At 65.1% G+C, this 113652-nt stretch carries 105 protein-coding genes (2 of these 105 running past the window's edge); 69 read left to right on the top strand and 36 right to left on the bottom strand.

Going from position 1 to position 113652, the window contains the following annotated elements; genetic code table 11:
• The 8 genes in view from phnG to L0V05_RS18620 are tightly spaced (at most 8 nt apart) and all read left to right on the top strand, a layout consistent with a single transcriptional unit that may run on beyond the window.
• Positions 1 to 80 carry the 3' portion of a phosphonate C-P lyase system protein PhnG gene (gene phnG / locus L0V05_RS18585; RefSeq protein ID WP_234872996.1) on the top strand. Its footprint begins 379 nt before the window's first position, so the window shows 80 of its 459 coding nt (coding positions 380–459); its start codon lies off the left edge, out of view; the stop codon is at positions 78 to 80.
• Complete coding sequence (gene phnH, locus L0V05_RS18590) at positions 77 to 646, top strand: phosphonate C-P lyase system protein PhnH (RefSeq protein WP_234872997.1); 570 nt, start codon at positions 77 to 79, stop codon at positions 644 to 646. The genes phnG and phnH overlap by 4 nt, the downstream gene beginning before the upstream one ends.
• Positions 646 to 1743: a carbon-phosphorus lyase complex subunit gene (locus L0V05_RS18595; RefSeq protein ID WP_234872998.1), complete on the top strand. Its 1098-nt coding sequence runs from the start codon at positions 646 to 648 to the stop codon at positions 1741 to 1743. The genes phnH and L0V05_RS18595 overlap by 1 nt, the downstream gene beginning before the upstream one ends.
• The gene (locus L0V05_RS18600) at positions 1740 to 2600 is read left to right on the top strand and encodes an alpha-D-ribose 1-methylphosphonate 5-phosphate C-P-lyase PhnJ (RefSeq protein WP_234872999.1); all 861 of its coding nucleotides are present in this window, start codon (positions 1740 to 1742) and stop codon (positions 2598 to 2600) included. Before L0V05_RS18595 ends, L0V05_RS18600 begins: the two co-directional genes overlap by 4 nt.
• A gap of 8 nt (positions 2601 to 2608) precedes the next feature.
• On the top strand, positions 2609 to 3421 hold the full coding sequence (phnK, locus tag L0V05_RS18605; RefSeq protein WP_234873184.1) for a phosphonate C-P lyase system protein PhnK: 813 nt from the start codon (positions 2609 to 2611) through the stop codon (positions 3419 to 3421).
• 2 nt (positions 3422 to 3423) lie between these two features.
• On the top strand, positions 3424 to 4104 hold the full coding sequence (phnL, locus tag L0V05_RS18610; RefSeq protein WP_234873000.1) for a phosphonate C-P lyase system protein PhnL: 681 nt from the start codon (positions 3424 to 3426) through the stop codon (positions 4102 to 4104).
• Complete coding sequence (phnN, locus tag L0V05_RS18615; protein WP_234873001.1) at positions 4101 to 4649, top strand: phosphonate metabolism protein/1,5-bisphosphokinase (PRPP-forming) PhnN; 549 nt, start codon at positions 4101 to 4103, stop codon at positions 4647 to 4649. The genes phnL and phnN overlap by 4 nt, the downstream gene beginning before the upstream one ends.
• Positions 4646 to 5785 carry an alpha-D-ribose 1-methylphosphonate 5-triphosphate diphosphatase gene (locus tag L0V05_RS18620; RefSeq protein ID WP_234873002.1) on the top strand — a complete coding sequence of 380 codons (1140 nt, stop codon included), beginning with the start codon at positions 4646 to 4648 and terminating at the stop codon, positions 5783 to 5785. The genes phnN and L0V05_RS18620 overlap by 4 nt, the downstream gene beginning before the upstream one ends.
• A 161-nt stretch (positions 5786 to 5946) precedes the next feature.
• Here L0V05_RS18620 and L0V05_RS18625 read toward each other — a convergent pair whose 3' ends face one another.
• Both L0V05_RS18625 and glyA read right to left on the bottom strand, forming a co-directional pair.
• Positions 5947 to 9141, bottom strand: coding sequence for a VWA domain-containing protein (locus L0V05_RS18625; RefSeq protein WP_234873003.1), 3195 nt, complete (start codon positions 9139 to 9141; stop codon positions 5947 to 5949).
• A gap of 186 nt (positions 9142 to 9327) precedes the next feature.
• Positions 9328 to 10650 carry a serine hydroxymethyltransferase gene (gene glyA, locus L0V05_RS18630; protein ID WP_234873004.1) on the bottom strand — a complete coding sequence of 441 codons (1323 nt, stop codon included), beginning with the start codon at positions 10648 to 10650 and terminating at the stop codon, positions 9328 to 9330.
• A 99-nt stretch (positions 10651 to 10749) separates the two neighbouring features.
• On the opposite strand from glyA, the gene L0V05_RS18635 reads away from it, so the two are divergent.
• On the top strand, positions 10750 to 11616 hold the full coding sequence (locus tag L0V05_RS18635; protein WP_234873005.1) for a LysR family transcriptional regulator: 867 nt from the start codon (positions 10750 to 10752) through the stop codon (positions 11614 to 11616).
• Here the strand turns inward: L0V05_RS18635 and L0V05_RS18640 are convergent, their stop codons facing one another.
• Entirely contained in the window at positions 11617 to 12723 is a 1107-nt protein-coding gene (locus L0V05_RS18640; protein ID WP_234873006.1) for a mandelate racemase/muconate lactonizing enzyme family protein, read from the bottom strand. It lies immediately after the preceding gene.
• A gap of 343 nt (positions 12724 to 13066) precedes the next feature.
• On the opposite strand from L0V05_RS18640, the gene L0V05_RS18645 reads away from it, so the two are divergent.
• From L0V05_RS18645 to L0V05_RS18680, 8 genes are all read left to right on the top strand, one after another.
• A complete protein-coding gene (locus L0V05_RS18645) occupies positions 13067 to 14182 on the top strand; it encodes an extracellular solute-binding protein (RefSeq protein WP_234873007.1) in 1116 nt (371 codons plus the stop codon).
• Between the two features lie 113 nt (positions 14183 to 14295).
• On the top strand, positions 14296 to 15393 hold the full coding sequence (locus L0V05_RS18650) for an ABC transporter ATP-binding protein (protein ID WP_234873008.1): 1098 nt from the start codon (positions 14296 to 14298) through the stop codon (positions 15391 to 15393).
• The gene (locus L0V05_RS18655; RefSeq protein ID WP_234873009.1) at positions 15390 to 16274 is read left to right on the top strand and encodes an ABC transporter permease; all 885 of its coding nucleotides are present in this window, start codon (positions 15390 to 15392) and stop codon (positions 16272 to 16274) included. The genes L0V05_RS18650 and L0V05_RS18655 overlap by 4 nt, the downstream gene beginning before the upstream one ends.
• 12 nt (positions 16275 to 16286) lie before the next feature.
• Positions 16287 to 17072, top strand: a complete 786-nt coding sequence (locus L0V05_RS18660) for an ABC transporter permease (RefSeq protein WP_234873010.1) — start codon at positions 16287 to 16289, stop codon at positions 17070 to 17072.
• A gap of 97 nt (positions 17073 to 17169) precedes the next feature.
• Positions 17170 to 18504, top strand: coding sequence for a vanadium-dependent haloperoxidase (locus L0V05_RS18665; protein WP_234873011.1), 1335 nt, complete (start codon positions 17170 to 17172; stop codon positions 18502 to 18504).
• Positions 18501 to 20090: a CRTAC1 family protein gene (locus L0V05_RS18670; RefSeq protein WP_234873012.1), complete on the top strand. Its 1590-nt coding sequence runs from the start codon at positions 18501 to 18503 to the stop codon at positions 20088 to 20090. Before L0V05_RS18665 ends, L0V05_RS18670 begins: the two co-directional genes overlap by 4 nt.
• The gene (locus L0V05_RS18675; protein ID WP_234873013.1) at positions 20087 to 21235 is read left to right on the top strand and encodes an iron-containing alcohol dehydrogenase; all 1149 of its coding nucleotides are present in this window, start codon (positions 20087 to 20089) and stop codon (positions 21233 to 21235) included. Before L0V05_RS18670 ends, L0V05_RS18675 begins: the two co-directional genes overlap by 4 nt.
• An 85-nt stretch (positions 21236 to 21320) precedes the next feature.
• Positions 21321 to 21923 carry a DUF502 domain-containing protein gene (locus L0V05_RS18680; protein ID WP_234873014.1) on the top strand — a complete coding sequence of 201 codons (603 nt, stop codon included), beginning with the start codon at positions 21321 to 21323 and terminating at the stop codon, positions 21921 to 21923.
• 2 nt (positions 21924 to 21925) lie between these two features.
• On the opposite strand, the gene L0V05_RS18685 is transcribed toward L0V05_RS18680, so the two are convergent.
• Positions 21926 to 22984, bottom strand: a complete 1059-nt coding sequence (locus L0V05_RS18685) for a Gfo/Idh/MocA family protein (protein ID WP_234873015.1) — start codon at positions 22982 to 22984, stop codon at positions 21926 to 21928.
• 4 nt (positions 22985 to 22988) lie between these two features.
• Positions 22989 to 23774, bottom strand: a complete 786-nt coding sequence (locus tag L0V05_RS18690; RefSeq protein ID WP_234873016.1) for a ThuA domain-containing protein — start codon at positions 23772 to 23774, stop codon at positions 22989 to 22991.
• A gap of 201 nt (positions 23775 to 23975) precedes the next feature.
• Between L0V05_RS18690 and L0V05_RS18695 the strand changes: the two genes are divergently transcribed.
• A complete protein-coding gene (locus tag L0V05_RS18695) occupies positions 23976 to 24446 on the top strand; it encodes a hypothetical protein (RefSeq protein ID WP_234873017.1) in 471 nt (156 codons plus the stop codon).
• Positions 24447 to 24449: 3 nt separating this feature from the next.
• On the opposite strand, the gene L0V05_RS18700 is transcribed toward L0V05_RS18695, so the two are convergent.
• A complete protein-coding gene (locus tag L0V05_RS18700) occupies positions 24450 to 25559 on the bottom strand; it encodes an alpha/beta hydrolase (RefSeq protein WP_234873018.1) in 1110 nt (369 codons plus the stop codon).
• A 262-nt stretch (positions 25560 to 25821) separates the two neighbouring features.
• Here L0V05_RS18700 and L0V05_RS18705 point away from each other — a divergent pair, with 262 nt between their 5' ends.
• Positions 25822 to 26307 carry a Crp/Fnr family transcriptional regulator gene (locus tag L0V05_RS18705; protein WP_234873019.1) on the top strand — a complete coding sequence of 162 codons (486 nt, stop codon included), beginning with the start codon at positions 25822 to 25824 and terminating at the stop codon, positions 26305 to 26307.
• On the opposite strand, the gene L0V05_RS18710 is transcribed toward L0V05_RS18705, so the two are convergent.
• Entirely contained in the window at positions 26304 to 27077 is a 774-nt protein-coding gene (locus L0V05_RS18710) for a metallophosphoesterase family protein (RefSeq protein ID WP_234873020.1), read from the bottom strand. The genes L0V05_RS18705 and L0V05_RS18710 overlap by 4 nt on opposite strands.
• A 342-nt stretch (positions 27078 to 27419) precedes the next feature.
• Between L0V05_RS18710 and L0V05_RS18715 the strand changes: the two genes are divergently transcribed.
• Together L0V05_RS18715 and L0V05_RS18720 are read left to right on the top strand one after the other, a co-directional pair.
• Entirely contained in the window at positions 27420 to 28073 is a 654-nt protein-coding gene (locus tag L0V05_RS18715; protein ID WP_234873021.1) for a VPLPA-CTERM sorting domain-containing protein, read from the top strand.
• Between the two features lie 124 nt (positions 28074 to 28197).
• A complete protein-coding gene (locus L0V05_RS18720) occupies positions 28198 to 28584 on the top strand; it encodes a DUF3307 domain-containing protein (protein WP_234873022.1) in 387 nt (128 codons plus the stop codon).
• Here L0V05_RS18720 and L0V05_RS18725 read toward each other — a convergent pair whose 3' ends face one another.
• Together L0V05_RS18725 and L0V05_RS18730 are read right to left on the bottom strand one after the other, a co-directional pair.
• Entirely contained in the window at positions 28585 to 30714 is a 2130-nt protein-coding gene (locus tag L0V05_RS18725; protein ID WP_234873023.1) for a CHASE2 domain-containing protein, read from the bottom strand.
• A gap of 66 nt (positions 30715 to 30780) precedes the next feature.
• On the bottom strand, positions 30781 to 31614 hold the full coding sequence (locus tag L0V05_RS18730) for a FecR family protein (RefSeq protein ID WP_234873024.1): 834 nt from the start codon (positions 31612 to 31614) through the stop codon (positions 30781 to 30783).
• Between the two features lie 664 nt (positions 31615 to 32278).
• Here L0V05_RS18730 and L0V05_RS18735 point away from each other — a divergent pair.
• The 5 genes from L0V05_RS18735 (at position 32279) to L0V05_RS18755 (ending at position 36210) form a co-directional block, all read left to right on the top strand.
• Complete coding sequence (locus L0V05_RS18735; protein ID WP_406565996.1) at positions 32279 to 33256, top strand: sulfate ABC transporter substrate-binding protein; 978 nt, start codon at positions 32279 to 32281, stop codon at positions 33254 to 33256.
• 69 nt (positions 33257 to 33325) lie between these two features.
• A complete protein-coding gene (gene cysT, locus L0V05_RS18740) occupies positions 33326 to 34132 on the top strand; it encodes a sulfate ABC transporter permease subunit CysT (protein WP_234873186.1) in 807 nt (268 codons plus the stop codon).
• Positions 34125 to 35000 carry a sulfate ABC transporter permease subunit CysW gene (cysW, locus tag L0V05_RS18745; protein ID WP_234873025.1) on the top strand — a complete coding sequence of 292 codons (876 nt, stop codon included), beginning with the start codon at positions 34125 to 34127 and terminating at the stop codon, positions 34998 to 35000. The genes cysT and cysW overlap by 8 nt, the downstream gene beginning before the upstream one ends.
• A gap of 11 nt (positions 35001 to 35011) precedes the next feature.
• Entirely contained in the window at positions 35012 to 35731 is a 720-nt protein-coding gene (locus L0V05_RS18750) for a sulfate/molybdate ABC transporter ATP-binding protein (protein ID WP_234873187.1), read from the top strand.
• 14 nt (positions 35732 to 35745) lie between these two features.
• On the top strand, positions 35746 to 36210 hold the full coding sequence (locus tag L0V05_RS18755) for an Lrp/AsnC family transcriptional regulator (RefSeq protein ID WP_234873026.1): 465 nt from the start codon (positions 35746 to 35748) through the stop codon (positions 36208 to 36210).
• A gap of 32 nt (positions 36211 to 36242) precedes the next feature.
• On the opposite strand, the gene L0V05_RS18760 is transcribed toward L0V05_RS18755, so the two are convergent.
• The 4 genes from L0V05_RS18760 to L0V05_RS18775 form a co-directional block, all read right to left on the bottom strand.
• Positions 36243 to 37085 carry a hypothetical protein gene (locus tag L0V05_RS18760; RefSeq protein WP_234873027.1) on the bottom strand — a complete coding sequence of 281 codons (843 nt, stop codon included), beginning with the start codon at positions 37083 to 37085 and terminating at the stop codon, positions 36243 to 36245.
• Positions 37086 to 37126: 41 nt separating this feature from the next.
• Complete coding sequence (locus tag L0V05_RS18765; RefSeq protein WP_234873028.1) at positions 37127 to 38809, bottom strand: hypothetical protein; 1683 nt, start codon at positions 38807 to 38809, stop codon at positions 37127 to 37129.
• A 191-nt stretch (positions 38810 to 39000) separates the two neighbouring features.
• Positions 39001 to 39777: an endonuclease/exonuclease/phosphatase family protein gene (locus L0V05_RS18770; RefSeq protein ID WP_234873029.1), complete on the bottom strand. Its 777-nt coding sequence runs from the start codon at positions 39775 to 39777 to the stop codon at positions 39001 to 39003.
• 20 nt (positions 39778 to 39797) lie between these two features.
• The gene (locus L0V05_RS18775; RefSeq protein ID WP_234873030.1) at positions 39798 to 40469 is read right to left on the bottom strand and encodes a DUF1345 domain-containing protein; all 672 of its coding nucleotides are present in this window, start codon (positions 40467 to 40469) and stop codon (positions 39798 to 39800) included.
• Between the two features lie 149 nt (positions 40470 to 40618).
• Here L0V05_RS18775 and mprF point away from each other — a divergent pair, with 149 nt between their 5' ends.
• The 5 genes from mprF (at position 40619) to L0V05_RS18800 (ending at position 47016) form a co-directional block, all read left to right on the top strand.
• Positions 40619 to 43246, top strand: a complete 2628-nt coding sequence (mprF, locus tag L0V05_RS18780; RefSeq protein ID WP_234873031.1) for a bifunctional lysylphosphatidylglycerol flippase/synthetase MprF — start codon at positions 40619 to 40621, stop codon at positions 43244 to 43246.
• Between the two features lie 215 nt (positions 43247 to 43461).
• The gene (locus L0V05_RS18785) at positions 43462 to 44676 is read left to right on the top strand and encodes an ExeA family protein (RefSeq protein WP_234873032.1); all 1215 of its coding nucleotides are present in this window, start codon (positions 43462 to 43464) and stop codon (positions 44674 to 44676) included.
• Between the two features lie 113 nt (positions 44677 to 44789).
• A complete protein-coding gene (locus tag L0V05_RS18790; protein WP_234873033.1) occupies positions 44790 to 45434 on the top strand; it encodes a lysophospholipid acyltransferase family protein in 645 nt (214 codons plus the stop codon).
• On the top strand, positions 45431 to 46381 hold the full coding sequence (locus L0V05_RS18795; protein ID WP_234873034.1) for a phosphatidate cytidylyltransferase: 951 nt from the start codon (positions 45431 to 45433) through the stop codon (positions 46379 to 46381). Before L0V05_RS18790 ends, L0V05_RS18795 begins: the two co-directional genes overlap by 4 nt.
• Entirely contained in the window at positions 46378 to 47016 is a 639-nt protein-coding gene (locus L0V05_RS18800) for a CDP-alcohol phosphatidyltransferase family protein (protein WP_234873035.1), read from the top strand. Before L0V05_RS18795 ends, L0V05_RS18800 begins: the two co-directional genes overlap by 4 nt.
• On the opposite strand, the gene L0V05_RS18805 is transcribed toward L0V05_RS18800, so the two are convergent.
• A complete protein-coding gene (locus L0V05_RS18805; protein ID WP_234873036.1) occupies positions 47013 to 47465 on the bottom strand; it encodes a MaoC family dehydratase in 453 nt (150 codons plus the stop codon). The genes L0V05_RS18800 and L0V05_RS18805 overlap by 4 nt on opposite strands.
• A 138-nt stretch (positions 47466 to 47603) precedes the next feature.
• Here L0V05_RS18805 and L0V05_RS18810 point away from each other — a divergent pair, with 138 nt between their 5' ends.
• The 8 genes from L0V05_RS18810 to L0V05_RS18845 all read left to right on the top strand — a co-directional run bounded on the left by L0V05_RS18810 (position 47604) and on the right by L0V05_RS18845 (position 56080).
• Entirely contained in the window at positions 47604 to 48629 is a 1026-nt protein-coding gene (locus L0V05_RS18810) for a LacI family DNA-binding transcriptional regulator (RefSeq protein ID WP_234873037.1), read from the top strand.
• 154 nt (positions 48630 to 48783) lie between these two features.
• The gene (locus L0V05_RS18815) at positions 48784 to 50115 is read left to right on the top strand and encodes an ABC transporter substrate-binding protein (RefSeq protein ID WP_406565994.1); all 1332 of its coding nucleotides are present in this window, start codon (positions 48784 to 48786) and stop codon (positions 50113 to 50115) included.
• 96 nt (positions 50116 to 50211) lie between these two features.
• Positions 50212 to 51165, top strand: coding sequence for a carbohydrate ABC transporter permease (locus L0V05_RS18820; RefSeq protein WP_234873038.1), 954 nt, complete (start codon positions 50212 to 50214; stop codon positions 51163 to 51165).
• Positions 51162 to 52103, top strand: coding sequence for a carbohydrate ABC transporter permease (locus L0V05_RS18825; protein ID WP_234873039.1), 942 nt, complete (start codon positions 51162 to 51164; stop codon positions 52101 to 52103). Before L0V05_RS18820 ends, L0V05_RS18825 begins: the two co-directional genes overlap by 4 nt.
• A gap of 73 nt (positions 52104 to 52176) precedes the next feature.
• Positions 52177 to 52365 carry a hypothetical protein gene (locus L0V05_RS18830; RefSeq protein ID WP_234873040.1) on the top strand — a complete coding sequence of 63 codons (189 nt, stop codon included), beginning with the start codon at positions 52177 to 52179 and terminating at the stop codon, positions 52363 to 52365.
• Positions 52366 to 52368: 3 nt separating this feature from the next.
• Positions 52369 to 53466: an ABC transporter ATP-binding protein gene (locus L0V05_RS18835; protein WP_234873041.1), complete on the top strand. Its 1098-nt coding sequence runs from the start codon at positions 52369 to 52371 to the stop codon at positions 53464 to 53466.
• A complete protein-coding gene (locus L0V05_RS18840; RefSeq protein ID WP_234873042.1) occupies positions 53459 to 54463 on the top strand; it encodes an ABC transporter ATP-binding protein in 1005 nt (334 codons plus the stop codon). Before L0V05_RS18835 ends, L0V05_RS18840 begins: the two co-directional genes overlap by 8 nt.
• A gap of 3 nt (positions 54464 to 54466) precedes the next feature.
• Positions 54467 to 56080 (top strand): dihydroxyacetone kinase subunit DhaK, encoded by a 1614-nt coding sequence (locus tag L0V05_RS18845; protein WP_234873043.1) that lies wholly within the window; start codon positions 54467 to 54469, stop codon positions 56078 to 56080.
• Between the two features lie 3 nt (positions 56081 to 56083).
• Here L0V05_RS18845 and L0V05_RS18850 read toward each other — a convergent pair whose 3' ends face one another.
• The 9 genes from L0V05_RS18850 to L0V05_RS18890 form a co-directional block, all read right to left on the bottom strand.
• Entirely contained in the window at positions 56084 to 57109 is a 1026-nt protein-coding gene (locus L0V05_RS18850; RefSeq protein WP_234873044.1) for a DMT family transporter, read from the bottom strand.
• 90 nt (positions 57110 to 57199) lie between these two features.
• Positions 57200 to 57760: a DUF2585 family protein gene (locus L0V05_RS18855; protein ID WP_234873045.1), complete on the bottom strand. Its 561-nt coding sequence runs from the start codon at positions 57758 to 57760 to the stop codon at positions 57200 to 57202.
• Between the two features lie 12 nt (positions 57761 to 57772).
• A complete protein-coding gene (locus L0V05_RS18860; protein ID WP_234873046.1) occupies positions 57773 to 58660 on the bottom strand; it encodes a transglutaminase family protein in 888 nt (295 codons plus the stop codon).
• 9 nt (positions 58661 to 58669) lie between these two features.
• The gene (locus L0V05_RS18865; RefSeq protein ID WP_234873047.1) at positions 58670 to 61078 is read right to left on the bottom strand and encodes a circularly permuted type 2 ATP-grasp protein; all 2409 of its coding nucleotides are present in this window, start codon (positions 61076 to 61078) and stop codon (positions 58670 to 58672) included.
• Between the two features lies 1 nt (position 61079).
• On the bottom strand, positions 61080 to 64391 hold the full coding sequence (locus tag L0V05_RS18870) for a transglutaminase family protein (RefSeq protein WP_234873048.1): 3312 nt from the start codon (positions 64389 to 64391) through the stop codon (positions 61080 to 61082).
• Between the two features lie 151 nt (positions 64392 to 64542).
• A complete protein-coding gene (locus tag L0V05_RS18875; protein WP_255683859.1) occupies positions 64543 to 65151 on the bottom strand; it encodes an NAD(P)H-dependent oxidoreductase in 609 nt (202 codons plus the stop codon).
• 150 nt (positions 65152 to 65301) lie between these two features.
• Positions 65302 to 66351, bottom strand: coding sequence for a lipocalin-like domain-containing protein (locus L0V05_RS18880; protein ID WP_234873049.1), 1050 nt, complete (start codon positions 66349 to 66351; stop codon positions 65302 to 65304).
• Entirely contained in the window at positions 66341 to 68737 is a 2397-nt protein-coding gene (locus L0V05_RS18885) for an ABC transporter permease (RefSeq protein WP_234873050.1), read from the bottom strand. The genes L0V05_RS18880 and L0V05_RS18885 overlap by 11 nt, the downstream gene beginning before the upstream one ends.
• Positions 68734 to 69390: an ABC transporter ATP-binding protein gene (locus L0V05_RS18890; RefSeq protein WP_234873051.1), complete on the bottom strand. Its 657-nt coding sequence runs from the start codon at positions 69388 to 69390 to the stop codon at positions 68734 to 68736. The genes L0V05_RS18885 and L0V05_RS18890 overlap by 4 nt, the downstream gene beginning before the upstream one ends.
• A 251-nt stretch (positions 69391 to 69641) precedes the next feature.
• On the opposite strand from L0V05_RS18890, the gene tpa reads away from it, so the two are divergent.
• Positions 69642 to 71018 carry a hypotaurine--pyruvate aminotransferase Tpa gene (tpa, locus tag L0V05_RS18895; protein WP_234873052.1) on the top strand — a complete coding sequence of 459 codons (1377 nt, stop codon included), beginning with the start codon at positions 69642 to 69644 and terminating at the stop codon, positions 71016 to 71018.
• 27 nt (positions 71019 to 71045) lie between these two features.
• Here tpa and L0V05_RS18900 read toward each other — a convergent pair whose 3' ends face one another.
• Positions 71046 to 71909 carry a VOC family protein gene (locus tag L0V05_RS18900; RefSeq protein ID WP_234873053.1) on the bottom strand — a complete coding sequence of 288 codons (864 nt, stop codon included), beginning with the start codon at positions 71907 to 71909 and terminating at the stop codon, positions 71046 to 71048.
• Between the two features lie 144 nt (positions 71910 to 72053).
• On the opposite strand from L0V05_RS18900, the gene pdxR reads away from it, so the two are divergent.
• From pdxR to L0V05_RS18940, 8 genes are all read left to right on the top strand, one after another.
• The gene (pdxR, locus tag L0V05_RS18905; RefSeq protein ID WP_234873054.1) at positions 72054 to 73514 is read left to right on the top strand and encodes a MocR-like pyridoxine biosynthesis transcription factor PdxR; all 1461 of its coding nucleotides are present in this window, start codon (positions 72054 to 72056) and stop codon (positions 73512 to 73514) included.
• Between the two features lie 177 nt (positions 73515 to 73691).
• On the top strand, positions 73692 to 75467 hold the full coding sequence (xsc, locus tag L0V05_RS18910; RefSeq protein ID WP_234873055.1) for a sulfoacetaldehyde acetyltransferase: 1776 nt from the start codon (positions 73692 to 73694) through the stop codon (positions 75465 to 75467).
• Complete coding sequence (locus L0V05_RS18915) at positions 75467 to 76210, top strand: sulfite exporter TauE/SafE family protein (protein WP_234873056.1); 744 nt, start codon at positions 75467 to 75469, stop codon at positions 76208 to 76210. The genes xsc and L0V05_RS18915 overlap by 1 nt, the downstream gene beginning before the upstream one ends.
• Before the next feature lie 120 nt (positions 76211 to 76330).
• Positions 76331 to 79102 (top strand): molybdopterin oxidoreductase family protein, encoded by a 2772-nt coding sequence (locus L0V05_RS18920; RefSeq protein ID WP_234873057.1) that lies wholly within the window; start codon positions 76331 to 76333, stop codon positions 79100 to 79102.
• Entirely contained in the window at positions 79099 to 79836 is a 738-nt protein-coding gene (locus L0V05_RS18925) for a 4Fe-4S dicluster domain-containing protein (protein WP_234873058.1), read from the top strand. Before L0V05_RS18920 ends, L0V05_RS18925 begins: the two co-directional genes overlap by 4 nt.
• Complete coding sequence (locus L0V05_RS18930; RefSeq protein ID WP_234873059.1) at positions 79837 to 80706, top strand: dimethyl sulfoxide reductase anchor subunit family protein; 870 nt, start codon at positions 79837 to 79839, stop codon at positions 80704 to 80706.
• 76 nt (positions 80707 to 80782) lie between these two features.
• Positions 80783 to 82513 (top strand): PI-PLC domain-containing protein, encoded by a 1731-nt coding sequence (locus tag L0V05_RS18935; RefSeq protein ID WP_234873060.1) that lies wholly within the window; start codon positions 80783 to 80785, stop codon positions 82511 to 82513.
• Positions 82514 to 82578: 65 nt separating this feature from the next.
• The gene (locus tag L0V05_RS18940) at positions 82579 to 83367 is read left to right on the top strand and encodes a bestrophin-like domain (RefSeq protein ID WP_234873061.1); all 789 of its coding nucleotides are present in this window, start codon (positions 82579 to 82581) and stop codon (positions 83365 to 83367) included.
• A gap of 6 nt (positions 83368 to 83373) precedes the next feature.
• Here L0V05_RS18940 and L0V05_RS18945 read toward each other — a convergent pair whose 3' ends face one another.
• Positions 83374 to 84261, bottom strand: coding sequence for a cation diffusion facilitator family transporter (locus L0V05_RS18945; RefSeq protein ID WP_234873062.1), 888 nt, complete (start codon positions 84259 to 84261; stop codon positions 83374 to 83376).
• Between the two features lie 283 nt (positions 84262 to 84544).
• On the opposite strand from L0V05_RS18945, the gene L0V05_RS18950 reads away from it, so the two are divergent.
• The 12 genes from L0V05_RS18950 to L0V05_RS19005 all read left to right on the top strand — a co-directional run bounded on the left by L0V05_RS18950 (position 84545) and on the right by L0V05_RS19005 (position 94869).
• Entirely contained in the window at positions 84545 to 84976 is a 432-nt protein-coding gene (locus L0V05_RS18950; protein ID WP_234873063.1) for a hypothetical protein, read from the top strand.
• Between the two features lie 3 nt (positions 84977 to 84979).
• Complete coding sequence (locus L0V05_RS18955) at positions 84980 to 86218, top strand: HlyD family secretion protein (protein ID WP_234873064.1); 1239 nt, start codon at positions 84980 to 84982, stop codon at positions 86216 to 86218.
• A gap of 9 nt (positions 86219 to 86227) precedes the next feature.
• Positions 86228 to 87940 (top strand): SulP family inorganic anion transporter, encoded by a 1713-nt coding sequence (locus L0V05_RS18960; protein WP_234873065.1) that lies wholly within the window; start codon positions 86228 to 86230, stop codon positions 87938 to 87940.
• Positions 87941 to 87978: 38 nt separating this feature from the next.
• Positions 87979 to 88806, top strand: coding sequence for a polyphosphate kinase 2 (ppk2, locus tag L0V05_RS18965; RefSeq protein WP_234873066.1), 828 nt, complete (start codon positions 87979 to 87981; stop codon positions 88804 to 88806).
• 127 nt (positions 88807 to 88933) lie between these two features.
• Positions 88934 to 89446 (top strand): Na+/H+ antiporter subunit E, encoded by a 513-nt coding sequence (locus L0V05_RS18970; protein WP_234873067.1) that lies wholly within the window; start codon positions 88934 to 88936, stop codon positions 89444 to 89446.
• Positions 89439 to 89714 carry an MrpF/PhaF family protein gene (locus tag L0V05_RS18975; protein ID WP_234873068.1) on the top strand — a complete coding sequence of 92 codons (276 nt, stop codon included), beginning with the start codon at positions 89439 to 89441 and terminating at the stop codon, positions 89712 to 89714. Before L0V05_RS18970 ends, L0V05_RS18975 begins: the two co-directional genes overlap by 8 nt.
• A complete protein-coding gene (locus tag L0V05_RS18980; protein ID WP_234873069.1) occupies positions 89711 to 90004 on the top strand; it encodes a monovalent cation/H(+) antiporter subunit G in 294 nt (97 codons plus the stop codon). The genes L0V05_RS18975 and L0V05_RS18980 overlap by 4 nt, the downstream gene beginning before the upstream one ends.
• Entirely contained in the window at positions 90001 to 90936 is a 936-nt protein-coding gene (locus L0V05_RS18985; RefSeq protein ID WP_234873070.1) for an MnhB domain-containing protein, read from the top strand. Before L0V05_RS18980 ends, L0V05_RS18985 begins: the two co-directional genes overlap by 4 nt.
• Entirely contained in the window at positions 90933 to 91262 is a 330-nt protein-coding gene (locus L0V05_RS18990; protein WP_234873071.1) for an NADH-quinone oxidoreductase subunit K, read from the top strand. Before L0V05_RS18985 ends, L0V05_RS18990 begins: the two co-directional genes overlap by 4 nt.
• A complete protein-coding gene (locus L0V05_RS18995; RefSeq protein WP_234873072.1) occupies positions 91262 to 92758 on the top strand; it encodes a complex I subunit 5 family protein in 1497 nt (498 codons plus the stop codon). The genes L0V05_RS18990 and L0V05_RS18995 overlap by 1 nt, the downstream gene beginning before the upstream one ends.
• Positions 92755 to 94377, top strand: a complete 1623-nt coding sequence (locus L0V05_RS19000; RefSeq protein ID WP_234873073.1) for a complex I subunit 5 family protein — start codon at positions 92755 to 92757, stop codon at positions 94375 to 94377. The genes L0V05_RS18995 and L0V05_RS19000 overlap by 4 nt, the downstream gene beginning before the upstream one ends.
• A 63-nt stretch (positions 94378 to 94440) precedes the next feature.
• Entirely contained in the window at positions 94441 to 94869 is a 429-nt protein-coding gene (locus L0V05_RS19005; RefSeq protein ID WP_234873074.1) for a PaaI family thioesterase, read from the top strand.
• On the opposite strand, the gene L0V05_RS20695 is transcribed toward L0V05_RS19005, so the two are convergent.
• The 4 genes from L0V05_RS20695 to parE all read right to left on the bottom strand — a co-directional run bounded on the left by L0V05_RS20695 (position 94866) and on the right by parE (position 100160).
• Entirely contained in the window at positions 94866 to 95489 is a 624-nt protein-coding gene (locus L0V05_RS20695) for a DUF2177 family protein (protein WP_319937965.1), read from the bottom strand. The genes L0V05_RS19005 and L0V05_RS20695 overlap by 4 nt on opposite strands.
• A 153-nt stretch (positions 95490 to 95642) precedes the next feature.
• Positions 95643 to 96938, bottom strand: coding sequence for an alpha/beta hydrolase (locus L0V05_RS19015; protein WP_234873075.1), 1296 nt, complete (start codon positions 96936 to 96938; stop codon positions 95643 to 95645).
• A gap of 283 nt (positions 96939 to 97221) precedes the next feature.
• The gene (locus L0V05_RS19020; protein WP_234873076.1) at positions 97222 to 97938 is read right to left on the bottom strand and encodes a hypothetical protein; all 717 of its coding nucleotides are present in this window, start codon (positions 97936 to 97938) and stop codon (positions 97222 to 97224) included.
• Between the two features lie 254 nt (positions 97939 to 98192).
• Entirely contained in the window at positions 98193 to 100160 is a 1968-nt protein-coding gene (gene parE, locus L0V05_RS19025) for a DNA topoisomerase IV subunit B (protein WP_234873077.1), read from the bottom strand.
• A gap of 142 nt (positions 100161 to 100302) precedes the next feature.
• On the opposite strand from parE, the gene L0V05_RS19030 reads away from it, so the two are divergent.
• On the top strand, positions 100303 to 101199 hold the full coding sequence (locus tag L0V05_RS19030; RefSeq protein WP_234873078.1) for an NAD-dependent epimerase/dehydratase family protein: 897 nt from the start codon (positions 100303 to 100305) through the stop codon (positions 101197 to 101199).
• Here L0V05_RS19030 and L0V05_RS19035 read toward each other — a convergent pair.
• Complete coding sequence (locus tag L0V05_RS19035; protein WP_234873079.1) at positions 101196 to 101855, bottom strand: glutathione S-transferase family protein; 660 nt, start codon at positions 101853 to 101855, stop codon at positions 101196 to 101198. The two genes, L0V05_RS19030 and L0V05_RS19035, sit on opposite strands and share 4 nt — an antisense overlap.
• Before the next feature lie 163 nt (positions 101856 to 102018).
• On the opposite strand from L0V05_RS19035, the gene ppk2 (L0V05_RS19040) reads away from it, so the two are divergent.
• The 4 genes from ppk2 (L0V05_RS19040) to L0V05_RS19055 all read left to right on the top strand — a co-directional run bounded on the left by ppk2 (L0V05_RS19040) (position 102019) and on the right by L0V05_RS19055 (position 106101).
• Positions 102019 to 102987: a polyphosphate kinase 2 gene (gene ppk2, locus L0V05_RS19040; RefSeq protein WP_234873080.1), complete on the top strand. Its 969-nt coding sequence runs from the start codon at positions 102019 to 102021 to the stop codon at positions 102985 to 102987.
• A gap of 100 nt (positions 102988 to 103087) precedes the next feature.
• Positions 103088 to 103750: a DUF1007 family protein gene (locus L0V05_RS19045; protein ID WP_234873081.1), complete on the top strand. Its 663-nt coding sequence runs from the start codon at positions 103088 to 103090 to the stop codon at positions 103748 to 103750.
• On the top strand, positions 103732 to 104691 hold the full coding sequence (locus tag L0V05_RS19050; RefSeq protein ID WP_234873082.1) for a nickel/cobalt transporter: 960 nt from the start codon (positions 103732 to 103734) through the stop codon (positions 104689 to 104691). Before L0V05_RS19045 ends, L0V05_RS19050 begins: the two co-directional genes overlap by 19 nt.
• A gap of 42 nt (positions 104692 to 104733) precedes the next feature.
• Complete coding sequence (locus L0V05_RS19055; protein ID WP_234873083.1) at positions 104734 to 106101, top strand: MATE family efflux transporter; 1368 nt, start codon at positions 104734 to 104736, stop codon at positions 106099 to 106101.
• Positions 106102 to 106193: 92 nt separating this feature from the next.
• Here L0V05_RS19055 and L0V05_RS19060 read toward each other — a convergent pair whose 3' ends face one another.
• Positions 106194 to 106607, bottom strand: coding sequence for a hypothetical protein (locus L0V05_RS19060; RefSeq protein WP_234873084.1), 414 nt, complete (start codon positions 106605 to 106607; stop codon positions 106194 to 106196).
• A 9-nt stretch (positions 106608 to 106616) separates the two neighbouring features.
• Entirely contained in the window at positions 106617 to 107819 is a 1203-nt protein-coding gene (locus L0V05_RS19065; RefSeq protein WP_234873085.1) for a pyridoxal phosphate-dependent aminotransferase, read from the bottom strand.
• A gap of 84 nt (positions 107820 to 107903) precedes the next feature.
• On the opposite strand from L0V05_RS19065, the gene L0V05_RS19070 reads away from it, so the two are divergent.
• Positions 107904 to 108176 (top strand): FAD assembly factor SdhE, encoded by a 273-nt coding sequence (locus L0V05_RS19070; protein ID WP_234873086.1) that lies wholly within the window; start codon positions 107904 to 107906, stop codon positions 108174 to 108176.
• 88 nt (positions 108177 to 108264) lie between these two features.
• The gene (locus L0V05_RS19075) at positions 108265 to 108756 is read left to right on the top strand and encodes a MarR family winged helix-turn-helix transcriptional regulator (RefSeq protein ID WP_234873087.1); all 492 of its coding nucleotides are present in this window, start codon (positions 108265 to 108267) and stop codon (positions 108754 to 108756) included.
• Positions 108757 to 108760: 4 nt separating this feature from the next.
• Here L0V05_RS19075 and L0V05_RS19080 read toward each other — a convergent pair whose 3' ends face one another.
• Positions 108761 to 109015, bottom strand: a complete 255-nt coding sequence (locus tag L0V05_RS19080; RefSeq protein WP_234873088.1) for a GlsB/YeaQ/YmgE family stress response membrane protein — start codon at positions 109013 to 109015, stop codon at positions 108761 to 108763.
• 10 nt (positions 109016 to 109025) lie between these two features.
• Positions 109026 to 109454: a VOC family protein gene (locus L0V05_RS19085; RefSeq protein ID WP_234873089.1), complete on the bottom strand. Its 429-nt coding sequence runs from the start codon at positions 109452 to 109454 to the stop codon at positions 109026 to 109028.
• Between the two features lie 173 nt (positions 109455 to 109627).
• Between L0V05_RS19085 and thyX the strand changes: the two genes are divergently transcribed.
• Positions 109628 to 110548: an FAD-dependent thymidylate synthase gene (thyX, locus tag L0V05_RS19090; protein WP_234873090.1), complete on the top strand. Its 921-nt coding sequence runs from the start codon at positions 109628 to 109630 to the stop codon at positions 110546 to 110548.
• Positions 110545 to 111213 carry a hypothetical protein gene (locus L0V05_RS19095; protein WP_234873091.1) on the top strand — a complete coding sequence of 223 codons (669 nt, stop codon included), beginning with the start codon at positions 110545 to 110547 and terminating at the stop codon, positions 111211 to 111213. Before thyX ends, L0V05_RS19095 begins: the two co-directional genes overlap by 4 nt.
• A gap of 295 nt (positions 111214 to 111508) precedes the next feature.
• Here L0V05_RS19095 and L0V05_RS19100 read toward each other — a convergent pair whose 3' ends face one another.
• Both L0V05_RS19100 and L0V05_RS19105 read right to left on the bottom strand, forming a co-directional pair.
• Positions 111509 to 113101: a hypothetical protein gene (locus L0V05_RS19100; protein WP_234873092.1), complete on the bottom strand. Its 1593-nt coding sequence runs from the start codon at positions 113099 to 113101 to the stop codon at positions 111509 to 111511.
• A gap of 465 nt (positions 113102 to 113566) precedes the next feature.
• Positions 113567 to 113652, bottom strand: partial view of a DUF2721 domain-containing protein gene (locus L0V05_RS19105; protein WP_234873093.1) — the end only. Its footprint extends 358 nt past the window's final position; the window shows 86 of its 444 coding nt (coding positions 359–444); the start codon falls outside the window, past its right edge — the gene reads right to left on this strand; the stop codon is at positions 113567 to 113569.

The following is a 113652-nucleotide window of genomic DNA, read 5'->3' on the forward strand; positions in this document are numbered from 1 at the left end:
CCAGACGCGCGTCCCGCGCCGCGAGGGCGGCGACGACGCGGGTCGAGTTCTTCACGCTGGTCCGGGGGGAAGACCAATGATGTCGCAGGCGCTTGGCGGCGGCTTCGCCGATGCTCCGGTCCAGTCCGCGCGTGCGTTTCGCACCGCGCTTGATGCAATGGCGCGACCTGGCCGCATCCTCCGCGTCGGCGGGGCAAAGCCGCCCGCGCCGCTGTCGGTCGCCGCGGGGGTGCTGTTGCTGACGCTCTGCGACCGGACCACACCGCTGCATCTCGCGCCGGGCCATGATGCGCCCGAGATCCGCGACTGGGTCACCTTTCATACCGGCGCGCCGTTGGTCACGCCCGGTGCTGCCGCCTTTGCGCTTGGCCGGTGGGAAGCGCTTCAGCCGGTCACCCGTTTCCGCATCGGCCAGCCCGATTATCCCGATCGCTCTGCTACTCTGATCGTCGAGTTGGACGAACTGACCAATGAGGGGGCTGTGCTGACCGGGCCGGGGATCGAGACAGTGGCCCGGCTTTCGCTGCCGGAGCTTTCTGCTTTCCATCTGAATCGTGACATTTTCCCATTGGGTTATGACACGTTTTTGACGTCCCGTGACAAGATCGCCGGCCTGCCGCGCTCGACCCGCGTGGAGGCCGGCTGATGTATGTTGCGGTCAAGGGCGGCGAGCGGGCGATCGACAATGCCCATGCCTGGCTTGCCGAGGTCCGGCGTGGCGACCGGGACGTGCCGGAGCTGACCGTCGCGCAGATCCGCGAACAGATGACCCTGGCGGTGAACCGGGTCATGGCCGAGGGGTCGCTCTACGATCCGGATCTGGCTGCGCTGGCGATCAAGCAGGCGCGGGGCGACCTGATCGAGGCGATCTTTCTCGTCCGGGCCTACCGGACCACCTTGCCGCGTCTCGGCTCGTCGGCGCCGGTCGAGACCGGCGCGATGGCGGTGACACGCCGGATTTCCGCAACCTTCAAGGATCTGCCGGGCGGTCAGATCCTGGGGCCGACCTTCGACTACACCCACCGGCTGATCGACTTCGCCTTGGCGGCAGAAGGCGCTGATGCGGCCGAACCGGCGATGCCCGCCGTGGACAAGGTCGAAGAGGTTCCGCATGTCATGGAATTTCTCAACAAAGACGGACTGATACAGTCTGAACTTCAAGAGGGCGCGCAAGTGCCGGACCTCACCCGCGAGCCGATGGAGCTTCCCGCGTCCCGGCCGCTGCGGCTGCAGGCGCTGGCGCGGTCGGATGAAGGGTTCCTGCTGTCGCTCGCCTATTCGACGCAGCGCGGTTACGGGCGGACCCATGCCTTTGTGGGCGAGCTTCGCATCGGGACGGTCGCGGTCGAGATGGAGGTTCCGGAGCTCGGCTTTCCGGTCGAGATCGGCGAGATCGAACTGACCGAATGCGAGACGGTCAACCAGTTTACCGGCTCGAAAACCGAGCCGGCGCAGTTCACCCGTGGCTATGGGCTGGTCCTGGGGCAGAGCGAGCGCAAGGCGATCTCGATGAGCCTTGTCGACCGGGCGCTGCGCTGGCGCGAGCTGGGCGAGGATTTCTCAGGAGCGCCTGCACAGGATGAGGAATTCGTGCTGATGCACGCCGACAATATCCAGGCGACCGGGTTCCTCGAACATATCAAGCTGCCGCATTACGTGGATTTCCAGGCCGAGCTGGAACTGATCCGCAAGCTGCGGCGCGAGACGGAGCCGAGTGATCTGGCGGCGGAGGAGCAGCCATGAGCGACTACAACTTCGCCTATCTCGACGAACAGACCAAGCGGATGATCCGCCGCGCGATCCTGAAGGGTGTGGCGATCCCCGGTTACCAGGTTCCCTTCGCCAGCCGTGAGATGCCGATGCCCTATGGTTGGGGGACAGGGGGCGTGCAGGTCACGGCGGCCTGCCTGACGCCTGACGATGTGCTCAAGGTCATCGACCAGGGCGCGGACGACACGACCAACGCCGTGTCGATCCGCCGTTTCTTCCAGAAGACCGCCGGGGTCGAGGTGACCGAAGCGACGGCAGAGGCCACGATCATCCAGACGCGCCACCGCATCCCGGAGACGCCCCTGACCGAGGGCCAGATCCTGGTCTACCAGGTTCCGATCCCGGAACCCTTGCGCTTTCTCGAGCCCCGCGAGACCGAGACGCGGCGGATGCATGAACTCGAGGAGTACGGGCTGATGCATGTGAAGCTCTACGAGGACATCGCCCGCCACGGAACGATTGCAACCTCTTACGACTATCCGGTCAGGGTCGAAGGGCGCTATGTGATGGATCCCTCGCCGATCCCCAAGTTCGACAATCCGAAGCTGTCGGGCAACCCGGCGCTGCAATTGTTCGGCGCGGGCCGCGAGCAGCGGATCTATGCGCTGCCGCCCTATACGCAGGTTGTGAGCCTCGACTTCGAGGATCACCCCTTCGTCGCGTCGAAGGCAGAGCATGACTGCGACCTGTGCGGAGCGAGCGACAGCTATCTGGACGAGGTCATTACCGACGATCAGGGCAACCGGATGTTCGTCTGTTCGGACACGGACTATTGTCGGACGCGCCGGGCGGCGGGGCTGGTGGGCCGGCTCGGGGGAGAGGCGGCGTGAACGCACGAATTTTCTACGAAAATTCTGAAACTTCGCAGGAATTTCGGTGTGCGGAGCGGCCACTTCTGGCGGTTCGTGGGCTGACGAAACGCTATGGCGAGCGGATCGGCTGCGCCGAGGTCAGCTTCAATCTCTGGCCGGGCGAGGTACTGGGCATCGTCGGCGAAAGCGGGTCGGGGAAATCGACGCTGCTCTCCTGCCTTGCCGGGCATCTGGCGCCGGACGAGGGCGAAGTGGTCTTTGCCACCGCCGAGGGGCCGCGCGACACAGTGACGATGTCGGAGGCCGAGCGCCGCCGGCTGGCGAGGACAGACTGGGCCTTCGTGCATCAGAACCCCCGCGACGGGCTGCGCATGGGCGTCAGTGCCGGCGGCAATGTCGGTGAGCGCCTGATGGCGGTGGGCGCACGGAACTACGGCGCGATCCGGGGGCGGGCGCTCGACTGGCTGGAGCGGGTCGAGATCGCAGCGGACCGGATCGACGACCGGCCGCGCGCCTTTTCGGGCGGCATGCAGCAGCGCCTGCAGATTGCGCGGAACCTTGTCACAGGACCGCGGCTCGTGTTCATGGACGAGCCGACCGGGGGGCTTGACGTCTCGGTGCAGGCGCGGCTTCTGGACCTTCTGCGCGGGCTGGTGCGCGAGATGGGCCTGTCGGTCATCATCGTGACCCACGACCTTGCCGTGGTGCGCCTGCTGGCAGACCGGCTGATGGTGATGAAGGGGGGCCGCGTGGTCGAACAGGGGCTGACCGATCAGGTGCTGGACGATCCCCGGCACGCCTACACGCAGCTTCTGGTCTCCTCGGTCCTGCAGGTGTGACGATGATCCATGTGTCTGATCTGTCGAAGAGTTTCACCCTGCACAACCAGGGCGGCGCGGTGATCCCGGTGATGGCGGGGGCAGCGCTTTCGGTTGAGCCGGGGGAATGCGTCGGGCTGACCGGTGCGTCCGGGGCGGGGAAATCGACGCTTATGCGGATGGTCTATGGCAACTACCTCGCCGCAGCCGGGTCGATCCGTGTCGGCGATCTGGACGTGGCGCAGGCCGAGCCACGCGAGATCATTGTGCTTCGGCGCCGGACGCTTGGCTATGTCAGTCAGTTCCTGCGGGTCGTGCCACGGGTGCCGACGATCGAGGTGGTGGCCGAGCCGCTTCTGGTGCTTGGCGTCGCCCGGGATGAGGCGCGGGACCGGGCTGCGGCGCTTCTGGCGCGGCTCAATATCCCCGAGCGGCTTTGGGGCCTGTCACCCACCACCTTCTCTGGCGGCGAGCAGCAGCGGGTCAACATCGCGCGCGGCTTCGTCCATACCTATCCGGCGCTGCTGCTCGACGAGCCGACGGCAAGCCTCGATGCGGCCAACCGCGAGGTGGTGCTGCAGTTGATCGGAGAGGCCAAGGCGCGGGGCGCGGCGATCCTGGGCATCTTCCACGACGAAGGGGCGCGAGTCCGGGTCTGCGACCGGCTGGTGGATGTCACACACTTCACCCCGGGCGCGGCATGAGCGGGCGCATCTTCGCCATCGTCGGACCGTCTGGCGTCGGCAAGGACACGTTGCTGGCCGGGGCAGTCGCCGCCGATCCCCGCCTGCACTGGGCGAAGCGGGTCATCACCCGTCCGGCCTCGGCTGGCGGAGAGCCCTTCGAAGGCGTCACGGTCGAAGAGTTCGAGCGGCGTCGCGCGGCCGGAGAGTTTGCATTGCACTGGACGGCGCATGGCCTGTCCTACGGCATCCCGACGAGCGAAATCGCGGGGCTTGCCGAGGGGCGCGACATCCTGTTCAACGGCTCGCGCGCGGCGTTGCCCGCGGCGCGCGCGGCTTTTCCGGAGGTGCGGGTGATCCGGATCTCGGCACCCTCCTCGGTTCTGGCGGAACGGCTTCTGGCGCGGGGGCGCGAAAGCCGGGCCGAGATCGAGGCGCGGCTGGCCCGCGCCAGCTATGATCTGCCACCCGATTGCGCGGTGATCGACATCCGGAACGACTCCACCCCGCAGGTCGGGATTGCGCGCCTTTGTGCGGCGTTGCGCGAAACGAGGCATGTCCTGTGACCGAGACAATCCTTGCAAACGCCTCACTGGTTCTGCCTGGCGAAGTGATCCGCGGCAGTCTGCGGATGGCGGAGGGGAAGATCGCTGCCATCGATTCAGGCGGTGCCGTCGCGAAGGGCGCGATCGACTGCGGCGGCGACCTCGTCGCGCCGGGCCTGATCGAGTTGCATACTGACAACCTCGAACGCCACATCCAGCCGCGGCCCAAGGTCGACTGGCCGCATGCCGCCGCGATCATTGCCCATGACGCGGAACTGGCCAGCGTCGGCATCACCACGGTCTTCGATGCGCTGCGGGTGGGTTCGATCGTGACCAGCAACACCAATTACGGCGAATATGCTCGGGCGCTCGCGACCGAGATCCTTGCCCTGCGGGCCGAAAATGCCCTGCGGATCAGCCATTTCCTGCATCTGCGGGCCGAGATCGTGTCGCTGACGCTCATCGACGAACTGAACAGCTTCGGTCCGGATGACCGTGTCGGCATTGTCAGCCTGATGGACCATACCCCGGGCCAGCGCCAGTTCCGCGACATCCGCAAGCTGGCTGACTACATGATCGGCAAGCACGGGATGAGCGAGGCGGCCTTTGCCGCCCATGTCGCCGAGCAGCAGGACGTCTCGGCCCGGATCGGGGCGGTGCACGAGGCGGCTGCGGTTGCGGCGGCACGGCGCTTTGGCGCGGTGCTGGCGAGCCATGACGACACGACAGCGCAACAGGTGGCGGTCTCGGCCGGACATGGCGTGCATTTCGCCGAGTTTCCGACAACCGTAGAGGCCGCGGCGGCCTGCCATGCCCATGGCATCAAGGTGATGATGGGCGCGCCGAACCTGATCCGGGGCGGCTCGCATTCCGGCAATGTCTCGGCGCGGGCGCTGGCCGAGGCGGGGCTTCTCGACATCGTCTCGTCGGATTACGTGCCCTCGGCGCTTCTGTCGGCGGCGTTGATGCTGGGCGATCTCTGGGGCGACATGGCGCGGGCCATCGCAACGGTGACACGCGCGCCGGCCGAAGCGACGGGACTGACCGATCGCGGTCGGCTTGAGGTCGGTGCGCGGGCAGATGTGATCCGGCTGCACCGGATCGGCCAGGCGGCGGCGCTGCGGGGAACCTGGGTCCAGGGGCGGCGGGTGGGCTGAGCGACGCGGGAGTGCCGCGATCACACCTCTAGCAGTTGTCGATTTTCGAACTTGCGCGCGTTTCTGCACTGCAGTATTCGATCCCAGATTTGCACAAATCATACTTCTGACGAAAACCCGCCGGCATCGCTGCCGGCGGGTCTTTTCATTGGATGATGCGGTCAGCCGCGTTGCTTGGCGATGGCGGCCAGCAGCATCTCCTGCCGCCGCAAGGCCCGGATGAGCGCCTTGCAGCAGTCGTCTCCGCCCGGCCGGCCGCCGCCGCCTTCCTCCTTGCCGTCGCCTTCGCCGCCACCGGGTGGGCGGCGCGGGTCGAGAACGGCCTTGGTGCGGTGCGCCTCGCGGTGGAAGGGATGGCTGCCCTGCATGCCGTCGGCGATGAAGGTCAGCTGGTAGTTCCCGGCGACCCAGGTCTGGGTGAAGGTCCCGCCATAGTCGCCATCCTCGGCCTGGCCATCCTGATGGGTGCCATCGTCGATCAGCGTCAGCAGGCTGACCTGCCCGTTCGGCGCCTCGACGCGCACCTTCACCGTGGCGCCCCTGACCGGCAGGTCGGCCTCGCTCAGCACCGCATTCAGCCGGATCGGATCGCCGATGTATTTGTTCGCCGGATCGACATAGGGCTGCAGCCGCAGGTTCGAACCCGCGCCGATGGCGATGCCGTAGTCAACGGGATCCTTCAGCTTGAAGCAGCGCTTGGGCAGGAAGCCGTTTCCGGTACTGCCTCCCTCGCGCCCATCCACTTCGCCCGAACAGACATAGCCGTCGTGATGCACCCAGACGGTCCAGAGGCCGACATAGCGGTCGGGTTCCTTGTTGGGGAAGAAGAACTCGACGAAGCGCGCCGTAGGAGTCGACCGGTAGCGCACAGCAAAGCCGGGCGGCAGAGAGTTGCCCGACAGGATCTCGCCCTTCGGGCTTTCAATATGGAAGGGCAGGCGATGGCCGGGCATGTCATAGACGACAACCATCGCATTCACGTCGCCCGGCAGGACGTTGAACTGGTGCGGATGCTTGTCGCCGGGCGAGATCGTGTAGAACGGATCGGAAATCTGCGACAGACCTGCCGTCTCCATGAAGATCTGGGTGAAGTATTTCTCCAGCAGGAACCAGTTCTTGCCGGTCAGATCCTGCGCGCCCTGATAGCTGGCCCCCGTCGCCGTCGCGATGGCGGTCAACACGCCCGAGCTGATCTGTCCGGGCTGGCCGATACCGATGGCATAGGTCTTGTCGGTGATAGCCAGCGGATCACTGTCCTGCGGGGTGTTGTCGGGCCGGCGCATGCCGTCGGCCGCATCCGCCCCAGAGAGTGACAGCCACGGGCCGCTTCCGCCTTTCTGGAAGCAGCGGTTTTCCATCCCGTCGGTCAGGACCACCATCGCCTTCTTCAATTGTGGCGGGTTGGCGGGATGGGCCGTCGCGAGCTGTTCCATGCCAAGGATCGCGCCCCCGGCAATATTGGTCATGCCGGTTGGGGCAAAGGGTGGGTTGGCCAGCGCCCCCATCAGCGCGGCACGGTTGGGTCCGGCCTCGACCATGGACTGGTGCGTTTGCGGGAGTTCGTTGAACCCGACGACTGCGCAGCGGTCCGGGGCGGTGTCGCGCAGCATCTGCACGAGCAGCTTCGCGCCAGACAGCGCCGCCTCCATCTTGTTGCGCGACCAGGCCGGATCATCCATCGAGCCAGACCGGTCGAGCACCAGTGAGATGTCGATCGGGACCGGATCGATGATTTCGGCAGAGAGGGGGAAATCCCAGGTCTTGGTGCCTGGTTCGTTGGTCCCGTTGTGGCCCTCGATGCGCAGGACCGCGCTGAAGGGACCGTTGGCCCCGTCAGCGAAGAAGCTGACCGCGACCGGCTGCACCGGATTGCCTACTGCTCCGGGGCCACACCGGACGGAGGGCAAGACCGAATAGGGGCGCGAGTCCGGGGCATCGGTAATGTCGTTCTCGGGCAGGACCAGGCCGAAATTCGCCGCCTGAGCAGGGGTTGCCCCCGCGATGATGCGGGCGGTGAAGGTCAGGTCAGCGTCGCCGGTGTTGGTGACATCGATGAAGCGGACGGTACGGAAGCCGCGTTCAACCTTGCCGAAGGTCAGGGGCGTAATCACCTGAACCGAGATCGCCGCGTTCGGGATGCAGCCCGCGCCCGTGCAATGGATGGTGCGGGGCGTGCCGGCAGATGGGGTAACGGTGATGTCCCGCGGGGTCGAGGTGCCGTCGGTCGTAGTGGTGAAGGCCACGTTCTGCGGCGCGGTGGTTGCCCCGACCGGCAGGGGCAACCCGGCAACCGGTGCCCAGGTGAAATCCGACCCGCCTGGCGGAGGGGCGATGGCGATGGTGAGGTTCAGATCGCCGTTGTTGGTGACGGTGAAGTTCTTGTTGGCGGTGCCGGGCGGGATCGGCACGGTGCCGAAGGCCAGCGCGCTGACCGATGTCGCGATCGAGGCGACCGCCGCCCGCGCCTTGCCCTTGCAGGAGATGACGCTGTCGCCATTCGCCGGAGTGCGGGTGATGGTCAGGTCGCGCTGGATGCTGTTCGACGGCGCGGCGGGCGCAAAGACGATGTCGATGGTCATCGTCTCGGTCGGGGCGAGGACCTTGGGGAACTTGGCCACCGAGGCGGCCGTCAGCGAGTAGGGGGCAATGTTGGCGACGCCGTTGATCGTGATGCAGTCGCTGCCTTCGTTCTTCAGAGTGACCGTGCGGGTGGTGGCGGCGAGCGCCGGGTTGCTTGCGCCCAGCACCGCTTCGCCGAAATCCACGTTCCCGCCGACGACCTTGGCGCTGCCCAGGGGGCGCGGCCCGGCCGTCTGGTTGCTGAAGCCCGAATTCGGATAGTGCATGATCAACTGGCTGGCCGTGATTTCGGCCCAGGGCGTGTTGCTGATGTTCGACACCACATTCGGGCCGGACAGGACAACCGCGCCATTGTCGCTGCGGCAGATGGCAAAGTTCTTCATCTCGTTCACCGTCGTCGTCGGGGCCCAGATGAAGACGAGGCTGCCATTGCCGGGGCTGGCCGAAAGACTGGGCAGGCCGGTGCCGCTTGAGACGCTGCTTTGCGTCAGAAGGGGGGTCAGGCCGGGCGTGCTGCCCGAAACGGTAAAGTCCACGATCGACAGAAAGCGGTCGAAAATCCCCGGTCCCCCGTCGATCCGCAGCAGCGCGACGAAGCCCGACCCGAAGACCGCACTGCGGAAATCGCCATTCAGGACAAGAGCATTCGGGTAGGAGGAGTGACCTACCGAAATGCTGGACGCGGTTCGGGTGATGGTGATCGCCCCGGAGTTGAAGTTTGTGGTCGAAAAGGTGACGTTCGAAAAAGTGCCGTTGGACAGGTTGAGACAAGGCATGGCGACATCCTCCGGTCGGAATGACTGGTGCGGGAAAACGTTGTTTGACAGGGCTTTAACGAAATGACTTCACGAAAAGCCTACGCCTTCCGCGGCGCAGGTCAACGCGGAAGACGCAAGGCATTTCAGGGGTTTGACGCGACTCTCACGTTGCCTTGCGGCGCCGTGTCACGCAACCGGTGGTGGTCAGGCGCGGATGTAGTGCAGCCCGGTGAAGCGCTCGCGCAGCGCCGCTGTGCGCGGCGCCACATCTTCAGGCCGGTTGCCGCGCAGTCCCTCGGCGATCAGAGCGGCCAGTGCCGGGGCGTCGGCGGGGGTCACGCCACGGCGGACGAGTTCGGGGGTGCCGATCCGTAGGCCGTTCATGTCGCCTGCCACCTCGGCGATCGGCAGGCCGATGCCGCAGGCGAGGAAACCGGCGCGGCGCAGCGTCCTGGAGGCGGCCTGACCGCCGCCGAAGGCCGCGGCCTCGATGGCGAACTGGTGCGATTGTGTGGCGCCGCGGTCAGCGGCGAAGACTGGCAGGCCGAGGGCGGCGAGTTCCTTCGCCAGTGCCTGGGCGAGGTCGATCATTGCCCCAGCATAGGCCGCCCCATAGGCGCGCCAGTCGAGCAGAGTTATCGCCAGCGCTGCCGATTTTGCCGCGTCGAAATTGGCGGTCAGGCCGGGGAAGGCGATGGCATCCAGCCGTTCGGCGATCGCGGCGTCATTGGTCACGATCAGCCCGCCCGCCGGGCCGCCGAGGCTCTTGTAGGTGCTCATCGTCATGAGATGCGCGCCCTCGTCGAGCGGGTTTGGCCAGGCCTTACCCGCGATTATCCCGCATTGATGGGCGGCGTCGAACAGGACCTTCGCGCCGACTTCATCCGCAATCGCCCGGATCTCGCGCACGGGATGGGGGAAGAGGTTGAGGCTGCCGCCGATGGTGATGATCCGGGGCTTCACCTTGCGGGCGAGGTCGCGGAGCGCGGCGAGGTCCACCGTATAGCCATCGGCATTGACCGGGGCAGGGTGGGTTGTCAGCCCGTAAAGCCCCGCACAGCCCGCCTGATGGTGGGTCACATGGCCGCCGACCGCCGCCGGGGGCGCGATGATCGCGTCGCCCGGTTTTGCCAGCGCCATGAAGCCGTAGAGGTTGGCGAGCGCGCCGGAGCCGACGCGGATTTCGGCATGGGTGGCGCCGAAGACCTCGGCGGCGAGTTCGGCGGCGATCACCTCGATCTCTTCGATGGCCTCCATCCCCATCTCGTACTTGTCGCCGGTATAGCCGAGCGAGGGGCGGCTGCCGATGCCGCGGGCCAGTGCCGCCTCGGCCTTCGGGTTCATCACGTTGGTCGCGGGGTTGAGGTTGAAACACTCGGTGTCGTGGATTTCGAGGTTGCGGCGGATCAGCGCCTCGATCCGGGCATCAACGGCGGCATCGGTCGCCTTGGCCGTTTCCCCGGCGATCGACTGGACACGGGTTTCGCACAGGTCGGGAACCCAGGGGCGGGGGACGAGAGTGGTCATGGCGGCGCTCCTTCTTGGCTTGGGATCAGGAAAACCGAGGTTGAGCTTGCGGGCAAATCAGATTTGCGAAAATCTAGGGTCAGAAAAATTGAGTCTATTATGGCCGTTGCGCCGCCCAAACCGAAAGACCTTTCGCTGTCCGCGCTTCGCGCCTTCGAGGCGGCGGCGCGGCTTGGCGGCTTCGCGGCGGCGGCCGAGGAACTGGGCGTCTCTCCCGGCGCGGTGACGGCGCATGTCAAGGCGCTGGAGGATCGGCTGGGGGCGGTGCTATTCCAGCGAGACGCGAAGGGGGTGCGGCTTACGGCGCTTGGCCAGAGGGTGTTGCCCGGTCTGTCAGAGGCCTTCGACCATCTTGCGGCGGCAAGCCACCACATGCAGGCCGAGGCCGCACCGCAACTGGTCCATATCGCCACGCTCCCCGCCATCGCGCAGTTCTGGCTGTCGCCCCGCCTGCCCGAACTGCGCCGGATCGCCCCGGAAATCTCGGTTTCGATCACTGCGATGGAGGCGCCGCCGAACCTGAAGCGCGCGCCTTACGATCTTTGCCTGTTCTTCGGCGGCTCGCAGGGAACCGCACTGACCGAGGACGTGATCTTCCCGGTCTGCGCGCCCTCGGTCGCGGCGCGGCTCCGTTCGGTGGCCGATCTGGCGGATGTCCCCTGCCTGTCAGACACGGCATGGTCCGAGGATTGGGCGCTGTGGCTGGCCGCGGCGCAGCCGGAAGGCGGGATCGCCCCGCGCGGGCCGGCCTATTCGCTTTACGCTCTGGCGGTGGAAGAGGCGGTCAACGGCGCGGGCGTGCTGATCGGGCACGAGGCGCTGGTGGCGCGGCATCTGGCCGCAGGGCGGCTGGTCGCGCCCTTTGCCGAACGTGCCACGACGGGGCGCAGCCTGAGGTTGTGGTCCGCGCCGCCGGCAGGTCCGGCCGCGCGGCAGGTCATGCGCTGGTTGACGGAGAGCGCCTGATCAGCCCTGCCATTCGCTGGCCTTGTATTGCGAACAGTAGAGCCATTCCGGGTTGATCTCGACCCCCCAGCCCGGCGCGTCGGTGACGATCGCGTGGCCGTCCTCGATGCGGTAGGGGTCGCCAAGGAACAGCCCGTCCTGCCACGGGTAGTAGTCCAGCCCCTCGATCGAGAATTCCAGATACTTGCCCGCATTCGGGATCGCGCGCAGCAGGTGCATCGTGCACATGGTGACGAGGCCGAGGTTCGCGGCATGAGGGGTAACGGGTAGGCCGGCCGCCTCGGCCATCCTGCAGACGGCGAGCGTGCGGTTGATCCCGCCCAGATACATCACGTCGGGCTGGACGATATCGACGACATGGCTGTCGATCATCGTCTTCCAAGCGGTGAACTCGCAATCCTGCTCGCCGCCCGCCACGTCGATCTTGAGCGCCTCGCGCACCTCGCGGGTCTGGTCGAATTCCCAATAGGGGCAGGGTTCCTCGAAATGGCCGATGCCCTCGTCCTCGAGCAGGCGGCCGACTTCGATGGCGCGCTTGGGGGAGTAGCAGGAATTGCCGTCCACGAGCTTGTCGATGCCGTCACCGAGGGCGCGGGCAACGAGGGGCACGATCGCCTCGGTCCGGCCCGGCCATTCGTCCTGATCGCGCCCCGTCTCGGCCCCCACGCGCCACTTGAAGGCGGTGAAGCCCTTTTCATCGCGCAGCTTCAGGAAGCGGTCGCGTTCGGCCTCGGGGGTGATGTCGCGCTTCATCGAGCTGGCATAGGCGCGGATCTTGCCCGGCGTTCCGCCCAGAAGCTCGACCACCGGCTTGCCCGCGAGCTTGCCGCGCATGTCCCAGAGCGCGGTATCGAGACCGGTCGTGGCGCGGCGCAGGTAGGAGCCGGGGAACTTGTGCTCCTTTTCGTTGATCTTCAGCAGCGTGTCGGAGTGGTCGAGCGCGTCGGAGCCGAGCGCATAGGGAGCCACCTGCCGGTGCAGGATCTCGCAGGTGATGTCGGCGTTGTATGTCGAGACCTGACCCCAGCCCTGCTCGCCGCTGTCGGTTGTCACGCGAACGAATCCCACGAAGGGGGTACAGAAGGTTTCAAGCTTGCGGATTTTCATGGGTGGATTCGCCTGTTGGGTACCGATTCTGCAACCGGCAGCGGAGTTTGGCCGGTTCACGACGGCGCGAGGTTAGGGCTGGCACCCCAACAATCCAAGGGGCTGAATGTCGGAAAACGCGCCCGATGTGACGCCGCGTGAAGACCGCGATTGACAGACGTGAAACAGAAGGAAGAATGCGTTCTGCAGGTGCCTTGCATCAGGCACCGGATCGTCGGGGGAAAACCGCAACAGTCATTGAATTGTCACGCGCGCCCTGCATGTCACAGATCGCCATGAAAGGCGACGATGCACGCAAATTCGCAACAAGGGAGTTACCTTCGTGAAGAAGACCGAAACTACGATGAATCGCCGTACAGTCCTGAAGGGCACGGCGCTTGGCCTCGGCGCCCTGGCGGCTCCGGCCATTATCCCGCGCAGCGCGCTCGCCTCGTCGGGCGAGGTGAATTTCATGGGTTGGGCCGGCTATCCGGTTCTGGCCGAGAAGGTCTTCCCGGCTTTCACGGAAGCGACCGGGATCAAGGTGAATTTCGTCGAGCAGCCCGACCAGGACGCGTTCTTTGCCCAGGGCAAGCTGGCGCTTCAGACCGGCGGCACCGACATCATCGAGCCGACACTCGACCGTGTGGCTGGCTGGAACCAGAACGGGCTTCTCCAGCCCTGGGACACCGCCAAGCTGGCGATGGACAACTACGTGTCCGGCCTGGCCGACGGCGCCGCTGGCGAGCGCGCCACGATCGACGGCGGTCGCATGATCGTTCCGTCGGTTTGGGGCACCGAGGCGCTGGTTCACAGCACCGCCGATTTCCCGACCGAGTATGGCAAGGCGAGCCTCGGCGACCTGTTCGCACCCGAGCAGGCTGGCAAGGTCTGCGTCCGCGCCCACTCGGCGTTGGCGGCTATGGGGCGTTACCTTGATGCCGAAGGCAAGCTGCCGAAGCCCTGGCTCGACGGCTACAAGGACGAAGCCACGATGGTCGAGCTGTGGGACATCGCTCTGGCCGAGGCGATCAAGGCCAAGGGCAACATCGTCCAGTGGTGGTCGGGCGAGAACGAAGCTCAGGCTGGCTTCCTGACCAACGGTGCGACGCTTGGCCTGTGCTGGGATTCGACCGGCTACAACCTGCGTGAGCAGGGCTACAGCTACGTTCCGCCGAAAGAGGGCGCCTTCGCCTGGAACCAGGGCTTCGTTCTGATGAAGAACGCGACCAACATCGACCAGGCGCATGAATTCGCCAAGTGGGTGTCGACCGCCGATGGTTCGTCGATGTGGGCCAGCGCCTTCTCGGCAAACCCGGTCGGCAAGGGCGGTATCGACAAGATGGATCCGGCAGTGGCCGCCTTCTACAACGGCGCCTTCAATGCAGATGCGCTGTCGAAGCTGTGGTGGTGGCCGGACCAGGAAGCGTGGTTCATCGCCAAGCGCGGCGAATACGCGGACAAGTTCAAGGCTGCCTGAGAAAGCGGCACATACAGACCCGCCGGCGCTTTGCGCGCCGGCGGGTTTTGCAATGAAACCAAGACCAGCCCAAGGCTGGCAACGCCAACAGGGAAAAGGGGCTGCGACACGCGATGAGCGCCGGGGTCGAACTTGATAATGTCACGATGGAATTCGGCAGCTTCCGCGCCGTCGACAACGTGTCGGTGAATATCCAGCCGGGGGAATTCTTTTCCTTCCTTGGTCCGTCGGGCTGCGGCAAGACGACCATCCTGAGGATGATTTCTGGCTTCATCCAGCCGACGAAAGGGTTGGTGAAGATCGGCGGAAAGGACATGCAAGGCGCGCGACCGAACCAGCGCCCGACGGCGCTGATCTTCCAGAACCTCGCGCTGTTCCCTCTGATGCCTGTCTGGGAAAACATCGCCTTCGGGCTTGAAGTGCGCGGCGTCGACAAGGCCAAGCGCCGGGCGCGGGCCGAGGAGCTTCTGCGTCTCGTCGATCTGCCGGATGCAGCGGACAAGCGGGTGAGCCAGCTTTCGGGCGGACAGAAGCAGAGGGTGGCGATCGCCCGTGCGCTTGCGGTGGAGCCGTCGGTGATGCTGCTGGACGAACCGTTGTCCGCTCTGGACTTGAAACTCCGCCAGCACATGCGGGCAGAACTGCGGGCCATCCAGAAACGCACCCAGGTGACCTTCATCTATATCACCCACGACCAGGGCGAGGCGCTGGCCATGTCCGACCGCGTGGGCGTCATGAGCCACGGCAAGCTGCAGCAGGTCGCCGTGCCGCAGGACATCTACAATAATCCCGCCAATGGTTTCGTCGCCTCTTTCGTGGGCGAAAACAACATCCTGAGCGGCGATATCACCGGCGAAGAAGGGGGTCTTGTTTCCTTTGCCACGCCGAGCGGCACGTTCTCGGCGCGGCTTGGACCTGGTGTCAGCAAGGGCGCGAAGGCCCGGCTTTTCCTGCGTCCCGAACATGCGCGGCTGTCGACCGAGGCCGGCAAGGAGAACTCGGTGCCGGTCGAGGTGACCGATGTAGCCTTCGAAGGCAATTTCATCAGCGTCCATTCGGTTGATGCCAAGGGGCAGACCTACATCTCGGAGGCACGAAACGATGGCTCAGCCGTCATTCCGGGGCGCGGCGACAAGCGTCACATCGTGTTCGAAGGACAGCACGCCGTACTTCTGACCGGTGACATCTCGGCCAAGGACGTCGACGAATGAGCGACCTCCTCAATCGCTATGGCGGGCTTCTGACCGCAATCTTCATCCTTCTGACGGCCTTCTGGCTGCTGATGCTGGTGATCCTTCCGAACATTTACCTGTTCGAGAACTCGTTCCGGCCCTACCTGCCGGTCAACGAAATGGGCGGGCCGAAGGATGTCTACAGCCTGAACAACTACCTGACATTCTTCAAAAGTCCGATCCACATGAACGTCTTCGTGTGGACGATCATCTATTCCAGCCTAGTGACGCTGATCTGTTTCATCATCGCCTATCCGCTGGCCTACTACATGTCCAAGATCGCGCCCGACAGGATCATACCGACGCTTTTCCTGCTCCTGTTCGTCCCGCTCTGGGTCTCCGAGGTGCTTCGCAGCTTCGCCTGGTTCATCATCCTGGCGCTGAAGGGGCCGCTGAACTCGACTCTTCTGGGGCTGGGGATCATCGAGGCGCCGGTGCGCTGGATCATGGGGTTCCGTGGCGTCGTGATCGGGCTTGTGTACACGTATGTCCTGTTCATGCTGTTTCCGATCTACAACGCGATCCAGTCACTCGACACCAACCAGATCGAGGCGGCCGAGGATCTGGGTTCGCCCTGGTGGCGCACGCACCTGCGGGTGATCCTGCCGCATTCGAAACCTGGCATCGCCTCTGGCGCGGTCATGGTGTTCATGTTGTCAGCCGGGTCCATCCTCGTGCCGACGCTTCTGGCATCGACCACGTCGCGCTGGTTCACCGAGATCATCCAGCAGTGGATGTTCGAGAGCCAGGATTGGAACACGGGGTCGGCCTATGCGTTCCTGCTGCTGATCCTGTGTACGGTGTTCGTCTCGGTCGTGATGCGGGTGTTCCGCGTCAAGCTGTCCGACATCGCGAAGTAAGGGGAGGGGCAGATGCGCAAATCGAACTTCCTCTTCCACCTCTACATGGTGCTGTTCCTCATCTATATGATCCTGCCGCTGGTGGTCATGGGCGGGGCGGCGTTCAACGACTCGCGTTTTCCGTCGATCTACCCCTGGGTGGGCTGGACGGACCGCTGGTTCATCGAGTTGTGGAAGGACACCCGCATGTGGGTCGCCTTCCGCAACACGATCCTGGTGGCGCTGGCGGTCGTGGCGATCTCGATCCCGATCGGTACAGCGGCGGCGATCCTCATCAACTCGATTGCCGGCTCGACCCGGACGGTGCTCTATTCGCTGATGGTGGCGCCGATCCTGACCCCCGGCGCGGTCATCGGGATCTCGACACTGCTGTTCTGGAACACGCTAAATGTTCCGGCCGGCCTGCATCTGTCGGTGCTGGGTCAGGTGTCGTTCATCGCGGCCTTCGTGATGCTCCTGGTGCTGGCGCGGCTGCAAAGCTTCGACCGGGGGCTGGAAGAGGCGGCGCTCGACCTTGGCGCCAGCCATGCGCAGGTGCTGCGTCGGATCCTGTTGCCGCACCTGTACCCGGCGATCGGGGCGGGAGCGGCGATCGGTTTCTTCCAGTCGATCGAGAACTTCAACGTCACGCTCTTCACCCGCGGCACCTATGACACGCTTACGGTCTATGTGTTCTCCAAGGTACGGACGGGCATTACCCCGACGATCAACGCGCTGGCACTGATCCTGATCGCCGTCACGCTGTTCTGCGCGATCGCCTACGAGGTGCGCCGCCGCGCCGTCGCGCGGCGGGGCTGACGACACCTGCCCGCTACCCTTGCGGGTGGCGGGCGTGGCATGCTTATCTTCCCGCGAAACCGCGTGCGACATGATGCGCGGACACGGGAGGACAATCATGGACCCATCGCGCCGCGACGTGTTGCTGGCGGGGCTTGCCTTGCAGGTCGCTGCTTTCTTGCCGCGCTCAGCAAGGGCCGAAGCGGAGCGCCCATCGCCGGAAGAAGTGATGGCGACGTGGTATCGTCTGGTCCTGGAGCTTGTCCGCCACACGCCGACCTATTCGCCGCCGGTGGCGAGCCGCGCCTTCGCCTATCTTGGTATCTCGGTCTACGAGGCGCTGGCGCAGGGCAAGGCGCCGATGGTCAGCCTTGCAGGGCAATTGCACAGCTTGAAGCCGGTTCCCGCTGCGGTCGATCCTCTGGCCGAATGTGACGAGGCCGTGCTGCTGCATTCGGTCTTTGCCGACGCGGTGCGCATCTTCTTCAGCAATACCGGTCCGACCGGACAGCGGGCGATGAAGGCGATGACCGACAGGCTCGGGGCCAAAGTCGCAGCCGGGTTGTCGCCGGAGGTCGTCGAACGCAGCGCGGCGCAGGGCAGGGCGGTTGTCGACCACATCGTTGCCTGGTCACAGGACGATGGCGGTGCGGTCATCGAGAACATGGGTTTTCCCCTTGACTATGAACCTAGCCGCGACCCCGGACACTGGCGTCCGACCAGCACGATCGCGCAGCAGCAGGCGCCGCTTCTGCCGAACTGGGGCACGAACCGGCCCTTTGCCATGCCGTCGCCCACGGCCTGCACGCTGCCGCCACCACCGGCCTACAGTGAGGAAAAGGGGACAGAGTTCTACGCCGAGGCCTTGGAGGTCTATGAGACGGTCCGCAATCTGACCCCGGAACAGACGGCGATTGCGCGCTTCTGGTCCGACGACCCGATGCTGTCGACCACACCGCCCGGCCATTGGAACCAGATCGCGCTTGAGCAGCTCGAGATCGAGAATGCCCCTGCCAGGCGGCGGGCCGAGGTGATGGCCCGGCTGGGGATCACGGTTGCCGATGCCTTCATTGCCTGCTGGCAATCCAAGTATGAGTACGACCTTGTCCGGCCAGTCACCTACATCAAGAAGGTCATCGACAAGACCTGGGAGCCTCTGCTCATCACGCCGCCTTTCCCGGAATATCCATCGGGCCACAGCACGCAATCAGGCGCGGCAGCCAGGGTGTTGACCGCAATCTGGGGGAACAACTTCGCCTTCACCGATACCAGCCACGAAGATGATGGCTTGCCGTCGCGATCCTATCCGAGCTTCTGGGCGGCGGCTGACGAGGCGGGGATCTCGCGCCTTTACGGCGGCATCCACTTCCGTTCGGCAATCGACCGTGGGCTGGAGCAGGGGCGCTGCGTCGGGGCATTTGCCGTCGCCCTGAAAATGGGCGCACAGGCATGAGAGTTATCGCCGTCGCGCTGCCTTCGATGCTGCTTGCCGGGCCACTGGCCGCCGCCGACCTGCCACTGATCCCGTCCTTCACCGAGGAAACGACGACTGCCGGGGTCGACAGCATCTATTCGGGCGACTGGGAATACATGGTAGGCGGTGGCGCGGCAGTGTTCGACTGTTCGGGCGACGGGTTTCCCGACCTGTTCCTTGCCGGCGGCGAGGGCAAGGCGGGGTTCTGGCGCAATGCCAGCGCCCGGGGCGGGCAACTGCGCTTCGAGAAGACAGAGAGCGGACTGGAACTGGACCATGTGACGGGTGCCTATCCCCTCGATATCGACAGCGACGGGATCATGGACCTCGTCCTGCTGCGGGTCGGCGAGAACCTGGTCATGAGGGGCGAAGGGCAGTGCCGCTTCACCCCCGCCAACAGCGCCTGGGGCTTCGACGGCGGCGACGCCTGGTCAACCGCGCTGGCCGCAACCTGGGAGAAGGGCAACTCCTGGCCCACGATTGCCATCGGCAACTATATCGATCGGACGCAGGATGCCTTTCCCTGGGGAAGCTGCACCGCCAATTGGCTCCACCGTCCGAATGTCGGGGGGACGGGCTTCGCCCCGCCGGTTGCGCTGGAGCCAAGCTACTGCGCGCTGTCGATGCTGTTCACCGACTGGAACCTGTCGGGTACGCCGTCGCTGCGTGTGTCAAACGACCGGGAGTACTACAAGGGCGGACAGGAGCAGATGTGGAAGGTGCTGCCGGGTCAGCCGCCTGTCCTCTACACCAAGGACGAGGGCTGGAAGTACCTGCGCATCTGGGGAATGGGCATCGCCTCTGCCGATGTGACGGGCGACGGATACCCCGACTACTTCCTGGCCAGCATGGCCGACAACAAGCTGCAGACGCTGGCGACGCCGCTCAAGGAAGGCGAGCCCGTGCCCGGCTTTGCCGATGTGGCCTTCGCCCGCGGAGCCACGGCACACCGGCCCTATACCGGGGGCGACGTCAGGCCCTCGACCGCGTGGCACGCGCAGTTCGAGGATGTGAACAACGACGGCTGGCCTGATCTGTTCGTGGCCAAGGGCAATGTCTCGGACATGCCGGATTTCGCTCGGAACGACCCCAACAACCTGATGCTCATGGATGACCAGGGCAAGTTTCACGAGGTCGGCGACAAGGCCGGCGTCGCCAGCATGGCGGTGTCGCGTGGCGGGGCGCTGGCGGATCTGAATCTTGATGGGCTGATCGACCTGGTCGTCGTCAACCGCCATTCTCCGGCGCAGATCTGGCGCAACACCACCATCGGCGCTGGGCATTGGCTGGGGTTGAAGCCGGTGCAGGCGGGTGCAAATCCTGATGCAGTAGGTGGATGGGTCGAGGTCCGGACAGGCGACCGGGTGCAGCGGCGGGAACTGACCGCTGGCGGCGGTCATGCAAGCGGCGTGACTGGCTGGTGGCATGCCGGACTCGGGCCGGTCGATCAGGCCGAGGTGCGGGTGATCTGGCCCGATGGCGTGGCCGGCGACTGGGAGCAGGTTGCGGCGGACACCCTCTATGTTATCGACCGGGACAAGGGTGCGCAGGAATGGACCCCATGAAGACTTTTGCGGTCCTGACCCCGCCCCGCATCCTGTTCGGGCGCGGCGAGGCGGCGAAGGCGCCTGACCTCATCCGGACCTTCGGCAGCCGCGGCCTGGTGGTGCATGGGGCTTCGGCTTCGCGGGCGGCCTGGCTGGTCGAGGGGCTGCGCGGGACCGGTGCCGAAGTGATGACGCTCGCCTGCCGAGCCGAGCCCGTCCTGGCAGGGGTGCTGGAGGCGACGGAGGCCGCGCGGGGCTTCCGCCCTGACTGGGTCGCGGCGATCGGCGGCGGGGCTGTGCTTGACTTCGGGAAGGCGCTGGCGGCGCTCGTGCCCTCGGTCACGCCGGCGCTCGACCACCTGGAGGTGGTGGGCAAGGGCCTGCCACTTGGCACGCCGCCCTTACCCTTTATCGCGCTTCCCACGACGTCGGGCACCGGGTCCGAGGTGACGCGCAATGCGGTGATCGGGTTGCCGGAGCATGGGCGGAAGGTCTCGCTTCGCGACGACCGGATGGTGGCGCGGCTGGCCATCGTCGATCCTGCGCTGACCGACGGCGCGCCGCATCGTGTGACGCTGGCCTCGGGCCTTGATGCGGTTGTGCAGGTGATCGAACCCTATGTCTCGCTGAAGGCAACGCCCTATACCGACGCACTTTCGCTGCCGGCGATCAAACAGGGGATCGCGGCGCTGGCCCGGCTGATGGAGGGTGAAGATCAGGCGGCCCGTGATGCGCTTTCTTGGGTTAGCCTGTGCGGCGGACTGGCGCTCAGCAACGGTGGTCTTGGCGCAGTTCACGGCTTTGCCGGAGTCTTGGGTGGGATCATCCCGGCGCCGCATGGGCTGATCTGCGGGCGACTGATCGGACCGGTGCTGCGGGCGAACAGGGACAGGGTCGGCGGGCCAATGGCCGAGCGCCTGGACCTGGTCTTTGCCGTGCTTGCCTCCGTGCTGGGGGGGCGGGCCAAGGATGCGCCTGAGAGCCTGTGCGACTGGGTTGCCGCTCAACGGCTGGCCCCACTGCGCGCCTTTGGCCTGGCGCCTGACCGGTTCGAAGCCGTGGCAGAGGCTGCGCAGTCGTCCTCGTCCATGAAGGGCAATCCGGCGGCGCTGGGCGTCGCCGATCTGGTTGCGATCCTGCAGCACGAAGCGCGGATCGGTTGAAGCCAGACTGATCCGCCTTGCGCCGGGAATGCCGCGCTGCCTAGAGCTTGCATGCAGCCCTTGTATCGGGGCCGGGGGTTGAAGAATGCGCAAGCTCGTGCGGTTTCTGCTGGCAACGCTGATCGGGGGCGTCCTGCTCTTGTTGCCGATCGGCATTGTCGTCGTGGTCGGCATGCGCCTCTTTGCCTATGCCCGGACCTTCGGGCAGATGGCGCATGACCTGCTTTTCCCGAACCAGACCGGCAACCTGCTTCCTGCCCTGTTCGCGGCACTCTTCCTGCTGGTGGTTGCCTTTCTAGCCGGTGCCTTCGTTCAGACCGAGGTGGGACGGCGCGTCTTTCGCTGGATGGAAGAGGCGATCCTTGCCCGTGTCCCGCTTTACACGATCTTCGCGCAGATGGCGGCCGACTGGACCGGCGGACCCATGCGGCTTGTCGGCAGCGCCAGCGCCGATCTGGAGGTCGCGCTGGTCCGATTTGATGATTACGAGGCCATCGCCTTTGTCATCGAGCGCGGGCGGAAGGGCAAGGCCGTGATTTATCTGCCCGGAGCACCCTCGGCGCTGAGCGGAAGCGTTGCCCTTGTCGATGAGGACCGGCTCATCCACACCGACCTGACGCCTGGCGATGTGATGATGGGCCTGCGGCGGCTCGGGGGCGGGCTGATCGCCCTGAACCGCCGCAGCTGACCCTAGACGGGCAGGCTACACCCACCCTTGGCTGCCGATTGCTCGGCCCGGTCGAGCAGGCGCTGAAGCTCGGCGCCTCTGGCGAAGTCTGGCTCGGCCTTGCCTTCGCCGCGGATCGCCGCAATGAAGCGCTCGTAGATGGAGGGCAGGACCGGCGTCTCGACCTCGGTCCAGGTAGCGGTTGCGATGTCCTCCCCGAGGCAGGCGCGCAGGCGGCTGGCCCAGTTCTCGAACCCGACCTCAAGCCCACCCTTGTCGCCGTAGATCCGAAGCCGCAGGTCGTTCATGTGGCCGGTGGCGAAACGGGTCGCCGCCACGGTGCCTAGCGCCCCGTTGGAAAGCCGCACCTGCATCGTGGCGCTGTCATTCGCATCAAGCACATAGTCCCCGATCTGACCCCCCGGCGCCTTGTCGAAGGTCTGGAGCAGGCAGGACACCTCGGCCACCGGCTGCCCTGCGACAAAGGTCGCGAAGTCGAGGATATGGATGCCCACGTCACCCAGAACGCCCTTGGATCCGTGCCTGGTCGACAGCCGCCAGAGCCACTGGCTTTCCGTTCGCCAGTCGCCCCAGGCGGGCTGGGTCAGCCAGCTTTGCAGATAGCTCGCCTCGAAATGCCGGACCGTGCCGATCGCACCCTCGGCTACCATCCTTGCCGCCTGCTGAAGCGCCGCGACGTTGCGATAGCTGAGGTTGACCATGTTCACGACGCCCGCCGCCTGCGCAGCGGCCGTCATCGCCTCTGCATCGGCGGAACTGGTCGCGAGCGGCTTCTCACAGAGCACATGCTTCTTCGCGGCGAGGAACGGCATGGTCGTCGGGTAATGCGCCGCGTCGGGGGTGACATTGGTCACCGCATCGAACTCGCCCCAGTCCAGCGCCTGATCCACCGACGAAAACCGGTTGGGGATGTGATGCATGTCGCAGAAGTCGGCGAGCGGTTCGGGACGCGTGTCGATCCCTGCGACGAGACTGACGTCGGGCATTGCGGCAAAGGCTTCGGCATGGTTGCGGGCCATGCCGCCGGTGCCGAGGATCAGAAGGCGGACGGGTTGGGCCATGCGCTTACCGGAACCCCTGTTCGCCGTCGTGGTGCAGGCGGGGGCCACGTTCCTCGATCCTTTCGGGGGCCGTCTCGACCGGCACGTTCGGTGCATCGTTCGGGTCGGCAATGCGCGCCGCCGGATTGTAGGCCCATTTGACCGCGTTGCGGATCACCCGCTGCACATTGGCGTCATGGAAGGTCGGGTAGGTCTCATGGCCGGGACGGAAATAGAAGACATTGCCCGCCCCGCGCTTGTAGGTGAGCCCCGAGCGGAAGACTTCGCCACCCTGGAACCAGCTGACGAAGACCGTCTCCATCGGCTCGGGCACACCGAAGGGTTCGCCGTACATCTCTTCATTCTCGAGTTCGAAATGGTCGGGCAGGCCGGCGGCGATGGGGTGGTTGCGGCTGGTTAGCCACAGGCGTTCGCGTTCCCCGGCCTCGCGCCAGGTCAGGTTGCAGGGTGTGCCCATCAACCGTTTGAACGGCTTGGAGAAATGGGCGGAATGCAGGAAGATCATGCCCATGCCCGACCATACGGCGTCGCAGACCCGGTCGACCACGTGATCCTGCACGTCGCCATGGGCGGCGTGGCCCCACCAAATCAGGACATCGGTCTGGGCGAGTTTCTCGGCTGTCAGGCCATGTTCCGGTTCCTGAAGGGTGACGGTGACCGCGCGGCAGTCCGGATCGGCATTGATCGCCTGGGCGATGGTGCTGTGCATCCCCTCGGGATAGATGCCGGCGACAATCCGGTTCTTCTGCTCGTGGACATTTTCGCCGAAGACGGTGACACGGATGACCATCCTGTATTCCTCTTGATTCTGTGGGCATGGGCGCCGGGGCCCGTGATCAGGGTTGATGTTATCGCAAACGCTGGCGAGCGACAGGGGTGGTTCGGCCCGAGATATTCAGCGGTGTCGGATGACCCACCCCATTGTGACACATCGACCGATTGCGCCTGCTGCGCAGGCTTCTATTCTCGGCAAACGCACAGAGGTTCAGGCATGGCCATCCCCCGAATTCCGCTGTTCATCCTGTCTGCCTTGGCGGCGGTTTCCGCGGCCACAGCAAGCTTTTCCCAAACGGGGAGTGGCTGCGCCCTGCAATACAGCCGCGTCTGCCCGGGCGTTTCGGCGGGTGGGCCAGGGTTGCAGGCCTGCCTTGATCGTCAGGGGGCAGTCCTGTCGCCGGCCTGCCGTCAGGCGGCGGGGGCACCGACAGTACCGCTCGACACCCATCCGAAGTTGACCGTCAACCCTCCCGGCGCGACGGCCACTGTCCCCGTAGACCCTGCCGCCGCGCCCCGTGCAACGGTCGCGCCCTCGCAACTGGGCTTTCTTTGTGCCGACGATCTCATCAAGCTTTGCCCGAACGTGGTCAAAGGCACCGAAACCGGCGCCCTGGCCTGCCTGCGGCGCAACTTGGACCGGGTCTCGGAGCCCTGCGCCTTGGGCCTTGGCGGCGGAACGCCCTGACCTCTATGGCGCGCCGGTCAGTGGTGACAGGATCAGCCGCGCCCCGGCCTGCGCAAGTTCGACGCCTCCTTGCAAGCTGTTCGATGCAAGTTGATCGAGACCCGCAATGCCGGCTGCGTCCATGCGGTGCAGGTAGTCCAGAAGCGCAGGCGACTCCGCTTCGCTGAAATGGTCGAGCGCACCGCCGCCCTTCAGATCGGTCGCGTTGATGACATAGACGCGATTGAGGTTGCCCAATTCCGCCGTGCTGCGGATCGAGCCCAGACGGTCACGCTGGCCGCGCAGCTTGGCAGAGATGGCGAGCGCCTTGTCGCGATCCGAGATCAAGAGGAAGATCGGAACGCCCCGTCCGGTGATGAGGGGGGCAATCTCCTTGAAGATGCCGACATCGATATCCGCCGATATCAGAACGACCCCCGCGATCTTGGAGAAGACCGAATCCGGTTCGGTCATGGCCATGGTGCGGAGCGTGTCGACGAGAAGGAATGTTCCCATCGAATGCGCGACAAGATAGAGACTGTCTGCGTCGCTCCGTGCCATGGTCTCGATCGTGCGTTGCAGAAACGGCCGTGAATACAGGACGTTGTCGAGATCGCCAAGATAGCCGTCTGCCTTGGCCAGAGATGGCCAGGAATAGTGGACCGGCACGGTGATGCTGCCCACGTCGTGGATCAGCTGTGCTTCCCGATAAAGGCCCTCGGCGAAGTCGGTGTTGAACCCATGGATGAACATCGAAGCCGCCTTGACCTTTTTCCGCTGAAGATCGTCGTTGATCGCGGCGACGAATTCGGCCTCCGATCCCAGCCGTTCCGACGAACTGACCATGAACTGTGTCTGCGGGTTGGGGTATTGCGGATTGGGGTACTTGATGGTCCCAACCTTTCGTTTCGGCGGAACGGACACCTCGAACAGGGCGTAGTTCGTCGAAGTCGCCCGCTGCGAGCCAAAGAACTGCGTCGGACCGATCCAGGCGCGATCTGTGGCCACGATGATCCGCTCCTGCTTGGCCACCGTCGCGGCGGCGGGATCTGTCACGATCTGGCCGCGCTGGCCGCAGCCTGTCAGGACAAGGGCGGCTCCGAGCAAGAGGGGAAGAAGGCGGCCAAGCAGCATGAGGTGACTCGAGAAGCGGCAATTGGCAGAAGGCTAGCGTGGAATTCCGCCTACTGCACGCGCAGAGAGGCGCGCGTGGTGAAGTCCCGGCGCGACCAATCGAGCCACCCGGGCGGGAGTTTGTGGCCGGACTGGGTGATCTTGCCGAAAAACATGGCGATGGCGGCGTTCCGGCCGGGGATTTGCCGCCATACGGCTATGCAGACTTGTCACAGTCCTTCGCCGATGCGAGGCTTTGTCCGAAAACTGTCGGAAAACCGTAATGAAATCCGTTCTCGAAGTCTGCGCCTACCTGCCGGAAGCGACTTATCCGCCGGGCGAGATCCTGATTCGTGAAGGCAGCAGCGAAGGCCGCATCTTCGTCCTGCTCGAGGGAACCGTTGTGGTGATGAAGGGCAATGTCCGCGTTACCCGCGTTCGCACCCCCGGCGCGCTGTTCGGCGAAATGTCGATCCTTCTCGAGATGCCCGCGACGGCGACGGTTGTCGCCGAAACCGAGGTGAAGGTGCGGCAGGTGGAGGATGGAGGCGCCTTCCTTGCCTCGACACCCGAAGTTGCGCTGCATACGGCGCGCCTGCTTGCGCAGCGGTTGCATGACACGACGACCTATCTCGCCGATGTGAAGGCTCAGTTCGAGAACAAGACGGATCATTTCGGCATGGTCGATCGCATCATCGGCTCGCTTCTGAACCAGCAGGCCGCCAAAACCACCGCGAAGACGCCCGAGAAATCCGACCCGCGCCTTTAGCGCATCCAGTCGGGAACCGAGGTGATTGCAGGGAATGGCCGACTGATCGGGGCATCGAGCGGGATCGTTTCTGCCCCGTAGATCGAGAACCACCACGCGGTTTCGGCATCCAGATCGAGGATGATGTGCGCTGGCACCTCGCCGATCTGCTTGCCGGAGTTGAAGACCCAGGTCTTGCCTATCCGGTCGGCCCAGGATCCGCCGCTGATGAAAGGCGAGTTGTGGACATGGCCTGAGAAGACGAAGTCAGGCTGATATTTCTCTATCCAGCGGCGCAGTTCGGTATCGCCATAGTGGCGCTTCCCGTCCCAACTCACCGGACTTTCGGCGGGAGGGGCGTGGTAGACCCAGATCCAGCGGTCGCGCGGTTCAGGGGCGGTCGCGGCCAGTTGCGCCGCGATCGCATCCTGCGTCGAAGGACCGTCCCACCATGGACACACGGTCACCAGAGTGTCACCGAGCCGCAGGGTCGTACTGTCGCCGATCACGCCAAGCAGGTCGAGGTCGCGCATCCAGTCCGCAATCTGCTCGCCGTTGTCATCCACAACGTCGAGGTCGTGGTTGCCCGAGCAGACGATCGTCCTGGTGGTTTCGGCCAGGTGCTCCAGATAAGTCTTGACCACCACCATCTGGGCACGCCGTTCGACGCTGGACGAGATTTCCAGAAGGTCCCCAGCCAGGATGACAAGGTCGAAGCGCGGCGCCATCGCCAGCACCCAGTCGTACTGCTTCAGCGAATAATGGATGTCGGCGACGATCAGGATCTTCATTGCCGCAGCCTAGTTGCGGACGATCTGCGCTGTCGAGATTCGCACATTCGAATTCCAGCCTTGCCGCTAGCTGATGCATCGATTGCCGGTATTTTGGCCGTTGCGCCCAAATCTTGGGCTTTGGAGTGGAGGCCGATCCCTTGAGAGGCCTTGGGCGGCCCAATCCGTTTCTCCTTTGAAAACAATCGAATTTTTTCCTAGGGAATCATTGTGGCAGGAGGTATTCGCATCGATATTGTGGCAAGAGTTGGGCGAAATGACGGCCTGCCTCTGTCCGTTTTGTGAACCTTGGTTGTGGAGCCTGTATCGGTGTCGGTCGCATCAATTACCAGATTGCTCAGCATGGCGGCCCTCGCCGTCACCGTTGCTGTCAGCGCCGGTTCGGCCAGCACGATTTCTGGCCTTGATCGGACTCAGTTCGCGGCAGAGGTCTCCGACGGCGTGATGCAACGGGAGACGTTCGACTCCCTCGAAGTCGGGCCGATCTCCGGAACGCCGACGCTCAAGTTTTCTTCCACAGCCGGAAAGGTGGTTGTCACGCACAAGTTCCGTGCCTCGACCGGCGTTGGTTCACTCGGCGGCGGTGCGCTGGAGTATTTTCTTCCGCACCAGACCCTTACCATTACCTTTGCCACCGCCATCACGGCCTTCGGGATCGACATCAACAGCTGGTCGACGCTTGCCAATTCCTTCGTGGGCACGACGAACACAGGCGAATCCTACGGCAGCGTCTTCTCGCCATTCCCCGGCAAGGCGACGGGGCAGTTTCTGGGCTTCACCTCGTCAACGCCCTTCACTTCGATCACGATCGCCGCGAAGGGCAAATACACCTTTACCGTCGATACGATCAACCACGGCAAAAAGGATCCCGATCCGGTCGTGAAGCCGGATCCCGAACCCGCTCCCGTGCCGCTGCCGGCATCTGCCGCGCTTCTGGTCGGAGCCCTGGGCGCGATAGCCGTATTGCGCCGCCGCTTCGGCGGCAGTTCGGCATAAGACTGCACAAATTGCAGGCAAGCGGGCGTTTTCGCTTCGCCTCCAGTCCCACTCGGCGCTAGAACTCCTCTCGCGGGTCATTCGTGCTGCCCGCACATGCCATAGGTTGAGACGGACAGGACAGGTGCATCCGACTGTAGTAGCGGTATTGGCGATCGTCCTTGCGCTTCAGATCAAGCATCTGATTGCTGATTTCTACCTTCAGAACGGCTACATCATTCAGAACCGGCGCCTCTATGGGCATCCCGCCGGACTGCTGCACGTTGCAATCCATCTGGCCGGATCCCTTGTCGTGCTAGTGCTGTTCCACACGCCGCTCTGGCTGCTCGGCGCAATGCTTCTGTGCGAAGGACTGTTTCACTACCACCTCGACTGGGCCAAGGACAATTACGTTGCCAACAGGGGACTGACACCGCGGGATGCAGCCTTCTGGCATGCGTTCGGGATCGATCAGGCGTTGCATCACGCTTCCTACCTGGCCATGGCCTGGGCTTGGGCCGTCTGGGCCTGACTAGCGGAAATCCTCGCTCCGCTGCGCAATGGCATCGTAGAAACCTGCCAGACCCGGTTCGATCGCCTCTCCCGCGGCACGGCAGCGGGTCAACAGCTCCTCCGCAGGGGGGGAGTCCGCCATGGTCGCCACAAGATCGGCATGTAGGCGCATCAGGTTCTTGAACCCGTCCGTCGCGGCAAGCGTTGCGTCACCGATCAGGATCGAGGCTGGAATGCGTTCGCTGACCCCCTTGAGCGTCAGTGTTCCGGCCGGCAGGATCGCCAGGCCAGTCGCCGCTTCGGCGGTCGCCCGCGCCAGAAGGATATCGTAGCCTACCCGCCGGCATCCGCTTTCAATGCGGGCCGCAAGGTTCACCGTCTCGCCGACTACCGTGTAGTTGAAGCGGTCGCGCGAGCCGATGTTGCCGACGCAAACCGTTCCCGAGGCGAGGCCGAGTGCGAGCCGCACCGGCTTCGGCGCGGCACCCGACGCATTGAACCGGGAGAGCGCGTGGCGCATCCTCAGCGCAGCGACGGCGGCGCGAACCTCGTGGTCGGGCAGGTCGAGGGGCGCGTTCCAAAACGCCATGATTGCGTCGCCGATAAACTTGTCGATCGTGCCCTGCTCGACGAGGATCTCATCGCCGAGTTCGGTGAACAGCCGGTTGAGCAGTTCGACCAACTCGTGGGCGGTCATCGTCTCGCTCAGGGGGGTGAAGTCGCGGATGTCGCTGAACATCACCGTCACCGGCTTTATCACGCCGCCAAGTTCCAGACGGTGCCCACCGCGCTCGATCTGGGTCAGGACCGAGGGCGCAACGTAATGGGCAAAGGACCGGCGGATCATCCGCTTGTCGCGGTCGGCAATGACGAACTGATAGGCGGTCAGCCCCGCGAAGGCGAGGAACCCGCCGATAAGGGGAAAGGTGGCGTCGAACAGGATTCCCGCCCGCGTGAAGGCGATCCAGCTTGCCCCTGTGACGAGCACGGCCGAGAGGAGACCCGCAGCGATCGAGGCAACAGGACCGGCAATGGACATGACCAGTGTCACGATCAGGCCGAGAAGCAGGAAAGAGATCACTTCGCTGGCCTCGACAAGGCCGTCTCGGCGCAGGAAGCCACCGGACAGGATCTGCTCTATCATCTGGGCATGGATCGAGACGCCGGGCACGTTCTCGCCCAGAGCCGTTGTGCGGATGTCGAGCAGGCCAGCCGCCGAGGTGCCGATCAGGACGATCTGGCCCTCGAGCCGCGCCCGCAGGCCCGGATCCTCGCCCTCTGCCAGCACCGACCGCGCCGGAACATAGAGATCCGGCGTGTCATGGCGGTAATGCAGCCAAAGCGAGCCGTCAGGCGTTGTCGGGATCTGGAATTGGCCGAGGCGGATCTGCTCGACAAAACCCGACAGGTCGGGAGCGCCCGAGATGATGTAGGTCGTTTCACCCAGGGCCAGACGCAGGGCCTCGATCGACAGCGCGGGCAGGATACCATCGGGTGTCTTCCACAGTATCGGAATGCGGCGGATCACCGTCGCCGTATCGAAGGGACTGATATTGACCACACCTATGCTCGCTGCCGCCTCCTGCAGGACGGGCAGGATCGGGACGGCATGGGGGATAGACGGCAGGCCGAGTGCCGGCGCTTCGCCGATCTCGACAACGCCGGCCTTGCCCGTGATGGGCTGAGCAGCGCTGTCGGTCGATTGCGAAGTGCCAAGCACCACGAGCGACCGGGAGATTGCCTCGGCGAAATGGCGGTCGCTGTCGATCGGAGCAAGATCGGATGGCGTCAGCCCGGGTGCGAGGAGTCCCTTGGCTGACAGCGTGGCGGCAAGCCGGGCCGGCGACATCCGGTCCGGTTCCGGGAACAGCACGTCGACAGCCACGACAGCCGCGCCATAGCCACGCAGCCGGTCCACCAGTTGTGCCAGCAGGTCGCGCGGCCAGGGCCATTGGCCGAGCTCCTGCAGCGATGCCTCGTCGATATCCACGACCCGCACTGGCAGATCGGCGGCTTCGCGCGGACGGAGCCGCTGGAGCAGGTCGAAATAGGCCTCTCTAACTGACTGGATCGGCTGGGGATCCTGGGCGCGCAGCAGCGTCAGAATGCCCAGCAGGATGCAGCCAAGAACGACGACTGTCTTGCGCATGTCAGAAGGCCCGGCCCGGCCTGCCAGCCCACTTGAGCGGAATGACGGCCGGGCGTTTCACATTGATCAGTCCGAAGGCGGCGGATCAGGCGGATCAGGCGGATCAGGCGGATCAGGCGGATCTGGGGGATCCGGTTGTTCCGGCGCCGATGGGGCTTCGCGCTCGGTCGATGGCCGGTCCGTTTGAGACCTGTTGCTTTCCTGCCGAGGCGAAAGAGTGTTCGTGACAGGCGCCGGCACTGCAACCTTTCGGACGGTGGCAGCCTTGGCGCTCAGGTCCCCGCAGCCCCCGACAGGCGCCCGAAATTTCGGTGTGATCGCTTCCTGATCGATGACAAAGGGGAAATCGTCGATCAGCACGGTGTCGCGTTCGTCGACGGTCTTGGGGGCGGCGATTTTGCCCCTGCGGTTCGAGACCGCGACCGCGCACTCGCCCTGCATGTTCGCGCAGGCTCCGGACGTGCAGAGCCGAACCTTGCCGCGGAACAGGGCGACGTTGGTGCCTTTCTTTCGGCTCACGTTGAAATCGAAGATCGTACCGCGAATGGCCATCGTCGCCGTGGGGGTCGTGATGTCATAGGCGGGCTTCGGGCTGTTGCCGGTGATGAAGCGGAAGCTGCCGCTGACGGCCGATATGGCAAACCGCTCTGCCTTGGCTGGCGACTGCATCAGGACCTCGTCGATCACCAGCTTCGACGCGGGGCCGACCACGACCTTGGTCTCGTCATCGAACAACAGCTCGGCCCGACCGCTCGCATCGGTCGTGACCACGTCGCCCGAGGAAAGCCGCGCGCCGCGCTTCAGGACGACTGTTCCCGATGCGCCCTTGAGCGTTGCTCCGGGCGATACAGCGGCGACCTGCCCGATCCCCTGAGCCTGAGCGAGGGAGGGGGCAAGCATAAGGATTGTGAACAAACCGACGATAAAAGCAGACCACAGCCGCATTCGTGACACCCCGATACAGACGAGTCCCAGCACTGAGCCCCGCTGGAAATGCCTAAGCGGGCGGGGGGCCAATCCGAAGCTATTCAACTGGAATTCCAATGCGTGCGTCCACTGGAAATGCATTGGCGGCGTCGTTCACGCGATTCTGCATAGAAATTAAGCATTTCCGGGGATTCGCAAGGAGATGGGCCGCCGCCCACAGCTAGCCGATCCTGTCCAACGCCGCTGTCAGGACGGAGAATATCATTCTCTTGATCTGCTCCAAAATGCCCGGTCTCTTCTCTTGCAATACACGATAGAGTAAGTCGTAATTTGCTGCATGGATCTGCTGACCTGATGCGAGGAGGGCTCGACGATGACATTTCACACCGCGAAATCCGCAGTCTTGGGCGATGGCGACGGCTCGTCTGTCGGGACTTCGGCCCAGGCGCTGGCTCCGGCAACGATCCTGGGGCTAATGCCGTCCCTTCCGTTTTTCGCCGCGCGGCCAAAGGGGCCGAAGGCCGACAACTCGACATTGGAGACTACGATGACCGATACGACCCGCATCCCTGCGGACCATGGCCTGTTCGACGGCTTCCTCGATGGGCTTGGGGCCCTGCATCGCGGTTGGCGCGCTATCCTGGCCGCGACGGCGATCGCGGCCCTTGGCGCTGGTGCGCCTGGCGCCGTACATGCCCAGTCGCTGCTGAACGTTTCCTACGACCCGACGCGTGAGCTTTACCGCGACATCAATGCCGCCTTCATCGCCGACTGGGTCGCCAAGGGGAATCCCGAGCCCAAGATCGAAACCAGCCATGGCGGTTCGGGCGCTCAGGCGCGGGCCGTGATCGACGGGCTGGAAGCCCAGGTGGTGACTCTGGCGCTTGCGGGCGACATCGACAAGATTGCCAAGACTGGCAAGTTGCCGGCCGACTGGCAGTCGAAATTCCCTCACAACTCCTCGCCCTATACCTCGACGATCGTCTTCCTTGTCCGCGAGGGCAATCCGAAGGGGATCAAGGATTGGGGCGACCTCCTGAATGACGGGGTCGGGGTGATCACGCCGAACCCGAAGACCTCGGGCGGTGCGCGCTGGAATTACCTTGCCGCCTGGGCCTGGGCCGAGAAGAACGGCAAGGACCCGAAAGAGTTCGTCAAGCAGCTCTACACCCATGTCCCGGTGCTCGACTCCGGTGCGCGCGGGTCGACGACGACTTTTGCGCAACGCGGCATCGGTGACGTGCTTCTGGCCTGGGAAAACGAGGCCTACCTCGCGCTGAACGAGCTTGGCGACGATAAGTTCGACATCGTTGTGCCGTCGGTGTCGGTGCTGGCGGAACCGCCAGTCGCGATCGTCGATGGCAACATCAAGGATGACGCGCAGCGCAAGCTGGCCGAGGCCTATATCAACTTCCTCTACACGCCCGAAGCGCAAGCCATCATCTTCAAGGACTACTACCGGGGCTGGGATACGTCCAAGGCCGACCCGGCGGATGTGGCGCGGTTCCCCAAGCTTGATCTCGTGACGATCGACGATCTGGGCGGCTGGTCCAAGGTTCAGCCGGAGCACTTCGGCGACGGCGGCATCTTCGACCAGATCTATGTGGCGAAGTGACGGAGCGATCGTGACAGCGATCCACAAAGCAAAGGGCAGGGCGTGACGACATTTGTTCACCGTTCTCCGATGCCGGGCTTCGGGCTCAGCCTTGGAATCACTCTCAGTGTGTTGTCACTGGTCGTCCTCCTGCCCATCGGCGCCCTTCTTCTGAAGGGCGCCGCCTTCGGCCCGGCGGGGATCTGGTCGGTCGTCTCGACCGAACGCAGCCTGGCCGCGCTGTTCCTGTCGTTCCGGCTCGCGCTGTTCGCAGCGTTGTTCAACCTCGTCTTTGGCGTGCTGCTGGCCTGGGTGCTGGTGCGCTATGACTTTCCAGGGCGCCGCCTGATCGATGCGGCGGTGGACCTGCCCTTTGCCCTGCCGACGGCGGTGGCAGGCATCGCGCTGACGACGCTCTACGCGCCGACCGGCATCTTCGGATCGCTGGCCAAAGAGGTCGGCTGGAAGATCGCCTACACGCAGTGGGGCATCCTGATCGCGCTGATCTTCGTAGGCCTTCCCTTCGTCACCCGCACCGTCCAGCCGGTCATCGAGGAGATCGAGCGCGAGGTCGAAGAGGCGTCTGCCACGCTCGGGGCCAACCGGGCCTATACACTGCGTCGGGTCGTTCTTCCGACGCTGACGCCGGCGGCCCTGACCGGCTTCGCGTTGTCCCTGGCCCGGGCCGTTGGTGAGTACGGATCGGTCATCTTCATCGCGGGCAACATCCCCCTGAAGACCGAGATCGCGCCCCTGCTTATCGTGATCCGCCTCGAGGAGTTCGACTATGACGGCGCGGCGGCGATCGGCATCGCCATGCTCGTCATCTCGTTCGCCATGCTGCTGGCCATCAACATCATCCAGGTCTGGAGCCGGCGGAGGATTTCCCATGTCTAGTGCCTATCCAACGCTGACCGCCCGGCGGTTTCGACCGGTCACGCAAGAGGCGCCGCTGGTTCGGGTGGCCCTGATCGCCTTCGTGATCCTGGTTCTGGTCGTCCTGCTCTTTGCCCCTCTGATCGCCGTTTTCGTCGAGGCGCTGGCCAAAGGTTGGCTCGCCGCCATAGAATCTCTCGCCCATCCCGATGCGCGCTCTGCAATCTGGCTGACGCTGACGGTGGCTGCCATCTCGGTGCCCTTGAACGCCGTTTTCGGCATCGCCGCTGCCTGGGCCATCGCCAAGTTCGATTTTCGCGGCAAGGCGCTTCTCATCACCCTCATCGACCTGCCGTTTTCGGTCTCGCCGGTGGTGGCGGGTCTCTGCATGGTACTGCTGTTCGGCGCCAACAGCCTGATGGGCGGCTGGCTCGTTGCCCAAGGCTTCCCGATCGTCTTTGCGCTGCCGGGCATCGTGCTGGCGACGATGTTCGTGACCTTTCCCTTCGTCGCCCGTGAGTTGATCCCGGTGATGATCGAGCAGGGCCGGGCTGAGGAAGAGGCGGCGCTGACCCTTGGCGCGAGCGGCTGGCGCACCTTCCTGACCGTGACGCTGCCGAACATCCGTTGGGCGCTTCTTTACGGCGTTCTCTTGTGCAATGCCCGCGCCATGGGCGAATTCGGAGCGGTCGCGGTCGTGTCGGGCAAGATCCGCGGCCAGACCGCCACAATGCCGATCACCATCGAGATGCTCTACAACGAGTATCTTTCGGTTGCGGCCTTCAGCCTGGCTGCCGTGCTGGCGGGCCTCGCCCTTGTCACCCTGACCCTAAAGACGCTGCTGGAATGGCGCCATGCTGACCAGCTTGCCGCGACGCACCGCCATTGAAAGGACGCATGATTCATATCGAAATCGACGAGATCTCGAAGACCTTCGGCGCGACGTCAGCCCTGCATCCCGTGTCGCTGGCCATCCCATCCGGTGCGCTGGTGGCGCTTCTCGGGCCCTCAGGGTCGGGCAAGACGACGCTTTTGCGTATCCTCGGCGGGCTGGAGTACCCGACCTCCGGTCGGGTACTGTTCGACGGGCAGGATGCGACGGGCCTCACAGTGCAGGAGCGGCGGGCAGGGTTCGTCTTCCAGTCCTACGCGCTTTTCCGGCACATGACCGTCTTCGAGAACATTGCCTATGGGCTGCGCGCGCGTCCGCGCAGAAGCCGCCCCTCGAACCCGGAGATTGCGCGGCGCGTGGCCAGGCTTCTGGACCTGATCCAGCTGCCCTACATCGGTGCACGCTATCCCAACCAGCTGTCCGGGGGGCAACGCCAGCGGGTCGCGCTGGCGCGGGCATTGGCGATCGAGCCGAGGATGCTCCTTCTGGACGAGCCCTTCGGCGCGCTGGATGCGCAGGTGCGCAAGGAATTGCGGCAGGGCTTGCGCGAGATCCACGACACGACCGGACTGACCTCGATTTTCGTGACCCATGACCAGGCGGAAGCCATGGAGCTGGCCGATGTCGTGGTTGTCATGTCGATGGGACGGATCGAGCAGATCGGAAAGCCTTCGGAAATCCGCGCGCGTCCCAAGACCGATTTCGTGCGCGAATTCATATCTGTTTGACTGGTACCCAAGACATGGACCGCATCGACCGAAAGATCATCTTCGAACTGCAACGCGACGCCACGGTATCAATCGCGCAGCTGGCCGACCGGGTCGGCCTGTCGCAGACCCCGTGCTGGAAACGTATCCAGAAGCTGGAACAGGCAGGTGTCATCCGCGGTCGGGTGGCACTTGTCGATCCGGACCGCATCGGCCTCGGCCTGACCGTGTTTGTCGAGGTTGAAGCCTCGGATCACAGCCCCAGCTGGCGCGAGGCCTTTACCAAGGCCGTTGCCGCCATGCCGGAGGTGATGGAGGTCTATCGCATGGCGGGCGATGTCGACTACCTGCTCAAGGTAGCGGCGGCCGACATGCCCGCCTTCGATACCTTCTACAAGCGGCTGACGGAGGCGCTGGAGTTGAAGAACGTGACGTCCCAATTCGCCATGGAGCGGATCAAGTTCTCGACCGCCTATCCGGTGAACACGGTCGATCCCTGACGTCGGGCGGCAGGAACCGTCTGGGGCTATCGTCAGGGGATGGTTCCACCGCCGGTATCCGTAGCGCCACCGGTCCCCGCACTGCCTCCGGTATCCGTCCCGCCACCTGTGCCCGCACCTGCGCCGGTATCCGTGCCACCGCCAGTATCCGTACCGCCACCTGTGCCAGCGCCGCCACCGGTATCGGTACCGCCGCCAGTATCCGTACCGCCACCTGTGCCGGCGCCACCGCCGGTATCCGTGCCACCGCCGGTATCCGTGCCGCCGCCGGTATCCGTGCCACCGCCGGTATCCGTGCCGCCGCCGGTATCCGTGCCACCGCCGGTATCCGTGCCACCGCCGGTATCCGTGCCGCCACCGGTATCCGTGCCGCCACCGGTATCCGTGCCACCGCCGGTATCCGTGCCGCCACCGGTATCCGTGCCACCGCCGGTATCCGTGCCACCGCCGGTATCCGTGCCGCCACCGGTATCCGTGCCGCCAGTTCCGCTACCTTTTCCGGAACCGCTTGTGGTGGTCCCTGTCGTCGGCTTGGGTTTCGAGGTCCCGGAGGTCGAAAGCGAAGGTTGGCTCACTGCTGCGGCCGCACTGACGCTGCGCACCATGTCGCTGGTCGATCCGCCACGCTCGACGCGCAGGCAGTTCAACTGGCCTTGCTGGCCTTCTTTCAGGAACTGCGCCAGTTCGATCGCAAGCGCGTCGTTCCCGCGTGTCAGCTCCTTGTTCCTCGTAAGAAAAGAGAACAAACCCTTGCAATTATTGGCAGAGACCAGTTTGTCGAGCCGTTCCAACTTGCGCATGGTGATTTCGGCAGGGGCCGGCGTGGCCAGCACAAGGGTCAGGCTGGCCAGAAGGGTTGCGGAGAGGTGCTTCATCGGGTGTACTCCGGAATGGGATTGGCCTAAAAGCCGTTGTTCTAGTTGAATTTTTCCAAGCTGAATTTCTCGGCGATCGCGGATTTCTTGGCCTGAATCGGATCGCTTGCGGCGGGTTTCGGGGCGGCAGGTTTTGCCGCAGCAGTCTGTTGTTTCTTCGGTTTCGCGGCCTTGGCCGGTTTTGCCGCTGCCGGTTTCTTCGCGACAACCGGGGCCTCCGGCGTGCCGGCAAGCCACAACTCGACCATGCCGAGCGCGGGGGCGTCGTTGGTGCCGATAAAGGATCGCGCTTTCCCGCCGCTCGCTTCGGCCAACCGTTCGGCCAACAGCCTGTCCTGTTCGTGATAGTAACGGACATGGGTCGTCTTGATGGTCACGTCGACCGGGTGCGCCTTTGCCACCACGAATCCTGCGGAGGCGATCCGACCGGTCGTTTCCTGTGTCGTCGCCTCACGCATCCCGGCGGGAATGAATACCTGCACTTCGACAGGTGCCGGAGCGGGTGGTCCCTCGGGCGCTGACAAAGCCTGGTCCTGCGAAGGCACGCCGCCCGTGAGAGGTGCGACAAGACGCGCGGAAATGAGTCCGGGACCGGGCAGCCGGGCGGAAATCTCTGGTGGGGCGAGCGAAGCAAGTGATGTCAGGTCCGTCGCCGCCATGATCGCATCTGGCCCGGTCGAGGACAGCGGAGCTGCATCCGGCTGATGTGCAACCCCAAGGACAGTTGGTCCGAGGAGAGGCGACAGGGCAACGGGGACAGCCAGCTGCACCGCCGGCTCATCCGCGGACGGAGCGGCTGGGGGAAGCACTGTCCCTGGATCCGGTACGCTTGCCAGGGTTGTGGGCGGTGCAATCAAGGGGGGCGCTTCGCTTGCGGCGGCGACAGATTTTCCGGGTTCGGAGGGCGACGCCGGGCGGACAGTCGCCGCCGGTAGTTGCGGTTCACTGTCTGGGATGCTGCCGGTCAGAATGCCGGGGGTCGCCGGGACAGTTCCTGCATGGGGTTGGGGCAGTGCAGCGCTGTCCGCGCCGGGCTGTTGCCCGGCGCTCGCGGCCGGCGCCACGCTGGCTGGCGCGGAAGCGGACGACGATGACGCGGGAACTGCAACATCGGGCGCAGGGCTGGTCGTCAGCCAGCCTGCGATCAACGACGACAGGGAAAAGCCGAGTCCAATCGCTATGCCGAGCGCGAAGCCTCCGGCGATCTTTCCCGCAGTCAGCCAGGATTTTTGGGCACCCGGCTCGGCTGGGGGCGCGCTGGCGGCGACAACCGGCGCCACCTGGACAACGGGTGAGGCAGCTTTCGCCGCCGGAACGGGCCGGGTCGCGGGCTGGAGTTCCGCCCGAAGCGGCGGAACGGCACGCAAGCCGGGCAGAGGGCGCGGCGGCGGGGCCGACACGTCGTCGAACTCTTCGAACTCTTCCTCTTCCGTAGGAAAGAGGTCTGTCCGGGGCACAGGGCCGGCCCGCAGGCCCGAGAGCGGCTCGATCCGGGGGAGCGGGTCCGCCACCAGAGGCGCGGCGCCCACGACCTCGAGCCGTGGCATTTGCGGCCGGGGGGGTAGTTCGGGCGCAGGCCCGCGTTCGGCAAGAATGCGTTCGCGCTGCTGGCGGGCAGCCTCAAGTCGCTTCTGCCATTCATCTGACTGAAGCAGAGGCAGAAGTTCCGAAACCGCATCTGTCCCGACGGACGGGCCAGTGTCCCGTTCGGTCAAATCATCCATGCGAGGGCCCCCCGACCCAGTCAGGACGTCCTTTCCGCAGTGACAGCAAGCGAGTCGGAAAAGGGGCGTTCCTGAAACAGCGTCTCAGTTTACCGCCTTTTGCAGCCGGTCGGTAGTCCCAGAAGCCGACGGACCCGTTCGGTCGGCGGATATCGGCATGTCCGGTTCGGCGCGGCCCCTGGAGCCTTCCTTCAGATATGCAGGCGCGCTGTGATCGGCAGATGATCCGACGCGACGCGTGACAGCGGCGTGTCATGAACCGAGAAATCGACGAGTTTCGTCCGTTCGGAAGCGAGGATGCGGTCAAGCGGCAGCATCGGGTATCGGGCAGGGAAGCTCCGCCCTCCGTGACTGGCAGGAAAATGGCTTTCGAAGGGCCGCAGCGACGATCGCGTGCCGGTCCGCCATTCGTTCAGATCGCCCATCAGTACGGTCGGACGGTGGTCGAGGCCGTGGATCCGCTCGAGGATAGCGCGCGCCTGAATCAGCCGCGACTGGGCCAGAAGACCCAGATGAGTGGCCACGACCCTCAGGCTGTGCCCGGCGACGGCGATGTCGGCGATGAGCGCGCCGCGCGGTTCCAGCCCCGGCAAGTGGAGATGGTGAACGATCTCGGCCTCGGTATTGCGGGCGAGGATGAGATTGCCGTGAAACCCATGCGATGAGCGGTGCCGTTCGATCGGCAGCGGCACGAGACCCGTCAACTCCTCGAGTGCCGGCAGGTTCAGAAGCCCGGTGCGGTCGCCAAAGCGCATATCGGCTTCCTGCAGCGCGATCACGTCTGCGTCGATCTCGCTGATGACGCGCACGATTCGCGCCGGGTCGCGTTTGCGGTCGGTGCCGACCGCCTTGTGGATGTTGTAGGATGCGATCCTGATGCTGCGGGACAAGGGCATACCTGCAATCGGCTGACTCTCTGGTCCATCGACATGGCCGTAGCCGGGGGGTCTGGCAAGACCATATGTCATGCCGACATCCGGCTTGCGCGTCACAGCACGCCGGACAGAACGTTTACCGTCAAGGCGAGGACACAGAGGTTGAAGACGAATGCGATGATGCCGTGGACGGTTGCAACCCGGCGCATATGGCGGCGGGTGATCACCACGTCTGATACCTGGCAGGTCATGCCTATGACGAACGAGAAATAGCAAAAGTCCGAAAAGACGGGCGGTTCTTCGCCGGGGAACTGCAGACCGGAGGTCGCCGGCGATTTCTTGGGGCCGTAGAAGAGATGTGCGTAGTGAAAGGCATAGATGAGGTTGATGAAGGTCCAGCCAAGCAGCAGCGAGACGGCCGCAAGCAGGAAGTCCTGCACGGACATGTTGTTCTTGTGGATCACCATCCAGCCAACCGCGCTCACGATCACGGAGACGATGATGGTCGTCGTCAGCAGCAACAGCAACCGACCACCATCGTCATTCTCGACCCGCCCTGGAACCGCATCGGAGTGGAACAGCGGGAGGCATAGCAGGATGAACAGCGCCACCGACAGATCGAACGCGGTCAGCATGGCCGATGGCATCGCCAGCACTTCTGCCAGAACCGGCGTGAGCACGATCAGCGACGCAAGGAACGAGAAGAACCTGTAGTGCGGGATCCTGGACAGTCGCATGGCAAACTCATCTTCCTCGCTGACGCCCGGTCGGGCCGTCGGCGTCATTCAAGCCTGCTGCGCGGGACATTGCCAGCCCTTGCGATCGCGAGGTGCGAACTTGCCACTGAATGCGCCTCGGCGAGCCGTCCGTGCATTGCCCCTGCCGCGGCTTTCGGCAAGAGTGCCCGCCAAGGTTGATGACGGATGGTCCTTGAATGAAACCCGATCCTGCAAGGGTTGAAACGGTCTGGAGCCGGATTCGGGCGATTTTGCCCTATGCGGCCACGATCGGCCTGTTTGCACTTGGGCTTTACGCAATCTCGCGGCTTCTCGAAGAGGTCGACCTGAACGACGTCCTTCGGCAGGTGCACGATACCCCCACCTACATCCTGGTCCTGTCCTGGCTCGCGACAGTGGGTGGATACCTTTGCCTGGTCGGTTATGACTGGTCGGCGCTGCGCTACATCGGCAAGCCGCTGCCGCTTCCGATCACGATCACCGGCGGACTGATGGCCTATGCCTTTGGCAACACGGTAGGTCTGGCCGCGGTCTCGGGTGGTGCGGTGCGCTACCGGCTCTATTCGAGCCTCGGACTTGACGGTTATGACATTGCCGCCGTGTCGACCTTTACCGCCGTCTCCTACGGCACCGCGGCCGCGCTTGTGGGCTTCGTCGCGCTGGTGGTCGATCCGGGGCTTCTGGGCTCGCTTTCGCCTTTGCCGCCGCATCTTCTGCGATGGGCAGCCCTTGGCGCGATACTGATCGTCGTCGTGCCGCTTGTCTGGGCCGGCATGACGCGCAAGAGCCTGACGATCCGGCGCTTTACCCTTCGCGCGCCATCGCTTCCGATCCTGATCGGTCAGGCGCTGTTCAGCATCGGTGACATCGCGCTTGCCTCGATGGCGCTCTATGTGCTGCTACCGTCGGGACATATCGACATCGTCGCTTTCCTGGGCATCTACGCCGCCGCGACGATGGCCGGGATCCTCAGCCATGTGCCGGGCGGGGTCGGCGTGTTCGAAACCGTCGTGCTGGCCTCCCTGCCTGAATCGATCCCGGTCGACAGGGCGGCGGCGGCGCTGCTTCTGTTCCGCATCATCTATTTCATTGTTCCCTTTGTCCTGGCGCTCGTCGTCCTCGCGCTGTTCGAGGCGCTCGTCGTGGTGCGCGGAGCGGCTGGCAAGGCGCCCGGCGGCAAGCTGGGACGGGCCTTGGCTGCGCTCGCGCCGACCCTGTCTGCCCTGAGCCCGATGGCGCCTATCCTGCTGGCAACGATGATCTTCGGATCGGGGCTGTGGATGTCGTTCTCCTCCCTGATTCCGCCCGATGCCCATGCGCCCGAGGCGCTGGAGACGCTGTTCCCGCTGGTCTTCCTCGAGGCAGGGGCGCTTCTGTCCAGCATCCTGGGCGCGGTTCTCATCATCGTGGCGCTCGGCGTGGCACGGCGCAGCCTTGGCGCATACTGGCTCGCTATCGCGGCGATGGCGGGCGGAGCGCTGCTGTCGCTTTTGCAGATGCAGATGTGGGATGTGAAACGGGCCGTTACGCTGGCACTGGCTGTCCTGATCCTTCTGCCGTTCCGGCGCGAGTTCAACCGCCGCGCCAGCCTGGTTCACGGGGCGTTTTCGCCGATCTGGTTTGCACTGGTGATCGGCTTGGTCCTGTCCGCGGCCTTCGTCATCAATTTCGGCCATAAGCATGCGCCCTATGCCGGCGAGATCTGGTGGCAATTCGCTGCCAATGCCGGCGCGCCGCGAGCGGCGCGCGCAGGGTTGGTCCTGGCGGTGACGGTGCTTCTGGCCTCTCTGGCGCTGCTGCTGCGCGTGCCTCACCTGTCTCCGGCGGCGCCAACCTCCGACGATCTGCGCAAGGCCCGTCGCATCATCGAGGCGCAGGATGATCCCGATGCCAGCCTCGCGCTGACCGGGGACAAGTCCCTGATGTTCTCTGACGACGGTCGCGGGTTCATCATGTATGGCGTGCACGGCCGCTCCTGGATCGCTCTTGGCGGGCCGGTCGGGCCGCGCGACTGCGCTGCAGAACTGGGCTGGGCCTTCGTCGATGCCGCCCGACGGGCTGGCGCGCGCCCGGTCTTCTACGAGGTGGGCGGACAGGACTTGCCGCTGATGTTGGACCTTGGCCTTGCCCTGCACAAGCTTGGCGAACGGGCGATGGTCGATCTGACGCAATTCACGCTGGACGGCTCTGCGAACAAACGCCTGCGCGATGCCTATCACCACGGACAGAAGGAAGGGCTGGACTTGCAGATCGTGCAGCCGCCCCACGCGCCCGAGCTGATCCGCCGGCTGAGGCAGATTTCCGACGACTGGCTGACCTCGAAGAACACGCGCGAGAAACAGTTCTCGGTCGGCCGCTTTGATCCTGATTGGCTGCAGAACGGGCCACTGGTGCTGGTGACAGAGGGAAGCGGGCGGATCGTGGCCTTCGCCAATCTGCTTCTGACGCCGTCACGCGAGGTGGCCACCATCGATCTCATGCGACATCCGCATGACGCTCCGACTGGTGTCATGGATTTCCTGTTCATTGCGCTCATGCTGGCGCTCAAGGCCGAGGGATTTGCTCGGTTCTCGATGGGGATGGCCCCGCTCTCTGGCATGGAGGCCCGGCGCGGAACACGCCTTTGGAACCGGTTCGGCGCGGCGCTTTTCCATCATGGCGGCCACTTCTACAACTTCTCGGGCCTGCGCGATTTCAAGGCCAAGTTCCGACCCACTTGGGAATCGCGCTATCTGGCTGTTCCGCAGCGGTCAGCCCCTCTCGCGCCCATTGCAGATGCGACGATGCTGATCGGCGGGGGATCACGCGGAGTCGTCGCTCACTGAGACCCCGATCCCGCCGGCGCGGGCCCTTCTGCCACATCATTGCCATGAATCCGTCCCCCCTAGGCCACAGCTGCGCCGCGGCGCCGTCCGATTGGCCTGTCTGAATAGGCACGTTCGGTTTCCGGAGCGCTGCCAATTCCAGGTGACCGAGTCGCTACACGATGTCTCACCGGCGTCCAGAGACGAAGCCGGATCGCGCCAGAAGGGGATGTTAGATGACGGAGCATACCGATTACAGCACGCTCGATGCGGTTCCCGCAGGCCTGCAGGTGGCCTTGTGGCCAGAGGCCCGCGCGAAAGCCGCGGCAGAGCGCGCAGCGCCACTGGTGCTTGGACGGGATAGCTCCTGGTCGTTCCGTACCGTCCGCAGCCTCGCCCGTGATGGTGTGGTCGAGCCGGACGCGATCCTGCAGATGGTTCGCGCGCCCGACACGCCCGCCCGCCTCCATCCGGCGCCCGAGGGCAAGGCCGTCGGATTTGCCGCACAGGGGCTCGATCAGTTCGCCGTCCGCCTCAAGGGGCCGGAGCCGGAAAAGCCCGGCGCCCCGCGCGGTCGGGTCAGCGTGGTCGACATCTACAGCCGCCATTTCGGCCTGACGAACCGCCCCTTCGCCCTGACCCCGGACACCGAATTCCTGTTCTGGTCGGAAGCGCATCAGCATGCCTATACCACGATGGAGTATGGTATCCTGACCAAGTCGCCGATCACGCTGGTGACGGGCGACATCGGCGCTGGCAAAACCACGCTGGTACAGCACCTGATCGAGCGGATCACGGCGAACGGCGACCTTCGCATCGGCCTGATTTCCAACGCGCAGACCTCGCGCTGCGAGATGCTGCGTTGGGTGATGATGTCGCTTGGCCAGTTCACCGATCCGGAAGCGACCGATCCCGAACTGGTCGATGCGTTCAACGCCTACCTGATCGACGAATATGCGCAGGGCCGCCGGACTGTCCTGATCTTCGACGAGGCACAGAACCTTGGCGCCGATGCGCTGGAAGAACTGCGCCTGCTGACCAACATCAACACCAACAAGGACGTGCTGCTGCAACTGGTCCTCGTCGGCCAGCCCGAACTGCGCAACCTTGTCGATCGCGACGAAAGCCTGCCCTTCGCGCAGCGCATCGCCACCAGTTTCCATCTTGGCGGCATGGATCTTGCGACGACCCGCGAGTACATTGACCACCGCCTGAAGATTGCCGGCGCCGGCAAGCCCCTGTTCAGCGACGCGGCGATACAACTGGTCTTCGAGGCGACGGGTGGGATCCCGCGCCGGATCAACCAGCTGTGCGATCTGGCGATGGTCTATGCCTTCACCAGCAATCTGCGCAGCGTCGTGCGCTTCACGGTGCAGCAGGTTCTGAACGATGGCACGTTCTTCGGTGCTGCGCCGGCGATGTCGGACCACCTTTCGGGCGCGATGCACTGACACCTGACAAATGATCGAAAAGGGCCTCCCTCGCCGGGGAGGCCCTTCCTCGTTGCCAGCCTGCTTTCCCTTAAGCTAACCTGCCGAAAAGACAGGAAGGGTGCGGGGGCATTGTGACGGGGCTGCTTGCCGGTCTGGTGGCGAACCTGATCGTCATCTTCGCGCGGTTCGTCACCGCTGTCCGGGGCATATGGATGTCCGGTCCGCCGGACACGCGCCCAAAGGTTTATTTCGCCAATCACACGAGCAATGGTGATTTCGTCCTGGTCTGGGCGGCCCTGCCGCACCGTGTCCGGTCGCGCACGCGCCCGGTGGCCGCCAGTGACTACTGGCTGACCAACCCGCTCCGCGCCTTTGTCGGGCGCGAGGTGTTCAAGGCGGTGCTCATCAACCGCAATCCCGAAGAGCGGACCGAAGACCCGGTTCAGTTGATGCTGAATGCGCTCGATGACGGCTCGTCGCTGATCCTGTTCCCCGAGGGCAAGCGCAACATGGGCCCGGACCGGCTGCTGCCCTTCAAGACCGGCCTCTATCATCTGGCCCGGCAGCGCATCGACACCGACCTTGTCCCGGTCTGGATCGAGAACCTGAACCGCGCCCTGCCGAAGGGAGAGATCCTGCCGATCCCGATCATCTGCACGGTGACCTTCGGCCCGCCGATCCAGATCGCTCTGAACGAGACGAAGGAGGATTTCCTGGCCCGGGCACAGGCAGCCCTGGCGAAGGTGGCGGAAACCGTTGAAAGGCCACGCTCATGACGATGCCGCTGCCTGACCTGACCTCGCTTCTGGCTGGCCTTGGTCTGTTCATGCTCGTGGCTTCTGTCGCGGGCTACGTGCTGCAACTGTGGTTCTCGCCCGAGGGCGACAACCCGGTCATCGAGAACCTGAACGCCCGCATCCGCTCGTGGTGGGCGATGATCATCCTGATGGCGCTGGCGCTTCTGGCGGGGCGGGTAGGGACAACGCTGTTGTTCGCCTTCGCTTCGTTCGCGGCGCTGCGCGAATTCGTGACGCTGCTCGACACGCGGCGGGGCGATCACTGGGCCGTCGCGGTCGCGTTCTTCATCGTGTTGCCGCTGCAATATTGGTTCATCGCCACCAACTGGTACGGGCTCTATTCGATCCTGATCCCGGTCTATGCCTTCCTCATCATCCCGATGATCGCGGTGCTGCGCGGCGATACCGAGCGTTTCCTGGGCCGGGTTGCCGGAATCCAGTGGGCGCTGATGATCTGCGTCTATTGCATCGCCCATGTCCCGGCGCTGCTGAACCTCGAGATCCCCGGCTATGCCGGGCGGAACGTCATGCTGATCGCCTTCCTCATCATCGTGGTGCAGGGATCGGACGTGGCGCAGTACATCTGGGGCAAGCTCCTGGGCAAACGGAAGATCGCACCCTCGGTCTCGCCTTCGAAAACGGTCGAGGGCTTTGTGGGCGGCGCGCTTTCGGCGGTCGTGATCGGTGCGGCCCTGTCCTGGATCACGCCCTTCGGGCCGGTGCGGGCCGGGCTGATGGCCTTTGTCATCGTGATTGCCGGGTTCCTTGGCGGGTTGGTCATGTCGGCCATCAAGCGCGACCGGGGGGTGAAGGATTGGGGGCATACCATCCCCGGCCATGGCGGGTTCCTGGACCGGCTGGATTCGGTGATCTTTTCGGCCCCGATCTTCTTCCACCTGACGCGGTACTGGTGGTCGCTGACATGAGCGATGGAGACCGCCGGCCGCTTGCAAGCCGTGACACCGGCTGGGCGCGGGCCCTGGCCCGGCGCGTGGCGGCCACCTCAATCACGCCTAACCAGATTTCCATCGCGGCCATGGGCTTTGCGGCCTTGGCCGGGATCGGGTTCTGGGCCGCAGGCGGGGCGACTGGGCTTGGTCGCGCCGCTTTGTTGCTGCTTGCCGCCGCGGGGTGTCAGCTGCGTTTGATCTGCAACCTGATCGACGGAATGGTGGCGGTCGAGGGCGGAAAGGGTGGCCCGGATGGCGCCTTCTGGAACGAAGCGCCCGACCGGGTTTCGGACATTCTCGTGCTTGTAGGGATGGGCCTTGGGGTTGGGATCCCGGCACTCGGCTGGTCGGCGGCCTGTCTTGCAGTGCTGACGGCCTATCTGCGCGAGGAGGGCCGGTCGCTTGGCCTCGCCGCCGACTATTCGGGACCGATGGCGAAACCGCAGCGGATGGCGGTTGCGACCGGCGTGGCGGTGCTGTCGCTGGCCGAGCCGCTTTGGGGCGGGCAGGGCGAGGTACAGCTGTTCGGTCTGTGGATCATCCTGATCGGAGCGGGTTGGACCTGCCTTCGCCGCGCGCGGCGGATCCTCGCCGGGCTGAACGCGCGTTAGGGACGGGCAATCAGCCGGGTCGTCCCGCGCTGGACCACCTCTTCGTGCTGGTTCAGCGCTTCCATCGCCAGTTCGATCAGGGTCTGACCGCCGGGCGCGGGGCGTAGCCGCGTGACGGTAAACTGCGCACGGATCCTGTCACCAAGCAGGACCGGACGGCGGAAGGTCACGCTCCATCCTCCCGATGCATAGGCGTCGATCCGGGCCGGAGCGCGGCTTTTCAGACCCTCGATCAGCGACAGCACGAGCAGGCCGTGGGCAACGCGCCGTGGGAAGCCGGCGCGTGCCGCCTCCGTGGCATCAAGGTGGATCAGATGGCGGTCGCCGGCCAGGTCCGCAAAGCGTTCGATCAGGGCTGCCGTCACCTCTACGGCGTCGGTCTCGATCCGGTCGCCGACGGAAAGCTCGGACGAGGAATGCAGGCCCGGGGGTAGAAGGCGGTTCTCCATCAGGAGAGCTTCGCGTCACAGCCGATTGGCGGCAAGAGGTTTTCCGTTCTGGAGCAGAGGGTGAGGGCGCTGATAAATCCGCTCTTGATTTACGTACCTCATGCGATCACCTAACAGGAGGGGGGAAAGGGAATCACCGTGGGACGCCCGACGATCAACGATCTGGCCGCCGAGGCCGGGGTCAGCCTGGCGACGGTGGACCGCGTTTTGAACGGCCGCGCCGGGGTTCGCGAGGCGACCGTCGCGCGCGTGAACGAGGCGATCGAGCGCATCGGCTATGTCCGCGACCCCTTTGCCGCCAGCCTTGCCCGCCGCCGCGACTTCCGCGTTCTGGCCTTCGTGCCGGATGGCGATGGGCAGTTCCTGGGCGAAGTTCGCGCTGCGGTCCAGAAGACTGCGATCAGCCTTCTGTCGGATCGTGTGGTGCTGGACCTTGAGCTTTTCCGCCCCGATCCGCATGTCTTCGCGGCGAGGCTGGGCGCGATCGATCCCGAAGATGTGGATGGCGTGATCCTGATGGCACCCGAGACACCACATCTGCGCGATGCCGTGCGTCATCTGCGAGAGCGTGGGGTGGCCACGGCCGCGATCATTTCGGATCTTCCGAACTCTCGAGTGGATTACTTTATCGGAATCAACAACTTGAATGCGGGTCGTACCGCGGCGAGCCTGCTGGGCAGGTTCCTGGGGCCAGGTCCGGCGCGCATTGCGGTGATCGCCGATACGCTGACGGCGCGAGACAGCCTTGACCGTCGGCTTGGGTTTGACCGGGTCATGGCCGAGGATTTCCCGGAGATTGAAGTCTTGCCGACGGTCGAGGGGCGGGGCGATCCGCAGGGGCTCGAGGCGGCTTTGCGGAACCTCCTGCGCAGTTTTCCCGATCTGCGCGGGGTCTACTCCATGGGGGGCGGCAACCGTCTGTTGCTGGAGTTTCTCGCTCGCTCCGGGCTGACGCCGCGGCCGCGGGTTGTGGTCCATGAGCTGACCCCGACCACCCGGCAGGGTCTGCAGACTGGCCAGATCGACGCGGTCATTACCCAGGATCTGGGCCACATCCTTCGAAGCGCCATCCGCCGCCTGAGGGCCGGGCGCGACAATCGCCCGATCCTGCAAGAGCAGGAACGGATTCGCATCGAGATCCTCGTCCGTGACAATCTCTACTGACTTTTAGTGCGGACATTTCGGCGCCTCGAACTGAATTCCTAATGAGTTTGAGGTGCGCACCTCAGAAATTCATGGACATGAGGTGCGCACCTCATGTATGCCGGGGGCAGCCTGGGGGAATCGCTTCCCTTCCAGGATAATGGGGAGGAGACCGATGAACGTAGGAACGCGCGCCATTGCGGCGGCTGCGGTTGCTGTCGCCGGCATGGCCGGAACCGCTGCGCAGGCTCAGGATAAGACACTCACCCTCTGCTGGGCGGCCTGGGATCCCGCCAACGCTCTCGTCGAGCTGTCGAAGGACTTCGAGGCGAAGTCAGGCATCAAGATGAAGTTCGAGTTCGTTCCGTGGCCGAACTTCGCGGACCGCATGTTGAACGAGCTGAACTCGGGCGGGAAACTCTGTGACCTGATGATCGGCGACAGCCAGTGGATCGGGGCAGGGGCCGAAAGCGGCCACTACATCAAGTTGAACGACTTCTTTGCCGCCAACGGCATCGACATGGCGAACTTCGTGCCGGCGACCGTGACCGGCTATGCCGAATGGCCGAAGGGAACGCCGAACTACTGGGCGCTGCCGGCATTCGGTGACGTGGTCGGCTGGACCTACCGCAAGGACTGGTTCGAACGGCCCGAAATCCAGGCTGCGTTCAAGGAACAGTATGGCCGCGACCTGACGCCGCCGCAGACCTTCGCCGAGCTCATGGACATCGCCAAGTTCTTCCAGGGCCGCGAAATCGACGGCAAGAAGGTCTATGGCGCCTCCATCTATACCGAGCGTGGTTCGGAAGGGATCACGATGGGCGTGATGGATGTGCTCTACAGCTTCGGCTTCGAGTACCAGAACCCCGAAAAGCCCTACGACATGCAGGGCTTCGTGAACTCACCCGGCGCAGTGGCCGGCCTGGAATACTACAAGGCGCTCTATGATTGCTGCACGGCACCGGGCGCATCGAACACCTACATGGGCGAAGGCATCGACGCCTACAAGTCGGGCCAGGTCGCGCTCCAGATGAACTTCGCGTTCACCTGGCCAGGTTTCGAAGTCGATCCGAATGTGGGCGGCGGCAAGACCGGTTATCTCGTGAACCCGGCCGGCCCGGATGGCAAACGTTTCGCCCAGCTGGGCGGGCAGGGCATCTCGGTCGTGTCCTACTCGGAAAAGCAGGCGGATGCGCTTGAGTATATCAAGTGGTTCGCCCAGCCTGACGTGCAGGAGAAGTGGTGGTCGATGGGCGGCTTCTCGACCCTTCGGTCGGTTGTCGAAAACCCGTCCTTCGCGAAGAGTCAGCCCTATGCCCAGACCTATCTAGACTCGATGGCGATCGTGAAGGACTTCTGGGCTGACCCGAGCTACGCGACCCTGCTGCAGGATGCCCAGAAACGCTTCCACGACTACGTGGTCGCCGGCAACGGCACCGCGCAGGAAGCGCTGGATGGTCTGGTCCAGGACTGGACCACGGTTTTCGAGGACGACGGCAAGCTCTGACCTCGAAATTCGGGCGCGCCGGGGCCAAACGCGGCGCGCCCACTTCGACCCGACTTGAGATATGCTGGCGCGACCGCCACCCGCAGGATTCCCGACATGGCCGAGACTCCCATAGACCGACTGGCGCGGAATACGCCTGCATCCGTTGCGCACCGTGTGCGGGGATTGAGCGACAGGGCCATCGCCTGGGCCTTTGTGACGCCGACGATCCTGCTTCTGCTCGCGATCAACATCTTCCCGCTGATCTGGACGATCCGTCTCAGCTTTACCAACTTCCGCGCCAACCGCCCGAACGAGCCCGTCGAATTCGTGGGCCTGCGCAACTATCAGCGCATCCTGACCGATCCCGACATCTGGCATACGATGCAGGCGACCGCGCATTTCCTGTTCTGGACGCTGTTCTTCCAGGTGGTGATCGGCTTCGGCCTGGCCTGGCTCATCAACCGCAAGTTCAAAGGCAATGACCTGCTGACCACGCTGATCGTGCTGCCGATGATGCTGTCGCCGGCGGTGGTCGGGAACTTCTGGACCTTCCTCTACCAGCCTCAGATCGGACTTTTCAATTACGCGGTCGAGTTCCTGACCGGCGGCAGCGTTGCTGCCTCGTCCTTCACCATGCTCGGTTCGGTCGAGCTCGCGCCCTGGGCGATCGTGATCGTCGACACGTGGATGTGGACGCCCTTCGTGATGCTGATCTGTCTGGCCGGGCTGCGGTCGATCCCCGATTACATCTACGAGGCGGCCGAGGTCGACCGCGCCTCCAAGTGGCGGCAGTTCTGGACGATGACCGTGCCGCTGGTGCTGCCCTTCCTGATGCTGGCCGTCCTGTTCCGGGGCATCGAGAACTTCAAGATGTTCGACCTTGTGGTGCAGCTGACCGGAGGTGGCCCCGGTGACACGACGCTTCTGACCTCGATCGAGCTGAAGCGCGAAGCCTTCGAGAAGTGGCGCACCGGCTTCAGCTCCGCCTACGCGATCATCCTGTTCGTGACCGTCTTCGGCCTCGCCTCGATCTACGTGAAGGCCCTCAACAAGGTGAAGGAAAGATGAGCGCCTACTCCGTCACCGCGCCGTCGCGCCGTTCAAAGTTCTTTGCGGGCGCGCTTGTGCTTCTCTACACGGTCATCACGCTGTTGCCGTTGTTGTGGATCATCTCGACCGGCTTCAAGACCGGGCCGGATTCCATTGCCTATCCGCCGAAAGTGGTCTTTTCGCCCTCGCTCGAAGGCTATGTGAACCTCTTCACCAGCCGGACGCGCGCCACCAACGAACAATTGGCCGAGATGCCGCCGCCCGCAAACTGGGTGGAAGAGATCGTGCGGCGCCGCAACGAGGTCATCACCGGACCGTCGCGCTTCGGCGAGCGGTTCATGAACTCGGTCATCATCGGCTTCGGCTCGACCTTCCTGTCGATTTTCCTGGGCACGCTCGCGGCCTACGCCTTCTCGCGCTTCCGCGTGCCGCTGAAGGATGACCTGATGTTCTTCATCCTCTCGACGCGGATGATGCCGCCGATCGCGGTGGCGATCCCGATTTTCCTGATGTTCCGCGGTCTGGGTCTGTCGGACACGCATCTGGGGATGATCCTGCTTTACACCGGCGTGAACATCAGCCTCGCGGTCTGGCTTCTGAAGGGGTTCATCGATGAGATCCCGCGCGAATACGAGGAAGCGGCGCTGATCGACGGCTACACCCGGTTTCAGGCGTTCCGGAAGGTCGTGCTGCCGCAAGCGGCGACGGGTATCGCCTCGACCGCGATCTTCTGCCTGATCTTCGCATGGAACGAATATGCCTTTGCGGTGCTGCTGACCTCGGGCAACGCCCAGACCGCGCCGCCCTTCATCCCCACCATCATCGGCGTTGGCGGGCAGGACTGGCCGGCGGTGGCGGCGGGCGCCACGCTGTTCCTCTTGCCGGTCATGGTGTTCACCATCCTTCTGCGCAAGCACCTGCTGCGCGGGATCACCTTCGGAGCGGTGCGCAAATGACCCGATTTTTCTACGAAAAATCCCGTCGCGCCGCGTCCGAATTTTCGCAGAAAATTCGTGCTGGAGGCCGATCATGACCCGCTTCCTGTCCGGCCTCGCCCGGTTCCGTCGCGGGCCCTGGGAGATGCTCGCGACCATCCTGATCGCGCTCGGCGTGGTCATGCTGATGCAGCCCTTCGTCCTCTGGGCCTTCACCTGGAGCTTCATCGTCACTCTTGTCGGCACGGTCATGTTCATCATCACCAGCCACTTCCCGGACTGAGACATGGCCCAGATCGTCATCAAGAACCTGCGCAAGGAATTCGGCGCCTTCACCGCGGTGAAGTCGTCGAGCTTTACCGTGGAGGACGGCGAATTCTTCATGCTGCTCGGCCCGTCCGGCTGCGGCAAGACCACGACGTTGCGCATGATCGCGGGGCTTGAACTGCCGACGAGCGGAGAAATCTGGATCGATGGCGAAGAGGTGGCGCAAAAGCCGGCAAGCCAGCGCGACATCGCTTTCGTCTTCCAGATGTTCGCGCTCTATCCGCATCTGAACGTGCGCAGGAACATCAGCTACCCGCTGGTCAGCCAGGGTATGTCCAAGGCCGCAGTCGCGGCGAAGGTCGCGGAGGTCGCCCGCATACTCGGCATCGAGCATATCCTCGACAAGGGCGTGTCGGGCCTGTCGGGTGGCGACCGCCAGCGCGTGGCGCTTGGCCGCGCCATCGTGCGCAACCCCAAGGCCTTCATGATGGACGAGCCGCTCGGCGCGCTCGATGCCGAGTTCCGCGAGCATATGGCCGAGGAACTGCGCGCTCTACACGACCGGATGAAGGCTACGACCGTCTACGTCACCCACGACCAGCTCGAGGCGATGCAGATGGGCGACAAGATCGTAGTGATGAACCATGGCGTGATCGAGCAGTTCGGCCGCCCGCAAGAGATCTACGACAAACCCGCCACCCTTTTCGTGGCAGAGTTCATCGGCTCGCCGCCCATGAACTTCCTGCGCTTCGAAGGCCGGGTGCGGCCGGGGCAGGACCATGTCCGGCTGGGCGAAGCCGAGCTGCGCGTGCCCCGGCAGCATGAAGAGGCAGGGGGCGAGCTCGTCTTCGGGGTCAGGCCCGAGCATGTCACGCTTGACGACCATGCAGCCTACCGCGGGCGGGTTGTCGCCTCGGAATACCTTGGCACGACGCAGATCCTCACCATCGACACGGCCCATGGGGCCATCAAGGCGCGGGTGCCGTCGTCGCAGGTGGTGAAGTCGGGCGAGCTGACCGGGCTGCGCTTCACCCCCGAGACGGTGACGCTGTTCGAGGCCCAGCAAGGCCGGGCGCTGCGCTCGGCGTTGCATGACGAGGGAGGCGCGCGTGGCTGAGGTTGTCCTGTCGCATGTGAACAAGGCCTTCGGCGTGACCCAGGCCAGCCGGGACGTGTCGCTGACCGTGCCGGACGGTGCCTTCGTCGTGCTGCTCGGTCCGTCGGGCGCGGGCAAGACGACGCTGCTGCGGCTGATCTCGGGGCTCGACAAGCCGGATTCCGGCCAGATCACCATCGGCGGGCAGGATGTGGCCCGCCTGACCCCGGCGGAACGGAACGTGGCGATGGTGTTCCAGCAATACTCGCTCTATCCGCATCTGACGGTGCGACAGAACCTGGAGTTTCCGCTGAAATCGCCGGTCCTGCGTACGCCGCAGCCCGAGATCGAGGCAAAGGTCGCCAAGGTGGCCGAGGTTCTGAGGATTGGCCACAAGCTCGACAACAAGGCCACGAACCTGTCGGGCGGCGAGATGCAGCGGGTGTCGATCGGGCGCGCCCTGGTGCGCAATCCGTCGATCTACCTGATGGACGAGCCGCTGTCCTCTCTCGACGCGAAGCTGCGGGCCGACCTGCGGATTGAACTGAAGCACATCCAGGCCGATCTGGGCGCGACGATCCTTTATGTCACCCATGACCAGATCGAGGCGATGACACTCGCCACCCATGTGGGTGTGCTTGATCATGGCGAACTGGTGCAGTTCGGAACCCCGCGCGAGATCTACGAGGCGCCGCGCACGCTGGCGGTGGCACAGCGGTTGGGGCAGCCCCGCATCAACGCGCTGCCGGCCGGGCTTTTCCCCGACGCACCATCCGGCGCGGCGACCATCGCGCTTCGGCCAGAACACATCCTTCTGGGCGAGGGCCGCGAAGCGCGTGTCACCCGCGTCGAACGGCTTGGCGACCAGACCCGCCTGCATCTGCGCTACGAGGGCCACGATCTGGTCACCGTCGCCGATCCCCACTCGCGTCTCGAGTCAGGCGACACCATCGCCATGCGACCCCACAATCCGCTGTATTTCGACCAGAACGGAGCGCGCATCGCGCAGAAAGGCTGATCCATGACCCAGTTCATCAATGATCGCGATGCGCTTGTCACCGAGGCCATCTCCGGGCTTCTGCGCGCGTCAAACGGCAAGCTCGCGCGGCTCGACGGTTTCCCGCACATCAAGGTCGTGGTCCGAAACGACTGGGACCGCTCCAAGGTCGCGCTTGTCTCGGGCGGCGGGTCGGGACACGAGCCGGCCCATGCCGGCTTCGTCGGGGCCGGGATGCTGACCGCCGCGGTCTGCGGCGATGTGTTCGCCTCTCCCTCGGTCGATGCGGTGTTGGCGGGCATCCTCGCCGTCACTGGCAAGGCGGGCTGCCTGCTGATCGTCAAGAACTACACGGGCGACCGCCTGAACTTCGGGCTGGCGGCGGAACGGGCGCGGGCCTTCGGTCTCAAGGTGTCGATGGTCATCGTCGATGACGACGTGGCGCTGCCGGAGCTGCCGCAGCCGCGCGGCGTGGCGGGGACCCTGTTTGTACACAAGATCGCCGGCGCCTTGGCCGAGGCGGGCGCGGATCTCGACACGGTCACCGCGGCGGCGCGGCGGGTGATCGACGGTGCAATCTCGATCGGCATGTCGCTTGACACCTGCACCGTCCCGGGCTCGCCCAAGGAACAGAGGATCGCTTATGGCAAGGCCGAACTGGGTCTTGGCATCCATGGCGAGGCCGGGGTGGAGCAGGTGGATTTCGAGGGGGCGCGCCACGCAATGAGCATGGTCGTCGAGCGGCTGAAGCCCGCGATGGCCGAAGGTCCGCATGTCGCGCTAATCAACAACCTCGGCGGCGCGACCCTTCTCGAAATGCAGGTCCTGACCGAGGAACTGGCCCGCTCGCCCATCGGGGCTCGGATCACCCATGTTGTCGGACCAGCCTCGATGATGACCTCGCTCGACATGCAGGGTTTCTCGGTCTCGCTTTTGCCGCTGACCGAAGCCGACCGGCAGGCGCTGGCGGCACCGGTCGCCATAGCCGCATGGCCGGGGTTGTCCGACTTCCGCGAGGGAGCGGTGCTGCCGTTGCCGGACGGCCTCATGCCGATCCAGCCGACGCCTTCGGCGAACCCGCAGCGACGGGAACTGCTGAAGCGCTGCTGCGAGATCCTGATCGCCGAGGAGGCGGCGCTGAACGCGCTCGATGCCAAGTCGGGCGACGGCGACACCGGCAGCACGCTCGCCACGGCCTCGCGGGCGCTGATTGCGGCGCTCGACCGGATGCCGCTTGCCGATCTGACGCAGCTATATCGCGCCGTCGGGATTGAGTTGAGCCAGACGATGGGGGGCTCCTCGGGTGTGCTGCTTGCGATCTTCTTCGCTGCGGCCGGGGATGCCTCGGCCAGCGGAAAGGGCTGGATCGAGTCGCTGGACGAGGGGCTGAAGCGGGTCCAGCAGGTCGGCGGCGCCCAGCCGGGCGACCGGACCATGATTGACGCGCTGGCACCGGCGCTGGCGGCGCTGCCGCAGGGGATCAAGGCCGCCGCAACCGCCGCCCGCAAGGGCGCCGATCATACGGCGACCATGCAGCGCGCCCGTGCGGGACGGTCGAGCTATGTCAACGCCGAGAAGCTTTTGGGTCACAACGACCCAGGCGCCGAAGCCATCGCCCGGCTGTTCGAAAAGCTCTGACCGTCATCTGCGGTCGCCGGAAAAGGCGGCAAGGCTGATCGCCAGCAGGATCAGCGCCGCTCCGGCCAGCCCTTTGCCATCCAGCCTCTCTCCCAGAAAAAGAAAGGCGACCGCCGCGCCGAACAGGCTTTCGGCCGAGACGAGCAGTGCGGCCGTCGGTGCGGTCACGCGGGACTGGGCGTGGCATTGCAGCAGAAAGGCGATCCCGGTCGAAAAGATGCCGAGCAGCAGCAGTTCCGGCAGTGCCGCGCGGAGGTCAGTCCAACTCGGCAGATCGACTGTCAGTACGATGGGAAGCAGAACCGCGACCGTCACCGCGAATTGCAGACATGTCGTTCGGATCGGGCGGCCATACTGCCTTGCATGCTGGCCAAGCGCGACCATCCAGGCCGCGTAGAACACCGCCGAGGCGAGACAGGCGAGATCGCCGAGATTCATCCGGGTGGGCGAGAAATGTCCCCCGCTCATCAGATAGATCCCGACAATCATTATCCCGGCCGACAGGAAATGCACGCGCGCGGGCGGTGCCCGCAGGGCAAGCCAGACGATCAGGGGCGTCAACGGACCCGCGATGTTTACCAGAAAGCTCGCATTGGTCACGGTAGTCAGGCCGAAGGCGAATTGTTGCAGCACAAGCGCCACGGCAAACAGCAACGACACGAAGAACAGGCTTGTGTTCGGTCTTGCCGTGCGGGGCGGAGGGATCGGATCGCGCGAGACAAAGGGCAAAAGCACCAGAACGGCGAAGAGGCAGCGCATCATCACCGCGGTCACGGGGTCTACATGCTCGAGCACCGTCTTGTTCGCCACATTGCCAGCCCCCCAGAAAAAGGCTGCAAGGAGCAGGAGCAACACGGCGTTGCGGCGGTCTCGGCGCAGGCTCAGTTCGGCATGCGCGAGCGTCAGTCGGGAGGTCGCAAGCGGTGGGGTCAGTCGGCCGGAGCGGCCGGGATCGTTCAACACGGTCATGAGGGCCTCGGCGTACCAGGGAAGATGGCGCGACGGGCCCAGGGAGAAAAACCAGGTCATTGAAAAGGAATTCGACCCGCCGCACAGGGACCATCGCAGCCGGTCCGTTGACCCCACGTCACCCTGCCGTCAACGCAGCGTGAAAATCGCTCAGAGGGCGTTCTGCCAGTCGAGGACCGACTGGATCGGCCAGACAAGCATGACGATGTTCAGGATCAGCCCGTCGCGGATGAGGATCATCGTCGCGGTCTCAAGGCCGATGACGACAATGACGCTCGCCCATACCGGAATGGTCCGCGCCAGCGTAAAGCCAATCATCATGGCGACGATGTCGGAGAGCGAATTGATCACGCTGTCGCCGAAATAGTCGAGCGAGATCGTTACCGTCCGGTAGCGGTCCATGATGATCGGGGTGTTCTCGAGGATTTCCCAGAACGCCTCTATCGCCGTCGCCAGGGCGAAACGCCAGCCGATCGGCATCCTGCGCGCGACCAGCCACAGGCCCCAGTAGAACAGGAAGCCGTGGATGATATGCGAAGCCGTCCACCAATCCGTCAGGTGCTGGGAGTTCTGGTTTGTGCCGAGAACGCCATTCCAAGCCAGCACATAGCCGCATTTGCAGATCAGCGTATGGCCCATGCCCGACAGCAGGAAGGCCGTGGCCACGAATATCGCAGCGGTGATCCAGTAGGGAAGTGAACGTCGGCTCATAAGCTGAGGAAATCACGCGCGCATCGCGTCGTCCAGCGGGATCACGTCCACGGCCTGTTCGCTCGACTGGCCGCCGTAGATGCGCAACACGCCCTTGACCGGGGCGACGTCGAAGTAGTCGCGCCCATGGGCGACTGCGATGTGGTCATGGCCCGCGAAAGTGGCGTTGGTCGGGTCATATTCGACCCAACCTGCCTCTGGGCCGCACCAGGCGCGCACCCAGGCATGCATCGCATCCGCACCTTCCAGTCGCGGCTTGCCCGGAGGCGGGATCGTCCGCAGGAACCCCGATACATACCCGGCCGGAATGCCGATGCCGCGCAGACCCGCGATCATGATGTGGCTGAAATCCTGACAGACGCCGTGGCGGGCCGCGAAGGCCTCAGCCATGGGCGTGTCGACGTCGGTCGCCTCGGGATCGTAGCGCATCTCGGCATGGATCGCTTGGCCCAGGGCCTCGACGGCGGTCAGGCTGTCGGCGGCAGCCGAGCGGCGGGCAAAGGCGATGACCTCTGCGTCGGGCGGCACTCTGGGCGAGGGCGAGGTGAAATGTGAAGGCGCCAGCGGATCAAGGCTGCGGGTCGCCGCGACCAACCCCGGCAACTCGGCCAGGGGGGCGGAACCAACGGGGCGCGCGCTTGTCGCCAGCCGTTGAACGCGGGCCTGCAGGCGCAGGGTGATCTGGTCATGGGCAGACCTGAACGCAAAGTCGGAGCAGAGATTGCCGAAGAAATCAGCCCTGTCGGTTCGCTCTGCCGGCTCGGGGGCGATGTCGAGATGCCCTGCAATCAGCCGCTGCACGCCTGGAATGTCCGCCGGCATCAGCCGCACGAGATGCCGTCCGCCGGTGGCGAGGCTGGCATAGCGGTAAGTGATGTTGAGGCGGATGTCGTAGAGCATGACGCAAGGCTACATGAGGTAAGTTGCCCCTAGCACCCCCGAAAGCGCCAGAATGTCGCCGCGCAATGTCGCCAAAGCCGCAGGCGTCAGGCTTTCGGGAGAATGCAGGGCAAGACGTGTCTGCACCTCCAGCACCCGCCTCCCGAATTCGGTGACCGGCGCTGCGGCTTGAGGTTGCCCGCCAAGCGCATCGGCCTGTTCGCGCAACTCGTTGAGGTGGAACAGGATCGACCTCGGGTTCTGCGCATCGAGCGCCAGAAGGTCCACCACGCTTTCTCGCCGCGTCGTGACCGGGTAGCGCTGCCGATGGGTCATGGCGCTGTCGCCGATCTCGATCGCAAGGTCGAGCGATCCGGTCGGGGCATCCTCGGCCGTGAACGCGCGCAGGACGTCCGCCATGGTCGACGCCCGTTCGAGCGACCGTCCGATGGTCAGGAACCGCCAGCCTGCAGTGCGATACATGTTCTCGTGTACCAGCCCCGAGAAGCCGGCGATCTTGCGCAGAAGCACGCCCATCGCTAGCGCCGCATCCGATCCGGCGGTCACGGTCGAACCCATGCGCCGCATGGTCTTGTCGAGGTCTGTCAGCGCCGCCCAGCCATCGACCGAGAAGCGGTCGCGAATCTGGCTCGCGCTGTTCACCGCGCCGCCTAATGTCTGGATCAGACCGGGTGGCATCGCCACTTCGGCTCCAATGCCATAGCCGCCAAGGAACTCTGCGATCTCGGGCAAGAGCGCCGCGCCGCCGTCATCGGCGAGGCGCGCGTTATAGGCGCGGGTGAGGCGCAGCACGCCCTCGGTCCGCTCGACATAGCGACCAAGCCAGAACAGGTTGTCGGCGGCACGCGCGGGCAGGGCGGTCCCTTCGGCGCGCGCAAAGGGATGGGCCGTGCGCGACAGCATCGTCTCTTCCGGCACGGCGCGGTCGGACACCACCCAGACATCGGCGACCGAACTGCCTTGCGCCATCGCGATTGCGGCGGTCCCTGATCCATGGCCCATCGCGATCCGGGCAAAGCCGCCGGGCATCGTCACCCAGCCCTGCGGCGTCCGGGCGAGAAAGACGCGAATTGTCATGGGCCGGGGCTCGAGCCGGCCGCCGACCAGGACGGGCGTCGTCGACAAGGTAACAAGCTCCTGCCCAACCAGCCCCGAGGCATTGCGGGTGAGCCAGTCGTCGAACGGGCCGTCGGCGCCGCGCAGGACCCCGCCAAGCGCGTGGGTTCCGTCCGTCTCGAAGGGCAGGCGGGTGGCGAGCGCCGGGCCGATCAGCATGCGTCCGGCCTCGGCCCGGACATGATCCAGTTCGACAGATCCTCCGCACCACCAGGTCGCGATGTTCGGCATCTTCAGCGGCTGTCCGGTCAGCGCCTCGGAAATTCGCGGCAGGAAGGCGAGCATCGCCTGTGCCTCAAGCACGCCCACGCCGAGCGCGTTGACTAGCGTCACCTCGCCTGCACGGATCGCAGAGAGCAGGCCCGGCGTGCCGATATAGGAGTTGTCCCGCAATTCGAGCGGATCGGCCCAGCCGGAGTCGAGCCGCCGCCACAACACGTCGATCGGCACAGGTCCTGACACGGTGCGCACCTTTACCGCATCTCCCTCGACCGTGAGGTCCGCCCCTTCGAGAAGCGGCATCCCAAGGTAGCGGGCGATATAGGCGTGCTCGTAATAGGTGTCGGTCATCGGGCCTGGCGTGAGGATCCCCACCTTCGATCCCGACAGGACCGAGGCATTGGCCTGCAACCCGTTCAGCGCGTCGCGGAAGGCGCGGAAGAAACCGGCAAGGCGGTGGACATGGGCGCCCGGATAATGCTCGGCAAAGACGCGGGAAGAGGCGACGCGGTTTTCCAGCGCGAAGCCCGCGCCCGAGGGGGCTTCGGTCCGGTCGCCCAGCACCCACCAGCGGCCATCGGGGCCGCGACCGATCTCGAAGGCGAGGAAATGCAGGAAATGGCCGCCACGGGGGGCGATGCCGACCAGCGGGCGCAGCCATTCGGGGTTCTCGCCGACCAGCGTGGCCGGCAGATGCCCCTCGGACACCAGCCGGTTCGGCCCGTAAAGGTCGGCCGCCACCGCTTCCAGCAGGTCGGCGCGCTGTGCCAGCCCCTCGGCGATCTGCGCCCATTCTCCTTCCGAAAGCACGATCGGCAGCGGCGTGAAGGGCCAGTCCCGCTCGCCGAGCGTTGTCGCACCATAGCGACGGAAATAGACTCCTGCCTCCCGCAGGTACTGCTCGCCCCTCGCCACATGAGACACGAGTTCGGAGGCCGACAGGCTTTCGAGATGCGCAATCAGCGGCGCCCAGGCCGGGCGCATCGCGCCGGATGGGTCAAGCAGCTCGTCGGGCACGCCTGGAAGTGGGCGGTAGCCCTCGATCAGGCTTGTCTTGCGCGTCTTTGCACCGGGTTTTGGCATGTCAGAGTCCCGGTGCCCGCCGCAGGTCGAGCGTCATCGGGAATTCCGGATGGCGAACCTCCTGCGGCGGCAGATAGGGTCCGGCCCGGTGGCCATTGGCGGTAAAACGCGCCAGACGCCGCGCCTCGGCCTCGTTGCCGTTCACCGGGAAGGTGTCGTAGTTCCGCCCGCCCGGATGGGCGACGTGATAGACGCAGCCGCCAAGCGCCCGACCCGACCAGCGGTCGTAAATGTCGAAGGTCAGGGGCGCGTTCACCGGCAGCACCGGGTGCAGCGCCAGCGCGGGCTGCCAGGCCTTGAACCGCACTGCGGCGACCGCGACGCCGTTCGTTCCGGTCGTGGTCAATGGCACAGTGCGGCCATTGCAGGCGACGGTGTAGCGATCCGGGTCGGTCGTTGTCAGCTTCACCTGCAGGCGCTCGACCGAGCTGTCGGTGTAACGCACCGTCCCGCCGATCGCGCCAGTTTCGCCCAGCACATGCCAGGGCTCCAGCGCCTGGCGGATTTCCAGCGTGGTGCCCTCGTAAGTCACCTCGCCGCAGAAGGGGAAACGGAATTCGGCCTGCGCCTCGAACCATTCGGGTTGCATGGCAAAGCCGTGCTCCTTCAGGTCGCGCAAGACGTCGAGGAAATCCTCCCAGATGAAATGCGGCAGCATGAAACGGTCGTGGAGGGTTGTGCCCCACCGCGGCAGCGGACCGCTGAGCGGTCTGTCCCACATCCGCGCGATGATCGCGCGCAAGAGAAGCTGCTGCGCAAGGCTCATGCGTGGATTGGGTGGCATCTCGAAGCCGCGGAACTCGACCAGACCCAGCCTGCCGGTCGGGCCATCGGGCGAATAGAGCTTGTCAATGCAGATCTCGGCCCTGTGCGTGTTGCCGGTCACGTCGACCAGCAGGTTGCGCAACAGCCGGTCCACTAGCCAGGGCAGCGGCTGCGGCCCCTGACCGGGTGCCGGGATCTGCGCCAGTGCCATTTCCAGTTCGTACAGCGCGTCGTGCCGCGCCTCGTCGATCCGGGGTGCCTGGCTGGTCGGGCCGATGAAGAGGCCCGAGAAGAGGTAGCTCAGCGACGGGTGCCGCGCCCAGTGCAGGATGAGGCTTTTGAGCAGGTCGGGCCGGCGCAGGAACGGGCTGTCGGCGGGCGTCGCGCCACCGACGACGACATGGTTGCCGCCGCCAGTGCCGGTATGCTTGCCGTCGATCATGAACTTGTCGGCACCGAGCCGAACCTGCCGGGCCTCGTCATAGACCGCCTCGGTCGTCGCGACGCAGTCTTCCCAGCTATGGGCAGGGTGGATGTTTACCTCGATCACGCCCGGATCGGGGGCGACGCGGATGACGTTGATCCGTGGGTCATGGGGCGGGGCGTAGCCCTCGATATGCACCGGAAGGCCGAGCTTTTTCGCCGCCGTCTCGGCTGCTGCGACCAGTTCCAGGTAATCCTCGATCCGTTCGACCGGCGGCATGAACACACAGAGCCGACCGTCTCGGGGTTCGACCGACAATGCGGTCCGCACCGATCCGCCGACCTCGGAGATCGACTGCGCGATCTGGCCTTCGCCCTGCGGCACCACCGTCCGGGTCGAGACGGGCAGGGGCCGCCCCGCCACGTTGGCGGGCTCAGGCAGGGGCGGACGATCGTCGAACGGGTCGGCCGGATTGATATAGGGGAAGGCCGCCGGCGGCACATAGGGCAGCGATCCAAGCGGAAGGCGATAGCCGACCGGGCTGTCGCCGGGGACAAGGAACAGATGCCCGCGCCGCAGCGGCCATTTCTCGGTCACCCAGCCCTTGGCCGATTTCGCCTGCCAGCGCTGAACGGGCAGCACGAAACCCGAAGGCTCGGTCAGCCCCCGTCCGAAGACCCGGGCGATCCGCGCCCGCTCCTCGGCGTCCTTGAGTTTGGAATTCTCGGGCGTCACGTTCTCGGGCAGATTGCCTTCCTTCAGGATCCATTCCGCCGGGTCCTCGAAGGCCGGTACCACATGGTCGGCGGGAAGCCCCAGTTCCCCGGCGATCCCGGCCAGCAGCGCCTCGGCCTGCGCGGGGGTGGCACCGGTGGCGTCCTCCTTGGCGACCAGCGCCTCATCCTGCCAGATCGGCTTGCCGTCGCGCCGCCAGTACAGGCTGAATGTCCAGCGCGGCAGTGTCTCGCCCGGATACCATTTGCCCTGCCCGTAATGCAGGAAGCCGCCGGGGGCGAAGCGGTCGCGCAGGCGGCGGATCAGCTGGTCGGCGAAGAGGCGTTTCGTCGGGCCGACGGCGTCGGTATTCCATTCCGGCGCCTCGAAATCGAGGGTCGAGACAAAGGTCGGCTCGCCACCCATGGTCAACCGTACGTCGCCCTTCTGAAGGGCCGCATCGACCTTTCGGCCGAGCGCGTCGAGGGCGGCCCAGGAGTCGTCCGAGAAGGGCTTGGTGATGCGCGGATGCTCGGCCACCCGGCGGACCTTCATGTCGAAACCGAAATCGACCTCGGCATAGCTCGCCATGCCCGAGATCGGCGCGGCGTTGCGGTAATGCGGCGTCGCAGCCAGCGGAATGTGGCTTTCCCCGGTCAGAAGACCAGAGGTCGGGTCCAGCCCGATCCAGCCCGCGCCAGGCAGGTAGACCTCGCACCAAGCGTGCAGGTCGGTGAAATCGACCTCGGTCCCCGAGGGGCCGTCGAGCGCCTTGAGGTCCGGCTTCAGCTGGATCAGGTAGCCCGACACAAAGCGCGCGGCAAAGCCCAGATGCCGCAGCGCCTGCACCAGAAGCCAGCTCGAGTCGCGGCAGGAGCCTGTGCCGCGCCCGAAGGTTTCCTCGGGCGTCTGCACACCCGGCTCCATGCGGATGACATAGCCGACCTCTTGCGCCACGCGCGCATTCAGGCCGACGACGAAATCGACGGTCCGCTGCCGCTCGCGCGGGATCGAGGCGAGAAACGCGGCGAGATGCGGCCCGGCAGGTTCCGGCGTGCGATAGATCACCAGATCAGGCGCGATGTCCTCCGGATAGTCGAAGGGCCAGTGCTCGGCCGTGTCCTCGACGAAGAAGTCGAAGGGGTTGTAGACGGTCATGTCGGCGATCAGATCGACCTCGATCTTCAACTCGCGCACCGGCTCGGGGAAGACATAGCGCGCCAGCCAGTTGCCGTAGGGGTCCTGCTGGTGGTTCACGAAATGCGGCTGGGGACCGACCTTGAGCGAATGCGACACCACGCGGGTGCGGCTGTGCGGGGCCGGGCGCAGGCGGATGACCTGCGGGCCGAGCGTGACGGGACGGTCGTATCTGTAATGCGTCAGGTGGTAGATCGAGGCGAGAATGGACATCGGCTGACTGGTCTGCGGCTGGGGTGTCTGCCCGAATTCGTTTCACATCTGTCCCGACCACGCCACGGATTATTGCGGCTTTTCCGGGCCAGCGCAGGGGCGGTCGGTTTCTTTGCCGAGATGCCCAATAATTGAGCAAACGGTGATGGGATCAGCGGGCGATCAGCCTGTCCACTTGTCGGCCCACGCGGTCCAGATGCCGCGCGCGACTTTCGGCGGTCGAGCTGTCCATCAGGTAGTGGGCGGCGAACACCTTGCGTGTCCTTCCGCAGAGAAGGCCAATTCCGCGCATGAGGGTGCGCTTGCCGGGTGCGCCGACCAGAAGTGTCAGCCACCGGCTCGCCCCGCAGGTGGTGAAGACTCCCAACCGCTCGATATGGGTCAGGCCCGGACGGATGTCCTGGCCATCGGCTTGCGGCAGGTGGAACGCGACCTCGGGCAGCAGCACCCGGTCAAGCCACCCTTTCAGCATCGCCGGCAAGCCATACCACCAGGTCGGATAGACAAAGATCAGGGTGTTGCACCACAGTAGGTCGGCCACCTCTTTCGCAACGGGAGCCCGGTTGGCCGGGGCGTCGCCATTGGTCCGCCATTCTGCAAGGCTCAGCGTGGGGCGGAAATCAACAGCATAGAGATCGGTCAGGCGGACCTCGGCCCCCGCCGCCGACAATCGGTCGATCACACGGTCCCGCACGGCAGCGGTGTAGCTCGTGCCGCTTGGATGGCAGAAGACGACCAGTGCACGGATTACCGTTGCCATGTGTCACTCCCGACTCGTTCAGTTCCCGGATTGCATCCGGCGAGGCCACGCCCGGATGCTCTGCCGACAAGACATCGTCATGGGCGAAGGCCCAATGGGCAAGGGCCGGAATGCGACGGGCAGGACCAAAGGCCCCCGTGGCCGCCGCGGTCAATAGCCTGTCATCTCCAGATAGCCGCGCCCGGTCCGGCTGCCCTCGATGCGGATCGGCCCCTCCCAGTAGGGCGGGTTGACGGCCATCCAGGATTGCGGGTTCAAGGCCTTGGTCGTGACGTCGATCCCATACTGGTCAAGCTCCAGCCGCCATTCGACCGGCACGGTCCGCCCCGCCACTTGCGCGGTCGTGAGCGGGGTCAGCTTCAGCGCACCGGGCGGTAATGCGGAGGGGGTGCCGTCGGCGTCGATCCAGGTGCCGGAGCTGTAGCCGCCCGCGCCATCGCGCAAGCGGAACCCCATCAGTCGCGCCCCGTCATCGAAGAGCAGCGAGAACCAGTCCCAGCCGGTCTGATCCGAGCCGAGCGGCTGGCTCGACCATTCCCGGTCGAGCCAGGCCTGCCCGGTGACCTGAACCGGACCAGAGGGCAGGTCGAGGCGCCCCTCGACACGGTAGAAGGGTTGCGAATAGTACATGCTCGCCTGACCCTGCGCGGATTTCACCGAATAGCCGTGATCGCCCTGCGGCACGATCGGTCCGTCGGTTGAGAGGTGCAGCTCATAGCCGAAATCGGCGCCCCGCGCCGCCACGTCCAGCCGCGCCAGTTGGTCCTGCCCTGCCGCGGCCTGCCCCTGCATCTGCCAGTCGTCGATCCATGCCTCGAACGGCTCTGCCTGCACACCCGCTTGTCCGATCCCGCCGCGCGCCAGCCTCTCGGCCACGAATTGCCGGTCCGGGGTCGTGACCCCTGCATGGCCGAGCCAGACCTGCGGACTGTCCCAGCCTCCGGCCTCACCGGGCGCCAGCGCGGTGCGGAACAGCGTCCATTGCGCGCCATACTCGGTGCCGTCCGGCCCGGTCAGCGTCGCGGTCAGGTACCACCATTCCACCCGGAACTCGGGATGGGCGCCGTGATCGGCGGGAAAGACCAACTCGCGGCGCTCGGGCAGGGCAAAACCCTCCGACGTCGTGCCAAGACCGGCAAAGCCCTGAGCGAGCACGGGCAGGGGCACCAGCAACGCAAGCAGCAGCGCCTTAGCGTTCATTGGCAAAGACCCCCAGAAGCCGCGCAGGAGCCATCCGGGCCAGACGCAGCGCAGGAACCAGCGCGGCGAGGCCCGCCGCGACCAGCGCCAGCCCGAGCAGCCGCAGCCAGTCGCCGGGAAAGACCTCCATGGGGAGCCGCCAACCGAAGGCTTCGACATTCACCACCGCCAGCAGCACCCAGGCCAGCGCCAGCCCGAGCGGCAAGGCGGCCGCAAAGGTGAAGAGCGCAAGTGCCAGCGACCGGACCAGTTCCAGCCGCGCCAACCGCGCCCGGGTCAGTCCCATCGCCCAGACCGGGGCGAGCTGCGGCAGACGCAGGCCGGCGAGCGTCAGAAGGCTTGCGAACAAGGCAAGCCCGGCAACGGCCAGCGTCAGCACGTTCAGTGCTGTCGTGACCGTGAAGGTCCGCTCGAAGATGCGCAGCGACTCCGCCTTGATTGCCGCCTGATCGACCAGCGCTTCGGGCGGCAGGGGGAAGCTGCGTGTCAGGCCTTCCACCAGTGCCTCCGTCTGCTCCGGGGGCAGGCGCAGCCCGAAGCGCAGATGCGGGACGTCCGGAAAACGCTTGTCGAAGGTCGAGAGCCCCATCAGCACCTGTGCGCGCGGATTGCCGTAGTCCGAATAGACGCCGACCACGGGCAAGGCCCCGTCCGGCAGGTCGATCCGGTCACCAAGGCTCATCCGGCCTTGCCGGAACATTTGTTCGTTCGCCAGAACCCCGCGACCGGTCGCGACCAGATCCCAGACGCCGGGCTGCGCTTCGAGCACCGGCCAATGGTCGCGGTAGGTGGCATGGTCGGCAACGCCGTAGATGTCACCCGGTCGGCCTGCAAGCACCGCCTCGACCCGGACAATGGGCAGGATCGCCTCTACCTTCGGTGCGAGCCAGTCGGTCAGACGCTTGGCCTCGGCCTCGTCCGCAGCGGTGAGGTAAAGCTCCGAGGCCAGCCTTTGGTCTAGCCAGCCGGTGAAGGTCGCGCGGAAGCTCGACACCATGGTTCCGACGCCGATATTGGCCGCCAGCGCGAGGAGCAAGGCCATCAGCGACAGGCTCAACCCCGGCACCTGCTGGCGCGTGTCGGCCCAGAACCACTCCGCCACGACACCTCGGGACAGGCGGCCCCCGGCGCGGGTGGCTGCGGCGAGGAACAGCGGCAGAAGGAGCGCGGCCCCGATCAGCAACGCTGCCAGCGCCCCGAATCCGGCCCAGAGGCCCGCACCCGGCCTGCCCAGGACAAGGAGGGCACAAAGGACCAACAGCACCGATCCCGCGGCGGCCTGACCCATCAGCGCCCGACCTCTGGCCCGTGCCCAGGCCCGCGGCTGGGCAGCGGTCAGAAGCGGCAGGCGCCAGAGATGCCAAAGCCCTTGTGCCGAAGCGATCAGCGTGCCGGCAAGGGCGATCCCCATCCCCGCCACCCACCATCCTGGCCGAAGGCTCAGCGTTCCCGGCACCTCGGCGCCGTAAAGCCCACGCAAGGTCGCCGCCACATCCGGCAGAAGCGCACCGGCCACGAGATAGCCCAGCAGCACGCCTGCCGTCCCGGCCAGAGCCCCAAGGATCAGCAGTTCCGCCAGCATGAGGCCCATCAGCAGGCGCGCCGGAACCCCTAGCGCCCGAAGCGTGCGGACCATCGTGCGCCGCTGCTCGAAGGCCAGTCCGATCGCCGAATGGACGATGAACAGCCCGACGGCGAACGCCAGAAACCCGAAGGCCGTCAGGTTGAGATGAAAGCTGTCGGTCAGCCGCGCGATGTCGCCCTGCTGCTCGGCCGAGCGGCGCACCAATCCGGTCACGACCGTGCCCGGATCGCCGGACCAGTCTGGCGCCAGCACCAACCGGTCCATCGCTTCGCCTCGACCCAGCAGACCCTGCGCGATGCCGATATCGGCCAAGGCCACGCCATCGGGAAGGTTTTCGTCCAGACGGACCGTCGGCAACGCCGACCCGGCCAGCCGCCGGGCCGTTTCGGCATTGGCAAGCAGCAGGCCCGGCGGGCGCAGGAACGCCGCAAGGTCACCGGCGCCGTTCAGGCCGTCCTGCCGCGCCTCGGCGGGCAGGGTCAGCGGTTCTATCCCGACCAGTCGAACGCTCAATCCCGGCAAACGCCCCTCGACCATGGGCGAGACCGGCCACCCGGCGCGACGCAACGCCACGTAGTCGGCCAGCGTCAGGGGTTGCCCGTCGGACCTGACGATCCGGTCGAGCCGGTTCTGGCCAAGCGCGGCCGCTGCACGGTCATAACTCGCCCGTGCCTCGGCATTGATCGCCTGCACCCCCGACCAGAGCGCAGTGGCGAGTGCCAGTCCGGCAAGCAGCATTGCAAGTTGCAGCGGATGTCGCCGCCAATGTGACAGAAGCGCGCCAAGCCCTGCCCGGATCATCGCAACCGGCCGCCGCTCAGATGCAGCCGCCGCCCGAGCCGGGCGGCCAGCCGCGCCGAATGCGTGACCATAAGCAGCGCGGCTCCGGTCCCGGCGACCAAGCGTAGCATGACCTCGATGACCGAGTCGCCCGTCGCCTCGTCAAGATTGCCGGTGGGCTCGTCCGCCAGCACCAGTCGTGGACGCACGGCCAGCGTCCGACCGATCGCCACGCGCTGCTGCTGCCCGCCCGACAGCTGTTCGGGATAGCGTCCAAGCAGGGATGCGAGCCCGAGATCGCGTGCCAGTTCTCCAGTCCAGGTCGGATCGTTCCGCCCTGCCAGTCGCGCCTGGAACGATAGGTTTTCGGCCACGGTCAGGGAGGGGATCAGGTTGAACTGCTGGAAGACAAGGCCAACCGTCCCGCGCCGCAGGGCTGCGCGACCGCCGTCACCCGCCGCAGCCAGATCCGTCCCGTCGAGCCGAACCGTGCCCGCATCGGCGAGGTCAAGCCCGGCTGCGAGATGCAGGAGCGTGCTCTTGCCGCTGCCCGACTCTCCGGTGAGGGCCAGCGTCTCACCCGCCGCAAGCGACAGATCGGCGCTGTCCAGCACCCGAAGCACCCCGTCTCCGGTGGCATAGGTCTTGGTCACGCCTTCGAACTGCAGAAGCATCGGTTCTCCGTTTCTGCCCGCGATGTAGCATGCCCATTCCTCCGGACCAGCGCCAATGCCGCCGGATCATCCTTTGGGTCCAAATATCCTCGTGCCGGCCCCGGGCGAGCAGCCGAAGTTGGGGGCGGAACGCCCGCGTCTGTCGTCGAAACCTCGCGCAATTCTGGCATTATCGCGGCGCCACCTCTGGTCCTACGCGCCTTTGCCGCGGCGTGGTGTTCTGGGCCATCTCTTTTTGACAGGAGGCCCAAATGGCCGTGACTCTAGGAAACGACATGACCGCCGTGGTCGAGGCCGACCGCGCCCATGTCTGGCACCACCTGATCCAGCACAAGCAGTTCGAGTCGATCGACCCGCGCGTGATGGTCGAAGGCAAGGGCATGAAGGTCTGGGATGCCAAGGGCAAGGAGCATCTCGATGCCGTGTCGGGCGGCGTCTGGACGGTCAACGTCGGCTACGGCCGCGAGTCGATCGCCAATGCCGTGCGCGACCAGTTGATCCAGATGTGCTACTTCGCCGGCGCCTCTGGCTCGATCCCCGGCGCGCTGTTCGCCCAGAAGCTCATCGAGAAGATGCCGGGCATGAGCCGGGTCTACTATGCCAACTCGGGGTCGGAAGCGAACGAGAAGGTCTTCAAGATGGTCCGCCAGATCGCGGCGCGCCATCACGGAGGCAAGAAATACAAGGTCCTCTACCGCGAGCGCGACTATCACGGCACCACCATCACCGCACTGTCCGCCTGCGGCCAGCCGCAGCGGGCGATGCAGTACGGCCCCTTCACACCGGGCTTCGTCGAAGTGCCGCATTGCCTGGAATACCGCAAGCAGTGGGACGTCGAGAACTACGGCGAGCGCGCCGCCGACGCGATCGAGGAAGTGATCCTGCGCGAGGGTCCCGATACGATCGGCGCAATCTGCCTTGAGCCGGTGACCGCCGGCGGCGGTGTGATCGAGCCGCCGAAGGGCTATTGGGAGCGGGTCCAGGAAATCTGCAAGAAGTACAACATCCTCATCCATATCGACGAGGTCGTCTGCGGCGTCGGCCGGACCGGCACGTGGTTCGGCTACCAGCAATACGGCATCAAGCCCGATTTCGTGACCATGGCCAAGGGCGTCGCCTCGGGCTATGCCGCCATCGCCTGCACCGTGACGACCGAGGAAGTGTTCAACCTCTTCAAGGACGATGCCAGCGATCCGCTCGGCTATTTCCGCGACATCTCGACCTTCGGCGGCTGTGCCTCGGGTCCGGCGGCGGCGCTGGAAAACATGCGGATCATCGAGGATGAGGGGCTGCTCGACAACACCACGAAGATGGGCGAGCGGATGCTGAACAACCTGCGTGGCCTGATGGAAAAGCACCGGGTGATCGGCGATGTGCGCGGCAAGGGCCTGTTCCTTGGCGCGGAACTGGTGGCCGACCGCAAGACCAAGGAACCGGCGGACGAGAAGATGGTCGCGGCCGTTGTCGCTGATTGCCTGGCGAACGGCGTCATCATCGGCATGACCAACCGCTCGATCCCCGGTCTGAACAACACGCTCTGCTTCAGCCCGGCCCTGATTGCCACGGCGGATGACATCGACCACATCACTAGGACGGTCGACAAGGCGCTGATCAAGGTCTTCAGCTGATCCTTCGATCTGCAATTGCCGCGCCCGTCAGGGCGCGGCAATCACCCTGACGAGATTTCCGTCCCGGTCCGCGCAGTCAAAGCCCGAGGCCGTGGCGGTGAGCGATACGCCCGCGCGCCGCAGGCGGCTAGCGGCCCGATCCGGATCTGGTAGTTCCAACACGTAGGCAATGATCCCCGCGGCCCCCGGGGGCGCGGGGATCAGCCGGTCGCCCGCCCATGTGTTGAGCGCCACGAGATGCGGGTGGTCAACGCGCCCGAGGTCACCAAAATGGTTCGCCGGGGCAAAGATGTTCGGCATAAGCCCGACCAGCCTGTAGAAGTCGTATGCCGCCGCAAGGTCGCGAGTTCGGAAGTGGATGTGGCCGTTGATCGTGCCATCAGGCATCTTCGCCTGCCTTTCGCCGCTGGCCACCTCTGCCCGCAACTCGGCCAGATCGAGCGGCTCGAAGATGGAATGAGGGACCCCGTCCCGCGTTAGCCCCTCCACCCTCCCGTCTACGGCGCGGATCGTTCCGCGCCCGGGGGTCAGGTGGGTCACCTCGATCTTGTTGCCGTCGGGATCGGCGATGTAGACCGACCGGCTCAGCAGGTGGTCCTGCCCGGAATGCCGCAGACCCGAGGCCGCGAAACGAACCGCCGCCTGTGCCAGGTCTGCGCTGGCGGGCACCTGCAGGGCGATATGGAAGAGGCCGAGCGCCATGTCCGGCATCGGTCCCGTCGCACCAGGGTGCAGGCGGATCAGGGGGCGACCGGGAAGACCCAGGATTGCGCCTTCGCCCGGCAGGCGGGTAAGGCCGACGATCGTCTGCCAGAACTCGGCACTCCGTTCGACGTCAGTGACCCTAAGATCGACCGGACCAAGGCGCGGACTGGGACTCGGTTCCGTCATTCTTGCCCCCCTGCTGATTGGGAAGGCTGCACGGCCCATGAAATTGCGTCAATAGCCGTGCCCCGGTCGCCGGGAAAGCCCGCTTGACGCGCGGCCCCGGACAGCGTCTCGATAGATCCAGTCCAATCGCGCCATGAGGCCAGAATGCCGATCCCGCCCGAAGCCTTCGTGCTGCCGCCCCATCGGGACGGCACGCTGCAACAGGCGATCCGGCGGATGGTGATCGACGGCATCCTGTCGGGAAGGTTCCGCCCCGGTGACCGCCTGCCGTCGAGCCGCGGGCTTGCCGATCACCTGGGGATCGCGCGGATCACGGTGACGCTGGCCTATGCAGAGTTGGTCGCGCAGGACTATCTCGCCGCGCGCGGTCGTTCGGGCTATTTCGTCTCCGACTCCGCGCCGCGCCCGTCCGAGGTTCCGGCCGGGGACCTGCCCGAGGTGACCGTCGATTTCGACACGCTGACCGGGCGGCGGTTTTCCCGCGCCGAGGGCGTCGACCGGCCGGCGGATTGGCGGCGATATCCCTATCCCTTCATCTACGGTCAGGCGGACCCGGCGCTGTTTGACCACCATAACTGGCGGCTTTGCGCGCTGAAGGCCCTCGGCCGGGCGGATTTCGAAACGCTGACCTCCGATCATTACGAGGAAGATGATCCGCTTCTCATCGAATACATCCTGCGCAACATTCTGCCGCGGCGGGGAATTGCCGCGCGACCCGAAGAAGTGCTGCTGACGATGGGGGCGCAGAACGCGATCTGGCTGACGGCGCAGGTGCTGCTGACCCGTGACCGGCGGGCAGTACTGGAGAATCCCTGCTATCCGGGCCTGCGCCGGATTCTCGGCCAGACCGCAGCCGAGACGCTGACGGTGGATGTGGACGGCGACGGGCTGCCGCCGGACCTTCTGCCGAAATGGATCGACGTGGTCTTCCTGACCGCGAGCCACCATTGCCCGACCAACGCGACCCTGCCGCTGGAGCGGCGGATGGCGCTGCTCGACAAGGCTGGGCGCGAGAACTTCCTGATTGTCGAGGACGACTACGAATTCGAGATGTCCTTCCTGAAACCCGCCTCGCCCTCGCTGAAATCGCTCGATCGCGAGGGGCGGGTGATCCATGTCGGGTCCTTCTCGAAGTCGATCTTTCCGGGGCTGAGGCTCGGCTATCTGGTCGGGCCGGCGGCCTTCATCCGCGAGGCGCGGGGGCTTCGCGCGACGGTCCTTCGCCATCCACCGGGCCATGTACAGCGGACGGCGGCCTATTTCCTGTCACTTGGCCATTACGACGCGCTCATCAACCGGATGAAGCAGGCCTATCGCCGGCGCCGCACGGTCATGGACGAGGCGATCGCCGCACAGGGGCTGACTGTGGCGGGGCAGGGAGGCTTCGGCGGGTCGAGCTTCTGGATGGAGGCACCTGCAGGGGTTGATACCGAGGTCCTCGCGGCGGATCTGCGGGCGGAGGGCGTGCTGATCGAACCGGGGCGGGCGTTCTACGCGCCGGGCACGGCACCCTCGAACCGCTACCGGCTCGCGTATTCCTCGATCGCACCCGGGAGAATTCCTGATGGGGTCGCCCTGATCGCACGGGCGATCGAGAAGGCCTGACGCGCCGTCTGGTTGAGAGCCCCGGGGGCGCTGCCCCCGGACCCCGGGATATTTGAGAGCAGAAAATGAAGTGATGGCGATCTGGACCTATATGGCCCTTCATGCTGGCCCTAAGGGTGCCGTAGGGTCGCGCATAGGGTACGCTGGACACAATCTGCCCTCCGGAGGAGCACCCCTATGAAGATGACCACCGAAGAAGCCTTCGTGAAGGTCCTGCAGCGGCACGGCATCGAGCATGTCTTCGGCATCATCGGGTCTGCCTTCATGCCGATCTCGGACATCTTCCCCAAGGCGGGCATCACCTTCTGGGACTGCGCGCATGAGGGCTCGGGCGGAATGATGGCGGATGGCTACACCCGCGCGACCGGCAAGATGTCGATGATGATCGCGCAGAACGGGCCGGGCATCACCAACTTCGTGACCGCTGTGAAGACTGCCTACTGGAACCATTCCCCGCTCCTTCTGGTCACACCGCAGGCCGCGAACAAGACCATCGGGCAAGGCGGCTTCCAGGAGGTCGAGCAGATGGCGGCCTTTAAGGATATGGTCTGCTACCAGGAAGAGGTGCGCGACCCTTCGCGCATCGCCGAGGTGCTGAACCGGGTGATCCTGCAGGCCAAGCGTCAGTCGGCCCCGGCCCAGATCAATGTGCCGCGGGACATGTTCACGCAGGTGATCGACATCGAATTGCCGGCCATCGTCGAGTTCGAGCGCCCCTCGGGCGGGGACGAGGCGCTGGCCCAGGCGGCGCAATTGCTCTCCACGGCGAAGTTCCCGGTGATCCTGAACGGGGCGGGCGTGGTTCTGGGCGGGGCGATCCCGGCCTCGATGGCGCTGGCCGAGCGGCTCGATGCGCCGGTCTGCGTCGGCTACCAGCACAACGACGCTTTTCCCGGCTCGCATCCGCTCTTTGCCGGACCTCTCGGCTACAACGGCTCCAAGGCAGGGATGGAACTGATCTCGCAGGCCGATGTGGTGCTTGCGCTAGGCACGCGGCTCAATCCGTTCTCGACGCTGCCGGGCTACGGCCTCGACTACTGGCCGAAGGATGCGAAGATCATCCAGGTCGATATCAACCCCAACCGGATCGGCCTTACCAAGAAGGTCGCGGTCGGGATCGTTGGCGACGCGAAGAAAGTGGCCGAAGGGATCCTGTCGCGGCTGTCGAAGACCGCAGGCGACGCGGGCCGGATAGAGCGCAAGGCCCTGATTCAGCAGAAGAAGGCGCGCTGGACGCAGGAACTGGCCAGCATGGATCACGAGGCCGACGATCCGGGCACCACCTGGAACCAGCGCGCGCGCTCGGCCAAGCCGGACTGGATGAGCCCGCGCATGGCCTGGCGGGCGATCTCGGCCGCGCTGCCGAAAGAGGCGATCATCTCCTCCGACATCGGCAACAACTGCGCCATCGGCAACGCCTATCCGTCCTTCGAGGCCGGGCGGAAGTACCTGGCGCCGGGCCTCTTCGGCCCCTGCGGCTACGGCCTGCCCTCGGTCGTGGGCGCCAAGATCGGCTGCCCAGACGTGCCGGTCGTCGGCTTTTCGGGCGACGGTGCCTTCGGCATCGCGGTCACGGAACTGACGGCGATCGGGCGCAAGGAATGGCCGGCGATCACCCAGATCGTCTTCCGCAACTACCAATGGGGGGCAGAGAAGCGGAACTCGACGCTGTGGTATGACGACAACTTCGTCGGTACCGAGCTGAACGAGCAGGTCTCCTATGCCGGGATCGCCAAGGCCTGCGGGCTGCAGGGCGTGGTGGCGCGCACGATGGAGGAGCTGACGGCGGCGCTGGCCAAAGCGATCGACGACCAGATGAACCACGGCAAGACCACGCTGATCGAGGCGATGATCAACCAGGAACTGGGCGAGCCCTTCCGCCGCGACGCGATGAAGAAACCGGTGGAGGTGGCGGGCATCGACCCGGCCGACATGCGTCCGCAGATCGTCTGATGCCCTTCGATCTGGGCCTGGGGTCGGTCCTGTGGATGTCGGCGGTGATCCTCGTCGCCGGCTTCGTACGGGGCTATTCGGGCTTTGGCTATTCGGCGATCGTCATCGCCGCCTCGAGCGTGGTGATGAGCCCGTTGCATTTCGTGGCGGTCGTGGTGATCCTCGAATTCGTCATGTCGCTGCAGGCGTGGAAAGGGGCAGGGCCGTCAGTCGACTGGAAGCGGGTCCTTTGCCTGCTGGCGGGGGCGGCCGTGGGGCTGCCTGCCGGGCTTTGGGCGCTGACGGCGATTTCCGAGAATGCGGCGCGGGCGGTGATCTCGGGCTATGTGCTTGCGATGTGCGTCCTTCTGCTCTTGGGCCTCAGGATGCGGGCCGAGGTGCGGGGCGTGCCGGCCAATGTTGGCGCGGGGCTGATCTCGGGCCTCGCCAATGCGCCGGGCATGGGCGGGCTGCCGGTCGCGGCCTTCTTCGCCGCGCAGCCGATGCAGGCGAACGTGTTTCGCGCGACGCTGATCGCCTATTTCCCGCTGCTCGATATCTATTCGGCACCGCTCTACTGGTGGCACGGGCTGGTAACCTGGGACACGCTCTGGGCCTCGCTCTATGCCTTGCCGCTGACGCTGGTCGGCAACTGGCTGGGCGGGCGGCATTTCTTCGGCACCGACCCGCAGGAGTTCCGCCGTTTTGCCATCCTGCTACTGGCAGCCCTCGCCCTGCTGGGTCTGGGTCGCGCCCTTATCTGATCCCATTGCGCAGAAACGTTCTGGGTCAGATGTCGAATTTGGAACGTCATTCCGGTCTTTTGGGCTGGTCAGGAACAAATGTCATCGCCAGAGTGGCGGCAAGGGACCGAGACAGTTGAGATGAGCCTGAGCCAGCCCGTTGTCGATACGTCGCCCTCCGTCTCGGACGAGGTGCGCAAGACCACCTGCTACATGTGCGCCTGCCGTTGCGGGATCAATGTGCATCTGAAGTCCGGCAAGGTGTCCTACATCGAGGGCAACCGCGACCATCCGATCAACAAGGGGGTGCTCTGCGGCAAGGGAGCTTCGGGCATCAAGCAGATCACCGCGCCGTCGCGGCTGAGCCAGCCCCTGCGTCGGGTCGGCCCGCGCGGGTCGGGGGCGTTCGAGCCGATCAGTTGGGACGAGGCGCTGGAGCTTGCGGTTGCCTGGATGAAGCCCCTGCGCGAGACGGCGCCGGAGAAGCTCGCCTTCTTCACCGGCCGCGACCAGAGCCAGAGCCTGACCGGCTTCTGGGCGCAAGGGTTCGGGACGCCGAACTATGCCGCGCATGGCGGCTTCTGCTCGGTCAACATGGCGGCGGGCGGGATCTACACGATGGGCGGCGCCTTCTGGGAGTTCGGGGCGCCGGATTGGGAGCGGACGAAGATGTTCGTCCTCTTCGGCGTGGCCGAGGACCATGACAGCAACCCGATCAAGATCGGCATCGGCAAGCTCAAGGACCGCGGCGCGAAAATCGTCTCGGTCAACCCGATCCGCACCGGCTACAACGCGGTGGCCGATGACTGGTTGCCGGTCACGCCGGGGACGGATGGCCTCTTGATCCTGTCGCTGATCCATTGCCTGCTCGAGGCCGGGAAGGTCGATCTCGGTTACCTCGCGCAGTTCACCAATGCCGCCTATCTGGTGGATTCCACCGACGGGCCGACGAAGGGCCTCTTCGTGAAGAACGCCGAGAGCCAGCCCTTCGTCATCGACCGGCGCACCGGCATGCCAGCCCCCTGGGACGGCAAGGGGGTGGAGCCCGACCTCGGTGCGGTCTGGCAGGGGCACCGGACAGTGTTCCAGCATATGGCCGAGCGGTATCTGTCCCCCGACTACGCGCCCGAAACGGTGGCAGCAGCGGTCGGCATCCCGGCTGCCCGCATCCGCGGTCTGGCGGCGGACCTCGCTCGGGTGGCCTTCGACGAGGCGATCGTTCTTGACCGCGAATGGACGGATTTCCGCGGGAATGTGCACCAGACCATGCCGGGGCGCCCCGTCTCCTTCCACGCCATGCGCGGAATCTCGGCCCATTCGAACGGCTTCCAGACGGCGCGGGCGCTGCATCTTCTCCAGATCGTGCTTGGCGCGGTCGAGACGCCCGGAAGCTGGCGGATGAAGCCGCCCTATCCCAAGCCCGTCGAGGCGCATCCGACACCGCATTTCGAGGCCGTTCCGGGCAAACCGCTGTCGGGGCCGCATCTGGGCTATGTCCGCTCGCCCGAACAGCTCGCGCTCAAGGCTGATGGCAGCCCGGCGCGGATCGACAAGGGGTTCAGCTGGGAGAACCCGTTCTCGGCCCATGGGCTGATGCATATGGTCATCCCGAACGCCGCCGCGGGCGATCCCTACCGGATCGACACGCTGTTTCTCTACATGGCGAACATGGCGTGGAACTCCTCCATGAACACCGAGAAGGTGATGGAGATGCTCACGGCCAAGGGCGAGGATGGCGAATATGTCATCCCGCGCATCATCTATTCCGACGCCTATGCGTCAGAGACTGTGGCTTATGCCGACCTGATCCTGCCCGACACGACTTATGTCGAGCGCCACGACTGCATCAGCCTGCTCGACCGCCCGATCAGCGAGCCGGACGCGGCGGGCGACGCGATCCGCTGGCCGGTGGTCGAGCCCGACCGCGACGTGCGCGGCTTCCAGTCGGTGCTGATCGACCTTGGCGCGCGACTGGGGCTGCCGGGATTTGTCACGCCAGAGGGCAAGCCGCTCTATCGCGACTATGCCGACTACATCGCCAACCACCAGCGCCGCCCCGGGGTGGGGCCGCTGATGGGCTTCCGTGGCAATGGCGACCTGACGGGCCGAGGGGCGCCGAACCCGGATCAGGTGCAGCGCTACATCGAGAATGGCAGCTTCTTTCAGGCGCATGTGCCGGAAGAGGCCGCCTTCTACAAACCCTGGAACGCCGCATATCAGGACTGGGCCGTGGCCATGGGCTTCTACGAAAGCCCGCAGCCCTATCTCTTCAGCATCTGGTCCGAACCGATGCGCCGGTTCCAGTTGGCCGCCGAAGGGCATGGCCATCCGCAGCCCCCCGACGCCCTGCGCGAGCGGCTGAAGGTGGCGATGGACCCGCTGCCGCTCTGGTATCCGCCCTATGGCGAGACGGCGGGTGCGGCCTATCCGATCCATGCGCTGACACAGCGGCCGATGCACATGTACCATAGCTGGGGCAGCCAGAACGCCTGGCTGCGCCAGATCACCGGCAAGAACTACCTCTACGTTCCGACCAAGATCTGGCGCGAGCAGGGCTTCCGCGACGGCGACTGGGCGCGGGTGACCTCGCCCTCGGGCACGATCACCGTGCCGGTGGCACATATGGCCGCGCTGAACGAGAATACCGTCTGGACCTGGAACGCCATCGGCAAGCGCCGGGGCGCATGGGCGCTCGACAAGGATGCGACCGAGGGGACGAAGGGGTTCCTGCTGAACCACCTCATCAACGAGCTTCTGCCCGAACAGGGCGACGGCATGCGATGGTCGAACTCCGACCCCGTCACCGGGCAGGCCGCCTGGTTCGACCTGAGGGTGCGGATCGAGCGGGTCGAGCCGCAGGCGATCGTCCAGCCGAACTTCCCGACCCTGCCTTTTCCGGGAGGGCGCGCATGACCCAATTGCCCGCCACCACCGCGAAGAAGCTCGGCCTTGTCATCGACCTTGACACCTGCGTTGGCTGCCAGGCCTGCGTGACCGCCTGCAAGGGCTGGAACGACCAGGGCTACGGCGTACCGCTGTCGGACCAAAGCCCTTATGGATCAGACCCTTCGGGGACGTTCCTCAATCGCGTCCACAGCTACGAGGTCCAGCCCGAGGCCGGACCCGCGCAGATCGTCAACTTCCCCCGCTCGTGCCTGCATTGCGAGGACGCCCCTTGCGTTACCGTCTGCCCGACGGGAGCGAGCTACAAGCGAGCCGAGGACGGCATCGTGCTGGTGAACGAGGATGCCTGCATCGGCTGTGGGCTTTGTGCCTGGGCCTGCCCCTACGGCGCGCGAGAGCTCGACGCGGCGGCGGGGGTGATGAAGAAATGCACCCTCTGTGTCGACCGGATATACAACGAGAACCTGCCCGAGGAGGATCGCGAGCCTGCCTGCGTCCGCACCTGTCCGACCGGTGCGCGGCATTTCGGCGACTTCGCCGATCCGACGAGCCACGTCAGCCGCCTCGCGGCCGAGCGCGGCGGCTTCGACCTGATGCCCGAAATGGCGACGAAACCCACGAACAAGTACCTGCCGCCTCGCAAGAAGGCCGCGCCGGACGAGGCGTCGCTGCTCGCGCCGCTGCTGGATGTCCAGGCGACGGGTTTTGCCGGATGGCTCGATAGGGTTCTGGGGAAAATCTGAATGCATCCAGCCCCTTCCGTCATTGTCTTCACAGTTCTCTCGGGCCTCGGCTTCGGCTTTCTCACCTATCTGAACCTCGGGCTGATCCTGCCGCAGGGCCTGGGCGGGTTCCTGGCCTTCGCCATCGGCTATGCCTTTGCCATCGGCGGCCTGATTGCCTCGACCTTCCATCTAGGCCATCCGGAACGGGCGATCCGCGCCTTCACGCAATGGCGCACAAGCTGGCTCAGCCGCGAGGGTTGGGCGGCGGTTCTGGCGCTGCTTGCCACCGCGCCGGTGGCGCTCGGAGCCATGGGCGGGGCCCGACCCGGTCTGCTGGGGCTCATCGCGGCGCTCCTCTGCTTGGCCACAATTGGCTGCACGTCGATGATCTATGCCCAGCTCAAGACCGTCCCGCGCTGGAACCACTGGACCACGCCGGCGCTGTTCTTCGCCTTTGCCCTGACAGGGGGGGCGATCCTGTCAGACCTCGCCGTTCTGTCGGCCGTCCTGAGCCTTGGCCTGACGGCGCTTCTGGCCGTCGCCTTTGCCCAGGGCGAGCGCCGCTTTGCCGAGGCCGGCGCTAGCCTCGCCAGCGCGACCGGCCTCGGTGCGATCGGACAGGTGCGCGTCTTCGAGCAGGCCCATACCGCCGGAAACTACCTTCTGCGCGAGATGATCCATGTCGTCGGCCGCAAGCATGCCCGGAAGCTGCAGACCATCGCCCTGATCGCCACAGTGCTTCCCGCCGCCATTCTGCTCCTGCTTCCAGGCGGGTTGGTGACAGTGCTGCTGGCTCTCGCCGCCCACCTGACCGGCGCCTTTGCCGCACGATGGCTGTTCTTCGCCCAGGCCGAACACGTCGTCGGCACTTACTACGGAAAACGCTGACCGCACCCTTACCTGCTGGAACCCTATCGACGTGGGCGATAGCTTCCCCGCAACAGTGGCGTGGAAGGGGCGACGGATGGGCGAACCAGTCGTGGACCGGTACAGGCGGGCAGCCCGGACGATCCGGCCGCTGCTTGCGGTGCATCTGGTCCTGAGGCTGATGGGCGTTGCAGTCATGACGCCGCTGGCGGTTCTTGCGATTGCCGAGGCGATGCGCGTGACCGGGCGGACAGGGATCACCGACAAGGACATCGTCTGGTTCTTCTACCTTCTGCCTGGCACGCTGACGCTTCTGGCCTTCGGGGCCCTGGCGGTGCTGGCTGCGGTGCTCGACATTACGCTGATGTCGGTGGTGCTGGCCGCCCGCGAAACCCGGGCAACAGTGGGTGTCGCGCTGGCAATCGGCGTCCTGCGCCGGATGCCCGGACGGGTCCTCGGCAGTTGCGGCCACCTGGCATTGCGCCTGATCTGGGCCGCGCTGCCCTACGTTGCCGGCCTGATGCTGGTTCAGAGGCTCGGGCTGCGTCGGCATGAGCTCGACTACTATCTGGTGACGTGGCCGCCAGAGTTCATGCTGGCCATGCTGATCGCGGTGGCGCTGGCCGCGGGTCTGGTCCGCGCGGTGACAAGGCGTCTCGCAGAGGCAGGAATCGGGCCGCTTCTGGCCCTGTCCGGGCAAAGGCCGGTCCAGAGCTGCCTTGATGAAAAGGCGCGGATCCTGAGCGGTGTACAGCCCGAACTGCGCCGCCGGATCGCAATCTGGGCCGCCATCAAGCTGATCCTTGTCTTTGCGGTGACAGCCGTCATGGCGGGGCTGACGGGCACGCTGCCTGGCCTTTTCGGCGCGGACTTGCGGCAGGCGGCCGCCGTCGTGGCGGGGATGCTCGCCCTTTGGGCGGTGCTGGCGTCGCTGGTGGCGGCGCTGTCGAATGGGGCCCTGGCGGGGCTGTTGCTGGAGGCGTATGACGTCGCTGGCGGCGGCGCACTTCCGCAGGACCGGGCCAAGGTGGGGCCGAGCGTGATCCTGCTTCTCGGAGCTGGCCTGATCGTCGTGATCTCTGCCGTCACCGCACCCCGGCTGATCCCGACCTTCGTCCAGACCCCGGACATCCAGATCGTCGCTCGGCCTGATTTTTCCGCGCAGGGAAATCCAGGGGTCGCGGCCGGGATCCGGAGCGCCATTGCCTCGGATGCAGACTGGATCCTGATCGGGCTGAGATCGGGCCCCGACGGATCGATTGCGCTGGCCTCCGGCGGGCAGGAAGATCCTGCCGATCTCCGGGATGTTCTGGAACTGGCCGCGGCCGCGGGAGCGAGGCTTCTCTTCGATCTGGATGTCGAAGGGGACGCGGGTGCGATGGCAAGGCAATTGTCCGACTTGGTCGATGACGCCGGCATGGCGGGATCGGTCGCGGTCATGTCGCCAAACATCGCGGTCATTAACCAGATGCGGCTTCTGCGCCCCGGATGGCGGACGGGTGTCAGGGCGATCTGGCCGATGGGCGACTTGTCGGGCCTCGACGTCGATTTCCTCGCGCTGAATTCCGGACAGGTGACGATGAAGCGGATCTGGCGCGCGAAGTCGGCGGGCAAGGAGATCTATGCCTGGCCCGCCGATCGGCCGCTGATCATTACGCGGGTCATCGAGCAGGGCGTGAACGGCGTCGTCACCGCCGATCCGGCGCTCGCCAGCCAGATTGCCGAGGCACATGGAGGCTTGCCGCTCACCGACCGGCTGCTTTTGTGGCTTGCGGGGCGGCTGAACCCCGCAAGCCTGCGGCTGGCAGAGCCGTCGGAGATGCACTGACACGCTGGCAGACCTTGGCTGCATTCGCTAGCGTTCAAGGGGACACTTTGTGACGAGGATGGGGCGTGTCGTACGCGTTCATGGATCTCGGCCTCTCGGCTGCGCTTTTCCTGCTGATGCTCGCCATGCTGCTGCTCGGCGCCTCGATGGGCCGGCGCCGCCGGGAAAAGGTCGGGACGGAGGTGTCGGGGGCGGGCGCCGTCGACGGAGCGGTCTATGCGCTGCTCGGCCTTCTTGTCGCCTTCACCTTCTCGGGGGCCGCGTCGCGTTTCGATGAGCGGCGCAGTCTGATCGTCGAAGAGGCGAACGATATCGGCACCGCCTATCTGCGACTGGACCTGTTGCCGGCCGACGCACAGCCGGGCCTGAGGGATCTGATGCGTCGCTACACCGAGTCCCGTTTGAAGGTGTACCAAACCCTGCCGGACCTCGAGGCGTCCTATGAAGAGCTGGCGCTGTCACAGCAGCTTCAGTCCCAGATCTGGACCCGTGCGCTGGAGGCTTCCCGCCGTCCGGGGCAGGATACAGCCGCGACCATGCTGTTGCTTCCGGCGCTGAACGCGATGTTCGACATCACAACGACCCGGACCATGGCCTCACTCAAGCATCCTCCCAAGGCGATCTTCGGGATGCTGTTCGCCATCTGCCTGCTCGGCGCGATGCTGGCCGGCTTCAACATGGGGCTGGGTGGCAGGGTAAGCCTTTTGCATGCCGTCACCTTTCCCGCGGTGATGTCGATCGCCGTCAACCTGATCCTGGACATGGAACATCCAAGGCTGGGGCTGATCACCGTCGACAGCTTCGATCAGGTGATTGCCGACACGCTTGCCAACATGACGCCCAAGCCGGACTGACGCAGGTCAGAGCACGACGATGCCCGAATGCTTGGCCTTTTCCTCGGGTTCGACGTGGATCGTGATGATGGCGTTGTCGATCACGGTCTTGATCGCGGTCTCGACCCTGTCACACATCGTATGGGCCTCGCTGACGCTGAGCGCCCCGGGCACCACGAGATGGAACTCGATGAAGGTTGCCTGGCCGGCGTGACGGGTGCGTAGGTCATGCGCCTCGACCGCGCCTGCGGCTTCGGTCGAAATCGCCGCGCGGACCTTGCGCAATGTGTCGTCGGCAACGGATTCGTCCATCAGGCCGCTGAGTGACTCCTCCATGACCTTCCATCCTGACCAGAGGATGTTCAGCGCGACGATGGCGGCCATGCCGGGATCAAGGAGCGGCCAGCCTGTCTCGATCGCCAGAAGCACGCCGATCGTGACGCCGACAGACGAGATCACGTCGGAGAGAAGATGCTTTCCATCTGCCACCAGTGCGGGAGAGCGCAGGCGGCGGCCCTGGCGGATCAGGATCCAGCACCAGGCGGCGTTGATGACGCTGGCCAGCATGTTCACCGCAATGCCGGACAGGGGCGCGTCGAGGACACGCGGGGTGATGAAGCCGTGCCACGCCTCGCGCAGGATCAGGAGAGCGGCAACGATGATGAGCGCGCCCTCAATGATTGCACTGAAGAACTCTGCCTTGTGGTGTCCATAGGGATGGTTGGCGTCCGCGGGCCGTGCGGCGACCCGGATCGCGATCAGCGCGGCGATGGCGGTGGCAACGTTGACCGTGCTTTCAAGTGCATCCGAGAACAGCGCGATAGAGCCCGTCATCTGCCAGGACAGGAGCTTCAGCCCCAGCACGACCAGGCCCACGACAATGCTGCCGGTCGCAAGTTGCATCGTCCTGGTCATTGCGAGTCTCCGGCCGCGTTGCCGGTGCCTTTAGCGGTGGGGGAAGGGTGAATCAAGCCCTTGATAATGAATGATAATGCTTCGCATCTTCAACCGCTGCCGCCTTGCTGCAATGCGGCGGGCTAACCCATTGATCTTTGGGCCTTAGCGAAGGCGCCGCGAGAGTGCTCACATTAACTGATCTAGATCATTGAGACTTTGGGCGCCATCCGCACTAAGGTGAATTTGACCTGCCGAACATCAGGTTCTCCTGAGATTCGACAAGACACCAAGGAGGGTGATCATGACCACCGACATCCATCCGCTTGCGCCGCATGTTGTTCCGTTCTTCATCACGCCGCCGGGCGAGACAGACGGGCTGTTGGTTTTTGCGATCCTTTTCATGGTGGCGGCGGTTCTGAGCGTGGGGCTTCTGTATCTGCACCTCCATTCGATTCCCGAGCGGATGATGCACCAGAAGGCGAACAAGGTTCAGTTCGAGATCGTCGCGGTTCTGGCTCTGCTTGCGCTGTTCACCCACATCAACATTTTTTGGGTGGCGGCGCTGCTTCTGGCGATGATCACCATTCCGGATTTCGCCACGCCGGTGCAGTCGATGGCAGAGTCTCTGGCGCGGATGGCAGGGCGCCAGGGAGACGGGACGCCGCCGCCCGCCGCCGGGCCGGAAGATCCGCCGCCCGCAGCGGACCCCTCTGCCGACGCGAAGGGGGCCTGAGCCATGCTGGAGCTTCTTTTCTGCTCGGCGCTGACGATCCTGCCGGATTTCCTGTTCCGCCGCTACCGGCAAGGCAGACGCATCGGCTACGAGATCACGCTGTACTCGGTCTGGTACGAGCTGCGCTACGGCATCGTCGCCTGCGTGTTCCTGACCGTCAGCCTCATCACCACGATCTTCTACTTCCACCCGGCCACTTCGGCGGCAGTTGCCATGTACCGCACGGTGCCGATCGTGCCCGAGGGCATCGGCCGGGTCTCCGAGGTCTATGTCTGGCTCAACGAGAAGGTCGAGGCGGGCCAGCCTCTGTTCCGGCTGGACGACAGCGAGCAGAAGGCGGCGGTGGCGACGGCGGAAGCGAAGGTGGATGAAGTCAGGGCCGCTCTGGCCGTAGCAACTTCGCAGATCGCCCTGACGGATGCGCGCATCATCGAGGCGCGGAGCGCGCTGAAGCAGGCCGAGGACGAGCGCGACACCAAGGCCGAGATCCGGCGGCGCAATCCCGACGCGGTGGCTCCTCGCGAGATCGAGCGGCTGCAGAACGTCGTCGACGGCCGTGCCGGGGGCCTGAAGGCGGCAGAGGCCGAGAAGGTGACGCTGGCGACGCAGATCGAGACCCAGCTTCCTGCCGAACTGCGCACCGCCGAGGCGGCGCTGGCCCAGGCGCAGGCCGATCTGGACAAGACGGTGATCCGGGCCGGAGTCGCGGGCGAGGTCCAGCAATTCACGCTCCGGGTTGGTGACCTGGTGAACCCGATGATGCGTCCTGCCGGGGTGCTGGTGCCCGCGGAAGCCGGGCGCGAAGCGATCCAGGCCGGCTTCGGCCAGATCGAGGCGAACGTAATGCGCCCGGGCATGGCAGCGGAGATCGCCTGTATCGCCCGACCCTTCACGATCATCCCCATGGTTGTGACCGAGGTGCAGTCGACCGTCTCGAGTGGGCAGGTCCGCGGCAGCGACCAGCTTTTCGATCCGGTGCAGGCAGCGCAGGTGCCCGGCACGATCGTGGCCTATCTTCAGCCGATGTTCGAGGGCGGTCTGGACGGCATCCCGCCGGGCAGCGTCTGCACCGCCAATGCCTACACAAGCTATCACGAGCAACTGAAGGACCCCAACCTCGGGACGTTCCAGCGGATCGGCATGCATGTGGTCGACACGGTCGGCCTTGTCCACGCCCTGATCCTGCGGATGCAGGCTGTGGTCGCACCCGTCCAAGTGCTCGTCTTCTCCGGCGGTCACTAGGGGGCCCCGATGAGCGGTGGCGATCATAAGCCCGCTGACAGTCTCGCGCGTCGGCTCGACCTGTTGGCAAGCCTGCGCGGATACAAGGCCGCCTGGCTACCGACCGATATTGGCGCCGGGCTTGCCATCGCGGCAGTCGGGCTGCCCTCTGCCATCGCCTATCCTGCGATTGCGGGTCTGCCGGCAGAGACCGGCATTTATGCCAGCATCGCCTCGGTGCTCGCCTATGCGGTTTTCGGTCCCTCGCGGCGGTTGATAGTTGGGCCCGATGCAGCGACGGTCACCCTGATGGCGAGCGTGATGGGCGCGGCGATCGGCGCCTCTGCGGGCGGAGATGCGCGGGTTGCAGTGGCAGCAGCCCTCGCCATCGTGGTCGGCGCCATCTGTGTTCTGGCGCGGCTGCTCAAGTTCGGCAGCATCGCGAGTTTCCTGTCCCGCCCGATCCTGATCGGTTTCTTCGCCGGCGTCGCGCTGTCGATCCTGGTCGGCCAGCTGGGCAAGATCACCGGGTTGAAGATTGATGCCCCCGGTCCGGTTTCGTCGCTGATCGAACTCTTTTCCAAGGTCGACGCAATCCATTGGCCATCGTTGATCCTTGCTGTTGCGATGTTCGCGGTCCTTATGGCTGCGCCTCGGCTCAAGTCGCCGGTCCCGGGGCCGGTGATCGTCGTGGTGCTGGCAACGCTCCTGTCCTGGCTGTTCGGCTTCGAGGCGATGGGCATGCGGGTGGTCGGTGCGCTGCCGGAAGGTCTGCCCAGCCTTGCCTTGCCGGATTTCAGCAGCCTGTCGATCCCGGATTTCCTCATGGGGGCCGGCGCGGTCTTCCTTGTCAGTTTCGGTGCGGGGATCATCACCGCCCGGAGCTTTGGCGAGATCACCGGAGAAGAGGTCGATCCGAACCGCGAACTGGCGGGGTTCGGCGCCGCCAATGTCGCATCCGGGCTGCTGGGCGGGTTCCCGGTGACGGCGTCGGACAGCCGCACGGCGGTGAACCTTTCGGTCGGAGGGCGGACCCAACTGGCCGGGGTATTTTCGGCGATCGCCCTGTCGGCGGCGATGCTCTTTTTCAGCGATCTGCTGCGGCTTGTCCCGCTGCCGGCGCTTGGCGCGATCCTTGTCGCAGCGGCACTTGGCCTGATCGATCTGAAGGACCTGCGCGAGGTTTGGCGGATCAGCCCGATAGAGTTCGTCTTCGCCATAATCGCGATGGTAGGTGCTATCGGATTTGGTGTGTTGCAGGGGGTCATCATCGCCATCTTCGGCACGCTTGCGCATGTTGTGCTGAACGGGATGCATCCGCGCGTGGTGCTGCTTGGCCGGCTGCCGAACCAGGCCGGTTTCTACAAGATGCACCGCTCGGAGCGTGTGCAGCCGATCCCGGAGATGACCATCGTCCTGATCCAGGACAGCCTGCTGTTCTACAGTGTCGACCATGTGAAGGCGCGACTGGCCGAGATCCGCGCGAACCTCGCGCCCGGTACGCGCTGGCTGGTTCTGGATGGTTCGGCCCTCGCACAGATCGACGTGACGGCGGCGGCCATGCTGCAGGAGTTTCATCGCAGCCTGGAGGCAGACGGAATCCGGCTGGCGGTGGCCGAACTGTCGTCGGAGGCGACGGCCCTTCTGCGGCGGGCGGAGCTGATCGACGAGATTGGCGAGACGATGTTTTTCGACGACCTCGAGGACGCGGTGCGTGCGTTCGAGGCGGAACAGAATGGCTGACTGGAGAAATACCCATCAGCCTTTGAAGGGAGAGGACGATGGCCAAGAAGCACAAGAACAACACGAGTGATGTTGAGAGCGACGCTGGCGCGAAGATGACGCGCAAGGCCTATGAGAAAGCGATCGCGGATATCCAGGTTGAAATCGCGCATCTGCAGGCCTGGGTTAAAGCTACCGGGGCACGGATCGTCATCATCTTCGAAGGGCGCGATGCCGCCGGAAAAGGTGGCATGATCCGCCGCCTGACCGAGAGGGTCAGCCCACGCGTGTTCCGGGTCGTTGCCATGCCGACGCCAAGCGATCGCGAGAAATCGCAGATCTTCATGCAGCGCTACATCGCGCAGTTGCCGGCCGGGGGAGAAGTCGTGGTTTTTGACCGCAGCTGGTACAACCGGGCGGGTGTCGAGCGGGTGATGGGGTTCTGCACCGACGAGCAGGCGCGGCGGTTTCTTGAGACGGCACCGCAGTTCGAAGCGTCGCTGATCGAGTCCGGGCTTATCCTGCTGAAGTACTTCCTGGATGTCAGTCCGGAAGAGCAGCACCGCCGGTTCGAACAGCGCATTCACGACCCGCTGCGGCAGTGGAAACTCAGCCCGATGGATATCGAATCCTACCGGCGCTGGTGGGACTATACCCGCGCCTATGACGAGATGATCCGGATGACGGATACGCGCCATGCGCCCTGGTACATCGTGGAATCGACCGACAAGAAGGCAGCGCGCATAAACTGCCTGACGCATCTTCTGTCGAAGATTCCTTACGAACGAGTGCCGTTCGACAAACCCAAGCTTGGCAAGCGAAAGAATCCACCCAAAGACTATGTCGCAGATCCGCATGTAAGGACCTACGTGCCAAGTGCGACCTGACCGGTTCGGTCGATTGGTAGGCATGCCTTGGCGGAAGATTTCTCTGCCAAGGTGCTTCGGTCTGGAAAGACGGACGGTCGCCGCGTAAAGCTTTGCTCGTTCAGAAGTTTCACGGCAGGAGACCGGGGTGGCAGCGTCAGGCAGAAGCACAACCCGTGCGGCCGTGCCGGGGACTGTCGTGCGTTTCCTGCTGTTCTTGCTGCTCTGGGGCATTTTGATCGGCCCGGCCCCGGCCAATCTTGTTGCAGGGTTGCCCGCTGCGGCGTTGGCCTGCTGGGTCAGCCTTTGGCTGTTGCCGCCATTCGGGCAGACACTTTCGCTGTCTGCCCTTCTTGCGGTGCTGGTGCGCCTTCCGGGACAGTCGCTGATCGCCGGTCTTGATGTTGCACGACGCGCGCTGTCACCGGCCATGCCGCTTCGGCCAGGGATTGTCGCTTACCGCACAGACATTCCGCCTGGATTGGAGCGGGACGCGTTCCGCGCGCTGATGAGCCTGCAGCCGGGCACATTGCCGGTCGGCGAGGATGCGGACGGGGCGCTTCTCATTCACTGCCTCGACGTCGACCAGCCGGTCACGCATCAGCTGGCCCTGGAAGAGGCGCGGTTCCGTCGGGGCACGGGGAAGGGCTCGCATGGCTGAGTTCCTTTTTGCCGCCGCCGCGATCGTGCTTGTCCTGACTGGGCTGGGGCTGGCGCGAATGCTCTGGGGGCCGTCGCCCGCCGATCGGATGATGGCGGCGCAGCTGCTTGGTACAGGGGGCGGGGCCATCGCGGTCCTTGTCGCTATCGCGGGGGACATGACGGCGGTGCTCGACATTGCCCTGACCCTGGCCTTGCTCGCGGCTTTTGCCGCGGTGGCCCTGACGCTCGGCGAGCCCGGATCGAAACGGCGCGGGGGCGAGGAATGAGCCTGCTTCTCGACCTCTTCACCATTGTCGCGGTCTCGGGCGGGCTCTTCTTCTTCCTGGCCGGGACGGTTGGCCTCCTGCGATTTCCCGACACGCTGACGCGCCTTCATGCCCTGACCAAGGCCGACAATCTGGGGCTGGGGCTGATCGTTCTGGGCCTCTTGCCGCAATGCCCCGATATTGTCTCGGCGCTGAAGCTTGTTGCGATCTGGGCGCTGGTGCAACTGGGCGGTGCCACGGCAAGCCAGCTTATCGCCGAATTTGCGCGGCGGGGCGGGGGAGAGCGATGAGCCTTGCCGTCGATCTTGTCATGGTCCTGCTGATCCTGACGGCTGCCGTCTGGACGATCCTTGCCCGCGACCGCCGCGACGCGGTGATCGCCTTCATCGTGCTTGGCCTGCTGCTGTCGCTGGTCTGGATGCGCCTGTTGGCCGTGGACGTGGCGCTGACCGAGGCGGCCGTCGGTGGCGGGGCGACGGGCCTCGTCCTGCTGCGCGCCTGCGCGCGGCTTCTGCCGGTCGAAGCAGATGGGGCGCTGCCCGGTCTTCGGCTGCAAGTCGCGGTGGGCGTTCTTTGTGCGGTCGTGGGCGCCTGTCTGGCAGCGGTCATTCTGTCGCCTCCCGAACCTGCTCCTTCGCTCGCCCCGGCCGTTGCCGCCCACATGGAAGACGTTGGGCTGAAGAACCCTGTCACTGTTGTGCTGCTGGCCTATCGCGCGCTGGATACGCTTCTTGAGAAGGTCGTGCTGGTCCTTGGACTGATCGGGGTCTGGGCGTTGGCGCCGGACCTGTTCTGGGGCGGGCGGCCAGCCTCGTTGCGAGCTGCGGTCCCGAGCGGGACGCTGACCTTCCTGGCGCGGGTGCTGCCGCCGATCGGCGTGCTGATCGGCATCTACCTCGTCTGGAACGGTGCGGATCATCCGGGTGGCACCTTCCAGGGGGGAACGGTGCTGGCGGCGATGTGGCTTCTGGTGATGATGGCCGATCTTGGCGATCCGCCCGAGACGCGGGCACTGCGGCTGCGGCGGCTTGTGGCGGTTGGCCCGGCGCTGTTCATCGCCGTCGGGCTGGCCGGTTTCGGGATGGCGGACGGGTTCCTGTCTTATCCGCCGGGCTATGCCAAGCCGATCATCGTCGCCGTCGAGGTAGCGCTGGCGCTGTCGATCGCGGTCATCCTCGGTCTGATGGTGGCAGGGCCCGCCGCCAAGGAGCCGGACCAATGACGCCCGCGACGCTTTACGGCCTTTGCGCGGCGGCGCTGGTGGCGATCGGGCTTTTCGGCCTGATCCTGCATCCGTCGCCCCTGCGCAAGGTGATCTCGTTTAATCTTGTCGGCAGCGGCACCTTCCTGTTCTTCGGCGTCGCGGCCCGGCGCGGGGCGGTGGCAGGCTTCCTTGGCGACCCGGTTCCGCAAGCGATGGTGATCACGGGGATCGTCGTGGCTTTCGCAGCCACCGCTCTGGCTGTCGCGCTGCTCTTGCGGATGCTGGAGAGTGGAGCGCCGACCGTCGACGGCCCGCCGGAACAGCCGGACGACCTTTCACCATGATGCCCTATGCAACGACGCCGGGCGGATGGATGCTGGTCCTCGCGCTGATGTTGCCCGTTGTGGGGATGCTCGGCATCTTTGCCCTCGGCTTGCGCCATGCCGAGCGCATCGCCCATGCGACGCTCCTGGCCGGGCTTGCCGTGGCGCTGGCCATCGCGGTCGAGGTCGGGCGCAGCGGGCAAGCGGTGACCTATCTGATCGGTGGTTGGCGGCCACCGCTCGGCATCGCCCTGCAGGCCGACGGCCTGTCGGCCGTGCTGATGGTGATGACGTCGGTGATCCTCTGCTCGGTCGGTGTTTTCGCGCGGGGCAGCTTCTCCTCTCCACCCGACGGGGCGGAGGTGCGGCGGCCCTTCGTGTTCTGGACGCTTCTTCTGGGCCTATGGAGTGCGCTGAACACGGTCTGGCTGGCGCAGGACTTGTTCAGCCTGTTCGTGGCGCTGGAGCTTCTGACCTTCTCGGCCGTGCCGCTGGTCTGTCTGGATGGCAGCCGCGATACGTTGCGCGCCGCCCTGCGCTATCTGCTATTCGCGCTGGCTGGTTCGGTCTTCTACCTGATGGGCACGGGGCTGATATATGGCGCCTATGGGACCATGGACATCGCGAGCCTGCATCAGGTTGCCCGCGCCGACTGGGCCACCTCAGTTGCGCTTGGCCTGATGATCGTTGGTCTGATGGCCAAGGCCGCGCTTTTCCCCTTGCACCTGTGGCTGCCGCCCGCCCATGCCGGGGCCCCGGCGGCGGCGAGTGCCGTCCTGTCGGCGCTGGTGGTGAAGGCGCCCTTCATCCTGATCCTGCGGCTCTGGTTCGATGTTGCGCCGCAGCCGCTGCCGGCAGCAGCCGGTGCGATGCTTGCCGGCCTTGGAGCGGCAAGCATCCTGTTCTGCAGCATCATGGCGCTCAGGCAGGCGCGGCTGAAGCTGATGATCGCCTATTCGACCGTGGCCCAGGTCGGCTACCTGTTCCTCGTCTTCCCGCTGGTCATGGGCAGTGCCGCCGAAATGCCCTGGGACTCGGTCGGCTGGACAGGCGGAGTGCTGCAACTGGTTTCCCACGCCTTTGCGAAGGCCGCGATGTTCCTGGCGGCAGGGCTGATCGCAGAGGCGCTTGGCCATGACCGCATCGCCGACCTCGGCGGTGCGGCGAAGGGCGTGCCGGTCACCGTCGCCGCCTTTGCCCTGGCCGGGCTGTCGCTCATGGGCCTGCCGCCGGCGGGCGGGTTCATCTCCAAGCTGATGCTGCTGACCGCTGCGGTCGAGACGGCGAACTGGTGGATTGCGGCGACGATCCTGGCCGGGGGCATCCTGGCCGCGACCTACGTCTTTCGTGTGGTGGGGAGCGCGCTGGCGCAACCGCGGGCCGGGTTGGTGATGAAGGCTGTCCCCCTGAACCGTGAGCTTGCGGTTCTGACGTTGGCCCTGATCGCCGTGGCGCTTGGTTTCCTGCCGCTTCAGCCGCTCGACTATCTCGGCATTGGCCGCGGAGGGATGCCATGACGGGGCAAGGCCTGCTGATCGCCTCATCGGTCGTCGTGCCGCTCCTGATGGCACTGGCCTGCCTGTCGCCTGCCGTCCGCGGCAGGATGCCCGGCTGGCTTGCGATCGCCCCGCTTCCTGCACTGCTGGCCGCGTTCCTGGCGCGCGGAGGCAGCATCGTCGTGGCGCCCGCGCCCCTGCGCCTGACGCTGGCGCTGGACGATGTGGGCGCGATGCTGCTGGGGGGCGCGGCGCTGCTCTGGGCGGCGGCGGGTGCCTATGCTGCGAGCTACATGCGCGGGCAGCCAGGGCTTGGGCGGTTTGCGGTCTGGTGGCTGCTGACCCTGACCGGCAGTCTCGGGACCTTCCTGGTTGCCGATCTGACGAGCTTCTACCTTGCCTTCTCGGTCGCGAGCCTTGCCGCCTTTGGTCTCGTGTCCTTCGAAGGATCGCCAGCGGCACTCCGGGCGGGACGGGTCTACATGGCTCTGGCGCTTCTCGGTGAGGCCTTCATCCTGTTGGGCTTCGTCATGCTGGCCATCGGCGCGCCGCCCGGCAATCCGCTGATCGGCGAGGCGGTGGCGTTCTTCCCCTCCTCGCCGTTGCGCGATCCCGCTCTCGCGCTCCTCATACTTGGCTTCGGGCTGAAGATGGGGCTCGTGCCGCTGCATGTCTGGATGCCGCTGGCCCATCCGGTCGCGCCGATGCCGGCATCGGCGGCGTTGAGCGGGATCATCGTCAAGGCCGGAGTGATCGGGCTGATCCGCTTCCTGCCACTTGAGGCGGCTCTGCCGGGCTGGGGGGCGACGCTGGTCGCGGTCGGGCTCTTCACCGCCTTCTACGCGGTGGCGGTCGGGGTGACGCAAACGCAGGTGAAGACCGTGCTTGCCTATTCGACGGTCAGCCAGATGGGCTTGGTGGCGGCCGTCTTGGGGGCGGGGTTGATGGCGGCCGCGCCGGGGACGGCGCTGCTTGCCGGGTTCTATGCGCTGCACCATCTGCTGGTGAAGGGCGCGCTGTTCCTGGGCGTGGGCGTCGCCATGGCGACCGGGCCACGCCATCGCCTGCTGGTGCTCGGGACCATGACGCTGCTGGCCCTCAGCCTCGCAGGCCTGCCGCTGACCAGCGGGGCGCTCGCGAAGTATGCGACCAAGCCCCTGTTCGGGGATGGGCTGGCGGCGACGCTTGCAACCCTGTCGGCAGCGGGCAGCACGGTGCTGATGCTGCATTTCCTGCGCCTGCTTGGCGGAGTGGCCAAGCCCGGCGCCGAGCGGCCGCCCACCGGCATCCTGTGGCCCTGGGCGGCAGTTGCCGTCGCTGCCTTCGTCGCCCCCTGGGCCATGTTCGCCTGGGCAACCGCGCTGCCGCTTTCGGCCAGCCTTGGTGCCAAGGCCCTTTGGGCAGCGCTGTGGCCGATCGGGCTGGGCGCTAGTGTCTGGGTGGCACTGCGCTTCGTCAGGCTGCCGGCGATCCCAGAGGGCGATGTTGTCGTTCTGGCCGACCGGCTGGCACCGGCGGTCGGCCGCGCGGGTGAGGCGGTCGAGCGGGCGGACATCTGGCTTCGCCGCTGGCCGGTCGCCAGCATGATGCTTGCGGTGCTGGCGATTGCCCTGACGGTTCTTCTTTCGGCTGGCTCCTGAGGCGGGGTTGCGGTTGCTGACCGTTCGGCAAATGATCCGGGCCTATCCCCGAGGAGCCGACAGATGACCGACCGCAGCCCCGACGCGCTTCACCCCATCGCCCGCGATCCGTCGGCCTTTGCCCGGCATTTGGTGATCCGGATGGTCTTTGCCGAGCCGCATCAGGTCGAGGCCGAGATGGAAGTGACCTCGGCCCACTTAAACCGCAACGGTGTGCTCCATGGCGGGGCGATCATGGCGCTGGCCGACACTGTTGGCGGGACCGGGACCTTCCTGAACCTCAAGGAAGGCGAGGGGACGACGACGATCGAAAGCAAGACCAACTTCTTCCGCGCCGTCCCGGCAGGGGACAAGGCGCGCGCCATTGCCGTGCCGCTGCACCTCGGCCGCCGCATGCAGGTCTGGCAGACGACGATCCTGCGCGGCGATGGCAAGGTCGCGGCGCTGGTCACGCAGACCCAGATGGTGCTGCCGCCGGGGGACCGGAGCTAGGCCAACGCCCGTTCCACCGCCACGCCGGCTGCGGCGGCAATGGCGGTCAGCACCGTGCCCCAGGCCATGTCCACGGCGACCATCGTCGGGCTCCAGCCCTTCATGATCGTCCAGCTGGTCAGCTCGTAGGTGCCATAGGCCATCGCACCCAGGATCGCTGCCGTCAGCAGGACCGACCCCCCGTCGCGCAGCGCGGTGACCGAGACCAGAGCCAGGATGCCCGCCGGGTAGAGCAGGTAGAACAGCATTGCCGGCACGAGTTGCAAGTTAGGGGCCATCAGATCGGCGATGTGCCGCTTGAACAGAGGCTGCATGACATAGGTCAGCATCGCCGCGTCGAGGGCGAGGAAGACGGCCAGCGTAACGAGGTAAAGGCGGACAAGGGACATGCGTGCTCTCCTCCGGTTCTGTTCAGCTAGTGCGCGTGCCGTCTTTGAAAAGATGGTACAGGCGCAAACGCTTTGCGCCTCTAGCAGCCGTTGCAGGCCGATCCCTGGATGGAAGGTCTCGCGAAGGCGCGCTGTGACCAGCGCTATCAGGACGAGGCCAAGGACCAGTATCCCCTCCAGCCAGAGGCCAAACTGGTTGCGGGCAGGAACGAAGGGACGCGTCTGAGTCATGTTGCAGCACTGCCGGGTCAGGCCGGCAATGTCAGGCGAAGCGGGGACGGCTGGCTGCCGGCCACACTAGATGCAGGTGGTCTTTTCATCCTGCAGCGGCTGGACCAGGCTAGGTTACGGCTCGGACTCAGACGGATGACGTCACCGTTAAGATCACTCGACGGGGCAGCCGTTCTGGCTCGGCGTTCCGGCGAAGCGGTCCTTGAGCCACGGCAGCAGCAACGGGGTGGCGGCGCCCGGCGTGGTGAAGTGGCTCTGCTCGCCCTCGAGCTGGACGCGGGTCACGTCGCCGCCCAGCCCGCACATCTGCGCCTGGTAGAGCTTGCCCATGACGGGGTCGATGACAGTGTCCTTCGTGCCCCAGTAGATGACGACCGGCGCGACCGGCTTGACCGGCGCGACACTCGCCGCGACCAGCGCCTTTGCCCAGGCCAGCGAGTTGACGGGTTGCGGGTTCAGGAGCGTCTTGTAGCTGTCGGCATAGGCAAAGTTCAGCGTGTCGGCCCCGGCATGCATGCATTTCTTGCTGAACACCTCGTCGATGACCTTGGCCCCGTCGGCGGTGAAGATGTCGGTGAGCTTCAGGTCCGGAAAGGCTGCGGGCATCGCCCACATGCTCATCGCGTAATGGGTGAAGTTGAAGATGTTGTCCGAGAATTGCTGCGCGAGTCCCGGGATCATCTTGTCGGCCCCGGCCTCGGTCAGTGCATCGGGCGGGATCAGCACGGCGACATCCTGGGGCGCCATCGCGCCGAAGCCCACGAACTCCACCCCGTCGGCGGCGGTGCCGGTCTGTCCGATATAATCCGCAAGGCTCGCCGCGCCGAGCACGGCGCCGCCGCCCTGCGACCAGCCAAAGATCGCGGCCTTCTTCGCCCCGCCCGACAGGCCCATGGAAGCGACTGCCCGCGCCGCGTTGATCGCGTCGCGCCCTTGCGTCGCGGCGATCGCGTATTGATGCGTCCCGCCGCCGCCAAGCCCCTGGTAATCCGGCGCGATCACCGTATAGCCCGCGACGATCATCTCGGTCAGTCCGGGGATGCCGAAATCGGTCCAGGAGGTGCCGCCGACCAGGAAATACTCGTTCAGGTCCTGCGCCGGATTGAGCACCTGCGACGGTCCGCAATTTTGCGCCGTGCCGGTGGTGCCATGCGCCCAGACCACGATCGGACGGCCGCCGGCGGGCGGCTCCCCCTGAGGGGCGACGACCAGCGCGGTCGAGATCGTCGGGCGCTCGCCCACATCCGAGGAGAGGAACGCGATCCGCCAGGCCTGCGCGCCGGGAACCGCGGTCGCCACATCCTCGCGTGCGATCACGGTGCCGAGCTTGCCGGTCGCGGGCAGGCTCTGGACGCCGGCATAGAAGGGCGGGACATCCACCCCTTGCGCGAGGACGCCGCCGGAAATAAGGCCGAGCGAAACCAAAGTCGATGCGAACAGGCGCTTCATGGCGATACCTCCCAAAATCCGCCGGGTGATGGACCGGCTTTCGGCGCAGGGCCCCTCCCAACCCGACCGCGCCGTCCCAGTCTGACACGCCCATATGGCAACGGTATGGCCCGCTTGCAAAGCCGCCCCGCACGCCTCCCGCCGAGGCATGGAGCTGCATGGGGGACAAGACGTAGGGCGGGGTTCACCCCGCCGAACCGGCGCAAAGGCGGGGTGAACCCCGCCCGACGGTCAGGTGTCCCCAGAATGTGGGGTGTGCAATGAATGCGCACCATAAGACTTGCTACAAGGCCGCGCTGCCATTGATCGTTTGAATGAGTAAATGAAGCTTCTCGAGGCGAAATGGTCCAAGCTCGGCGACGTTTGGAACTCTGAAGTAGTCTTCACCTTCAGGATCATCCGGTGGCAAAAAGAACGGCTTCAACGCTTGCAGGTTTATTTCAAAAGATGGGTTTCTCTTTATCTCTTCGACGATCATGGAATCCACCTTTGACGCCTCTTCTAGATCGTGTCGAATAATATAGTATCCAACCGCTCCGTGTTCATCTCCCTTAATCCAAGGGCAAACCATACCGAGGTCAGAGCCGAAAAATGCGGCAAGCCGAGATATTTCCAAAAGGCAAACAGATTTAGGATCACGCTCCAGAACCGTCTCGTAGGCTTTAGTTCGGACTCTCGTCCCAAGAATCGCAAATCGTCCACTAAGCAGCATCTCGGAAACTGAGTCTTCGCCCGGATACGTTTCTCCTGACCAGTATCTTCTAGCTGCGTCATGGCCGAGCGCATCAAAGTTAGTCGCCCACCCCATGTCGTACACCTCTCTTCGGTAGGTGCTGTCCAAAGGTGCGATCTCTACGAGGTTCTCTGGTTCGTATCGCCCCAACATCCCAATTCCGCGCTTTGCATCATCAATGCTCGGAAAGGCAAACACGGCTTCAAGCCGCGAGAGTTGGCCTATGCAGTGCGTACGTCGGTAACCTTCAAGCTTGCCCTCTCTCAAGATGGTTGAATTAATCCCACGATGTAGAGTGTCGAACAAGAAGAACGATGGAGGTCGAGGTTCGATTGTCTCGCGATCTGGACTCCGTATGATGCCTCTATAGGCAAGCCAAGCGATAGGAAGGCGATCCAGATCAAGGTAAAGGTAACCAAAACCGTTTTCACGAACCTCAGCACTTGGCATCCCGAGCCCTTTTGCAGCTTCTATAGCATTCCTTTTTTGTCAGTATGAATTAAACAGGCAACTCAAGATCGCTAAACATCCAATTCCTCCACAAACCTCGCGTTCTCCGAGATGTACTGGAACCGCAGTTCGGGCTTCTTGCCCATCAGCCGCTCGACCAGATCGCCGGTCTCGCCCGGTTCGTCCTCGTGGACCGTCACCCGGATCAGTTTCCGGGTCGCGGGGTTCATGGTGGTGTCCTTGAGGTCCTTGGCGTCCATCTCGCCCAGGCCCTTGAAGCGCTGGACGTCGATCTTGCCCTTGCCGCCCAGACCCGCCTCCAGCATCCGCTCCTTCTCGGCGTCGTCTTGCACATAGACGCGCTTCGCCCCTTGGGTCAGCCGATACAAGGGCGGGCAGGCGAGGTAGAGGTGCCCCTTGTCGATCATCGGCCGCATCTGGGTGAAGAAGAAGGTCATCAGGAGCGAGGCGATATGGGCGCCGTCCACGTCGGCGTCGGTCATGATGATGACCTTGTCATAGCGCAGGTCGTCGACGTTGAACTTCGTTCCCATCGACACGCCAAGCGCCTGGCAGAGATCGTTGATCTCCTGGTTCGCGCCCATCTTTCCGCTCGCCGCGCCGAGCACGTTCAGGATCTTGCCCCGCAGCGGCAAGAGCGCCTGGTTCGTCCGGTCGCGTGCCATCTTGGCGCTGCCGCCCGCCGAGTCGCCCTCGACGATGAACAGCTCAGTCCCCTCGCGGTTGGTGGCCGAGCAATCGACCAGCTTGCCGGGCAGGCGCAGCTTCTTGGTGGCGGTCTTGCGCTGCGTCTCCTTCTCCTGCTTGCGGCGCAGGCGTTCCTCGGCGCGCAGCACGAGGAAGTCGAGGATCGCCCCGGCGGATTTCGTGTCCGAGGCGAGCCAGTTGTCGAAATGGTCGCGCACGGCGTTCTCGACCCACCGCGCGGCCTCTTCGGTCGATAGCCGGTCCTTGGTCTGGCCGACGAAGGACGGCTCGCGGATGAAGACCGAGATCAGCGCGCAGCCCCCGGTCAGCATGTCGTCGCGGGTGATGAGCTCGGCCTTGCGGTTCCGGGCCAAGTCCCCATAGGCGCGGATGCCCTTCAGGATCGCCGCCCAGAACCCCGCCTCATGCGTGCCACCCTCGGGCGTCGGCACCGTGTTGCAATAGGACTGGATCGACCCGTCGCGCACCGGCGACCAGTTGATCGCCCATTCGACTGAGCCGGGGACGTTGTACTTCTCCTCGAAGCTGACCTTTCCGGCGAAGGGGCGGTCGGCATAGGTCACGGCGCCGGTCAGCTGTTCGTTCAGGTAATCGGCGAGGCCGCCGGGAAAGTGGAAGACCGACTCCTGCGGCATGTCGCCGTCCGGGATCGCCGATTTCCAGCGGATCTCGACGCCTGAGAACAGGTAGGCCTTGGACCGGGCCATCTTGAACAGGCGCGCCGGCTTGAACTGGAGATGGCCGAAGATCTCGGGGTCGGGGTGGAAGGTCACGGTGGTTCCGCGCCGGTTCGGGGCCGGGCCGACCTTGGCGACAGGCGCGCGCGGCTTGCCGCGGCTGAATTCCTGAACGTAAAGTTCTCGGTTGCGGGCGACCTCGACCCGCATGTGGTCGGAGAGCGCGTTCACCACCGAGGAGCCGACGCCGTTCAGGCCGCCGGAGGTCGAATAGGCCTTGTTCGAGAACTTGCCCCCCGCGTGCAGCGTGCAGAGGATCACCTCGAGCGCGGACTTGCCGGGGAACTTCGGATGCGGGTCGACCGGGATGCCGCGGCCATTGTCGCGGACGGTCACGCTGTAGTCGGCTTGAAGCTCGACCTCGATGCGGTTGGCATGGCCGGCCACCGCCTCGTCCATGGCGTTGTCCAGCACCTCGGCGACGAGGTGGTGCAGCGCGCGCTCATCGGTGCCGCCAATATACATGCCAGGGCGCTTGCGGACGGGCTCCAGCCCTTCCAGCACCTCGATCGAGGAGGCGTTGTAGGTCTCGGTCGCGCCGGACAGGAGATCGCCAGAGGAGTCGGGGGCCATGGGATGCTCGATTCTTTGTTCTTGGATTGGGGACGGAGTAGACCATTCTTGCGGGGCGGGGCGCAAGATGTGGGGCCGGTGCCGGGTAGGACAGGCGACATCATCGCGCTAAGCTATGACCATCAGGGCAAGGAGGAACCAGATGCGCATCTTTTTCACCGGCGGGTCGGGCAAGGCAGGCAAGCATGTGGTGCCCTACCTGGTCCAACAGGGGCACCGGGTGATGAATGTCGACAAGGTGCCGCTCAACCATCCGGGCGTGCATGACCTGATCGCGGATATCACCGATGCCGGACAGATGTATTCGGCGATGCAGACCTATGCCGGTTTCGACGAGATGGATGCTGGAACCGGGGCAAAGACCTTTGACGCGGTCGTGCATTTCGCCGCAATTCCGCGCCTGCTGCTTGCCCCGGATGTCGAAACCTACCGCGTCAACGTCATGGGCACCTACAATGTGATCGAGGCGGCGGTGAAGCTTGGCATCCGCAAGATCATCATCGCCTCTTCCGAGACGACCTACGGCGTCTGCTTCAGCGACGGAGTGGTCAAGCCGCGCGTTCTTCCCCTCGAAGAGGATTACGACATCGACCCGATGGACAGCTATGGCATGTCTAAGAAGGCAAACGAAGTCACGGCGCGGAGCTTCCAGCGGCGCACCGGCGCGGACATCTACGCGCTCCGCATCGGCAATGTCATCGAGCCGCATGAGTACGAACGCGATTTTCCTGGCTATTTCGCCGATCCGGCAAGACGTCTGCGCATCGCCTTCAGCTACATCGACGCGCGCGATCTGGGCCAGATCGTCGATCTTTGCCTGAAGAGGGACGGCTTGGGCTATCAGGTGTTCAACGCGGCCAATGACGGCCATTCGGTGAACCTGACGACACATGAGCTTCTGGCGCGCTTCTATCCCGACGTTCCCCTGTCGCGCCCCATGGACGTGCGGGAAGGGTTCCTGTCAAACCGCAAGATCCGCGAGGTTCTCGGATTCCGGGAACGGCACCCGTGGACGACAGTTGCGGCGCTGAAGGGTTAGGCCGGTTCGGCCAGCCGCGCCTCCCACATCGCCTTGAATCTGGGACGCGCCTGGCAGCGGGCCAGCCAGTCCGAAAGGTTCGGGAACTCAGCCATAAGAGCCGAATGGGCGCTGGCGTAGCGCACGCATTCGGCGACGCAGATATCCGTCGCGGTGAAGCGATTGCCGACCAGCCAAGTGCGATTGGCGAGGAATCCGTCAAGCCGCGCGAGGGGGCGGCGAAGCTGTTCTGCGGCCTTGGCAATCTCGGCCGCGCCCTCGGGAGTCGTGGCGCGGTTCTGGGCATAGGCGTAGGAGATGACCAGCGCCGGAGCCTCGATCGAGGTTGCGGCGAACAGCGCCCATTGAAGCGAGAGTGAGTCCTCCATCCCGTCAAGCGCGCCAAGATCGCCCCCATAGCGCCGGGCCAGGTACAGGGTGATCGCCATCGACTCCGTCAGAAGGAAGCCGTCGTCGTCCATCACCGGAATTTGTCCCTGCGGATTGATCGCCAGGAACGCCTCGGAAGCCGTGTTGAGCGGTGCGTCGGCGGCCACCGGATCGGCCAGACGATAGGCCTGGATGACTGGAATATGGCGGAACGGCGTGCCGGTTTCCTTGAGTAGCCACAGGGGCCGCGTCGCACGAGACCGGTAGCAGCCATAGATGGTCAGCATCGTCCTGTTCCTCCGAATGATTTGGCCGTGACACTAGCCAACCTCGCCTGTTGCGGAAAGGCTTCAGAATGCAGGCCATGTGAAGGTTTTTTGACATCGGTCAAGGTGGCCCGCTTTGCCATGCGAAAGACTCGGCGAATTCCAGTTCGAGGAGAATTGCTGCATGGAAGACATCGCTGCCAACACGACCGTCGCCGCCCCGGGGACTTCAGCCGTTGTGCCCGCTCACGATCCGGATTCCGCGGTGCCTGGGGCGCCGCGAAGTTTTCCGAAGCTGGAGAGCGATGCGGTGCGGACGGCCTTCGAAAGCGGCCACTACCCCTATCCGCGTCCCATGGGGGTGAAGGTCTACGAAGCCGAGAAGATGAAGCTTCAGGCCGAGTTGCTGAAGGTCCAGATCTGGGCGCAGGAGACGGGGCAGAAATTCGTGATCCTGTTCGAGGGTCGTGATGCCGCCGGCAAGGGCGGGACGATCAAGCGCTACATGGAGCATCTGAACCCGCGCTATGCGCGCGTCGTGGCGCTGACCAAGCCGGGGGAGAAGGAAAAGGGCCAGTGGTTCTTCCAGCGCTATATCGAGCATCTGCCGACCGCCGGGGAAATGGTGTTCTACGACCGCTCCTGGTACAATCGCGCCGGTGTCGAGCGTGTGATGGGCTTCTGCTCGCCGTCCGAATATCTGGAATTCATGCGCCAGGCGCCCGAATTCGAACGCATGCTCGTGCGCTCCGACATCCGGCTTTACAAGTACTGGTTCTCGGTGACCCGCGAGGAACAGCGCAAGCGCTTCCTTGCACGCGAGACCGATCCCTTGAAGCGCTGGAAGCTTTCGCCGATCGACAAGGCGAGTCTTGACAGGTGGGATGCCTATACCGAGGCCAAGGAAGCGATGTTCTTCTACACCGATACCGCCGATGCGCCCTGGACCATCGTCAAGTCGAATGACAAAAAGCGCGCCCGACTGAACTGCATGCGGCACTTCCTGTCGTCGCTCGACTATCCCGAAAAGGACCTGACGGTTGTCCAGCCGCCTGACGCGCTGATCGTCGGTCGGGCGAGTCAGGTGATCGGTGGAGCGGCCGGCCATATCCTGCAGGCGGCGACGCCTCCCGACATGCGCCGCGGCAACTGACGCTGGCTGCGGCCGCGTGCTTTCGCCGATGTGAACGGCGGGTGCTGGTGTGACAGCGCCCGCTTCGATAGGGTCACTGCGGGCAAGCGGTGATCAGGCCATGCGGCGACTACTCTTGGCAACGGCGACGGGGCTTTGGGCCATGGGGGCAGCCCCGGCTCTGGCGCATCCACATGTCTTCATCGACACCGGGATCGAAGTGATCTTCGACGCCGCCGGTCAGGCCGTGGCGGTCCGTATCACCTGGACCTATGATGACTTTGTCTCTCTTTCCATCCTGACGGATCGCGGTTTCGATGCCGATATGGATGGCAAGCTGAGTGCGGATGAGAAGGCCCGCCTGCAGGGGTTCGACATGCACTGGGATCCGGGCTATCCCGGCGACACCTATGCGCTTCTGGGAAGTCAGCCCCTCAAGCTCGGCCCGCCCGAGGAGTGGACCGCCGACGTCGTCGACGGCAAGCTGGTGTCGAGCCATCTGCGGCGGATCGAGCCGGCGGTCGTGCCCATGACCGAGCCGTTGATCGTGCAGTCCTACGATCCCAGCTACTACGTTCAGTACACGATACCGGACCCGCCGAAGGTGACTGGTCGCGATGGGTGCAAGACCGAGCTTCTCGAGCCCGACCTGACGGCGGCCGACGAACAGCTCCAGGCGACTTTGTCTGAATACTCTGCCGACATGGATGTGGAAGCCGATTTTCCGGCGGTCGGCGCCGCCTTTGCGGACGAGGTGCGTGTGACATGCGCCGATCCCTCCTGATCCTAGGGCTGATCGTCGCTGCCGCGCTGGTTCTGCTGTGGTTTAGCGGGAGCCTCGCAGCCTTTCAGCGCGCGATCCTGTCGGCGCAGCATGAGGTGCAGAACGCGCTGGCGGGGGCGATCCGCCGCCTGAAGGCCGGAGATCCGGGCGCAGTCACTGCCTTTCTTGGCCTGTCCTTCGGCTATGGCTTCTTTCATGCCGCGGGACCGGGGCACGGCAAGATGCTGATCGGTGGCTATGGCATGGCGCGCCGCGTGCCTTTCCTGCGCCTCGGCGCGATTGCGCTCGTCTCGAGCCTGGCCCAGGCGCTGACCGCGATCGGGCTGGTCTATGCGGGCCTCTGGCTGCTAGGCTGGGGGCGCGACCGGATGGTCGGCCTGACCGAAACCGTGTTGGCCGATATAAGCCGAGGAATGATCGCGCTGATCGGGCTCTGGCTGGTCTGGCGGGGCTGGAAGGCGCTTCTGGCGCAGCATCGGGCGGCGGTCTTGGATGCCGCGGTCGATGCGGACCAAGGCCATTCTCATCACCACCAGGGGCACCACGTTCACTCCCACCATGAGCACGACCATGTCCACGACGCGCATTGCGGTCATGCCCACGGCCCAAGTCTGGAGGAGGTGGCCCGGGTCACCAGCCTGCGCGATGCGCTGGCGCTGATCGCCGGAATCGCAATCCGGCCCTGTACCGGAGCCTTGTTCGTCCTGATCCTGACATGGCAGATGGGCATCGCCCGGATGGGTATCTTTTCGGCGCTGGCAATGGGTCTTGGCACGGCGATGCTGACCTTGCTCGTCGCCGGCATGTCGGTCTGGGCCCGCGAGGGCGCGCTGGCGACCTTGCCCGGCACGCTGGTCGCGCGCGCCCTTCCGGTCCTGCAGATCGTGGTCGGGGCGCTGATCGCGCTGGCAACCTTGCCGCTTCTGTCATTGTCACTCTGACTTGGCTTGCCGCTTCCCGCGGCAATTGCTAATCGGTTGGGCATGACCTCCGCTCCGGACCAATCCTACGGCGCCCATGCCCGGGCGACGCTGGCGCTCGGCCTGCCTCTGATCGGCAGCCATCTTGCGCAGATGGCGTTGCACGTCACCGACACGATCATGCTGGGCTGGTATTCGGTCGAAGCGCTGGCGGCGGGCGTTCTGGGCGCCTCGTCCTTCTTCGTCATTTTCATCCTTGGCTCGGGTTTCGCCCAGGCCGTGATGCCGATGGTCGCCGCCGCGCTTGGCCGGGGCGACGAGGCGCAGGTGCGCCGCGACACACGGATGGGGCTGTGGCTTTCCATCGCCTTCGGGGTCCTGTCCTATCCGATCTTCTGGTGGTCGGGTCCGATCCTGCTCGCGCTCGGCCAGAAGCCCGAGGTGGCGGCTGCCGGTCAAAGCTTCCTGCGGATCGCCGGTCTTGGCATGATCCCCGCGCTCTTGGTCATGGCGCTCAAGGGTTATCTCGCGGCGCTCGGGCGGACGCAGGTCGTGCTCTGGACGACCATTGCCGCGGTCTTCCTGAACATCCTGGTCAACTGGGCGCTCATCTTTGGGAACTGGGGCTTTCCGGAGATGGGGGTGCGCGGTGCCGCCTGGGCCTCGGTCATCTCGCAGGTTGCGACCTTCGTGATCCTCGTCCTTTACGCGGCACTCCTGCGCGACCTTCGGCGGTTCCGCCTGTTCCAGCGGTTCTGGCGCCCCGACTGGGCGGCGCTGCGGCAGGTCTGGCGCCTGGGCTGGCCGATTGGTCTGACCGGTCTGGCCGAAAGCGGGCTTTTCCAGGCATCCGCCCTGATGATGGGTTGGATCGGCACCGTGCAACTGGCCGCCCACGGCATCGCGATGGAAGCCTGCGCGCTTGCCTTCATGGTGCATCTCGGTCTTTCGAACGCGGTCACGATCCGGGTCGGCCGCGCCGATGGCGCAGGCGATGTCGAGCGGTTGCGGCGAGCGGCAATTGTCGCCATCGCGCTGTCGGCCGGTTTCGGCATCCTCGTCGTGACGACGTTCCTGCTGGCTCCCGTGCCGATCCTGTCGCTTTTCCTCGACAAGAACCTGCCCGAAGCGCCCGAGATCATCGCAATCGGGGTCGTGCTGCTCGCCCTTGGCGCCATGTTCCAGATGGCCGACGCGATGCAGGTCATCGCGCTTGGCCTCTTGCGCGGCATCCAGGATACGCGGATGCCAATGTGGTATGCCGCGGTCAGCTACTGGGTTATCGGCATCCCATCGGCCTATCTGCTGGCCTTTCCGATGGGCCTCGGGGCCAAGGGGCTCTGGCTCGGTCTGGTCATCGGGCTGATGCTGGCGGCGGCCTCGCTGATGACCCGCTTCTGGCGGAATGCGCCGAAGCCGGTCGTCGCCTGACACCCTGGCTTCTTCTGTTCGCAAATATCCTCGGGGGGCGTTGCGGCCGGAACGCCGCAATCGGGGGGCAGACAGCCCCCGTCCGGCGTCGGTTACTCCGCGTTGCCCTCGGCAGACAGCCGCTCTGCCTTGCGTCGCACGAGGACCGAGCGCAGGTCGTGCATGGCCAAGAGAAGCGCATCGGTGACGCGCTCCAATTCGACATCCTCGGCGCGGGTCTGCGCCCAATGCGCGGTCTGGTTCAAATGGTCGACGGTGCGCAGGATGTCGTCGATGTCCCGTTCGGCCAGTAGGGCGCGCCGTGCGGTCAGCCAGTCGCCGATCGCCGCTACATCTGCCTCGGACAAAGTGCGCTCGCCCTGAGGCTTGATCTTGCCGTTCTCGACATTGACCGTCGCGATTGGCTCCATCTCGATGCGGCGTTGCCGGTTCTCCGTATCCACGCGAAAGACGGTCGCGCCGTTTTCGCGGATGCGGAAGTAGTAGTCCGGCAGTTCGTCCGCCATCGCGCCCCCTTACTTGAGCCCTTCGCAGAACCGGATGATCCGCCCGCAGGCCTCGCGCAGTACCTCGTCCGAGGTAGCGTAGCTGACGCGGAAGTTCGGCGAAACCCCGAAGGCCGAGCCGAAGACCACGGCCACGCCCACCTCTTCCAGAAGCGCGGTGGCGAAGACCTCGTCATCGGTGATCTTGGTGCCGCCGGCGCTGACCTTGCCGATGCAGCCCGAGATGTCGGGATAGACGTAGAAGGCGCCTTCCGGCACCGGGCAGTTCAGCCCAGGCGCGCGGTTCAGCATTTCGACCACGAGGTCGCGGCGGCGCTGGAAGGTGACACGGTTGGTCTTCAGGAAATCCTGCGGCCCGTTCAGCGCCTCGACGGCGGCATATTGCGCGATCGAGCAGGGGTTCGACGTCGATTGCGACTGGATCGTGCCCATCGCCTTGATGAGCGCCACCGGGCCCGCCGCATAGCCGATCCGCCAGCCGGTCATCGCGTAGGATTTCGACACGCCGTTGCAGGTCAGCGTCCGGTCATAAAGGCCGGGTTCGATCTGCGCCGGAGTAGTGAATTCGAAATCGTCGAAGACGAGGTGCTCGTACATGTCGTCCGACATGATCCAGACATGCGGGTGCCGCATCAGCACGTCGCAGAGCGCCTTCAGTTCCGCGCGGGTATAGCCGGCCCCAGTCGGGTTGGACGGCGAGTTGAAGATGAACCACTTGGTCTTCGGCGTGATCGCCGCTTCCAGCTGCGCGGGCGTCAGCTTGAACTGGGTCTCGATCCCGGCGACGACCGGCACGGGCGTGCCGCCGGCCAGCAGCACCATGTCGGGGTAGCTGACCCAGTAGGGCGCGGGGATGATCACCTCGTCGCCGGGATTCAGCGTCGCCATCAGCGCGTTGTAGAGGATCTGCTTGCCGCCGGTCCCGACCGAGACCTGGGCGGGCGTGTATTTCAGCCCGTTCTCGCGCTCGAACTTGGCGCAGATCGCGGCCTTCAACTCGGGGATACCGTCCACGGCGGTGTACTTGGTCTTGCCGGCATCGATAGCGCGCTTGGCCGCGTCCTTGATGTTCTGCGGCGTATCGAAGTCGGGCTCGCCCGCGCCCAGCCCGATCACGTCCTTGCCGGCCGCCGCCAGTTCCCGCGCCTTGTTGGTCACGGCGATGGTGGGCGAGGGTTTCACACGGGCGAGGGTATCGGACAGGAAGGCCATGTCGGGGCTCCGGCTTGCATGTTTTCGGCGGCCCGTCTTAGGGTGCCCCCGACGCGCGATCAAGCGCAAACGGGGAGACGGCGCATGGCGGAGACCGCGGAAGACCGGCTGAAGCGGCTCAGGATGCGGTCCTGGCGGCGCGGCACCAAGGAGATGGACCTTGTCCTTGGCCCCTATGCCGATGCGCGGCTTGCCGCGATGGACGAGCCGATGCTTGCCCTCTACGACCGGCTCCTGACCGAGAACGATCAGGACCTGCTGCCCTGGGTTCTGGGGCAGACCCCGGCGCCCGCCGACTATTCGGCGCTTCTGGCCGAGATTGCGGCCTTTGCCCGGGCGCGTCTGTCTCCTGGCTGACCGTACGCCCCGTTCGGGCGCCGTTTACCGAATGTTCGATCTTTCCCCCGACTCTCTGCCGCACCCGAGATGTGCGCGGAGGCGGCGGATGCACGGACGATCGATCGAGATGGAGGATGACAGCGGCCTCGTGCTGGCCAATTACCTTGACACGCTCGCATTGGTGGAACGCCTGCACCGGCTCCTGCTCGACGTCATCAAGGACGAATTCGAACGGCTCGGCGTGCTCGAGATCAACGCGGTCCAGGCGCTGCTCCTCTTCAACATCGGTGAGCATGAGGTGACCGCGGGCGAGTTGCGCTCGCGCGGCTACTACCAGGGCTCGAATGTCAGCTACAACCTCAAGAAGCTGGTCGAACTCGGCTACATGCATCACCAGCGGTCCGAGGCCGACCGCCGGTCGGTGCGCGTGCGCCTGACCGAGAAGGGGCGGCGGGTGCGGGGGCTTCTGACCGACCTGTTCCTGCGCCATGCGGCCCAGCTCGACCGCCGCTCGCTCACCTCGGCTCTGCCCGAGGTGAACGAGGCGCTCCGGCGGACCGAACGCTTCTGGTCCGAGCAGATCCGCTACATCTACTGACGGGTCAGGCCTTCTTCACCACCCGGATCAGCACCAGAAGCACGACCGCGCCGATGGTCGCATGGACCACGGTCGTCCCGGTGCCGCCGCCGAAGCCCAGGCCGATCAGCGGGAAGATCAGCGAGGCCACCACCGCCCCGGCGATGCCGACCGCGATGTTGCCGATCAGGCCCAGCCCGCGCCCCTTGACAATCAGTTCGGCCAGCCACCCCGCCAGCCCGCCGATCACCAGCATCGCGATGATGCTCATTCCGCCCATGTGAACCCCCTCACCAATGCCCGGTATTGCCCATGCTCAGCCACGGCTCGGCCGGGGGCAGGGCGCCGCCCATCTGCAGAAGCTCGATCGACACGTTGTCGGGCGAGCGGACAAAGGCCATGCGGCCGTCGCGCGGCGGGCGGTTGATGGTCACGCCGTTGGCCTGCAGGTGCGCGCACATGTCGTAGATGTTCTCGACCTCGTAGGCGAGGTGGCCGAAATGCCGGCTGTCCGAGGGCAGGCCGGTATCGCCATCCCAGTTGTAGGTCAGCTCCACCGGGCAATCCGACTGGCCGGGCGGGGCGAGGAAGACCAGGGTGAAGCGCCCGCCTTCGTTTTCGTAGCGGCGCGTCTCCTCCAGCCCCAGGAGCTTGTAGAAGGCGATGGATTTCTCAAGGTCCAGCACGCGGACCATGGTGTGCAGGTAGCGGATCTTCATGGCGGTCTCCTGTCGCGGGTCAGGGCGAAGGTAGTCCGGGATTGCCGCAAAGGAAATGCCTTGCCCGCGTGTCCCGCGCCGCTTTTTCCGGAAACCCTTGCGATCCGCCCAACCCATCGTAGGATGGTCAGTCAGACACGCCACATCTTGTATTAGCCGACTCGGAGGCCCCCATGCCGCTTTCCCCAGACCAACTCGCTGAAATCGAGGCCGCCCGGGCCAATCCGCGCCCGACATTGCGCGCGGTCAGCGAGGGGATGGAGGCGCATCTCTACACCGCCCAGCCGGTGCTGGATCACGGTTTCGTCCGGGTCATCGACTATATGGGCGACGATTCCGCCATCGTGCAGGCCGCCCGCGTGTCCTATGGCGCGGGCACCAAGCATGTGTCGAACGACGAAGGGCTGATCCGCTACCTGATGCGGCACTGGCATTCGACCCCGTTCGAGATGTGCGAGGTCAAGTTCCACGTCAAGCTGCCGGTCTTCGTCGCCCGCCAGTGGATCCGCCACCGCACGGCCAACGTCAACGAATACTCGGCCCGCTACTCGATCCTCGACCGCGAGTTCTACATCCCCGAACCCGATCAGCTTGCGGCGCAAAGCACGGTCAACAACCAGGGGCGGGGGCAGGCGCTGTACGGCCACGAGGCGGCGCGGGTGCTCGAGATCCTGAAATCCGACGCGGCACGGGCCTATGACCATTACGAGGAAATGCTGTCGCAGACCCAGCCCGACGGCACGCCGCAGCAGGGTCTGGCGCGCGAACTGGCCCGGATGAACCTGCCGATGAACATCTACACGCAATGGTACTGGAAGGTGGACCTGCACAACCTGTTCCACTTCCTGCGCCTGCGCGCCGACGCCCATGCCCAATACGAGATCCGCGTCTATGCCGAGACGATGGCCCGCCTCGTCGCCGACTGGGTCCCGCTCGCCTACCGCGCCTTCGAGGACTACCGCATGGGCGGCGTGACGCTTTCGGCGAAGGCGATCGACTGCGTGCGGCGGATGCTCAAGGGCGAGACGGTGACGCAGGAGAATTCCGGCATGAGCAAGGGTGAGTGGCGGGAGTTTGAAGGGGTGTTGGGGTGATCGATCTTTTAAACTACCTCTTGATCGGCTTGCTGCCATTTTGGACAGCATTCTTTACATTTTTGGCGGCACTGTCATGGCCCGTAAGCATTATTGTTGTAGCCATATTATTTCGTGCTCCAATTAAGAACGCAATTGATAGAATTCAGCGCCTTTCCGGCTCTGGATTTGAGGTTGGTCTGAGTGCGAAGCAAGAGAACGCATTGGACAATCGATCAGAATTGCGTGAGGTCCTTGAATCGCTTGACCCCAACGTATTGCGGTCTGTGCCCCAGGAAACCATTGAGAGTTCCTTGCGCGCAGATTTAGACAAGGTTTCCGAAGAGAAGCGCCAGTCTTTGCTGCTAACGGCTCTCGCCAAGTCTAGGTTGGAAAGCGCATTCAATTTGGCTTACGCGAATATTTTCGGAAGTCAGATTCATCTTTTGCGGCAGTTGATTAATCGTGGTGGACATGTGTCGCAAGATGAATTGGAGCGAGAGTTTGCGGTTCTCCAATCTGAGAATAGCACATTCTTAGACTGGACGCTTAGCAAATACCTTGAATACTTGCATTTCTATAACTTCGTCTCTAAGGATGAAGATGGAATCTCAATAACTGATTTTGGTCGAGAGTTCTTGTCTTACCTGAGCCGAATGGGGCTTTCGGAAGAGCGGTTGAATTAGGCCGTAGGGGATCCGATCTCAATCAGCCGGAATGTGATTTAACGGACCTAGATTGTTTCGCTGATAGAGTAGAGTTGTGCCCCATGACCCGCCGTGTCGCCCTCTGTCTCGCCCTGCTCCTGACTACCGCCGCCTGTGATCCGGCGGCGATCTCGCCTTGGGGCGGGTACAAGCAGGGCTGAACAGGAAATCGGCCGCGTCCGGGGGCGGCGCGGCCGATGACGTGATGACGGGGGGGGGCGCCGTTGGGAGTTGCCCCGGACCGTCTCCCGCCGGGTCGCCCCGGCAGACCGTTTCAGCGCCTGCGGCGCACGAAGAGCAGCGTGCCGAGCGAGCCTGCCAGCAGCGGCAGGGACAGGGGCAGCGGAACCGGCGCGACAGAGGTCGTGTAGATGCCAGCCCAGCTTTCGTTGGCCGCGTTGAGGAAGCTGGCGTTGATGGTGATGCGCCCGCCCCGGAAGCCGTCCCGCTCGATGCCGAGCGAGGCGATCAGCGCCCCGAGCGGCGCGTCGAGATCAAGAATGCTTGCCAGCATCGTGGTGTCCAGCAGGGTCTCGAAGATGCCTTTCGCCGCACGTCCAAGCATCAGGCTGTCGACCGTGTAGTCCGTTGCCTTGAACACCGTCCGGTCGCCGTCGACGGCCACAAACGAGGTCGAGCGCCAGCGCGGTGGTTCCTGGTCGCCGTCACCCTCGCCGACGCCGGGAGGTGCGCCCGAGAAGTTCCAGAACACCAGATCGTCGATGCCGGGATCTCCGGTCTGGGCAACCATCTCGACCTTGCCGGTCTTGGTGTCGACGGTGAATATGCCCTGATGAACCGGGACTTCCCGCGTCGTCTTACCGGTCGGCTCGCCGGTCACCGGGTCCTTGTCGCTGCTGTCAAGGCAGGCCTTGCGCACCGCGGCGTTGCCCTCGTCGGGGCAGGTCAGGTTGACGGTTTTCATCTCGTCGCCCCATGCGCCCCAGAACCCGACCTTGTGGCCGTTGAAGGACAGGGCCTCGCCGACCTTGTTGAAGGTCTGCGGCCCCTCGCCGGGAACCTTTGTCGCGAAGTTGACCAAGGTCTTGACGTCCGGTTCGCCGGACATGTTCGCGATGTAGATGCCGCCCGCCGTCGGAGCCTCTTCATTGTCGAGGCCGGTGAAGACGAGCTTGCTGCCCCAGGCACTTGGCGGGGCGGTCGAGCCGAAGACGGCGCCGCTGCCCACCGTGCCGCCCTCGTCCGGGATGGCCATCCCCGACTCGGCGATCATCCGGACGGGCGAGGTTCCGCCGTCGGCCAGCGCGTCCCGGACATAGATGCCGGTCCGGCCGGTCGTGCCTTCCGTCCAGTTGCCCTTGAACGCCACCAGCGAACCCGAGGGCGTGGGCGAGCCGGGGAACTGGTCGAACTTGGTTCCCGGCGCGGCTGATCCCGGAACCGAGAAGTACTCGAAGCCCGACAGCGCACCCAGCTGGCTGGCGCCCGTCACAAGGCTGCCGCCCGCCGTCGTGTAGACGCCCGAGGTGCCCGTCTTGGTGTCGGTCTCCCAGACCGGTCTCGACTGACCCCGGAAGGCGATGGTCCCGTCCCCGTCGATCCGGGGGAAGGACGGAAACTCGTTGAATCCGGCGCCCGTATTGTTCGGATCGGGAACCTCGGTCGACTTGTTGTCGGCGATCAAGACGATCGGTGCGCCGGGGGTGGACATGTCGCGGCTGTAGATGCCCCTGAAGGGCTCACCGCCTCCGCCCCCACCTTCTTCGCCGCCTTCTTCTCCGCCCTCACTGCCGACGTTGCGGGCCCGGGCGCGGAAAACGACGAGGCCGTCCGAACTGATCGATGGCTGGTTGTAACTGAAATAGGTTTCCGTCGTTCCACCGGGAACGAGGTACCCGTTGTTCACGACTGTCTGCCAGTCGTAAACCGTTGCCCCCAATGCTCCGTTTCCAAGAGCGCTTCCTGTCAGAAGCAGTGCCGTAAACGCAGTGCCGCGTCTCGTAAAGCGAGCCCGCGAATGAGAAACGAATCCCATAGTCTCCCCCCTATGAAATGCACAGAATCACCCCGCCCTCTCACGCGAGGTCATATAAGTATACATATCTGTGAATGTGTGTATTGATTTGAGTCAGGCAGGATGACTGACGCATATTGCTCTTCGTTGCCTGGCGGTTTGCCCTGACACCATTGACGAAGCCTTCGGCGATCCGCCCCTGCTGCCTCCGGCGCTGACAAGTACTCAACCTGCAAGGTTCCGCACTTGCCCCTCCGCCTTGCCCTCTGCCTGGCCCTGCTCCTTGCCACCGCCGCCCGTGACCCGGCGGCGCTTTCGCCCTGGGGCGGGTACAAGGTGCATTGACGGCGCGGGGCGTCAGCCGCTGCCGTGGTGGTGGTCGAATTCCGACACGCTGTTGACCGCCTCGACCGCGAGGACGGCAATGGCGCCAATGAAGAGCA

The organism is Alitabrizicola rongguiensis (assembly GCF_021491355.1).
In the GTDB taxonomy this organism is placed as follows: Bacteria; Pseudomonadota; Alphaproteobacteria; order Rhodobacterales; family Rhodobacteraceae; genus Aliitabrizicola; species Aliitabrizicola rongguiensis.

Bases quoted from the DNA above. Each gene is read 5' to 3' on its own strand.
- L0V05_RS19000 (WP_234873073.1), top strand. From the start codon at position 92,755: ATGACGGGGCAAGGCCTGCTGATCGCCTCATCGGTCGTCGTGCCGCTC.
- L0V05_RS19055 (WP_234873083.1), top strand. From the start codon at position 104,734: ATGACCTCCGCTCCGGACCAATCCTACGGCGCCCATGCCCGGGCGACG.
- ppk2 (WP_234873080.1), top strand. From the start codon at position 102,019: ATGGAAGACATCGCTGCCAACACGACCGTCGCCGCCCCGGGGACTTCA.
- L0V05_RS19060 (WP_234873084.1), bottom strand. From the start codon at position 106,607: ATGGCGGACGAACTGCCGGACTACTACTTCCGCATCCGCGAAAACGGC.
- L0V05_RS18855 (WP_234873045.1), bottom strand. From the start codon at position 57,760: ATGAGCCGACGTTCACTTCCCTACTGGATCACCGCTGCGATATTCGTG.
- L0V05_RS18755 (WP_234873026.1), top strand. From the start codon at position 35,746: ATGGACCGCATCGACCGAAAGATCATCTTCGAACTGCAACGCGACGCC.
- L0V05_RS18725 (WP_234873023.1), bottom strand. From the start codon at position 30,714: ATGCGCAAGACAGTCGTCGTTCTTGGCTGCATCCTGCTGGGCATTCTG.
- phnN (WP_234873001.1), top strand. From the start codon at position 4,101: ATGAGCGGGCGCATCTTCGCCATCGTCGGACCGTCTGGCGTCGGCAAG.
- L0V05_RS18885 (WP_234873050.1), bottom strand. From the start codon at position 68,737: ATGATCCGGGCAGGGCTTGGCGCGCTTCTGTCACATTGGCGGCGACAT.
- L0V05_RS18825 (WP_234873039.1), top strand. From the start codon at position 51,162: ATGAGCGCCTACTCCGTCACCGCGCCGTCGCGCCGTTCAAAGTTCTTT.
- L0V05_RS18975 (WP_234873068.1), top strand. From the start codon at position 89,439: ATGGCTGAGTTCCTTTTTGCCGCCGCCGCGATCGTGCTTGTCCTGACT.
- L0V05_RS19005 (WP_234873074.1), top strand. From the start codon at position 94,441: ATGACCGACCGCAGCCCCGACGCGCTTCACCCCATCGCCCGCGATCCG.
- L0V05_RS18915 (WP_234873056.1), top strand. From the start codon at position 75,467: ATGCCCTTCGATCTGGGCCTGGGGTCGGTCCTGTGGATGTCGGCGGTG.
- mprF (WP_234873031.1), top strand. From the start codon at position 40,619: ATGAAACCCGATCCTGCAAGGGTTGAAACGGTCTGGAGCCGGATTCGG.
- L0V05_RS18680 (WP_234873014.1), top strand. From the start codon at position 21,321: ATGCGCAAGCTCGTGCGGTTTCTGCTGGCAACGCTGATCGGGGGCGTC.
- L0V05_RS19035 (WP_234873079.1), bottom strand. From the start codon at position 101,855: ATGCTGACCATCTATGGCTGCTACCGGTCTCGTGCGACGCGGCCCCTG.
- phnH (WP_234872997.1), top strand. From the start codon at position 77: ATGATGTCGCAGGCGCTTGGCGGCGGCTTCGCCGATGCTCCGGTCCAG.
- L0V05_RS18625 (WP_234873003.1), bottom strand. From the start codon at position 9,141: ATGCCTTGTCTCAACCTGTCCAACGGCACTTTTTCGAACGTCACCTTT.
- L0V05_RS19050 (WP_234873082.1), top strand. From the start codon at position 103,732: ATGCGCCGATCCCTCCTGATCCTAGGGCTGATCGTCGCTGCCGCGCTG.
- L0V05_RS18670 (WP_234873012.1), top strand. From the start codon at position 18,501: ATGAGAGTTATCGCCGTCGCGCTGCCTTCGATGCTGCTTGCCGGGCCA.
- L0V05_RS18700 (WP_234873018.1), bottom strand. From the start codon at position 25,559: ATGCTGCTTGGCCGCCTTCTTCCCCTCTTGCTCGGAGCCGCCCTTGTC.
- L0V05_RS18715 (WP_234873021.1), top strand. From the start codon at position 27,420: ATGGCGGCCCTCGCCGTCACCGTTGCTGTCAGCGCCGGTTCGGCCAGC.
- L0V05_RS19030 (WP_234873078.1), top strand. From the start codon at position 100,303: ATGCGCATCTTTTTCACCGGCGGGTCGGGCAAGGCAGGCAAGCATGTG.
- L0V05_RS18690 (WP_234873016.1), bottom strand. From the start codon at position 23,774: ATGGTCATCCGTGTCACCGTCTTCGGCGAAAATGTCCACGAGCAGAAG.
- L0V05_RS18765 (WP_234873028.1), bottom strand. From the start codon at position 38,809: ATGGATGATTTGACCGAACGGGACACTGGCCCGTCCGTCGGGACAGAT.
- L0V05_RS18595 (WP_234872998.1), top strand. From the start codon at position 646: ATGTATGTTGCGGTCAAGGGCGGCGAGCGGGCGATCGACAATGCCCAT.
- L0V05_RS18655 (WP_234873009.1), top strand. From the start codon at position 15,390: ATGAGCGACCTCCTCAATCGCTATGGCGGGCTTCTGACCGCAATCTTC.
- L0V05_RS18875 (WP_255683859.1), bottom strand. From the start codon at position 65,151: ATGGCAACGGTAATCCGTGCACTGGTCGTCTTCTGCCATCCAAGCGGC.
- L0V05_RS18785 (WP_234873032.1), top strand. From the start codon at position 43,462: ATGACGGAGCATACCGATTACAGCACGCTCGATGCGGTTCCCGCAGGC.
- L0V05_RS18695 (WP_234873017.1), top strand. From the start codon at position 23,976: ATGGCCATCCCCCGAATTCCGCTGTTCATCCTGTCTGCCTTGGCGGCG.
- L0V05_RS18980 (WP_234873069.1), top strand. From the start codon at position 89,711: ATGAGCCTGCTTCTCGACCTCTTCACCATTGTCGCGGTCTCGGGCGGG.
- L0V05_RS18635 (WP_234873005.1), top strand. From the start codon at position 10,750: ATGGCCGTTGCGCCGCCCAAACCGAAAGACCTTTCGCTGTCCGCGCTT.
- L0V05_RS19045 (WP_234873081.1), top strand. From the start codon at position 103,088: ATGCGGCGACTACTCTTGGCAACGGCGACGGGGCTTTGGGCCATGGGG.
- L0V05_RS18710 (WP_234873020.1), bottom strand. From the start codon at position 27,077: ATGAAGATCCTGATCGTCGCCGACATCCATTATTCGCTGAAGCAGTAC.
- pdxR (WP_234873054.1), top strand. From the start codon at position 72,054: ATGCCGATCCCGCCCGAAGCCTTCGTGCTGCCGCCCCATCGGGACGGC.
- phnL (WP_234873000.1), top strand. From the start codon at position 3,424: ATGATCCATGTGTCTGATCTGTCGAAGAGTTTCACCCTGCACAACCAG.
- L0V05_RS18900 (WP_234873053.1), bottom strand. From the start codon at position 71,909: ATGACGGAACCGAGTCCCAGTCCGCGCCTTGGTCCGGTCGATCTTAGG.
- L0V05_RS18795 (WP_234873034.1), top strand. From the start codon at position 45,431: ATGACGATGCCGCTGCCTGACCTGACCTCGCTTCTGGCTGGCCTTGGT.
- L0V05_RS18665 (WP_234873011.1), top strand. From the start codon at position 17,170: ATGGACCCATCGCGCCGCGACGTGTTGCTGGCGGGGCTTGCCTTGCAG.
- L0V05_RS18870 (WP_234873048.1), bottom strand. From the start codon at position 64,391: ATGTCCATTCTCGCCTCGATCTACCACCTGACGCATTACAGATACGAC.
- L0V05_RS18850 (WP_234873044.1), bottom strand. From the start codon at position 57,109: ATGACCTGGTTTTTCTCCCTGGGCCCGTCGCGCCATCTTCCCTGGTAC.
- L0V05_RS18930 (WP_234873059.1), top strand. From the start codon at position 79,837: ATGCATCCAGCCCCTTCCGTCATTGTCTTCACAGTTCTCTCGGGCCTC.
- L0V05_RS18925 (WP_234873058.1), top strand. From the start codon at position 79,099: ATGACCCAATTGCCCGCCACCACCGCGAAGAAGCTCGGCCTTGTCATC.
- L0V05_RS18760 (WP_234873027.1), bottom strand. From the start codon at position 37,085: ATGAAGCACCTCTCCGCAACCCTTCTGGCCAGCCTGACCCTTGTGCTG.
- L0V05_RS18950 (WP_234873063.1), top strand. From the start codon at position 84,545: ATGACCACCGACATCCATCCGCTTGCGCCGCATGTTGTTCCGTTCTTC.
- L0V05_RS18890 (WP_234873051.1), bottom strand. From the start codon at position 69,390: ATGCTTCTGCAGTTCGAAGGCGTGACCAAGACCTATGCCACCGGAGAC.
- L0V05_RS18990 (WP_234873071.1), top strand. From the start codon at position 90,933: ATGACGCCCGCGACGCTTTACGGCCTTTGCGCGGCGGCGCTGGTGGCG.
- L0V05_RS19075 (WP_234873087.1), top strand. From the start codon at position 108,265: ATGCACGGACGATCGATCGAGATGGAGGATGACAGCGGCCTCGTGCTG.
- L0V05_RS19015 (WP_234873075.1), bottom strand. From the start codon at position 96,938: ATGAAGCGCCTGTTCGCATCGACTTTGGTTTCGCTCGGCCTTATTTCC.
- L0V05_RS18985 (WP_234873070.1), top strand. From the start codon at position 90,001: ATGAGCCTTGCCGTCGATCTTGTCATGGTCCTGCTGATCCTGACGGCT.
- L0V05_RS18600 (WP_234872999.1), top strand. From the start codon at position 1,740: ATGAGCGACTACAACTTCGCCTATCTCGACGAACAGACCAAGCGGATG.
- cysW (WP_234873025.1), top strand. From the start codon at position 34,125: ATGTCTAGTGCCTATCCAACGCTGACCGCCCGGCGGTTTCGACCGGTC.
- L0V05_RS18675 (WP_234873013.1), top strand. From the start codon at position 20,087: ATGAAGACTTTTGCGGTCCTGACCCCGCCCCGCATCCTGTTCGGGCGC.
- L0V05_RS18860 (WP_234873046.1), bottom strand. From the start codon at position 58,660: ATGCTCTACGACATCCGCCTCAACATCACTTACCGCTATGCCAGCCTC.
- L0V05_RS18805 (WP_234873036.1), bottom strand. From the start codon at position 47,465: ATGGAGAACCGCCTTCTACCCCCGGGCCTGCATTCCTCGTCCGAGCTT.
- L0V05_RS18960 (WP_234873065.1), top strand. From the start codon at position 86,228: ATGAGCGGTGGCGATCATAAGCCCGCTGACAGTCTCGCGCGTCGGCTC.
- L0V05_RS18880 (WP_234873049.1), bottom strand. From the start codon at position 66,351: ATGAACGCTAAGGCGCTGCTGCTTGCGTTGCTGGTGCCCCTGCCCGTG.
- L0V05_RS18775 (WP_234873030.1), bottom strand. From the start codon at position 40,469: ATGACGCCGACGGCCCGACCGGGCGTCAGCGAGGAAGATGAGTTTGCC.
- ppk2 (WP_234873066.1), top strand. From the start codon at position 87,979: ATGGCCAAGAAGCACAAGAACAACACGAGTGATGTTGAGAGCGACGCT.
- L0V05_RS18770 (WP_234873029.1), bottom strand. From the start codon at position 39,777: ATGACATATGGTCTTGCCAGACCCCCCGGCTACGGCCATGTCGATGGA.
- L0V05_RS18650 (WP_234873008.1), top strand. From the start codon at position 14,296: ATGAGCGCCGGGGTCGAACTTGATAATGTCACGATGGAATTCGGCAGC.
- xsc (WP_234873055.1), top strand. From the start codon at position 73,692: ATGAAGATGACCACCGAAGAAGCCTTCGTGAAGGTCCTGCAGCGGCAC.
- L0V05_RS18645 (WP_234873007.1), top strand. From the start codon at position 13,067: ATGAATCGCCGTACAGTCCTGAAGGGCACGGCGCTTGGCCTCGGCGCC.
- L0V05_RS18705 (WP_234873019.1), top strand. From the start codon at position 25,822: ATGAAATCCGTTCTCGAAGTCTGCGCCTACCTGCCGGAAGCGACTTAT.
- L0V05_RS18845 (WP_234873043.1), top strand. From the start codon at position 54,467: ATGACCCAGTTCATCAATGATCGCGATGCGCTTGTCACCGAGGCCATC.
- L0V05_RS18920 (WP_234873057.1), top strand. From the start codon at position 76,331: ATGAGCCTGAGCCAGCCCGTTGTCGATACGTCGCCCTCCGTCTCGGAC.
- L0V05_RS18955 (WP_234873064.1), top strand. From the start codon at position 84,980: ATGCTGGAGCTTCTTTTCTGCTCGGCGCTGACGATCCTGCCGGATTTC.
- glyA (WP_234873004.1), bottom strand. From the start codon at position 10,650: ATGACCACTCTCGTCCCCCGCCCCTGGGTTCCCGACCTGTGCGAAACC.
- L0V05_RS18820 (WP_234873038.1), top strand. From the start codon at position 50,212: ATGGCCGAGACTCCCATAGACCGACTGGCGCGGAATACGCCTGCATCC.
- L0V05_RS19065 (WP_234873085.1), bottom strand. From the start codon at position 107,819: ATGGCCTTCCTGTCCGATACCCTCGCCCGTGTGAAACCCTCGCCCACC.
- L0V05_RS18640 (WP_234873006.1), bottom strand. From the start codon at position 12,723: ATGAAAATCCGCAAGCTTGAAACCTTCTGTACCCCCTTCGTGGGATTC.
- L0V05_RS20695 (WP_319937965.1), bottom strand. From the start codon at position 95,489: ATGACTCAGACGCGTCCCTTCGTTCCTGCCCGCAACCAGTTTGGCCTC.
- L0V05_RS18685 (WP_234873015.1), bottom strand. From the start codon at position 22,984: ATGGCCCAACCCGTCCGCCTTCTGATCCTCGGCACCGGCGGCATGGCC.
- L0V05_RS18800 (WP_234873035.1), top strand. From the start codon at position 46,378: ATGAGCGATGGAGACCGCCGGCCGCTTGCAAGCCGTGACACCGGCTGG.
- L0V05_RS18815 (WP_406565994.1), top strand. From the start codon at position 48,784: ATGAACGTAGGAACGCGCGCCATTGCGGCGGCTGCGGTTGCTGTCGCC.
- tpa (WP_234873052.1), top strand. From the start codon at position 69,642: ATGGCCGTGACTCTAGGAAACGACATGACCGCCGTGGTCGAGGCCGAC.
- L0V05_RS18935 (WP_234873060.1), top strand. From the start codon at position 80,783: ATGGGCGAACCAGTCGTGGACCGGTACAGGCGGGCAGCCCGGACGATC.
- L0V05_RS18660 (WP_234873010.1), top strand. From the start codon at position 16,287: ATGCGCAAATCGAACTTCCTCTTCCACCTCTACATGGTGCTGTTCCTC.
- L0V05_RS18995 (WP_234873072.1), top strand. From the start codon at position 91,262: ATGCCCTATGCAACGACGCCGGGCGGATGGATGCTGGTCCTCGCGCTG.
- parE (WP_234873077.1), bottom strand. From the start codon at position 100,160: ATGGCCCCCGACTCCTCTGGCGATCTCCTGTCCGGCGCGACCGAGACC.
- L0V05_RS18945 (WP_234873062.1), bottom strand. From the start codon at position 84,261: ATGACCAGGACGATGCAACTTGCGACCGGCAGCATTGTCGTGGGCCTG.
- L0V05_RS18730 (WP_234873024.1), bottom strand. From the start codon at position 31,614: ATGCTTGCCCCCTCCCTCGCTCAGGCTCAGGGGATCGGGCAGGTCGCC.
- L0V05_RS19070 (WP_234873086.1), top strand. From the start codon at position 107,904: ATGGCGGAGACCGCGGAAGACCGGCTGAAGCGGCTCAGGATGCGGTCC.
- L0V05_RS19085 (WP_234873089.1), bottom strand. From the start codon at position 109,454: ATGAAGATCCGCTACCTGCACACCATGGTCCGCGTGCTGGACCTTGAG.
- thyX (WP_234873090.1), top strand. From the start codon at position 109,628: ATGCCGCTTTCCCCAGACCAACTCGCTGAAATCGAGGCCGCCCGGGCC.
- cysT (WP_234873186.1), top strand. From the start codon at position 33,326: ATGCCGGGCTTCGGGCTCAGCCTTGGAATCACTCTCAGTGTGTTGTCA.
- L0V05_RS18830 (WP_234873040.1), top strand. From the start codon at position 52,177: ATGACCCGCTTCCTGTCCGGCCTCGCCCGGTTCCGTCGCGGGCCCTGG.
- L0V05_RS19080 (WP_234873088.1), bottom strand. From the start codon at position 109,015: ATGGGCGGAATGAGCATCATCGCGATGCTGGTGATCGGCGGGCTGGCG.
- L0V05_RS18835 (WP_234873041.1), top strand. From the start codon at position 52,369: ATGGCCCAGATCGTCATCAAGAACCTGCGCAAGGAATTCGGCGCCTTC.
- L0V05_RS18865 (WP_234873047.1), bottom strand. From the start codon at position 61,078: ATGCCAAAACCCGGTGCAAAGACGCGCAAGACAAGCCTGATCGAGGGC.